We start from the raw sequence: 115343 nt of genomic DNA on the forward strand, positions 1-115343 counted from the left end.
AGGGCGGAATGCACATGCCTGTCTATGGCCGCCTTTTCCGCCAGTTCCTTCATACATCCATCTATCAGTTCCTTGGCTTCCTGTTTTCTTTCCAGCCGGATGGCCTGAACAATTTGTTTTTCCAGCTCAAAAGGGTAATAAGGAGCGAACTGCTCATCCTGAGGGAAGTCGGCCTGCAAATCAATGACCTGATCCCGGTTAGCAAACTTCCTGCGGGATTTGCCGCATTTCACATTCTGAAATAAAGAAGGAATTTCCGTGATACGCTCCGTTTTGCTGCTCAATGTCGAGGTCAGGCATAGTCCGGTTACATCCCCAAATTGGCGTGCCAGCTCCGTTATATACGCCTTCAGATCAGAGCTGTTTGTTTTCATTACAAGAACGGTGACAGAAAGCCGGCCGATATCAAGTATGGAGAGCTGAAAAACGCGTTTATCCGCCAATTCCTCAGCCAGATTGGTCAGGGTAAACACGGCAAGCTGTTCATCACCTTCACGGAAGACGCTTTTTTCACAGCGGAGCCCTGTCACCTGTAGATCCAGCACATGAAACACGTTTTCGCCGATGTTCCAGCCGGCCTCCTCCATCCGAGATCTGAGACTGTCCTCGTTGTCATAGTAAAAATCCCCCTGCAAGAGGTGCTGCAAAAAACTCTTTTTCATATGGGGCGTCTGCCGCAGGAGCTGCTCTTGGAGCTTCCGGCTTTCAAGGGATAGATCCTGCCACCTCTTTTCAATCCACTTGAATTCATCCTGCCCGGACGCCTGCCATGTTTTCTTCTCTCCTCCGGTAAACAAGCCAAGCAAATGCTGAATGGGACGATAGATTTTTTTTGATGCATACCATGTCATGCATACCGCCAAACCGATGCAAATGACCAGCATCACGATGATCACTTTTGATAAAAACACCATCGGCGCTGTAATAGCTGAAAGAGGCGCCGCTGACACAAAGGTCCATTGCTGATGCATCCGGTTCATTTCTCCAAAGGAGACAGAATACACCTTGCCTTCCCATTCCATCTGAAAATGGCCGTTCTCAGCAGGCTGTTTTTTTATCTCTTGAAGTAAAGTCTTTTTAAAATCTTTTTCTCCCTCATGAAACAGCACCTCTCGATTTTGATCTAAAAGCAGCGCACTTCCATCAGGATAGGGGGACAAGCTTTGCAGGATTGATTCCATTTCTTTCGGATCAACCGCCAGCATGATCGCGCCGAACGGTTTCTCCGCCGCGCCCGGAATGAGCTGGATCAGCATCGCTTGGTTTCCCGACCGTTTCCAATAAATGCTGTGGTCTGAGGAAAGCAGCGAGCGATACTTGCGAAGCGCCTCCTGTTCTGTCAAAGCGCTGTATTCAGGGCTCAGCACAAGAGGCCGGGGGCTGTTCAGAAAGATGGAGGCCTGCTCGATCAGCGGCTGCTGGTCCCGCAAAAGAAACAGCTTTTTCGTTAATTGATAGGAGAACGTAAAGTCTTTCTCCAAATCCCTCTCGGCCAATCCGTTCATCAGTGAAGAATCGTAGGCCATCTGGGTGAGTGCCAGTTCAAGCACTCCCAGCTTCTCATCCATTCGGCTGACCTCACGCGCCACCTGTGTTTCATGCGACCTTTGCAGCTCTTTCTCCACCTTGTCGATCGAAAGAAAGTAGATTGCGCCGCCAGTCAGCAATCCGGGAATACAGGCAATCAGCAAAATGAAGACAAAGTTTCTTTTGAAATACGTTCCCTTCCAGCGAGAAACCCGTTCCTTCTGTTGAGGCTGTTTTTTCATCCCTTTCCCCCCGCCACTGTCTTTACTGATACACGCGTTTTTTCGTTTTCAAAACATCAGCAAGAAACGTCAGCGCAAGTCCCTGCCCCCATCCTTGTATTCGTTTGTAAGGCACCTGTTTGTATCCTTCGGCATTTTTCATGACGGCTGTCCCGGCCGATACCTTGCTGACCCGTCCGTCCTCTTCCACCGCATCCAAAATGGCGGCAAGCGATTTCTGCACATATTTTGTATACAGCTTTCCGCTCGACATCAGAGCAGAAGCAATACCGGCTGATGCCGAAACCTCCAGATAAGAATCCGGATCATCCAAAATCGTATGCCACAGCCCTGATTCATCCTGAAGCCGGACAAGCGCGCTCAGCTGGTCTCTGAGCGATCCGTCGATGATCATAAAGGAAGGATGTGTCACCTCAATAAGGGGGAGCGCCTTTGCCATCGTGAGTGCCGCCCAGCCGTTCGCCCTGCCCCAATAAATCCCCGACAGATGATTTTGCGCTTTGTTGTCCCAGGCGTGGTAGTACAAATTCGTGACAGGGTCCTGAAGCACGTCCTCATGTCCGTGAAACTGGCGCAGGCCGTCTTCAAAATAATCCTCACGCTCCATGATCCGCCCGATTCTCAGCATAAACAGCCCAGCCATCATCAGCGTATCCGCCCATGCCTGCTCAGGAAACACGTATTCTGCCGCATTCACCGTATGCTGAAGGATACCCTCGCCAAAGCGCGGCGCCTTATGCAGCACATATTCCGCCATCTCGGCCGCTGTTTCCAAATACACGTCATCACCTGTCACCTTGTGGAGGAACAAAAGCGTATGCCCAATGGAAACTCCGTTGATCGAAAGCGGCGGCAGCCCATCCTCCAGCTGTTCATCCACCCACGTTTTTAACAGATTGATATATTCCTCGTTTTCCGTCGCTTCATAGGCCTCCGCCACACCGTAAAACGCGACGCCGCCCGGCCAATCCCACGCAAAATCCATCTGAAATGTCCGTTTCACGATCCGGTCAATAACCGACGTCACCTTTTCTTCATCAAAGATAAGCTGTGCCATCTGCAACACTCCTTTTTATTTTAATCCGGTCGTACTGATGCCCTGAACGATATATTTCTGAAACAAAAAGAATACAAGAATCACAGGCAATAACGAGACGGCTGACATGGCAAACATCGCGCCCCAGTTCGAAGCCGACTCTGTATCGAGAAAAAGCTTCAGCGCAAGTGAAACAGGGTAAAGCTCCGGCTTATTCAAATACAAAAGCGGCTGAATCAGCTCCTCCCACTTCCAATAGAAGGAGAAAATCGCAGACGTCGCAAGCGCGGGGGCAATCAGCGGGAGAATGATCCGCCAAAAGCAGGCAAAGCGCCCGCATCCGTCGATTCGCGCGGCTTCATCCAGCTCCTCGGGAATCGTCCGGATAAACTGGATCATCAGAAAGATAAAAAACGCATGCCCGAAAAATTGCGGAACGACAATTGGTTTAAAGGAATTCAGCCAGTCTAATTTCGCAAACATAATATACTGCGGAATCATCAACACTTCATGAGGCAGCATTAACGTCCCCATCATGCACGCAAACCAAAATTTTTTTCCCTTAAACGGAATACGCGCAAATCCGTACGCAATGACAGCCGATGACAGGACGGCACCGATTGTTGACAGTCCGACAATGATCGCCGAGTTTTTAATAAACGTCAGAAACGGCTGTCCCGCGATACCCTTCCACCCTTCAGCATAGTTACTGAGAATAAAAGGGTCTGGAATGAGAGAATGTGAGGTTGTAAAAATACTGGCGCTTTCTTTAAACGAGCTGACAAACAGCCAAATGACCGGGTACAGCAGCAACACCGCCAGCGTTGCCGTAAAAACATGGAACAGTATGCGTTTGGGACTGACGCGCCCGGCTTTTTTTCTTTCAAAAACCGGGGCTTTTCTGACAGGCTCGTTGACCGGCTCCATCCGTCATTCCTCCTTTGACTCGTAATGAACCCAATATGACGATGTTTTAAACAATATGAGCGTAATCAGCCCGACAATGACAAGCATGACCCACGCCATCGCCGATGCGTAGCCCATTTGAAAATAGTTAAACGCACGCTGGAACAAATAGAGCGAATAGAGAAGTGTCCCGTCAAGCGGCCCGCCCTCGCCCTTCGAAATGATATAGGCAGGTGTAAATGTCATAAAAGCAGAAATCGTCTGCATCACAAGATTAAAGAAAATAATCGGTGTAAGGATCGGAAGCGTGATCTTGAAGAAACGCTGCACCCGATTTGCCCCATCCACACTTGCCGCTTCCAAATACGAAGACGGAATGTTTTTCAGCCCGGCCAGAAAAATCAGCATTGACGACCCGAACTGCCAGACGGACAGCAGAATCAATGTCCACAGCGCACTTGTCGGATTCTGGTACCAAAGAATTTTTTGATCAATCCCGAAAAAAAACAGCAGCGCATTGATGACCCCGTCATTGCCAAAAATATTGCGCCACATAATCGCCACGGCGACGCTCCCGCCGATGATCGAAGGCAGATAAAAGAGCGTTCTGTAAATAGCCGTTCCTTTTGCTGCATTGTTTAAAATGACAGCGATAAAAAGCGCGAAGCCGAGGCGGAGCGGAACCCCGGCAAGCACATACGTAAACGTCACCTTCAGAGACTGCCAATACTTTTCGTCACCCGTAAACATTTCCTTAAAGTTGTCGAGCCCGATCCATTTCGGCGCCGTAAACAAGTCATAGCTCGTGAAGGACAGAAACAGGGACGCCCCCATCGGAATCACCGTAAAGCATAGGAACCCGATGATAAACGGAGAAATAAAAGCATATCCCGCCAGATTGTCTTTTCTTATACTCCGGCTTTTTTTCATTGCGTCAGCCCCATTTCCCGTCAATTATTCCTCTCTAATATCTCATTGGCCTTTTTCCGGAACGTTTTGGCGGCTTTTTCCGGCGATACCTTCTGATACAGAATCTGATCTGACGTATCCTTCAGCAGTTTGATGACCTCCGCGCTTCCCACAGGCTCTGGCGGATCGGCTTTGCTGATGTTTTTTGACGCGGTTTCTACATACTCCACGATGTTGGTTTCTTCCTCATTCAGCTTCGGTTTAATCGCATCCGCCACCTTGTCGGAGACTGGAACGCCTCGCTCGCCTTTAATCAGCTGGTTCGCTTCCTCATTATTCACGAAGAAATTAATAAATTTCGCTGCCTCTTTTTTATGCTCAGAGCTTTTCGGAATGGAAAACAGCATACTCGGCTTCAATGTCAGCGCCTTTTCCTTCATTTGCTCCGGCGGCAGATAGAGAGACAGCGGCGAGTCTGTCAGCCGGGCAAAGCCCAAATATTGATTGGAGTAGTTCCATGTAATCGCTGACTTGCCTTTGACGATAAAATCGTCTTCCATCCCTTTAATCTGTGCGCTTTCATCAGGTGTTGGGGACGTTTTCGCTTTCACCAGCCTCAGCTGCCGTTCAAAGTAATCGCCAAACAGCTGATCATCTTGATACGCGAGGCCAGTGCCGTCTTCTTTATAAAAGCGCTCACCCTTTGTGCGCAAATAATAAGGGAAGAAAATATCAGGCGGATGCATTCCGTTGGAACCGTAGACACCGGCTTTTTCCTGAAGATTATACGCCAGCTTCTCGTAATCCTCCCACGTCCAGTTTTCCTGATTGATAGACACACCGGCTTTTTTCAGCAAATCTTCATTGGCAATCACAGACAGCACGTTGACACCTAGCGTAAATCCATATAGCTTATTGTCGATTTTTCCGCCCGACAGCATATTCTCGTCGATTGAACTGACGTCAATCGTTCCATCCTTTGTATACGGCGTTAAATCCTCCAGCTGGTTCTTCTTTCCGTATTGGGCTAAGTAAGCGGTATCCATTTGAATGACATCCGGAAGCTGGCCGGCGGCAGACATGGGCGCGAGCTTTTTCCAGTAGTCATCCCAGTTCGCAAATTCCGCTTCAATATGGACGTGAGGATTCTTTTTCTCGTAAAGTTCAATTACCTTTGTTGTATAATCATGCCTTGGCTGCCCGCCCCACCACGCGATTCTGAGTGTAACGTCTTCATTTTTTCCCGAGGCCTCTTCACCTGCTGAACATCCGCTGAACAAAAAGACGCAGACAAGGGATAACAGCACGTAACAAATCTTATTCAAACCAATCCCCCCTTTTTAATGTAAGTGCTTACATTTTATTTTAAAGCGTTCGGATAGGGCGAAACACTCAAAAAACAGTGGCGAAAGTCAAAAAAACAGAGATGGCTATCCTGCGGAAGCGCCTCCCTGTTTTCTTCTGAATTCTGACGGTGTCAGACCGGTATATTTTTTAAAAACAAGACTGAAATACTTCGGATTATCGCCAAACCCGATTTCTTCAGCAATTTCTGATACACTCGCGTCCCGCCTCATTTTCATCTGCTTCATCGCATGTTCAAGACGCACTCGTGTAACATATTGGGAAAATTTCTCGCCTGTTTCCTAATAATTTCCCGAGATAATCAGGATTCATAAACAACATATCCTTCGCCGCCCATTTTAAGGACAGATTCGGATTTCCGAGCTCGTCGGCAATAAGCCTGATCATTTTCGAAATCACTGCGCTCCCATGCAGGTCACCAGACGCTTCAGCTGTGTCACGAAACAGCTGCCCCGCGTGCCGGAGTTCTCCCGCCTGACTGATGGCCATCTTGCGGGCAAAAACCTCCGCCACCTTTTCAGCGGCGTTCTCCTCTACGGCGAGTACGGTCCATTCTCCGCTGCTGCAAACTGCTGTCAGTGCCGACCCGAGTGCCTCTCTGGCTGCAGCATCAATAGATTGTTCCCCTTTTAAGATCAAGAGGCGGATCTTTTTTCCGGCAAGTGAAGGCGGCGGAGACAGCTGGGCCACACCGGCGATCAAGCCTTCCAAGTATTGATCGGCTGCAAAGGAACGGATATGGTCGAGCTCGTGTTTCAGATGGGCTGTTTTCTTTTTGTGCACATCTTGCCGCTTCAGCTCAGCAATGATTTCCTCCAGCGAGCTGATAATCTGCTGTTCATTGCAGGGTTTCAGCAAATAATGCTTCACCCCATATTTCATGGCTTCCTTTGCGTACTCAAACTCTCCAAACCCGGACAGGACGATAAATTGCACCGACGGGCTGACGGCTGACACCTTTTTGATCAGCTCAAGCCCGTCCATGCCGGGCATTTTGATGTCTGTGATGACGATATTCGGCTGCTTATGTATAATCTTTTCATATGCTTCATGTCCGTTCTGCGCTTTTCCGATCAATGAGGCGCCAAGCGACTCCCACTCAATGATTCCCGCCATTCCATCAAGAATAATCCTCTCATCATCAGCCAGCAGTATTTTATACATCACACCACCTCATTTCGGCACGGTATTGTGATCACAATCCTCGTTCCCTTTTCATGCTCACTCTGAATCCGCAAGCCGTATGGCTCTCCGAATGTCAGGCTGATGCGCTCGCGAATATTCCACAGGCCGATTCCTCTTCCGTCCGTTGATTCAAGAATCCGTCCATCCATGCCAGGGCCGTTATCTTCGACCGTAATACAAACACAGCCCTTCGTCTTTTTCGCCTGAATCCGGATGGCGCATGGCCTTGTAAAGGGTTCAAGCGCGTATTGAATCGCATTTTCCGCAAGCGGCTGGAGCGTCAGTTTCGGAATGAGGCAATGCTTCACCTCATCGTCAATATCCAACGTGAAATTCAGGCGCTCTTCAAATCGAAATCGCTGAATAGTCATATAGTGACGTACAATGTCCGCCTCCTCCTGAATGGTCACGATATCCTTTTTCATATGTATGCTGTTTCGCAGAAGAAAACCGAGCGATTCCACCATTTTTGAGATTTGCTTTTGCTGATTCGCCTTGGCCAGCCAATTGATGGACTCGAGCGTGTTATATAAAAAATGCGGGTTAATCTGGGCTTGCAGTGCTTTCAATTCGGTTTCTTTAATAATGAGCTGTTTTTCCACATTTTCTTCCATCAGCTCATTAATCCGTTTCATCATGACAGTAAAATGGCGGTTCAGCATGCCGGCCTCATCCTGTGTATGTTCCGGCAGAGAAAGCGACACACCTGCTTCAATGCCGCTGTGCTGCACCGATTTCATCGCGGTCACAAGCTGTTCAATCGGCTCCGTGATGCTGTTGGCGATTTTCCTTCCGAAAAGCAAAACCACACAGAAAAAGAGAAGAAAGCATGTGCCGATCACTGTTTTCATAAAGGAAATTTTCGCGAACATCTGATCAAAGGGGATGACGTTATAGTAGCTCCAATTTTGATAGGATGATTGAAGGTAAGAAATAAAGTAACGTTTGCCATTCTTTTTTATCAAGTCATAACCGGGGTGCTTCAGCGTCTCTTTTGCTGCCTCAGGAACATGCGCTGATGCATGTGCCGTATACACCAAATTACCGCCTTGGTCAGCAATCATAATGTCTCCGACTGAATCGCCCCAATCCTTCGGCACATCACGAATCATCTGTTTTACATTGACCTGGATCAGCACCATGCCCAAGCCGTTCAAACTCAGCTGGTGACAGGACCTGATCTGCCGTGCTGAAATCAGGACAGGATCTGACCCGCCGAGCGTCATCCAAAGATTTCTTCCATTTTTCGCTTTCGCTCGCTTACATACCTCTTCCTGCTCCTGCTGCAAAAGATCTGAAGAACTGTTTCCGGCTGAATACTCTGAGCCGCGGGCATCAATCACATGAATGGAATCGATGTACTTTTCATCGCTGGCATATCCCGCAAGCTGATCCCACAGCTCCTGCTTCATTTGATATTGATCATACGTATCATCCCGATTTTGCATACTCAGGATGCGCTGAATCTGTTCGTCTGTAATGATTTCATATGACACATCCTCTATCTTCTTCAGCTCGTCTTCGATCCTTTCAGAAGACATCCGAAGCACCTCCGAGGACTTGCGGTAAATCTGCTCATCATACACATGAAAGGCATACTGGACCCCGCTGTATACAAACAGAAAGGATACGGCCATAATCAACGATAGAAACACAAACAGCTTATCCTTAATCTTCATCCGCCTGTACCAGCCAGCAACTCTTTTCTTCATGCCGCCTTTTCTTTCTCCTGCCGCTGATCCATTGACCGAAACGCTTTAAAGGACAGCTTCGTTAAGATCAGGCTGAGTAAACTCCCGCTGAAAAACAATAGAAACGTGACATGAAACAGAACGAGACAAAGCACACCGACAGCGCCCGCCGCCATCAAAAGCGTCACCGCCGGACGGCTGAAGGCAATGAAAAAGCTGATGCTCAGCACCTCTCTTATTTTTACGTCAAAATGAGAAAATACCGGGAACACATACAGCACAACAAACGCGAAAATCAAACTAATGCTCAGGAATACATTGACGAGCACAGGCTGGTCCATCTGAGCCGCTATCCGCATATCCGCAAACAGAAACAGGGCAGCCGTCACAACGATAAGCCCGAGGATCTGTGATGCCCGCCATTCCTTTTTAAACGTCCGAAAAAAGACAGAAAACACCGGGGCATCTGTATTCCCCTTCGCCCATTCTCTCGCCACTGTAAACATCGCGGCAGTAGCGGGCATCAGCCCAAACACAACCAGGCCTGCAAGAGAAAACAAAATCCAAAGCACATTCAAATAGGCCAATCTCATCACCCACGTACAAAAACGATTCAGCCCATTTGCCACACTGTGTATCATCAACATCACCTTCCCGCTTCAGGAAACGCTTTCATTTTAAAGTAATATGTATTTCTCCTTTCGAAAGAAAATCCCTGCCGTTCTGTAAAAATTTCGACATGATGAGAGACGGCAGCAGCCTTATCTTTTCCTGTAACGCCGGATGGCCTTATCGATCAAATATCCGGCAATGGCTCCGTAAATGACATTGAATCCAAGCATTCCGAGCGCAGCCCCTTCCCAGCCGCGTACATACACGAGGCTCTACCAGATCAGAAACACACCAAGGACGATCAGCCCGGCTAACAACCATTCCGGCCGACTTTTGTCAGGAAATCTCATCCGCATCAAAACGGATACGCCAGCAAACAGACAAGCCGTCACAATCCCTGTCACAAATAATATTGGCCACACATCGCCTGCCCTCCCTTTTAGAAAAGACAAAAAAGCCCCCTGCAAAGGACGCTTATTCTGCCGTAATCTCTTTCTCAAACAAATGATATCCGGACGCATCAGCACCCATGAATTCATATCCCATACGCCGATAAAAGGAATGCAGGGCGTCGCTATCAGCGACACAGTCAAGCCGGATCCGCGTTTTTTCCGGAAAGTGTATGCCCGTCTCCGCCCACTGAAGGACGCGGGCTCCAAGCCCCTGTCCCGCAAACCGGCGGCTTACTGCGAGGCGATGTAAATAAATGGACTCCTCATGCCCATCGTCTCCCCAAAGCGTCCGGTCCCACTCGCTCGGTTCAGGCAGCAGCATCACGACAGCCGCAAGCTCTTCATCTTTTTTAAACACAAACACATGTCCCTTTTCAATTGACCCCGTGATATCATGTATATCTTGCCCTTTCAGAAGTCCGCTCCATTGGTTAGAACCCCGATCTCGGAGCCATTCAGCTGTTCGGACGAGCAACCCGGTAATCGATTCTGCATCCTCATAGACGGCCGGACACGCGTAAAATCCATCTGCAATCGTTTCGTTCTCAATCTTAAAAGCTGACATAAAGGCCTCCCAATCAAAAAGTAAGCTTGCACACACACCTTGATTATAATGCAGACCAAACTGCAAAAACAGACCATTTTCTCTGTATGTAAAAGGGTGTATGAAAGAGAGGCCAATCTGCCTATTAGAAAATCTTCTTTTTATCCCGTTCTTCTTTTAAAATTTCAACCGCTTCTCTGAAGCGCATAGAGTGTACGATTTCACGCTCTCGCAAAAAACGCAGGGAATCGTTTAAATCAGGATCATCCGAAATATCAATCAGCCATTGATACGTCGCCCGCGCCTTTTCTTCTGCGGCAATATCTTCGTATAAATCGGCAATCGGATCGCCCTTCGCTTGGATATAGCTCGCGGTAAACGGCGCGCCCGCCGCATTATGATAAAAAAGCGCGCTGTCGTGATTGACGTAATGATCGCCAAGCCCAGCTTCACGCAGCTGCTCCGGTGTGGCGTCTTTCGTTAACTTATAGACCATGGTCGCAATCATTTCCAAATGGGCAAACTCCTCCGTGCCGATATCTGTTAAAAGGCCGATGACCTTATCAGGAATCGTATAACGCTGGTTCAAATACCGGAGAGCCGCGGCCAGCTCGCCGTCCGCTCCGCCATACTGCTCAATCAAATACTTCGCCAGCGTCGGGTTGCACGTACTGACCTTGACAGGGTATTGCAGCTTCTTTTCATACACCCACATTCAGGCATTCCTCCTTATACTTGCCACGGCCATGGCCCTTTTCCCCAATCCCAATCCTTGCCCGCGGGGCTGTTGCCGAACTGCAGAAGCGGTCCGTAAGAGGATTCGAACTGTCTTTTTAAGTGCCTTGAATAGCCGGAATATTGATTGAATTGATTCAGCGCATCCTCATCATGAGGATGTGTATTTAAATAAAGACTCAGCTCAACAAGCACAAAATCAGCAGCCTGTATTTGCTCTAGCTGACGATAATATTCGGCGTCAACCTTTTTTGCCATGTGCGTCTCCCCCTCGATAAGGGTTTTCATAAAAATCATAGAGATCCTTCCAAAGGGTGCCTTTCCTCAAAGCCTCCATCGGCGAAAACTGCTCCATGTGCTCAGGCTGAAAGGTCATATAAAGGTTAGGGGGCGTTCTGTAATATTTCTTCCCTATGGGCGGACAGGGATCAAAACGGCTGTGAAAGGGCGTATATGATTTGACAGGCGAAAACGGCTGCATATCCTTCATTCCGGCTCCTCCTTTCTCAAAAACAATGACCTTAATAGGTATGAAGCAGGAGGCATGATTATGACTGAAACACGACTTAGCTTTTTCAATAAGAAGACCTTCGGAAGCGCCGAAGGTCTTTCTAGACTATTCAGTCCAAAAAGTACATACATGGGCAAAGAATCCTTTACCACATGTTAATCAAGCACTGATAAACTCACGTCAACATGGTTCTGAAGCCGATCCATATCAGCCGTCACTTTCGCAACAAATGTCAGAGACAGCCTGCTTTGATTCAGGTAACGGGCAAGCGCAGTTATATCAGTATCTTCGCCATTCAATTCTCCTTGATCCTTCGCCCTTAAAAGCGCCTGATAAAAAGCGTCCTCAAGCTGCTTGGATTGTCTGTCAAAATACCGGGCAAGCTCAGGGTCATGCGGAATCTGTTCAATCGCGCTGTTAATGATATAGCACGCCTTCGCCCGTTCAGGATCCCTCAAAGCATTGACACCTTCTTGAAAAATATTACGAATGGCTTCCTTTACAGATCCTGGCGATTCAAGCCTTTCCATAACGGCAGTGTTTTTCCCTTCAAGATACGTTTTCACAGCGGACAAAAACAAATCACGCTTCGTGCCATACGTATCATACAAACTTTGGCGCGCAATGCCTAAATGAGAGAGCAGATCCTGAAGAGACGTTCCTTCGTAGCCATACTCTCCAAAAACCTCTATCGCCCTGTGAAGAACAAGCGCCGTATCAAATTCTTTATTCCTCCCCAAAAGACGATCACCTCCTGAAACAAATGTTACCAGTTTCCAGACTGAACAGTCAAGAAAAAAGCTAAAAAAACACTCTTGATCTGCAAGAGTGTCCTCTTTTTATCATCATCTTCTTTATTTATAACCGTCTTTTCCCCAGTGGCCCATATGGTGGTGATGGTGGCCATAATGACCATCATGGTGATGGTGATGATTATCCTTTCCAACATGGTGATGATGGTGATGAAGATTATCTTTTCCATCATGATGATGGTGATGAAGATTATCTTTTCCATCATGATGATGGTGATGAAGATTATCTTTTCCATCATGATGATGGTGATAATAGTGGTGATGTCCATCATTTTCATGGTGCATGCTCGGATAGCTTCCAGCTCCCGGAGAGCCTCCATAGCCGCCGCTTGGGTAACCGCCGTACCCACCATATCCCGGATAGCCGCCGACTCCTCCATGTATGCCGTGATCTGGGTAGCCTTGCATGCCATAGCCCGGGTAGCCTCCATACATGTCATAGCCCGGATAGCCTGTGCTTTGCATGCCATAGCCCGGGTGGCCTCCATACATGTCATAGCCCGGATAGCCTGTGCTTTGCATGCCATAGCCCGGGTGGCCTCCATACATGTCATAGCCCGGATAGCCTGTGCTTTGCATGCCATAGCCCGGGTGGCCAATACCAAAGCCCTGATAATGACCAAAACCAGGTCCGCCATACATATGTCTTGTATCAGTCATATTCACTCTCTCCTTCACATAGGTTACAGTCCAGAGTATGAGAATATCTTATAGATCGTATAGGCGGCCGCCTACATACAGCTAAAACAATTTCCAGGACAAAAAAAGCAGGCCATAACAGCCTGCTCACTCCTTACTCACCTAAATCAACGTTATGATATACCTGCTGAACATCTTCCAAATCTTCTAATGCATCAATCAATTTTTCAAACTGTTCCTTTGCATCATCCGGAAGCGTTACTTCACTTTGCGCAAGCATTGTCAGCTCCGCTACTGTAAATTCCTCAACGCCCGCGTTTTTAAACGCCTCTTGCACCGCATGGAATTGATCAGGCTCAGCATATACGATCACGCTGTCATCCTCTTCTAAAATGTCACGTACATCAACATCCGCTTCCATCAGGATTTCAAGCGCTTCGTCAGCCGTTTTGCCTTCCACACCGATTACAGCCGTCGCGTCAAACATGTAAGCAACAGATCCGCTCACACCCATGTTTCCGCCGTTTTTCCCGAACGCCGCACGCACTTCCGGCGCCGTACGGTTTACATTATTCGTCAGCGCATCAACGATAATCATTGATCCGTTCGGCCCGAAGCCCTCATAACGAAGCTCATCGTAATTCTCTTCCGCTCCGCCCTTCGCCTTCTCGATCGCACGTTCAATGATGTTTTTCGGCACGCTGTAAGTCTTCGCACGCTCAAGCACAACCTTCAGCGCCTGGTTGGATTCCGGATCAGGCTCGCCCTGTTTCGCCGCCACATAAATCTCACGGCCAAACTTCGCATAAATCCGACTCGTATTTGCGTCCTTAGACGCCTTCTTCTCTTTAATATTGTTCCACTTACGGCCCATGATGTTCCACTCTCTTTCATATATATCAATCTAAATACTGTTATTCACTTTATCCATTATACCTCAAATGGTTTGGTTGTTTCGAGTGTCTTGCGTTAGAAATAGAAGGAATGCCGCGATGTGGAAAATGGAACGTCTTCCGTAAAGCAAGAAAAAGCCTTAGCTAAGGGCTTTCTTCTGATCACTGAGTTTGTAAGGGGAATGATCGATATACGTCGTATTTCGATCTGTTGATTCCTTAAATCCGCCGGAGTTTGTCAGGGTTGGAAACGACATGCTTCCGAAAACTAGAGTAACAGCCAGGCACATCATCACTTTTTTCTTAATAGGCATATAAACACTCTCCTTTTAGAATATCTTCTTGGGCTTTCAGCACTTTCCGATAAAACGCAGCGGCTTGTTCAAAGTGACAGCTGCTTTCAAAAACAGCGGCAGCACTCCGGGCACATGCTTCAATGTAAGCGTGCAGGTTCTTTTTTTCGAAATAGCTTAAAAGATCATGAATTTTTCGTTCATCAACAGTCTCCTTGTACACGGCCTGCAAGAACAGAAACAATTCTTTATAAAATTTGTGAGAACGTGCTGTGATATGGTCTAATCCTTCCTCTATGAACTGAAACGCCTTCTGTGTTTGGCCCGCTTTACATAATGTCCAGCTTAATCCAAACAAGACTTTCGGAAGCAGATCAGGCACTTTCTCTCTGCTTACTTTCGCCGCTTTTTGGAAATGTTCTACAGCCATCTGATCGTCTCCTGATCTGTCATAGCTGTTCGCGATGTTCAATAGAGAAATGGCGATAAACCTGTCATTTTGAATGTCCATGGCCAATTCCAGCGCCTTTTCTAAATGCGGGAGCGCTTTATCATAATGTTTGAAATCATCATAGTTGCCGGCGATCACAAACAAGCTTTGTATCGTTCTAATGCTGTATAAGGGATGGTTTTGATAAATGTCTAAGGCTTGAAGAATATGATGCATCGACACATGGGTTTGCTTCATGTGATAATACGCTTCGGCCACTTTAAAATGGAATTCCGCTTTCTCAATTTCATCTGACACAAACGGCAGTTCTTTCTCCGCCTCGCGATAATACCCGATCGCTTCCACATATTCTTTTTGGTCAAATTCATACATGCCGCGGAAAAACAAAGAGTAGTATTTCAAAAGGCCTGTGAGTTTTTTCTGAGGGGTCTCAATCGTTTCAAGAAGCTCTGTCACTGTAGGACGATTTCCGTAAGGCTGTCCCGGCTCCAAATAATCAAGCATCAGCTGGTGCCGAAAACACATCAGAGAATAATAGATCAGCAAATCCTGATCCTCTTCCATCTTCTGAATGTCCTGCTCCACCTCCGCTTTCAGAACCTCAGCATCCGGAACACTGAACTGGCGAATCATCTTGTACCATTCATTAATCTTAACACCTACACGCGAAGACGGTATGGCTTGACTCAACGGCTTCCCTCCTTCTCTATGAGATATGTCATATTCTATCAATCCCAAATTTTGAAAACAACACAGAAGGAAGAAATTGTTTTTTCATCCTGTCAATTTGTTTTCTTCGTAAAAAAGAACCCTTTACGCAAGGGTCCCATGTCTCACTTAATGTCAACCATAACAAAATCCTGCACCTTCACCTGTTCCTCAGGCAAATCAAACTGATAAAGCATCTTCTTAGAATGGATATCAAACACACCCACATAGCCGCCGATGCCCTTTTTATGCTCTTCCTGGGCGACTATATACAATAGATTCCCCTTAAACTTCGCCTCCATATAAGGGAATTTCAAACTATATGTATGAAAAGAAAATTCCTTCCCATACTCCAGCAAATTCGCCTCACCCTCTTTGTCCTCGTACGTCACGTAAAAACTGCCGCTTTCTTTGTCATAATACACAGTATCTGCATATTCAAGATCTTCAGGATACGGAATATATGTCGTTTTCCTTGTCCCTTTTTCAATCACAGTCAGTTCATGCTCCGAGCTCGCGACGATAAATTCTTCCGAGTCTGCGAATTGATCCTGTATGAGGCTAAACTCAGGGTCTTAATCATTTCCTCTGTTTTTCTATCAATCACGTAAATAGACATACTTTGAATGATATAAATATAGTTCTCATCACTGGCCCCCATCGTGACAAGCGAAGGTAAGGTAAGGCTATATTCCTTTTTCATTTTTTTATCATTTATGTGAATCTCATTCCCCGTCGTATCAACATTATAGGCCTTAACAGACACATCCTTCCCCTCATACCAAAACGCAATTGGATCTGAAAGCGGATGCTCTTTGATCGCATCCTTCTCCAGCGTGTAGTAAAAAGGCTCGTGTTCCGCCAATAATACAAGTTCTGTTGATGCATAAGATTTCGTTTGAATATAAGGCACATCCGCCACCTTAAACGTACGCCTGTTAAACCGTTCGCCTGTAGAGGTTGAAACCAGCACGCTTTCTTTTATGAAAGGATTGGAGTAGATAAAAAAGATGCGGTCTTCTTCGGGGTGGATGGCGGAAGATTGGACATGAATACTGTCTTTATTGCGTAACTGAACATACAGAACAAACAGGATGACACATACCATTAAAACTAATAAACCAAATGTAATCCATTTTTTCTTCATCATCATGCTCCTTAAAAACAATATAGAATACAAACTTCCAAAAAATGTGTAGCAATCAATATCATTTCGACCATGTTTCCGCCAATCCCTCCACGAATAAAGACACATGCCAAATGACTCATTTTTCCACCAAAACACGTTCTCACACCCACCATCATCCCACCCCGTGGTAAAATTTTGATATTGAGCGAACAAAAGAAGGGAAATGGTCATGAAAGTATTTGAAGCGAAAACACTACTTTCAGAAGCGGCAGACCGTGCAAAAGAGTACAAAGAACTAAGAACGCAAATGGTCAACTTGAGAAAAGCGTTAAAAAGCGTCGCTGATCTCAGTGACAGTGAATTCTCAGGTAAAGGCGCTAGCAATATCAAAGCCTTCTACCACGACCACGTCGGCGTCACCGACCAATGGATCGACTACATCGACATGAAAATCGCATTTTTCAACAGTATCGCCGGAGCCGCCGAAGACAAAGGCCTCTCAGACGCATACATCGAAGAATCCTTCCTGGAGCACGAACTGGCAAATGCCAATAAAAAATCAAAATCCATCATGTCCGAACAGAAAAAAGCGATGAAAGACATCCTGAACGATATCGACGACATCCTCCCGCTCGACCTGTTTTCAACAGAAACCTTCAAAGACGAGCTGGCCGATGCCAACGACAAACGCAAAAAAACACTGGATAAATTGGACGCCTTGGACGAAGACCTGAAAACAGAATACGCCCTGTCAGAACCAAACGAACAATTCATCAAATCCGACTTCCAAAAGCTCCAAGAAGCAACGGGCAAAGGCAAAAACGCCACACCCATCCACTACAACGCCAAGGCGTACCGTGAGAGTGACATACATAAGAAAAAAGGCGACATTGAAAAGCGGACTGAGGCTTACTTGAAGATTAAGACAGAGGAAGCGAAGAAACGCGAGATTGAAAAACTGAAAGAAAGACTGAAAAACTACGATTATGCGGATGCCGATGAATTTTACTCAATGGCAAAAACGATCGGCTATGAAAATCTAACAGCAGAACAACAGAGATACTTCACCCAAATCGAAAACACGCGTGAACTTGAAGCAGGCTTCAAAGGGGTTGCCGTCGGCCTTTATGATTCCGGGAAAGACGCGGTCGTAGGCCTGTGGGATATGGTCACAGATCCGGGCGGAACCGTTGAAGCCATTACAGGAGCGATGGCTCACCCGATCAAAACGTATGAAGCCATTTCAGCGGCAATCGAAGAATCATACCAAAAAGACATGGTGAATGGCGACACCTACTCAAGAGCAAGATGGGTGTCATATGCGGTTGGCACTGTTGTCACATCAATTGTCGGCACAAAAGGTGTAGGAGCCGTCTCTAAAACAGGCACAGCTGCCAAAGTGACGGCCAAAGTCAAAACAGCAGCAAACAAATCAGCAACAGCCCAAAAAGCCATAATGGTCTCAAAACAAACCGTTGATCACATCAAACAAAAAGTAAACACAGGCATTGAAGTATCAAAAAAACACGTCAAAACCAGGTTAAATCAAATCGGAGATCTCACTCTAGCTGATATTCTCCCGTATCATCCGCGTCACGACTTAGTGCCGGCGGGCGTTCCTTACAACGCGGTCAACGGGGTCACACTTAAAGAGGGACTGCAAAAATTCGCCAAGGTCATTCTTCCGAAACCATACGGAACGTCATCAAGCGGAAGACGAACTCCAGCGCCACATGTACCGCCGGTAACCGTCAAATACGGCGAGCATTTCGCAAGATGGAGCAGAAAGAAAGTACTGAAGCCGAATGTTATCTACAAAACAAAAGAAGGCTACACATACACGACTGACAACTATGGTAGAATTACAAGTGTCAAAGCAGACTTGCAGCTGGGAGAAGCAAAACGAAACCAATATGCACAGACGAATGCTGGAAAGCCCCAAGACCGAAAGCCCGACGATGACGGCGGCCATTTAATCGCCACCCAATTCAAAGGCTCAGGCCAGTTCGACAATATCGTGCCGATGAATTCTCAGATTAATAGGAGTGGCGGGAAATGGTACAACATGGAGCAAGTGTGGTCTAAAGCTTTAAGTCAAAAACCACCGAAACAGGTGACAGTTAAAATTAACAACATTTATGAGGGTGATTCTTTAAGACCTTCTAAATTTATTGTTGTATATAAAGTTGGGGATAAAGAACCTGTTAGAACAATCATTAAGAATAAAGCTGGGGGTTAATCTAATGGAAACTCAAAAAATGGGTGAACTATATCAAAAGATTGCTGAACATCTAAATGAAATGATTCCATCTCAATGGGAAAAGATCGTTTTATATGCTGAAATACTTGATGACTCAGCGGATATATACTTTTATTTTACAACACCAAATAATAACAGTGATTATTTATTTTCTCATTATATACCTGAACACTTTGATGTGAGCGAAGAGATTTACGATCAACTACTAATTGAACTTCAAGAGCTATTTGAAGAACTAAAAGAGGAATTTAAACTAGGCAACCAAGATATTTGGACTAATCTCACTTTAAAATTAGAAAACACCGGAAAGTTTTCAATTGATTATAATTATGATGATGTTTTATCCTCTGAACTTGATGACCTTCAAAGACGAGATGTTTGGAAATATCAAAATTTAGGGATATTGCCTAAAGATGAGGACGATAAAGAATTTGTAATAAACTACTTCGGTCTATAAATCAAAAAAATGGCTCAGCCCTTCTCTGCTGGGCTATTTTTTATAAAAACTAATCCAAAAATGAAAATTTAAGTTTAGAAGTTTCTTTCTATGTATATTTAATTACGAATACAATTAATAAACTCTATAATGAAACCTTTCCCAAGACTATTATTATGCAAACAACCTATAACACTACCAAAATTTGTAGAAGCAATGAAGATATAATTTGGAATATAAGCATGCATGAAATATGACCCTCAGTTGAAATTACTTTGAATTTTCTGAATATTAGAAGAATACGCTTCATGTAAACTGCACCAGTAAACTTATGATATCTAAATTAGCTCCTGTTTATTAATGCAACTCCACACAATAGAAAATGTTGATCCCTAAAGAGCAACTCTCGTGTTAGATGGTCTTAGTACACAATCTTAATTTATGTCTCAATAGAAACTAGACACAAAACTGAATCAAAATTATAAAAGAAATGTATACAACGAACCCTAAGATTAACAGCGGATCGCATAATTATAATGGGACAGATGGATGATTGTGGTGTCTTTTTTCAAAAAGATGGTTCATGCCCGCAAACAAATTCAGAGAGGGGATTGTTTGTATGAAATTTAAACTGACTTTGTGCGCTGTAATTGCTTTGATCGGTGTAAGCTTTATCAGTTCTTCCTTAGGAAATGAAGTAAATGTGGCATCCAGAAACATGACAAGCAAAGCTGCAAACGATTCAACGAACTCCCTAACAGACAAAGCCATCTTTGATAAGGACATGACGATTGCAGAAAACGGAATGCTTGGTTAAGAACGAGACGCAGCTTAGGCTGCGTCTCGTTTTCTGAAGAAATAGGTGACAAGGTGATAGAACGTTTTATGTTCAAGCTCTTATATACAGCCAAACAAACTCATAACCGACTTATCTGTATTATCAGCCGACATGGACAAACTTCTCAAGAAGAGTAAACACACTGATCCTAACAATGCTCAAGATGTTGATAAACTTCTGCTCGAGATCCACAAAATAATGACCTCACTTGAATGACATATATCAGAAATTAGTGATTTAAATATAAAATTACTTAAAAAAGGAAACACCTCACACAGGGGTTAGCTGCCTTCTCTAAGTTCCAGCACAGCCACACACTCCACATGCGTAGAGAGCTAGTGTAGATAAACCATAGCAAATTTTCTTGAGCAGTGGAATTCACCTTTAGTAAAGATTTACAACGAGTTTTAGATAAAGTAGTTCATTAAAATTTCCAAATACCTCTTATCATTTGAGTTTTTAACTCTTTCTTTTAGTACCTCAATCACATGATGTTTCATATGTTTATTTCCAGCGATTTTACCAAGTAATTTATCATTATAATTTTTTAGCCACGATGGTATAAACTTTTTGTAATCAAAATTCTCTGGGTCTACAAAAAAGTCATACTGATCATCCATTCCAATAAATTCTTCCATTTTTGAATTATTTATTTCCTCAAGAAAATACCATATACCAAAGGTACTCATATAGTCGTTAGAAGAAAAAGTTTGTATTCCCTTTTCCTTTTCAACAATATAATTTACTTTTCGTGTCTCCAGATATTCAATAATTAATTCTTCATGCTCCGGAGTGAACTCATCAATTAAGCCTATTCTAATTCCATTCATTAAATCATTTATATTTTCAACGCTTTTAAAACTTAATAGATGACTTTTTGCATTAGTGGAAAGTAAGGGTAATAATTTAAACAAAAAATCAATTTGTTTTTGCTTATCTTGTGTTAAACATAAAGTAATTTCTGATAGTCTTTTTGAAATGAAATTCTTCTCAAAATGCTTAATTAAAGCACCATAGTCCCTGGAATATAAACCATTTGATGATACCTCTGAATAATTTTGATCAATATGTTTTTCTGCCTGTAACACTAGAAAATCATCAATAATTGAAATTATTGACTTGGGTAATTCATTACATTTAGTTAATCTCTCTAACCATACATAGCGTTTTCCTATATCCAAATCTCTCTCAGGAAAATAAAACAACAATGCTTTCACTATTTTCCCAAGTCCCTCTTCCGATAGTTTTACATATTTAGCAAAATAGAGTGCTGCCTTTGCTTCTGAAATAAACTGAGTATAAAAAACGACGTTCATTCCATTAGCAGAAAATTGCTTAGTAATTTCTTCTGCTATACCAACTAAGTATTCTTCTATTTTTTCCTGTTCACCAAACCTAATTTTATCAATTGAGCAACTTCTCTCAAGGTTCTTTATGTCATCAATTTTAAAGTGTCTCGATATATTAACAAAATCGTAATATTCCATAAAAAAACCTGATTTTTTTCCAAAAAAAGAGAATCCTAATTCATCTATATCCCTCGTTCGCTCATATTCAGCCTTTTCAATTAGTAGGCTCATTGAGTTTCGTATATATTGATGAAATTCATGAAAAGAAACAGACCATAAGCAATTTTCATATAAAAACCGTAAATTATCATAAAGCCGAAGAAGAACAACAATATCAGATGACATTCCAAAAGAATAAGATCCTTCACTCATTTCAGAACGCACTTTATTAGTCAACTCAAAAAGTTTTACAGTATCGTCATATAGAAACTGATTATCACTTAAAAACTCAAGTATCTTATATTTCTTTTGAAACTCAAATGGCATACCATTAAACAAATCATCAATGTTGAAATTTGTCATCTCTCTTTCAATCCTAGCAAGAAATTCATCAGTAAATGGTTTATAATGCCTCCCAAATGTTAATAAACCAAGACCATTAAACTGCGTTACAGCTTGTGTTATTGATTGATAGATCCTATATCTATTTATTTGTGATAGATAATATACACACCCATTTGACTCATCTATAGAATTTAAGATGATATTTGAATAAAGGTCATAGGATTCCTCCCACCTACCTAAACACGCAAGAAAAAATGCTTTTTTATAATCATCCTCAATACTTACCGATTGTTCTTCAATAAATTTCTTCATTACATCATATTTGCCGTGATACGCCAAACTATTAATCTCTATTGAAGTATTCAGAGTACCTGCATCTTTCGCCATACAGATAACTCCATTCTTCTCAAAGAAATTAAAAAGAGCATTAAACCTTTCATATTGTTTTTTGGAAAGTTTACTTCTCTCATCGCAGCTCTCTTTTAATTCAAAAAAACGCTCCATGTAACCAAATCCCTTATTCTTATGCCGAACAACAGTACCATTGACTTCAAAGTGATAATCGTATTCAAAAACATGTTTGAGATCAATTTTACGAATATACTGAAGGGCAAATAATGGGCTTATTTTTCCGTATATATAATCAATTACTTCGTCATCTTTAGTGATAAATTTATTTTCTTGTGATTCAATAAGAAGATCCATTACTGCTGAATAACGTTCTAAATAATCATATTCATTACTATCTATCAAGCTAGCCGCATCAATTATTCGTAATCCTTTATTTTCGTAATAGATTAAAGTCTCATTTTCAATGGGCGAAGGATCTGTTCTAATAAAAAACGGTTTATGAAAACTGTCCTTTTGTAACTTTCTTACCCAATTTAACAACATATTAATATTATAATCTCCTAAACCATAACCTATGAAAACAATGGTATGCGTTGCAATTATTGTCTTCATGAGATTACTGATAAGAGGATAATTCTGATCATAATTCAGATAGTCATCTTCCTTTAAAACTACATTTTCCCCTTTAAAGCCCTTTCTAAAATCCCCATGAACCTTTAGTAAATACCTTGATGAAGTAGCATTAGCAACGTCTTCTTCAGCACTTATTACACTAAAATATTTCCCTCTCTTCCAACATGCAGTATCAATCAAATTATCATAATTAGTTGTAATTACATGTGCTGGGTTCATAGCTAATATCTTGTCATGTATCGGGTTCGTAGGCTTATCTACCTGAAAAAAATCTTTTAGTATACCATCAAATGCCATTTCACCTTTGACATTATAAAATATTTGAGGAATTCGAAGATATTCATCAGAAGAATAGTTTCCTTTCTTTGGACTCCCATAGAGCTCTTCATGATACTTATCTACCAACCTCCACCATTGAGGATAATCTGAAAGTGTTGAAACTCCCGCGCCAACAAAAAAGACAAGTTTTCCATTCCTTGAGGATTCTGTGATTTCTTTTATACATTCAACTACATTATTGTCCAACATGAGAAACACCTCTTTTAATTTTTCTCCGTACCTTTTACTTTCCAAATCCACCTTCACCATCAACACTTCCAGTTATCGTAATACCTTTTATAGTTGGAAGGATTAATTTGGTTACTTATGCAAAATCACTCTATATCACCAATTATTAGTTAATAACTTTCTTTTAGTTTAGATAGGTAGTAATAGGTAATACAAATTCTCTCTCAGTTTTTTTATTGCATTTCCTTCTATGGGATAAAAGAATCTCTTTCTTTCTATAATACTATAGCTTCACACAAAAAAGGGTTGTGCCTATGGACAAAGACACATTCTTTACAATGAAACTATCTATTCGAGTCAAAGAGGTAAGCTATCTTTTAAAAAAGTCTGATTTGAAGAAAGTAGCCCAAATCGTCGGTATCCTATACAGTACTTTCACGAGAGAAATGAGAGTTGATGATTATTTTTATCATCAGTCGGACAAGGAGTATTACCCATTCGTAGTCAGAAGACGAAAGTATTAAAGAAGATCAGACGAACTATCCTTTCTAACGGAACACTTTGATACTTTAAAAAGTTTGATCCAATTGTACCAATCTAATAGATTATTGATGCTAGATGCTAGATGAGAGGATTACAGTAAGGAAGCTAGGTATAAAAATAAGAGCTTCAAAATGAACAAGAGCTAAATGATGAATAAAGAAATTCTGCGAGGAATATTACCCTCAATTTAAAATCCAAGATTTGATTGTCATTCTTTATTGGATTTCCAAAGTAAATACAGTCGGTAACGAGAAAAGAGCCCAAGGCCCTTTTTCTAATGAGTACAGTTTTAGAGTACATATTTTACAATAGAATGTAAAAAACAATACCAGGTACCGGTTCAGTCAATGCAAAACACGTAATTTGCATTGACAACGCTCAGACATTTCCTTTTATCGACTTATATAACAAACCCTTAATTACAATAGAGAGAGGGCGGTATAGCAACTTTTTCTGAGATTGCAGGAAAGAGAAATTCCAGTTCACTATGGCATGGGTCTATAGTTAAAAAAATACTAGAAAATCAACATTACATCGGTAATCTAGTTCAACAAAAGGAAATTTCAATTAGTGTAACAACTGAAAAGCGTAAAAAGATTGATCCAACAAATTACGTTGTCATCGAAAACACTCATAAGTCTATTATCTCTAAAGATAATTTTCATGTTGTTCAACAGTTAATCTCTGAAAAAAACCGTAAACGACCATATGCTAAAAAACACCTATTAACAAATATTTCTTTTTGTCCTGATTGTGGTAAGAGTATGCACTATAAAGCCAATCGTAAGGGATATATTTGTGGGTCATACAAAATGTTCAGATCATCATTTTAAGAGAAAACGGACTGATTTAAGCAATTTCAAATGATATAAAGCAAATGTTTTCAGCACTCTTTACAAAATCTATTCAAAAAGACATTGAGAAAAAGGTTGCAAACTTCATTCAGTGGGATACAAACAACTCACTAACATTCTCAAGGAGATAGAAAACATAAAGAAAGACAAAACGGCTGCACTTCGCATGAAAATACGGGGTGAAAATCCAAGATGAAGAATACAGATTGATCATTAAGATAATAGTAACCAACTCGCTAAACTAAATAAGGAAAAGTTAAAATTAGAAAAGGGATTACTTCAACAGAAACAAACGATTGATTTTACAAAACTAATCCAACAATTGAACGGTTTCTTCAAAACCCTGTTCATGACGAAGAAATTCTTCATAAACTAATAGAAAGAATTGAAATAAAAGAAGATGGGGGTCCGAGAATCCATTACCGATTCTCGGACCCTTATATATCTTCTATTTTTTCACGATCAACACACAACACTCCACATGATTCGTATGCGGAAACATATCCACAGGCTGCACTTCGCGCGTCGCATACCCGCCATCCTCAAGCACCCGCAAATCCCTCGCAAGCGTGCCAGGATTACAGGAAACGTACACCACCCGCTTCGGTTTCATCTCTACAATTGTCCGCAGGAGGGCTTCGTCGCAACCTTTTCTTGGCGGGTCTACGACTAGCGTATCGGCCGTGATGCCTTCTTCATACCACTTTGGAATCACGGTTTCCGCTTCACCGACCGCGAACTCAGCGTTTGTGATGCCGTTTAATTCTGCATTTCGTTTCGCATCTTCAATCGCTTCCGGCACAATCTCTACACCGTACACTTTTTTCGCCTGCTTCGCCAGGAAGAGAGAAATCGTGCCGATGCCGCAGTAGGCGTCAATGACGGTTTCTTCCCCTTGAAGCTCAGCGTACTCAAGCGCTTTGTCGTAGAGCACCTTTGTCTGCTCCGGGTTGACCTGATAGAACGATCTGGCGGAAATGGCGAATTTGACGTCTCCGATGAGGTCGTAGATGTATTCTTCGCCCCAGATGACGTTTGTTTCGTTCCCGAAGATGACGTTTGTTTTGTTCGGGTTGATGTTTTGCACGATGGATTTGACGTGCGGGAATTGCGCTGTGATGTCTTCGATGATCTTCGCTTTATGCGGAAAATCGTTCGTTCTTGTGATGAAGACGATCATCATTTCGCCCGTAACAACGCCGTATCTGACCATGATGTGGCGGAGCCAGCCTTTGTGGCGTTCTTCATTGTAGGCTTTGACACCGTATTTGGCGCAAATGTCTTTGACGGCTTGGACGGCTTCATCGTTTTTGGATTGCTGGATCAGGCAGGCGCTCATTTCGATGATGTCATGGCTTCTTTGCTGATAAAATCCGGCGACGAGTCCGCCTTCGCGTTCTCCTACCGGCACCTGTGCTTTGTTTCTGTAGTTCCAAGGGTCTTCCATGCCGAGTGTCGGGTGCACGGTGACGTTTGAAAGGTCCAGCTTGCCGATGCGTTCTAAGACGTCTTTGACTTGTTTCTGTTTAAACAGGAGCTGTCCTTCGTAGGTCATGTGCTGAAGCTGACAGCCTCCGCATTGCTTGTAAATCGGGCATGGGGCGTCCGTTCTATGCGGGCTTTCTTCCTTCAGCTCAATCAGACGGCCGAAGGCGAACCCTTTTTTGACGCGTGTCACTTTGATTTGGGCTTTTTCCTCCGGCAGGGCGTTCGGCACGAAGATCGGAAAGCCTTGGACCTTTGCGACACCCGCTCCTTCGTGGGTCAAATCCTCAAATGTCACGTCATAGTATTCGTTTTTTTCTACTGGGGGTTTCATTTTCATCTATAATCACCTCTAGTTTTAAGCGAAAGAAAAACTTGGCCTATTCAAGCCAAGTTTCAGCGTGTAGGCAAACCTTCGCATTCGTTGTCAGTCCTGTGCTTCGGTGCTCACGTAAAAAGACCAGCGGCTAAAAACTAGAGCGTCCTGCTCAAACGCCGCTGTCACCGCATCCTGCGGAAGTACGCTCCAATGCTCGTCCTTCCTAGACTTCAAAGGTTTTCAATCACGCTGAAAAGATGACAAAATCCTAAAACGAAAACTGTTTTAGGATTTTGTCAACATTCTGAGCTTGGCTTACAAAGCCAAGTTTTAGTCATCCAGCTGTTCCGCTTTCTCCTTCGGCATGACGACGTGAATGTGTCGATACAGATTCACGAATTCGCCCGGCAGCATGCCGCCGTACTCGCCGTCCAGGTTCAGCTGCATCTTTTCTGATACATTGACTTTCACGCGGTTCGCTTTTGTATAAATAATGTGCTGGTCGTTGATATGTTCGCCGCGAAGCGCCATCGTAGCGACCCTGATAAATTCAGCAAGGTTTGCTTTCTTTAATATCATCAAATCAAACATGCCGTCATTCAGGCTGGAATCCGGCGCGAGCTTTTCAAACCCGCCGACGGAGTTTGTCAGCGTGACCAAAAACAGCATGATTTCACCTTGAAACAGCTTGCCGTCATATTCAATCTCGACTTCTGTCGGACGAAGTGAAGGCAGCATTTCCATTCCTTTTAAATAATAAGCAAGCTGGCCGAGCATTGTTTTGAGTTTGCTTGGCACGTCGTACGTCAGCTCCGTCAGACGGCCTCCTCCGGCGATATTGATAAAATACTGGCCGTTGACCTGTCCGATATCGATCGGGCGGGCAACGCCGTTAATGACCGTATCTGCCGCTTTTAAAATATCCTCGCGTGGGATTCCGAGCGCTCTGGCGAAGTCGTTTGTTGTGCCGACTGGAATCACACCGAGTGTCGGACGGTTGTCTAAAGGCGCAAGCCCGTTGACGACCTCATTAATCGTTCCGTCTCCGCCTGCCGCAATGATCAGGTCAAACTCACGCAATGCCGCTTCCTTGGCAGCGTGTGTAGCGTCTCCTGCGCATGTCGTCGCATGGGTGGAGGTTTCATAGCCGGCTTGTTCAAATTTTTGCAGGACCTGGGCAAGATGCTTTTTAAAGATCTCCCGTCCTGAAGTCGGATTGTATATTATGCGTGCACGTTTCATTATCTCATCATCCTACTTAAGAGTATCCGATCCATTTTTACACTAACAACCTTTAATTATACTATGAGTTAAAAAAATCGCAACAAAATGTACATAATCTTACAGGTGAAAACGCACAAAAGCCTCAGCAGAGCTGAGGCTTTTAGTTTTTTACTCTTCTTCCGTTCCCGGTTTTTTCTTGCGGAACTTCGCCAATACTTCATATACGATTGGCACGATCAAGAGCGTCAGAAGCGTTGAACTGATCAAGCCGCCGATAACCGTGACGCCGAGTCCTTTTGAAATGACCTGGCTTCCGCCTTCGAAGCCGAGGGCTAATGGAATCAAGGCGCCGATTGTCGCAATGGCTGTCATCAGGATCGGACGGAGTCGTGTAGAGCCGGCTTCCAGGAGCGCTTCTCTCGTCGACAGGCCTTCCGCTTCCTTATGAATCACGCGGTCAATTAAGACAATCGCATTCGTGACAACGATACCGATCAGCATGAGCATACCGATCATTGCGTTCAGACTGATCGTTTCACCTGATACGTAAAGTCCGACCAGGGCACCGATGACTGTGAACGGCAATGAGAACAGAATAGCAAATGGCGCTAGTGCTCCGCCGAAGGTAATCACGAGCACAAGGTAAACGATCGCTATTGCTGCCAGCATCGCTAAACCGAGCTTCGTGAAGGAATCAGCGATATCCGCTGATACGCCGCCTGTGTCAATCGATACGTTATCAGGATGGTCTAGCTTATCGATTTTCTTCTGGATAGCAGCTGATACGGCTGTGACGTTGTCAGACGTAACCTCACCTGTGACATCCGCATAGACTTTTCCATCACGTTTTGACACGGTATCTGATGTTGATCCTTCCTTCACTTTTGCCACATCGCCGATTTTGACTTCCTGGCCAGTCGCGGAAGTGATCTTTTTATTCTCTAAATCTTTCACACTCTTATACTCGTCTTTTTCTGTCTTAATGTTCACATCAAGCTCTTTGCCGTCTTTTTTCACAGTTGTGAGCGGTTCTTGTGATGTTTGTGACATTAAGGCCTGAGAAATTTGAGACGCAGTTAAACCGAGTTTGCTTAGTTTTTCTTGGTCAGCGACAAATGTGTACTCATCATATGTGCTGGAAAGGCCTGAGTTTACGTTTTTCAGATCCTTTTCATCCTTCATGATTTTTTCAATATCTTTGACCGTGTCTTTAATATCGTTTTCAGAATCGCCATACACATAGTATGTTAATTCGTTGTTATTGCCTGAAGAGCTGAAGTCCTGTGACTTCCATTCTCCGCGGTCAGATTGCTTTTGGATTTCCTTCAGAACGTTATCTTTTTCTTTATCAAAGTCAGGTGTGTCGCTTTCATATTTGATATAGAATAACGCGCCGTTAGAATCTCCTCCCGCAAGCGGGCTGCCAGAGCCTAATGAATACTGAACCGTATCGACATGCTTGCGGTCAAGCAGGATTTTTTCCGCTTTTTCAGCTTCATTTTCGGCTTCTTTTTTCGTTTCACCCGGTTCTGGGCTGTATGTGAGCTGCATCGTTTTTTCTTCCTCGGACGGCAGGTAGCTGGCACCGATTAACGGTACGAGGAACAAGCTTCCAAGGAGCATCAGAACAGCGATGATAGACGTGATCCATTTGTGGCTCAGCGCCCAGTTCAATACTTTTTTATAGATGTTTGCAAGTCTGCCTGGTTTGTGTTCTTTCGCTTTAATCGGCGCACCGGTTAATGATTTTTTGAACAGGCTGTGTGCGAGCATCGGCACAAGCGTGATTGAAATCACCAGTGATGCGGCAAGCGCAAAAACAATCGTTAAGGCAAATGGAATAAACAATTCACCGATTTGTCCGCCTACAAGTGCGAGCGGCAGGAATACCGCGATTGTCACGATCGTCGATGACATGATCGGTTTAAACATTTCCTTCGTCGCTTCACGAACCAATGCTTTTCCGCGGAGCGGCTCATCTTTGAGTCTCATGCGGCGGTAAATGTTCTCGATGACAACGATGGAGTCATCGACTACACGTCCGATGGCAACGGTCATTGCGCCGAGCGTCATAATATTCAATGTGATATCAAGCTGCTGCAGCACAAGGAGTGCGATCAGCAATGATAATGGAATTGAAACAACAGAAATTAATGTTGATTTGATATCTCTTAAGAATAAGAGAATAATCACAATCGCAAAAATAGCACCGAAGATGGCTTTGCTTAACATCGTGTCAACTGACTGTGTGATCGGCTCCGCCATGTCGAGAGTTGCGCTGTAATTGAAGCCTTTATGGTCTTCTTTGAACTTCTTCAGCTCAGCTTTGACATTGTCGGCAACCTCTACCGTATTCGCATCGTTTGCTTTGACGATATTGATGCCGATGCTGTCTTTGCCATTTGTGCGTGAAACAGATTCAGCTTTTTTCACATCTTTAATTGTGGCAATGTCAGAAAGCTTGACCGTCGGCACTGCTGTGCTTGCGCTTTGCTGCGCCTGTGCTGCCGCTTGTGCGCTTTGGGCTGCTTGAGCACTCTGCGCACCCGCTTGAGATGCTGCGCTGCTGCCTGCACTTGAAGCAGATGCCGTCGGGATTCTCATATTCTTCAAATCTTTAATTGTTTCAATATCGCCGCTGACGACGACAGATTTTTCTTCATTTCCGAATGTGTACAATCCAAGCGGAGTTGTCACATCTGAACCTTGAATCACTTGCTTGACTGTATCTTCATCAAGGCCGTATTCCTTCAGTTTGTCTTCTTTGAAAGAGAATTCAACCTCTTCCACCTGCTGGCCTGATACTTGGACGGACGCAACGCCTTCTATGCCTTCAAGTTTAGAAACGAGGCTGTCCTCCACTTGTTTCGTCAGCTCTTGTAGATTATCTTTATCACTGGACACGCTCAGCGTCAGAATCGGGAATGAATTCAAGCTGTAGCGTGAAATCTCCGGATCCTTCGCGTCATCAGGCAGGTTGACGTTTTCTAACGCTTCAGCTGCTTCTGTTTTCGCTTTGTCCATATCTTTCTCATAATCATATTCAATCATGACCGACGATGCGTTTTCATAGGACGTCGACGTCACAACACTGACACCGTCCAAGTTCTGCACGGCTTGTTCAACCGGTTTGGTCACTTCATCAGCCACTTGGCTTGGTGTCGCACCCGGATATGTCGTGCTGATCGTCAAGTAAGGCATGTTCACGTCAGGAATAGACTCTTGCTTCATATTCATACCCGCATACAAGCCGGCTGCCGTTACAATAATCGTCATCAGCCATACGGCGAATTTGTTTTTCAGAACGAAATTAATAACGTGATTCATCATATCCTCCATTACATTTTTTATTGACTGACTGGTCATTCTATATAATACTAAACGTTATAACGCAACAACGTCAACTCATATACCAGAAAATTTTACTAAATTTTTCAAGGATTAAGGGGAAGCACGTCATGAATGAAAAAAAAGAGAGAATCATAAAAACCAGCATTCGTTTATTTGCGAAAAAAGGATTCGCAGCTACGACGATCCAAGAAATCGCCAGTGAATGCGGCATTTCGAAGGGCGCTTTTTATTTGCACTTCAAATCGAAAGAAGCGCTGCTGTTATCTGCCTGTGAATATTATATCGGTATGTCTATGAACAAAATGAAAAATATAGAAGAAGATCTTGCCGGAAAGCCGCCTAAAGAAGTTTTGAAAAAACAAATTGGCGCTCAATTTGAGGATTTTCGCGATCATAAAGATTTTATCGTTCTTTTGCTTACCGAAAATATCATTCCGGAAAATCAAGAAATCAAGCAATACTTTTACAAAGTAACCATGGAGACGGATAAGCTGTACCGGAACGCCTTGCTGGTATCCTATGGCGAAGGAATCGAGCGGTATGTCGCAGATCTGTCCATCATGGCAAGAGGCATTGTGCATTCCTATATGAACGTGATGGTATTTAACGATGAGCTTAATATCGATGCAGAAGAAATCTCAGCCTTTATTATTGAGAGACTGGATGATCTTGTACAGGGGCTGAGCCGTTCTGCACTCAATCCGATTGTATCAAAAGACATTTTCAACCCGATGCCTGCGGAAAAAGACCAGCTGCTTGAGGACATTCAGAAAGTGAAAGAAAACAGCACGCTGCCCGAGGATATCACCGTGTCACTTGATGTTATCGAGGAAGAATTGACTCAGGATAAACCGCGCAAGCCGATTATTAAAGGCATGCTGTCCAATTTGACCGGAACCAACGACAAAGAAGTTGAAAGGCTTCGGGCCCTCATCTCTGTCTTTATCTCAATTTGACCATAAAAAAAGCAGCCTCTAAGGGCTGCTTTTTTATTAGCGTTTTTTAATTTCTTCAAGCAGAATTTTGTTGACCATCGGCGGGTTGGCTTGTCCTTTGGACGCTTTCATAATCTGTCCGACTAGGAAGCCGATCGCGCGGTCTTTTCCGTTTTTAAAGTCTTCGATTGATTGAGGATTGTTGTCAAGCGCCTCAGTGACAAGCTTCAGAAGCACGCCTTCGTCAGAAATCTGAACAAGGCCTTTCTCTTTCACAATCTTCTCAGCGTCGCCGCCTTTTTCAATCAATTCTTTAAACACTTTCTTCGCGATCTTAGAAGAAATGGTTCCTTTTTCAATCAATTTGATCATGCCGGCAAGGCCTTCAGGTGTCAGGGCAACATCGGCAAGCTCTTTTTGCTCAGCGTTTAGGTAAGCTGACACTTCACCCATCAGCCAGTTAGACGCTTGTTTGGCTTCAGCGCCTTTTTGAACGGTTTCTTCGAAGAAATCAGCCATTTCTTTTGTCAGCGTCAGAACCATCGCGTCATATGCAGGCAAGCCAAGCTCTTCGATATAACGCTTGCGGCGCTCATCCGGAAGCTCAGGAATGCTTGCTTTTACGCGTTCCTTCCATTCATCATCAATGTAGAGCTCGACTAGATCCGGCTCTGGGAAGTAACGGTAGTCGTCAGATCCCTCTTTGACACGCATAAGAATGGTTTTCTTCGTTGCTTCATCATAACGGCGAGTTTCTTGCTGGATGACGCCGCCGGAAAGAAGAACCTGCTCCTGGCGTTTTTCTTCATGCTCAAGGCCTTTTTGAACAAACGCAAAGGAGTTCAAGTTTTTCAATTCTGTTTTTGTGCCAAATTCCTCTTGGCCGATCGGACGAAGAGAGATATTGGCGTCACAGCGAAGTGAGCCTTCTTCCATTTTACAGTCAGAAACGCCTGTATACTGGATGATGGATTTCAGCTTTTCAAGATACGCGTACGCTTCTTCCGGCGTGCGGATGTCCGGCTCTGATACGATCTCAACAAGCGGCGTTCCTTGACGGTTGAAGTCAACAAGAGAATAGCCGTCGCCCGTATGCGTCAGTTTTCCGGCATCCTCTTCAAGATGAAGGCGCGTGATGCCGATGCGTTTTGTTTTGCCGCCGACTTCAATTTCGATCCAGCCGTTTTCGCCGATTGGCTTATCAAATTGAGAAATCTGATACGCTTTCGGGTTGTCAGGATAGAAATAGTTTTTGCGGTCAAACTTCGTATCCGTTGCGATCTCACAGTTGAGCGCCATAGCGGCTTTCATTGCGAATTCAACGGCTTCTTTGTTCAGAACAGGCAGGACGCCCGGATATCCGAGGTCAATAACGCTTGTCTGCGTATTCGCCTCCGCGCCGAATGGCGTTGGAGAGCTTGAGAAAATTTTTGATTTTGTTTTTAACTCAACGTGGACTTCAAGTCCGATTACCGTTTCAAAGTTCAATTCTTTTCACCCCTTACAGTTCAGGTTTTGCTTTATGATGGTCTGTCGCTTGTTCAAATGCATGAGCAACGCGGTATACAGTGCTTTCGTCAAAGTGATTTCCGATGATTTGCAGGCCGAGCGGAAGTCCGTCTGCTAATCCGCATGGCACGCTGATTCCCGGTACGCCGGCAAGGTTGACCGGAATCGTTAAGATATCGTTTGCGTACATTGTGAGCGGATCCTTCGTGTTTTCACCGATTTTAAACGCAGGTGTCGGTGTAGTCGGTCCAACAATAACATCATATTTTTCAAATACGTCTTCAAAATCCTTCTTAATCAACGTACGCACTTTTTGCGCTTTTTTGTAGTACGCATCGTAGTAGCCTGAGCTTAAAGCAAACGTTCCAAGCATGATGCGGCGTTTGACTTCATTTCCAAAACCTTCAGCGCGTGTTTGCTTGTAAAGGTCGATCAGGTTATCCGCGTTGTCTGTGCGGTAGCCGTAGCGGATGCCGTCAAAGCGTGCAAGGTTCGCTGACGCTTCAGAAGATGACAGCAGGTAATATGTCGCAAGCGCGTATTTACTGTGCGGAAGAGACACTTCTTCCCATGTAGCGCCGAGACCTTCAAGGACTTTCAGCGCTGCCAAGACAGATTCTCTCGCTTCTTTGCCGACACCTTCACCAAGGTATTCTTTCGGAACGGCGATTTTCAGTCCTTTGATGTCGCCAGTTAATGAAGAAAGAAAATCAGGCACGTCCACATTTGCACTCGTGGAGTCCATTTTATCTACGCCAGAAATCGCTTGAAGTAAAAACGCGTTATCCTCAACCGTACGTGTAATCGGTCCGATTTGGTCTAATGAAGACGCAAATGCGACCAGTCCGTAACGAGATACACGGCCGTATGTAGGTTTTAATCCGACAACGCCGCAGAAAGAAGCCGGCTGACGGATGGAGCCGCCTGTGTCAGATCCAAGAGAAAACGGAACTTCTCCCGCAGCAACCGCAGCCGCAGATCCGCCGCTTGAACCGCCGGGAACTGTATCCAGGTTCCAAGGGTTTTTCGTCAGCTTGTAAGCAGAGTTTTCGGTAGATGACCCCATGGCGAATTCGTCCATGTTCAGTTTTCCGATTGTGACCGCTTCAGCGTCTTGAAGGCGCTGAACGACAGTAGCGTCATAAATCGGATCAAAGTTTTCGAGAATTTTGCTGGAGCATGTTGTGCGCAGCCCTTTTGTTACGATATTATCTTTTACGCCGATCGGCATACCGAAAAGAAGACCGTGCTCAGAACGGCCGTCAACCGCCTCATCAAGCTCCGTCGCGTATGCGCGCGCTCTTTCTTCATCTAATGCCAAAAAGGCTTGTACCTTATCATCAACCGCTTGGATGCGTTTATAAGATTCGTCAACCAGATCAGAAATCTTAATCTCTTTTTTATGTATGAGCTGTTTTAATTCTGTGATTTTATGATCAAATAATGACATTCTTGTGTCCCTCCTTTAGTCCAGAATTGATGGCACACGAATATAGCCGTCTTTATGGTCAGGCGCATTTTTCATGACATCCTCAACCGGAAGACCTTTACCCGCTTCATCTTCTCTCATGACATTTTTCATTTTCAGCACGTGAGTTGTAGGCTCCACATTGTCTGTGTTAACCTCATTAAGCTCCTCGGCAAATGAAATGATACTGTCGAGCTGTTCAGTGAACATTTTTGCTTCTTCTTCAGTAATCGCAAGTCTTGCAAGGTGCGCAACGTGCTTTACTTCTTCTATTGAAATTCGTGACATATGATCCACCTCCACATATTTCTCCGTTAAGTCATATAATACTGATCATATCAAAAACAAGCCCTTTAAAGCAACAAAACGCCTTAAGACAGGCCTGTGTTTTCGAAACAATACCCTATATATTTTATACTAAAATGAGGCGAAGGAGAAACGAAATATTTTTCTGAATATTTTTACTTTAATTATTTTTTGAAAGCGTTTTATTCTTTATTCCCTTCTAGGTTTGCAACGGTTTTCCCCGCTCATGATCAAGGTTTCATCGCTTGAATGGCCGGGAATACTTTGTTAGGTTAAGTTACCAAGTGCACCCGCAAAGGAATTTCTTTTGTTTTGCACTTACGCCAGGCTGCTTAACTGGCACCATCAATTTGAGAGGTGATGCAACATTATTAGAAATGAAGAGAGGGTAAAACGTGAGTATTGAAATTATTATATCTTTAGGAATTTACTTTATTGCCATGCTGTTAATCGGCTGGTATGCATTCAAGAAAACCACTGACATCAATGATTACATGCTTGGAGGAAGAGGCCTCGGACCATTCGTTACTGCTTTGTCTGCCGGTGCGGCCGATATGAGCGGATGGATGCTGATGGGTGTTCCCGGCGCGATGTTTGCGACAGGGCTGTCCACCTTATGGCTTGCTTTAGGTCTTACAATCGGGGCGTACTCAAATTACTTGCTGCTGGCTCCAAGGCTGCGTGCTTATACAGAAGCGGCGGATGATGCGATTACAATTCCTGATTTCTTTGATAAACGATTCCAGCATTCTTCATCACTGCTGAAAATCGTATCTGCATTGATCATCATGATCTTTTTCACATTATATACCTCTTCCGGTATGGTATCTGGCGGACGGCTGTTTGAATCTGCTTTTGGTGCGGATTACAAATTAGGCCTGTTTCTGACCACCGCAGTTGTCGTGTTATACACACTGTTTGGCGGTTTCCTTGCTGTCAGTCTGACTGACTTCGTGCAGGGTGCGATCATGTTTGCAGCACTAGTGCTTGTGCCGATCGTTGCTTTTACCCATGTGGGCGGCGTTGCTCCGACTTTCCATGAAATCGACGCTGTTAATCCACATTTATTGGATATTTTTAAAGGCGCGAGCGTCATTAGCATTATTTCCTATTTAGCCTGGGGGTTGGGCTACTACGGCCAGCCTCATATCATCGTCCGATTTATGGCCATTAAAGACATTAAAGATTTAAAACCTGCACGCCGAATCGGTATGAGCTGGATGATCATTACAGTTCTAGGTTCCGTGCTGACGGGTTTAATCGGTGTTGCATACGCCCATAAATTCGGAGTTGCTGTAAAAGATCCGGAGATGATTTTCATTATCTTCTCTAAAATTTTGTTCCACCCATTAATTACAGGGTTCTTATTGTCAGCTATTTTGGCTGCCATCATGAGTTCGATTTCCTCACAGCTCTTAGTCACAGCAAGTGCTGTAACAGAGGATTTATACCGGTCATTTTTCAGACGAAAAGCTTCTGATAAAGAATTGGTCATGATCGGGCGATTGTCCGTCTTAGTCATTGCCGTTATCGCGGTACTCTTGTCATTGAATCCGAACAGCACCATTCTTGATTTGGTCGGATACGCTTGGGCCGGCTTCGGTTCAGCTTTCGGACCTGCGATTCTGCTCAGTCTGTATTGGAAACGAATGAACGAATGGGGCGCGCTTGCTGCCATGATTGTCGGGGCTGCGACCGTGTTGATCTGGATTACAACCGGCCTGGCAAAATCAACCGGTGTGTACGAAATCATCCCTGGGTTTATTCTCAGTATGATTGCCGGCATCATTGTCAGCATGATCACAAAACGTCCTGCAAAAGCCTCTTACCGATTATTCGGTGTCATGGAAAAGCTGTTAAAACGCAAAAAGTAAGCAATAAGCCATCAAGCGCAGCTTGGTGGCTTTTGTGCTCTTGTTTTGCTATAAATACTGTGAGAAAATCATATTTATTTAAAAACACCATAGAGAAGGGGGAAGTTGCTGTTGAGCTGGTATATTGATCCTGATATTTTATTGAAATTGGGCATTGCCACATTGATTGGCATGGTCATCGGGCTTGAACGCGAATTAAAAAATAAGCCGCTCGGATTAAAAACCTGTATTGTCATTGCAGTCAGCTCATGCATGCTGACGATCGTCAGTATTAATGCGGCATATCATTTCCCTAAATACTACCGCATCATGATGGATCCGCTTCGTCTGCCGGCACAAATCATCTCCGGCGTCGGGTTTATCGGAGCCGGTGTCATCCTGCGAAAAAGCAATGATGTCATTTCCGGCCTGACGACATCGGCCATGATCTGGGGGGCAGCGGGGCTCGGGCTTGCTACGGGAGCCGGTTTTTATAAAGAAGCGTTTGCCAGTCTTCTGTTCATCCTGATCAGCGTGGAATTTCTCCCATGGGTGGTCAGAAAAATCGGCCCCGACCGCCTGCAGGAAAAAGACATCCGCATCAGAATGTCGCTTTCTGATAAAGACAAAATGACAGAGATTTTAAAAGAAATGAAAAGAAGAGATATCAAAGCACACTCCGTTCGGATCGACGACCTGGGCGAAAAGGATTTTCCAATTATGGAAGTGAAGGTCCGCGTCCATAAAAACAGATACACGACCGATGTCTACTATGACATTAAAGCCATTGAAGGCGTAGTCGGCGTGAAGTGTGATACATTATAAAAGCCAATGGGACTGGAATCCCATTGGCTTTTTCTATCTACACCAGTGCTGAAAAATCAAATGCTGTAATCGGCGTGCCATTCTCTATATCTCTTCTGAAACCGGCCAGCATTTCTTTTTCCTCTTCTCCTATTGTGTTAAGGTCAAACATCTGATGCAGCAATCCGTAAATCAGCATATGGCGAAGGCGGAGGAAATCAGGTATTATCATCAGCCATGCAGGGTCAAGCTCATTTTCCTCCCAGTACCCTTTCATAAAATGCGTCATAAATTCTTCTGTAAACGCAGCTTTATCATCATATGGCACAACAGGATACCACAGGACATTGTAGAGAAGAATGCTAATATCGTTAACAAACCAGTTGTAGCCGATATCATCAAAATCAAATGCCGTGATTTTGCCATGATCCCAGTTAAAATTGCCATGGTGCAGATCCGCATGCACCAAGCCATAGCTGTCCTGGCTTTTCGGGAGCCTCCGCAGTTCATTCATCAAAGAATCGGCTTGCTGAAACACCTTTATCTGATCTTCAGGCACATATTTTCTCAGCTTTAATTGCTCCTCTTCATCCCATTCCTGTCTTTTGAAAGCGGGATTGCTCAATTTGTAGCTTTTTGTCAGGCTGTGCATGCTGCCTGTGTATCTGCCAAGCTCATAAAATAGCGTTTCATTCCAGTCCGATTCATCCACTTTTTGCCCTGGCGCTTTCTCATACACTCTCAATAAAAATGACCCGCCGTTTCCGTCCGGCACTGCTTCTACGTCTTTTCCGTTCAGCGACGGGAGCGGTTTGGCTACTGAAATTCCCCCTATTGCAAGGTGACGGAGCCATTCCATCTCTCCCATCATATAATCAGAAGATCTCCGAATCGTATGGGTAATCTTTAAAATATAAGGTTGATTGTCTTTCATACATTCATATACATAGTTTTCCGCATCAGCCAGAAAACGCACCTGATCTTTTGAGAAACCGTATCTCGCTGCAGCTTCTGCCAAAACCTGCTCTTCCTCAAATATTTTTTTGATATCTTTATGCATGTCTAACATCCTTTCATTGCTATAGATTTGATAATGATTGTTTTCACACGATTTCCAGCATCAACATACCTCCCCTTGATTTGTGTTTCGGCAGAAGCGAAAATAATTTCCCTTTTCCTGTTAATTGTAACATAAAAACCCTTGTGCCAATATGGGACTGACCCCCGTTTTTGAGACAGGGATCAAAACACCTTTTAAACAGCCAATTGCCGATAATTTATCGGTGATTGGTTGTTTAGTTTCGTTTGAATACGAATATTGTTATAATAATGAATGTATTCTATGACAGTGCGTTCTACGATGGCGGTCGTGGTTCGATCAATGCTGTTAAGATAGAACGTTTCAGACTTTAGTGAGGAATGAAACGATTCGATGGAGGCATTATCAGCGGGTGTCCCTTTGCGGGACATGCTCATGGTAATGCCTTTTGTTTTAACAGCTTTCTGATACTCGTAAGATGTATACACAGATCCTTGGTCACTATGTAACACGCAGTTCTCAGGCAGTGTTGGCAGTTGATCAAGTGTGTGTAAGACAAAGTCTGTGTCCTGCTTATCTCCAATCGTAAAAGCAATCACTTCTCCATTATATACATCCAATATACTGGAAAGGTACAATTGTTTCTGTCCATAAGGCAAATACGTGATGTCTGTTACTAGTTTTTCAAGAGGATGATCAGACTGAAAGTTCCTATCTAATATATTGTCGACCACGGCATATGGCTGCCCATTCTTCTTGCGCTTTTTCACCTTAACCCGGCACTGCCACTGATTTTTCTGCATAATACGCTGAACCGTTTTATGGTTAATACACATTCTCTTTTTTAATATAGCTGTGATTTTTCGATATCCATATCGATACTGGTGCTCTCGGCACAACGTGCCGATTTGTTTTTCTAAATGGCGCTTGGGATGATCTTTCTTCAGATTCTTCTTCCAACGATAATAAGACGAGCGAGAGATACCTAAATGAATACAGATATCCTGCACGGTCATTGTGCTGTGCAATTCTTCTACAAGTTCGACTGACGTTTGGCTATCAACTTCCTTTCCAATTCGTTGTACTTTTTTAACACTTCATTCTGTTGTCTCAGATATCGATTCTCTGCCTGCAGTTTCTCTAATTCGGAAGAATACTCCGGACCTTTTCCATAAGTGTATTGCTTACCAACAGGCTGTTCAAATCGATGTGTATCACCAGCCTTATACCATCTGACCCATGTCTTAATCTGCGTATTATTTTTGATATTCAACTCCTGCATGATCTCTTTCATAGGTACGCCTGCCAATCTCATTTCTACAGCCTTCTGTTTCACTTCAACCGGATAACTCACTCTTGTCCCCATAGAAAAAACACCTCCAAGTCTAATTTCGGATAACAATCATCCGTATTCAAACTTGAAGGTGTTTTTATTTGTCTCATCTTATGGGGTCAGTCCCAATATGGCACAAGGGTTTTCTATCAGTCATAAATGTGAACAGTCGGCTCTTTATCTCCGGCATTGCGGATAATAACCGCTTCCTGTCCGTCTGAGGACGTGATATTGACTTCGACATCAACTGAGCCTTTAGAGTAGTAGTCCATCACTTCACCCGTTAAGAACTGGGTAAACGCGACAACTTCACTTTTTCCATAGAATTGCATTGGTATGTCAATCTTCATTTTCTTCATTTCATCATTTTCATACAGCGCTGTACCGACAACGCCTGTATAGTTCGGGAAATATTCTTCAATTGAGTTTTTGAACCGCTTAAAGACCTCGGTGTCATCCGGGTATTTTTCTGCTGTGGTTGTATCTGCCGGATAGAATACATATTTTTCATTGATGTCATCCCAATTTGAGATATCAGTAGAGCCTGCTTTGACCTCTGTTTTGGCGATGAAGTTCCCCGGCACAATCGATGTTTTTGACGCCTGCTTGTAGAGCGCGACGGTAATCGGCACATTCTTCAAGTTATCTTTTTTGCGGAGGCGGTTAATAACCTCCTGTGCAATTTTTTCTCCCTGCTGGCGGAGCGTGCTGTCCTTAATCTCCACTTCTTTTTGCGGGTCGCCAGTTTTTTCACGATAGTAATACACGGAGTTTAACGCCAGTCCGATCATGACGCCGCCAAGCTGGATAGAATTCTTATCTTTTCTGACTAAATAATCATGCTCAAGCATGGATGCTAAATAAATCGGGCTGCTTTCGTTCTTTTCTTCTGTTGAACCAGAGCTCGGGAGCGCCGGGTTCAAGCCTTCATTTTTGAAGTTTTTATCTTCTTTTTCGGCTTTTTTCAAATCAGAGCCCGTTTTTTTCCGTGCCAGCCAGCTTAATACTGTATCCTCATCTAAATATTGTCCTTCTTGGAACAGATAATCGTCAGTCGAGAAAGAATCTTGGGCAAGACGCATCAGCCCTGTTTCAAACTCGTCAATGTCCAGCCTAGTATTCAGCTGTTCCGTTGTTAAGCCGCGCGCTTTGCCTGCCTTAAACGGCAGCACCATTTTGTAATAGGAGTCAGAGATATTATATTTCGGGACAATCGCTTTTTCTGACGATTTCGCCGTCTTTTGCGTAATCTCTTCCTCCTTCTCCCCCCCAAAACCTGACGAGCAGGCAGACAGCATTAATACTGCCGCCGTTGCCGCCAATGCCAACGTCTTTTTCAATAGAAAACACTCCTCTTATTTCTTTAGCTCTCCCATTAACTGTTCTTCATTCCACACTTCAATGTTCAGCTCTTGTGCTTTTGTCAGCTTGCTTCCCGCCGCTTCTCCGGCGATGACTAAGTCTGTGTTTTTGCTGACGCTTCCAGTCAGCTTTCCGCCCAGCGCTTCGATTTGCGCTTTGGCTTCGTTTCTTGACAGCTCTTCCAGCTTTCCTGTCAGAACAATTGTTTTACCGGCAAAGTAAGAGTCGCTGTCCTCTGCTTTTACTTTTTTCGGGCCTTTGTAGAGCGTGTTTACGCCCAGCTCCTGAAGTTCATTCAAGAGTTCAAGCATTTCTTCTTTATGAAAATAGGTGATCACAGCATCAGCCATTTTTTCACCGATTTCATCTACCGCGAGAAGTTCCTCTTTAGAGGCTTTTTTCAGGTTCTCCAAGCTTTCAAAATGCATGGCAAGCGTCTTTGCGGCCTTTGATCCGATAAAACGGATGCCAAGCCCAAACAGCAGGCGCTCTAACGAATTTTCTTTTGATTTTTGGATGGAGCTGATCAGGTTTTCAGTGGACTTTTCGCCCATGCGCTCGAGCTGGATGACTCGTTCCTTCGTCAGCTTATATAAATCTGCCACATTGCGGACAAGGTTTTCCTCAAACAGCTGTGTGATCACTCGTTCGCCGAGCCCATCAATGTTCATGGCATTGCGGGAAACGAAATGGATAAGCCCTTCCCGGATTTGCGCCGGACATTCAGGGTTAATGCAGCGAAGCGCCACTTCTCCTTCGATCCGGACGAGTTCACTGCCGCATTCAGGACATTCCGTCGGCATGCTGAATTCCTTTTCTTCTCCTGTGCGCTGTTCAACGAGGACATTCACAACTTCCGGGATGATATCGCCCGCTTTTTTGACGACAACCTTATCCAAAATCCGAATGTCCTTCTCTTTAATTAAATCTTCGTTATGAAGGGATGCTCTTGAGACCGTTGTGCCGGCAACTTTTACCGGCTCAAGAATCGCGGTCGGCGTGATCACACCCGTTCTGCCGACATTTAATTCGATATCGAGAAGCTTCGTCACGACCTCTTCAGCAGGAAACTTATACGCGATGGCCCAGCGCGGGCTTTTCGCCGTAAAACCGAGCTCCTCCTGTTGATCGAGAGAATCGACTTTAATAACAATGCCGTCTATTTCATACGGCAGGTCAGCGCGCTTCGCCTGAAGCTCATCGATCAGCGTAATGACTTCTTCTATGTCGCCGCATTTTTTTCGTTCCTGATTCGTTTTAAATCCGAGTTCGTCGAGAAAATCAAGCCCTTGGCTTTGCGTCTCCACACCCATCTCGTCAAGCTCCGCTATACTGTAGACGAAGATATCGAGGTTTCGTTTCGCTGCAATTTTCGGATCGAGCTGCCTAAGTGATCCCGCCGCGGCATTTCGCGGATTGGCGAACGGTTCTTCCTCATTTTTAATCCGTTCCTCATTGAGTGCTTCAAACGAACGCTTCGGCATATACGCCTCGCCGCGCACTTCGATCGACAGCTCACGGTTCATTTTGAGGGGGATATTGCGAATCGTCTTCAGATTCTCCGTAATATCCTCTCCCGTCGTTCCGTCACCTCGGGTGGCCCCTCTGACAAAATAGCCGTCTTCATAACGGAGAGAAACAGCAAGACCGTCTATTTTCAGCTCCACATTATACGCCACATCGTCACCGACGGCTTGGCGCACACGGCGGTCGAAATCACGAAGATCATCAGCATTAAAGGCGTTGCCCAGACTGAGCATCGGTGTGCCGTGGGTGACTTTTTGAAACGCTTCAAGCACGGCTCCGCCGACGCGCTGCGTAGGAGAGTCAGGCGTTCTGAGATCTGGATGCTCCTCCTCGATCGCGATCAGCTCCTGCATCAATCTGTCATATTCCGCATCAGGGACGCTCGGTTCATCTAGGGTGTAATATTCATAGCTATACTTGTTGATGGTGCGGCGCAGTTCTTCTGCCCGCTGCTTCGCTGTTTCTTTGTCCATCTGCTTCTTCCTTTCCTCTTCGATTACTGCTTTTCAATAGGAGCAAATGCTGCTAACAGGCGTTTCACGCCAACAGGGCTCGGGAAGGCAATATCGAGCTCCGTCCCTTCTCCTTCGCCTTTCACGCTGACGACAGTTCCTGTTCCCCATTTTTTATGGCCCGCCTTATCTCCGACTGCCCAGTTTAAGGTGTCGCCGCCTGTTTTGCTGGCGTAGGATACGGGGCGTGAAACAGGGCCGCGTCTCGGCTGCATTTTTCTCGCAGACGTCGCTCTCGTTTCTTTTTTCTCATTTAGGTTTTCCAATAAATCATCCGGTATTTCAGCAATGAAGCGAGATTCCGGGTTCATATTTGTCCGGCCAAACAAGGTGCGCATTTTAGCATTGGTCAGATAAAGCTCCTGTTCAGCCCTTGTAATCCCAACGTACGCAAGGCGGCGTTCTTCTTCCATTTCCGCTTCCTCCATGAGTGAACGGCTGTGCGGGAAGACGCCTTCTTCAAGCCCCATCAAGAAAACAACCGGGAACTCCAGTCCTTTCGCGGCGTGCAGTGTCATCAGGGTGATCGCATCCTTGCCGCCTGACTCTTCCTCCTGCTGATCGAGCTGATCAATATCTGCGATCAATGCCAAGTCTGTCAGGAACGCAACGAGTGTCTTGTCTTCACTTTTCTGTTCAAAGTTTTTCGTAACAGACAGGAACTCGTCGATATTTTCTAAACGGCTTTGGGCTTCGATCGATTTCTCAGCCTTCAGCATTTCTCTGTATTCCGTCTTATCAAGAATTTCTTCTGTCAGCTCTGTAATGGATAAGTAATCCTGCATATTGGTCAGGTTTTCAATCATCTGTCTAAAGCTGTCAAGCGCGTTTGCCGCTTTGGCACTGACGCCGATAAAATCAACCTGCTGAATCGCTTGGAAAAAGGACAAGCCGTTTATGGCCGCATACGAAGCGATTTTTTCAAGTGATGTCGCGCCGACTCCGCGCTTCGGCACATTGACAATGCGCGTGAAACTGATATCGTCATCCGGATTGGATACGAGGCGCAGGTACGCAAGAATGTCTTTAATTTCTTTTCTGTCATAGAACTTTGTGCCGCCGACAATGTTATAGTTCAAGCCCGCTTTGAGAAGCGTTTCCTCAATCACACGGGACTGCGCGTTTGTCCGGTATAATATGGCGATATCAGACAGCTTCCGCTTGCCTGAGCTGTGAAGCTGATGAATTTTACCGGCCACAAACTGTCCTTCTCCGAATTCATTATCACCGCGATAATAGGAAATTTTTATGCCTTCATCGTTTTCCGTCCACAAATTTTTCGGTTTGCGGTTAGAGTTGTTTTTGATGACCTCGTTAGCCGCACGCAAAATCCGTTTCGTTGAACGATAGTTTTGTTCTAGCAAAATCACGCTTGCATTCGGATAATCTTTTTCAAATGAAAGGATGTTGGTGATATCCGCGCCGCGCCATCTGTAGATTGACTGATCAGAATCCCCGACAACGCAAAGGTTCTGGAAACGCTCGGCAAGCTGCTTAACGAGCATGTATTGCGCCCTGTTCGTATCCTGATACTCATCAACATGGATGTACTGGAATTTGCGCTGATAAAATTCAAGCACTTCAGGCACTCGGTCAAACAGTTTAATCGTCGTCATAATCAAATCGTCAAAATCGAGCGACTGGTTTTTCAATAGCTTCTTCTGATAATCAGCATATACATCGCTGACCACCTGATCGTAGTAGCCGCCAGCAACTTTAGAGAATTCCTCCGGTTCGGTCAATTCGTTTTTCGCACTGCTGATCGTACCGAGGATGCTTCTCGGGTCAAACTTCTTCGGATCAAGATTGCGCTCCTTCAAAATCCCCTTGATCACTGAAAGCTGGTCACCCGTATCAAGGATGGAGAAATTTCGGTTGATCCCAATCCGGTCGATATCTCTGCGCAAGATCCGCACGCACATGCTGTGGAATGTGGAAATCCAGATATCGTCCGCGCCGGGTCCAAGGATGCTTTCCACACGTTCTTTCATTTCGCGTGCCGCTTTATTTGTAAATGTGATCGCCAGAATGTTCCACGGCGCCACATGCTTCTCTGCCATTAAATAAGCAATTCTGTGTGTCAGGACACGCGTCTTTCCGCTTCCCGCTCCCGCCATCAGCAAAAGAGGCCCGTCCGTTGTTTTGACTGCTTCCTGCTGAACGGGGTTTAAACCGCTTAGTAATTGATTGCTAATATAATTCAAAATTTGTTCACCCGCCTATACAAAACATATGTTCTATCATAAACCAAATCCGTACAATTTACTACTCGCCTTTCACAGCCGCTACTGTTTTCAAAGCCCTGTCAAAATCTTCATACACAGCATTGCCTACAACGATCACGTCCGCATGCTCTGCGTACTGCTTGGCCGTTTCCGCATCCTTGATGCCGCCCCCATAAAACAAGGTTGACGTTTCCAATACAGCCTTCGTTTTCTTGACAGCTTCTATGTCTCCAAGCATGCCGCTGTATTCTAAATAAAAAATCGGCAGTTGCAGCAGCTCCGACACACGCGCATAGGCGACAATATCATCCATATTCAGATCGGCGTCCGCTTCAGTCAGTGCCGCGGCTTTGCAATCTGGATTTGCGATGCAGTAGCCCTCCGCCACGATTTCTTCCATAGACATCAGTTCTCCGTATTCCTTCATGGCTTTCTGGTGCATTCCGACAATCCAATCCGCGTTTTTGCTGTTTAATACACTCGGAATAAAATATAAGTCAAAGCCGGGAACGATCGCTTCAATCGCTGATACCTCAAGGACACACGGCACCAAAAACCGTCTTACCTTAGACATCATCCGCAGGACATTATCCTCTGTCACACCATCACTGCCTCCGATAATGACCGCATCCGTTCCTGATTCGCAAAGAATCTCCAGCTGTTCGTCAGGCAAATCTTTATTTGGATCGAGTTTAAAGACATGCTTCCACTCTGTTACATCGTACACGTCATACGTTCCTCCATTCGTTTGTTACCATTTAAACATTATAACAAATTCACATAGCGCGGAAAAACGGAAAAAGCCGTTAATCTCGTTATTCACTGAAAAAGGTGTTTTGATTCTATTTTCATAAAAAAAGAGAGCATATGGCAGTACCTGCATGGTGAGTCCTGTATCGGCAGGAGCACACATTTTTCACCAGATTCCTTCTGCTATTGTTTGGAAAGTGTTCAACTGTGGAAATGGTTACATAAAAAGGGAGGCTGAGAGATGGAAACCATCATAATAGCACTCATCGCATTTATCACTGGGATTATCGCTATCCCGATCGTCTTGTTTGCCTGGATCTACATAAAGGATGAAAAACAGCAGGAGCACTCAATTCTTCGCAACTATCCCGTCATCGGAAGGTTTCGGTATATCCTTGAAAAAATCGGGCCGGAGCTCAGACAGTATTTATACAGCAATGACAATGAGGAGCAGCCTTTTTCACGAAAGGAATATGAGCAAACCGTCATCTCCGGCAAATACAAAAGCAGAATGATGGGCTTTGGATCTGTAAGAGATTTTGATAAACCTGGCTATTATATCCGTAACGCTATGTTTCCAAAACAAAGGGAAGAAATGCACGTAAATCAAACGCCAAAAATTGAAACCCAAATCTATAAAATGGATGCTGACAATCTATTCAAACGCAAGGAGCATGCCGAACATATCAAGGCAGACCCGTATTTTCTCCATCCTGATGATGTACAGGTGATTGGCGAGCATACATGCGAGAAGCCATTTTATGTGAAGGGCTTAGTCGGCCAGTCCGCCATGAGCTACGGTTCTCTTGGAGAACGGGCTGTTACGGCGCTCTCAAAAGGGCTCCATCAGGCAGGCGGCACCTGGATGAATACAGGTGAAGGAGGATTGTCTGAGTATCACTTAAAGGGCGGCGCCGATATCATTTGCCAAATCGGACCGGGCCTATTCGGCGTGCGCAAAAGAAACGGGGAATTTTCGTGGGAGGAATTTAAAAGAAAAAGCAGGATTGACCAAATTAAAGCGTTTGAGCTAAAGCTGGCACAAGGAGCGAAAACCCGCGGCGGCCATGTGGACGGCGCCAAAGTATCAGAGGAAGTGGCAGATATTCGGAATGTCGAACCTGGAAAGTCGATTGACAGCCCGAACCGCTTTTATGAATTCTCAAAACCTCCTGAAATGCTCGACTTTATTGAAAAACTTAGAGATGTCGGACAAAAGCCAGTCGGCATCAAACTGGTCGCAGGGCATCCTGAAGAATTGCATGAGCTTTTCTCTCATATGCAGAAAAGCGGAAAGCATCCGGATTTTATCACGATCGACGGAAGTGAAGGCGGTACCGGAGCTTCCTTTTACGAGCTCGCGGATACAGTCGGCCTTCCGATTATGACAGCGCTGCCTATTGTTGACACGCTTCTTAAACAGTACGGCTTGCGCAGCCAGCTGAAAATCTTTGCTTCCGGAAAGCTCCTGACCCCTGATAAAATCGCGGTTGCCTTAGCCCTCGGCGCTGACTTTGTCAACATCGCACGCGGCATGATGTTTTCCGTTGGCTGCATCCGCGCTCTCGTCTGCCACACCAACACCTGTCCGGCAGGTGTGGCGACGACAGATCCGAAATTGCAAAAAGCGTTGAGCGTTGAGGAAAAACAGCATCGTGTCTGCAACTACGTCATTTCCCTGCGCGAGGGGCTGTTTAATCTTGCAGCCGCAGCAGGGATCAATTCGCCGATTCACTTTTCCAAGGAGCATGTTGTCTATCGGAAAGAGGATGGCAGTATCATCGATATCGACAACCTGATCCATCAATTTGTTTCATAAAGAAACCGCCCTTGCCGAACGGCAGGGCGGTTTTTTATTTGGAAGAAGACTCTGTTTCATTCTCCTTCACACGGTCAAGCGCCATTTCATAAGCGTCATTCCCGTAATTTAAGCAGCGTTTCACACGGGAAATCGTAGCCGTGGAAGCGCCTGTTTCTGTTTCAATCTTATGATACGTGTTTCCTTCGCGAAGCATGCGCGCCACTTCAAGGCGCTGAGCCAGCGATTGAATTTCGTTAATTGTGCATAGATCATCGAAGAATCGGTAACATTCCTCCAGGTCTTTCAGCGATAAGATCGAGTTAAATAACTGGTCCAGCTCTTTGCCGCGTAATTTATCGATTTGCATCGTTACACACCTTCTCCTTTACTAATGGAAGCCGCATCAAGATCAGGTACGATATTGATCCAAGTCTTTCCTGGCACAAACGGAAGCCACTTGCCGTCTTTTATCGGCACAATTCTGCCATTCACTTGTTTCCAGTCTGTTTCAATGACGTTTCCGTCCTGAAACAACAGACCTTTTCCTCCTGATTCCAAGTCGATGTCCCGCCTTCCATCTTGATCAATAATATGATGGCTGGCTTCAACAATGAAAATATTTTGTATTGCAACCGGCTTTCCGGTTTCCCGGTCTGTCGTTATGACACCATCAGAGCTTCTTGTATAAGATTCAGCTTTTTTATCATAGTTGTATTCGACAAGATTTGTAACGTTTTTTGTTCCATAATCTACCCGAACATTGTAAGATTCATTTGCAGATTTTGCATCTGATGTTTGAAACAGCAGCGGATTTGTTTCCTGCTTCAGCTTATAACCCTTTTGTTCCGCCGCCTTTTTTATGTAATCATAAGACGTATAGGAATTGTGGGGCGGTTTGCTGAAATCAGCTCTCCAAAATAAGCTTCCGTCAAAATCCAATCCGTTCATATAATCGGCAGCTCCGGATTCCAGCTGCTCTTTGGCGCCGGGACTCCAGCCGTGATGGACAAATATGCTGTCAAAGCCATTGCTGAGAGTGACGAAATATTCCCGCGCGCTCCGCACAGGTCCGACAGTTTCAGGCATCTGGCTTTGGAAAATGGCCAGAAATCTTGTGATTTGCCCTTCGGCTAGCGCTTCTATGACAATGTCGGCTTTAGACAGACCCGACTGCGGCCTCGCCTTCGGGTGATTGTTCACCACAACAGCAACAGGGCGGCGTTCAGTCACTTTCTGTTCAGTCTTTAGCCCCGTTAAAGGAGCTTTCAGCTTCTTTGCATTATCCGGGACAGCATCCTTCTGCTGGCAGGATACAAGCAGAAAAAACACGAAACACAGCGCGCAAACTGTCATCCATTTTTTCATATGTCGGCTCCCTGCTCTTTTATATTTTAACGCATTATCGATGGAAAGAGTACAGTTTTTTTCATGACGTCGAAGATTCCTCTTGGCGTAATGCGTATATACGGAAGGTGCGTACTTTGCAAAAAGAGCAGCGTATAGATAGGATCGCAAAACTCATAGCCTCTTTCAGTCAAAAGATCTCTCAGCTTTTGTTCCTTCTCAAGCACGTCTTCATACGCTTCCGAAGAGGCGCAGCCGCACAGCGCAAGCGGGATTTCATGCAGAATGTTTCTGTTCTCCGCTAAAACAATTCCTCCTCCGATTTCTTTCATGCGGGCGAAAGCGAGCAGCATATCCGCTTTATTTTTTCCAATCGCGACAATGTCGCCCGTCGTCGTAAAGGAGCTTACAAATCCCTGCACGCTTGAGGCAAACCCTTTTATCATCGTATTGACGCGCCATTTCCCGTGTCTGTCGAGCATCGTCAAATAACTTTCATCATGGTCAAACGAGAGCTGTTCCATCGAATTGTCAATCTCAATCATATAGGGCTCCATAATAACCGCATTCCGCATTTTCACGCCCATCGGCATAGAAAACTGCAAGTCATCCATCGTCATATCATATGAAAGTTCAAGCGAGACAAGACCGCCTTTGTGCCAGTCCGTCTTTGTAAACGCCTTCAAATCACAGCCGTCTTCACGCAGAATGGTCCCTTTTGACAGAACAGTCACGGGATTCGGATTTAACGGAGCTTCCAGTATGTTGAGCGATGCCAGTCTGCCCGGTCCGACAACTCCTAAATAATCATCCATTTGGTAATACTTTGCGATATTAAATGATGCCATATTGTAGGCGTCGATTGCAGGTACGCCTTCTTCTAACGCAATGCGAATCAGCTCGTTTGTCATGCCGCCTTTATAGAAATTCGGGGTTGCGCCATCTGTCGTGTAAAAGAAGTGGTCATAATAGCGGAAGCCCTTCTCATGCAGCTCTTGCAAGATTTTTCTTACATCGGGGCGAATGGAAGAGTTCCGAAGGGAAACATAATAGCCCAGTTCCAGCCTTCTCATCACTTCATCACCTGTCATCGCTTCATGATCACAATCCGCACCGAACAGCTTCATTTTTGTAAGCGTTTTATCAGATGCGCCGGGAAAATGCCCTTCAATGCGTTTTCGCTGTTTCTTTGTAGCTTGCATGCAGTGGAGCATTAAATCATCACCATCTACCAGGCGAGGCCATCCGGTCATTTCTCCGCCTTGAATCACATCCGGATGTTCAATCCACTGTTTTCTGACGTCAAATGGAAGGACGTGGTCCTCGTTCAGAACCTCGGTCTGGAGGTCATAGCGTGACCACCAAAAATACTGGACAGGCTGCTTTTTGAGTTCATTCAAAATCGTAAGCGCTTTCTTTTTTCCGCTTTGCAAAAGCAAAAATAAGTTATCATTCACAAATGTCGTTGTTCCGTATTGAGACACATATTCCGCCAGTGTTTGGGGATTATATATTTGAAAAGGATGTGCGTGCGGTTCAATATAACCTGGCACAATGTATTTTCCTTCACAATCAATCGTATGAATTTCTTCGGCTCTATTCGGAAGTTCATGACCCACATAAACAATGCGGTCCTGATAAATCCAAATGTTTTTTTTCAGCCATTGTTTTACATATGGATTTAAGACGAGAGCATTCCGTAAAAGGAGCGTTGGAAGCAGCTTTGAGTCTACAACATCAACCTGTGCCCTGATGTCTTTGTTTTTCCAGTTAAAGGTGCGTTCGGACATTCACATACTCTCCTTTACATGTATTAGACTCATGGTATCACATCCTTCCTCATCACGCACGATAAAAACGTTACAAATTTTTGAAGGTTCGATTAAAAAACTTTTTTATGTAAAAGGAGCGAATTTCCTTGAAGCCAAACATCAGTCTCATCAATGCCGTGTTCAGAATCGCCTGCGGATTGACGATTATGTCAGCCGCCAGCGCAAAGTTTACGAAAAAACCTTAGTGCAGAATGCATCTCTTTTACATCTTTATGGGGGCCATGAAAGCGGGTTCGGGAATCTTGCGCTTCTGTCCTGTGACCTACATGTTTCAACACAGCGATTCTGGAAATAACGAGCATCAAAACGGATAAATGGGAAAGCTTGATCACAAAACGTGATCAAGCTTTTTTTTATGCCCTCCCTTTGTTTTTATATAGATATATCCTGCAGCTGCCAGCGCTGCCGGATAAAGCAGTGCCCAGCCGCTGAATGAATAAATCACCGCGCACGCCGTAAATGCCCCGAGCGCCATCCACCAGCCTATATCTCTCCTGCCCAGCAGTTTCAGTGCTGCCGCCATTGTACATATGTAAGATGCGATAAAAGCCGCGCTCGGCCCTTTCAACAGAGTCGTCAAATCGATTTGAAACACGCCATGCGCCGCAAGCACTAAGCCAAACACTGCAGCCATCGCTGTCAAAACGCGAATAGGCGTACGTTTTGTCACACTGAGTTTTCCAAAAAATACGGGGATGTGCCCCTCTCTCGCCAATGCGTACACCATTCTGGAAAAACCAGCAATATTGGCGTGAATGGTGGCGAATGTAATAAACAGCGCTAAGCATACCGTGACGTATACACCGCTTTCCCCTGCTCCTTTTGAGATGAGCATGGCAAGCGATGCAATTTCTCCATTCTCTCCGTATGAATGAGTTCCCACCGTCACAAATGACAGCAAGATATACAGCCCTGCCACACAAGCCGCTGCCAAAAACAAGCTGATTGGGACATCTTTTTCAGGGCGATGAAACTCCTCAGCCAATGGGGTAATCATTTCCCAGCCTACAAAAGAGAAAAAAATCATAACAGAAACAGATCCCGCGGCAGACCAGCCATGCGGAAGAAACGGCTTGAATTCTGCTATCGTGACGTGTGGCAATGACACAGCAATAGAAGTGACAAGCAGAAATACGATGACACAAATAACGATTGTACTGATGTTTGCTGATAGTTGAATGCCTCTCATATGAAGCAAAATTGAGACAATCAGCATGCAGCCCGCAATCAATGTAATCTGCCAATCGGCCGCCTCTGTGATGTAACTGACGTAATGCGCGCCAGTCAAAGCGATGATGGGAACGCCGATCGGAACGGATCCTAACATGATCCAGCCCAAAATAGCCCCGGCTTTTTTCTGAAAGGCCAGCTGCACATAAACAGTGATTCCTCCCGCGCTGGGCGCTATTTTCACAAGCCGTGCCAGCGTGCCGACGAGAAGAAAAGATAAAAAAGACATGAATACCCAGACAAATAAAGAAGCCGGACCGGCCGTGTCCGCGGTAACAGACGGCAAAATTAATATCCCGCATCCTAAAACCGCCCCAATCGTTAACGCCGTCCCTTGTATCCAAGTAATAGAGCGCTGTAATTCTGGCAACATGATGCCTCCTCTCTGATTGATGGCTTTATTATAGAAAAAATAAGACGGCATCCATATGCTACAATGAAGGTAAATCAACAGCATTGCCTTACGATCAAAGGAATTTTCATTCATTCGCCTAAATATGTAAAGGAGCCAGACAAATGGACGATACAGACCTTCAGATTCTCTCGCATTTGCAGCGAAACGGCAGATTAACGATGGTTGAGCTGGGAAAGCTTGTCGGACTCAGTTCGCCAAGCGCTGCGGAGCGTGTCAGGAAGCTTGAAGACAAAGGAGTGATTACCGGCTACAGCGCGAATATCTGTTACGAAAAACTAAACAAGCATGTCACCGCTTTTATTCTCATGGAGCCAAAAAGCTGTAAGCACTACGCCGCCTTTGCAACATCGCACCCTGATGTAGCAGAAAATCACCGTATCACGGGTATGTACAGCTATGTGACAAAGGTCGTGACTGAATCGGTACATACGCTTGAGGATTTTATTGACGCCTCTATGGCCCATGGAAAACCGACCACACTCGTTGTGCTTTCTTCTTCCAGCTGCCATCCCGCTTTTCTATAACAAAAAAACCCGCAGCTAATCTGCGGGTTTTCCTCACTTATTTTTGGGCAGCCTTTAAAGCGCGTGCCCCAATATCTTTTCTGAAAAAGAGTCCCGGTTTGAATATTTCATCAACCGCTTTGTACACTCGGTCTCTAGCCGCTTCAAACGATTCATCAAAAGCTGTCACATTGGCGACGCGCCCCCCGTTTGTAACAAACTCTCCGCCTTCTGCTTTCGTTCCGGCATGGAAGACCACGACCTGCTCAGTTTCCGCAGCAAGGCTGCCGATCGGCGTGCCTTTTGCGTAGCTTTCCGGATACCCTTCTGATGCAAGCACAACACTCACTGCCGCGGTATCCTTCCATCTTAAGTCAACTTCCTTATCATCTAAAAGATCAAGAAGCACCTGCACCAGATCAGATTCCATGCGCGGAAGCACGACCTGTGTTTCCGGATCGCCGAAACGGGCATTAAATTCAATGACCTTCGAGCCGTTTTCAGTAAGCATCAATCCAGCGTACAAAACGCCAGTGAAGGAACGGCCTTCTTGTACCATTGCTTTTGCGGCCGGCTTCACGATCGTTTCTACAGCATGGCGGACCGTTTCATCCGAAATTTGCGGAACTGGAGAGTAAGCGCCCATTCCGCCCGTATTCGGGCCTTTGTCTCCGTCAAACGCACGCTTGTGATCCTGGGCAATCACCATTGGATACACTTTTTCCCCTTTGACAAAGGCCATCAGAGAAAATTCTTCACCAGAAAGATATTCTTCAATGACAACGGACGCGCTCGCATCACCGAACTTTTCATCTTCAAGAAAGTCATGCAAACATGCAATTGCTTCTTCCTCTGTCATAGCCACAGTAACGCCTTTTCCAGCTGCAAGTCCATCTGCTTTGATCACAATCGGAGCACCTTTTTCCAGCACATATGCCTTCGCCTCATCAAAGGATGTAAACGTGTCGTATTCTGCAGTCGGAATGTCGTATTTCTTCATTAAATCCTTAGCGAACTGTTTGCTTCCTTCGATGATCGCCGCGGCTTTTGACGGGCCGAACACGCGCAGACCCGCTTTTTCAAATTCATCCACCAGACCTTCAATTAAAGGAACCTCAGGGCCGACAATGGTTAGGCCGACCTGGTTTTCTTTTGCAAACGAGACAAGCCCTGCGTGGTCGCTTTCCTCAATGTTTACAAGCTGTGCGGAAGCTTCCATGCCGTCATTTCCAGGAGCTGCAAATACATTCTCGACGAGACTACTTTGCGCTGCCTTCCACGCCAGCGTATGTTCTCTTCCGCCTTTGCCGATAATTAATACATTCACGTCGTTTTCATCCCCTTAATGTTTGAAGTGTCTGATGCCGGTGAATACCATGGCAATGCCGTATTCATCCGCTTTTTTGATGGAATCCTCGTCACGCACAGATCCCCCCGGCTGAATGATAGCCGTAACGCCCGCTTTTGCTGCTTCTTCAACAGTATCCGGCATTGGGAAAAATGCGTCAGATCCGAGCGCACTGCCTTTCGCTTTTTCCCCTGCTTGCTCGATTGCGATTTTTGCCGATCCGACGCGGTTCATTTGGCCTGCTCCCACGCCGACTGTCATGTTGTCCTTCGCGAGAACAATCGCATTTGATTTCACATGCTTCACGACTTTCCAAGCAAGCTTCAAGTCTTCCCACTCTTGCTCGTTCGGCTCTCTTTTTGTCGGAATGCTAATCTCAGCATCATCAAAGCCGTGCATATCTAAATCTTGAATCAATAGCCCGCCTTGAACGGATGTCAGCTGTTTTTCCTTTTGAACAGCAGCAGATACGTCAAGCGTCAGCAGGCGGAGATTTTTCTTCGCAGTCAGGACGTCGAGCGCTTCTTGGCTGAATGAAGGCGCAATGATGATTTCTAAGAAAATGTTATGAAGCGCTTCGGCAGTTGTCTTGTCCACTTCACGGTTCAACGCGATAATGCCGCCGAAGATAGATGTTTTATCCGCTTCAAACGCTCTGTCAAACGCTTCGGCGATCGTTTTTCCTGTTCCCACGCCGCACGGGTTCATATGCTTCACGGCAACCGCAGCCGGCTCAGTGAATTCACGAACGATTTGAACTGCCGCATCCGCGTCTTTCATGTTGTTGTAAGAAAGCTCTTTTCCGTGAAGCTGTTCTGCTTGCGCAATGGAGCCTTTGACAGGAAGAGCTGTTTGATAGAAAGTTGCTTCCTGATGCGGGTTTTCTCCATAGCGAAGCGATTGTTTTTTCTCAAATGTAACAGTGAATTGCTCTGGTTCTTTTTCACCGACAACATTTGTCAGATAGTCAGCGATCAGTGCATCATATGCCGCAGTATGACGGAATACTTTTGCCGCGAGCTCGCGTTTTTTCTGAAGAGATACGCTGCCTTCTTCTTTGATTTGACTCAGCACTGGGCTGTAATCGGCCGGATCGACGATAACCGTTACATCCTGATGGTTCTTTGATGCCGCACGCAGCATGCCCGGTCCGCCGATGTCGATATTTTCGATTGCTTCTTCATACGTGACGTCTTCTTTAGAAATCGTTTCTTTAAATGGATAGAGGTTGACGACAACGAGGTCAATCGGCTGAATCCCGTGTTTATTGATCTGCGCCATATGCTCTTCATTGCCGCGAACCGCCAGAAGACCGCCGTGAATATTCGGGTGAAGGGTTTTTAACCGGCCGTCCATAATTTCAGGGAAGCCTGTCACTTCCGAAATTCCGATCACATCCACACCGTTTTCTTGAAGAAGCTTTTTCGTTCCGCCTGTGGAGATGACTTCAACGCCAAGCTCTGTCAGTTCTTTTACGAAAGGAACGAGATTTGTTTTATCTGAAACACTGATTAACGCACGTTTAATGGTCATGCCTTTTCACCTCTGTTATTTAATCCTAATAGCTGTTTAATCACACTCGGATACCATTTATGCTCAAGCTTGTGAATCCGCTGTTCGATTGTTTCCAATGTATCATGTTCATCAATTTCGATTGCCTTTTGAGCGATGATCGGACCTGTATCCATTCCTTCATCGACATAATGCACAGTGATTCCTGCTACCTTCACACCCGCCCGGAACGCCTGTCCGACTGCGTCGATTCCAGGAAACGCCGGAAGAAGCGACGGGTGAATGTTAATGATTTTTCCTCCATATGCTTGAAGGAGCGTATCACCGATCAGCCTCATATAGCCGGCAAGAACAATCAATTCAACCTCGTGAAGACGAAGCTGTTCAATGATGGCTTGTTCAAATGCGGCCTTGTTTTCATAAGACTTGGGCTCAAATGAGAAGGATGGAATGTGGAATGCTTCCGCCCGTTCGATGACTTTCGCCTGCGGTTTGTCGCAAACGAGGAGCGCTGCTGACGCATCCCAGTTCTCCTCCTTCAAACGCGTGACGATGGCTTCGAAGTTTGAACCGTTTCCTGATGCAAATACCGCAAACTTTTTCATGAAAGTGCCGCACCGCCGAATGTGACGCCTTCACCTTTTTTCACACGCCCGATTAAATAGGCTTTTTCTCCATGGCTTTCAAGCGTTCCGATCACATCTGTCAAATGCTCTTCTTTGACAGCCAAAACAAAACCGATACCCATATTAAAGACGTTGAACATGTCTTCTTCCTTTAGCTTGCCATACTCTTGCAAGAAAGAAAAAATTGGCGGGATCGGCCATGAGCCATGATCAATTTCCGCACTTAAGCCTTCCGGAAGCATACGCGGAATATTTTCAATAAATCCTCCGCCTGTCACGTGCGCCATGCCGTCGATTTTTCCGCTTTTGACCGCGGCAAGCACAGGCTTCACGTAAATCCTTGTCGGTTCAAGCAACTCCTCGCCAAGCGGGCGTTCAAACGGCTCATATGTTGTATCGAGGTCAAGCTCCGCATCATCCAGAAGCACTTTTCTGACAAGGGAAAATCCGTTGCTGTGAAGACCGCTGGAGCTGAGGCCGATCAAAAGATGACCCTCTTTGATGTTTTCTCCAGTGACGATTTCGTCCTTTTCTGCCACTCCGACTGAGAAACCGGCAATATCGTATTCATCAGCTGTATAGAGTCCCGGCATTTCAGCCGTTTCACCGCCGACTAAGGCTGAACCTGACTGCTCACAGCCTTCCGCAACACCTTGTACAATCTGTTCAATTTTCACTGGGTCCGCTTTGCCGACCGCTAAATAATCGAGGAAAAACAGCGGCTCTGCACCTTGTGCCAGCACGTCATTGACACACATTGCAACAGCGTCCACGCCAATCGTGTCATGCTTATCCATGGAAAAAGCGAGCTTTAATTTTGTTCCGACACCGTCCGTTCCCGAAATGAGAACTGGTTTTTGATAAGAAAGCTCAGACAGGTCAAACATGCCGCCAAAACCGCCAAGGCTGCCCATAACGCCAAGCCGTTTCGTGCGCTCCACGTGTTTTTTCATTCGTTTTACGGCTTCATATCCGGCTTCGATGTCAACTCCTGCGTTTTTATATGCTTCAGACATCCTATTCACTCCTTTAAGGCGCTTTTCAAAATATCTCCCCGAAAGAGGGCAGAAAGAGAAAGGCAGCCTAACTGCGCTGCCTTTATGTCATTTTTCAAGTTTTATTTGGTTAATACTGCTTCTTTTACGTGAGGAAGCACTGTATCCTGGTAAATTTCAGTCGGATATTTTCCTGTAAAGCAAGCGAGACACTGTCCGCAATTCGAGTCATCGTATTTTCTGCCGATGCCTTTCAGCAGCCCTTCCACACTCAAAAATGAGAGGGTATCGGCTCCGATTTCCTGACGGATTTCTTCAACAGAATGCGAAGACGCGATCAGTTCTTCATGTGTGGAAGTGTCAATGCCGTAAAAGCACGGATGAGCGATCGGCGGTGAACTGATTTTCACATGCACCTCTGTCGCACCCGCTTCTCTTAGCATCGTGACAATCCGGCGGCTAGTTGTTCCGCGCACGATAGAGTCATCCACCATCACGACGCGTTTGCCTTCTACAACCCCGCGCACCGCAGACAGCTTCATTCTGACGCCTTGCTCACGCAGAGCCTGGGACGGCTGAATAAACGTTCTGCCGACATAGCGGTTTTTGATTAAACCGAGCTCATACGGAATGCCTGTTGCCTCTGCATAGCCGATCGCCGCAGAAATACTGGAATCCGGAACCCCGGTTACGACGTCAGCTTCAACTGCGGATTCCTGAGCCAGCATTTTCCCAAGGTTTTTACGGGCACTGTGTACGTTAATACCGTCAATATTGCTGTCTGGTCTGGAGAAATAAATGTACTCCATGCTGCAAATGGAACGGTTGATATTCATGGAAAAACGCTCTGATTTCATTCCTTCATCATTAATGATCAGCATTTCTCCCGGCTCTACCTCACGAAGGTACGTTGCGCCGACGACGTCAAATGCGCATGTTTCTGATGCGACCACATAAGCGTCGCCCATCATGCCGATGGATAGCGGTCTCAGCCCGTTTGGATCAAGTGCGACAATCATTTCTGTTTCGGTCATGATCAGGAACGCGTAGGCGCCTTTCAGCATAGAAAGCGAGTTTTTAATTTGGTCCTTCAGCGTGAAGTGTCCGCTTCTTTTGATCAGGTGAGCCAAAACCTCTGTATCCGAAGAGGTTTGAAAGATGCTCCCTTGATTTTCGAGCTGCTGCTTCAGCTGAGTGGCGTTGACAAGATTTCCGTTATGAGCAAGCGCCAGGCTGCCATTGTTTTGGGAACGGAAGAGGAGCGGCTGAACATTTTCGTATCCGCCGCCTCCAGCCGTTGCGTACCGAACGTGCCCGATAGCGCCTTTTCCCTTTACTTTGCTGAGTTCGCCGTTTTGAAATACTTCAGTGATCAGACCTTGGCCTTTGTGAGCCGTCAGCTTTTCACCATCAGTCGCTACGATGCCCGCACCCTCCTGTCCTCGGTGCTGAAGGCTGTGGAGACCGTAATACGTGATTTGCGGGGCTTCTTCATGTCCCCAAATCCCAAAAACGCCGCATTCTTCATTTAAGCCTTTGATTTCAGCAAGCATGGGATAGCTCCTTTCCATACGCGTTCAAGCTCTTTCGTTTGCGCATGAATCATTTGTTGTCCGTCTTGGTTTTGAATCGCCAGAATTCCGTCAGCTGTTACCTCACCAATATGAACCGCATCTTTGACAGTTGCTTCAAACGCAGCTTGATGTTCTTTTTTCACTGAAACGACGAAGCGGGATTGAGATTCAGAGAATAATAACGCCGCTTCCCCTTCTACAGTCACATTAGCGCCAAGGTTTTCCGTCGTCATGACACTTTCCGCAATCGCTACGCCTAAGCCGCCTTCAGACACATCATGCGCAGATTGAACGAAGCCTTTTTTAATCGCGTCAAGCAGTGCTTTTTGACGAGACAGCTCTACATCAAGATCGATTTGCGGCGCTTTGCCGTAAATGCGGCCTTCTGTCATTTTTTGCAGCTCGCTTCCCGCAAACTCTGGTTTTGTTTCGCCGATCACGTATACGAGATCTCCTGCTTGTTTGAAATGCTGTGTTGTAATGTGCGCTGTATCTTCAATTAGGCCGACCATGCCGATAACTGGTGTCGGATAGATCGCCGTGCCGTTTGATTCGTTATAAAGCGATACGTTACCGCCGATAACCGGAGTGCTGAGAACATTGCACGCTTCGCTTATGCCGTCTGCCGCTTTTTCGATCTGCCAGAAGATTTCCGGCTTCTCCGGGTTTCCGAAGTTAAGGTTATCTGTGACCGCAAGCGGTTCTGCGCCTGAGCAAATGATGTTGCGCGCTGCTTCAGCGACAGCAATTTTCCCTCCGACTTCAGGATCAAGATAGAGATAACGCGCGTTACAGTCTGTCGTCATCGCCAGCGCCTTTTTCGTTCCGCGGATTCTGAGAACACCAGCATCAGACCCAGGAGCGACAACTGTATTCGTGCGCACCATGTAGTCATACTGATCATACACCCACTCTTTACTCGCAATCGTCGGCTGCTGAAGAAGGGCCTTCAGCGTTTCATTCGCATCTTCAATTTGCGGAGCCTGAACGTCCGTTTCCAAAAACTCGCGATAGTAAGCAGGCTCTTGAGAAGGCTTATGGTAAACCGGTGCTTCTTCTGCCAAGGCATCAACAGGCAGCTCGCACACAACCTCTCCTTTGTGTGTCAGGCGAAGCATTTTATCATCTGTCACATGTCCGACAGAAACCGCTTCAAGATCGTACTTGTCAAAAATATCGATGATTTCCTGCTCACGTCCGCGCTCAATAACCAAAAGCATCCGTTCTTGTGATTCAGAAAGCATCATTTCATACGCGGTCATGCCTGTTTCGCGCTGAGGAATCAGGTCAAGGTTCATTTCAATGCCAGAACCGGCTTTACTTGCCATTTCTGCACTTGAGCTTGTTAAACCGGCAGCTCCCATATCCTGAATGCCGACTAAGGCGTCGCATTGGATGACTTCCAGACATGCTTCAAGCAAAAGCTTCTCCATAAACGGATCGCCGACTTGGACAGCAGAACGCTTTTCTTCAGACGAGTCTGACATTTCTTCAGAAGCAAACGTAGCGCCGTGGATGCCGTCACGCCCAGTTTTCGCTCCTACGTACATTACTGTGTTGCCGACACCTTTTGCCTGGCCTTTTTTGATGTCTTCATGATTGATTAAACCGACGCACATTGCGTTGACGAGCGGATTTCCTTCATAGCTGCTGTCAAACTGCACTTCTCCGCCGACTGTGGGGATGCCGATACAGTTGCCGTATCCGGCGATACCCGCTACTACTTCTTCAAACAAGTACTTCACGCGTGGTGAAGTCAGTTCACCAAATCGAAGAGAGTTCAATACAGCGATTGGGCGTGCACCCATTGAGAATACATCACGGATAATTCCGCCTACGCCAGTCGCAGCGCCTTGGTAAGGCTCGAGAGCTGATGGGTGGTTATGTGATTCAATTTTGAACACAACCGCTTGGTTATCACCGATATCAACGATTCCGGCGCCTTCCCCCGGCCCCTGCAGCACACGCTCGCCGCTTGTCGGGAATTTACGCAGAATCGGCTTTGAGTTTTTATAGCTGCAATGCTCAGACCACATGACAGAAAAAATTCCGATTTCTGTGTAGTTCGGCAATCTTCCAAGAATGGATTCTATCAATGCAAACTCATCATCACTGACACCCATTTGCTGATACAGTTTCTCTTCTTTTATTTGTTCTTTACTTGGTTCAAGCAGTAGTGACATGAGTTTCCCTCCAATTTTTCACGATAGACTGGAACAATTTAAGACCGTCGGCGCTTCCAAGCAGTTCATCGACCGCGCGCTCAGGGTGAGGCATCATGCCTAATACATTGCCTTTCTCATTCACGACACCGGCAATGTCGCTGACACTTCCATTAATATTAGAGCCGTATGTGAAAGCAATTTGATTGTTTTCCTTTAATGTAGCAAGCGTCTCGTCATCACAGTAGAAATTCCCTTCACCATGGGCAACCGGGATTGTAATCGATTCTCCCTTTTCGTAGGAAGCTGTGAATAAGGTTTCGTCGTTCTGAACAATCAATTCAACCGGACGGCAAATGAACTTCAGATCTTTGTTGCGTCTCATTGCGCCTGGCAGCAGCCCAAGCTCCTGTAAAATCTGGAATCCGTTACAGACGCCAAGAACAGGTTTTCCTTCAGCCGCTGCTTGTTTGACAGCTGGCATAATATTCGCAAATCGGGCGATGGCACCGCATCTTAAGTAATCGCCGTAAGAAAATCCTCCCGGAATTAACACGCCGTCGAAGCCGTCAAGACTTGTTTCCTCATGCCAGACGTATTCCACTTCATGGCCGAGCTCATCCTTTACAGCATGATACATATCGATATCACAGTTGGAGCCGGGTAACACAATCACCGCAAATTTCACTGTGCGACTACCTCCTCAACCTCGTATCTGTAATCTTCAATCACTGTGTTCGCAAGAAGTTTTTCGCACATTTCTTTCACTAGCACGTCAAGATCACGGTCAGATTTTTCAATGGTAAGCTCCATGTATTTCCCGATGCGCACATCTTGAACTTCGTTATAAGTCATACTGTGCAAGGCATGCTGGACAGCGCTCCCTTGTGGATCTAGTACACTTTCTTTTAAGCTGACATAAACTTTTACTTTATACATGATGAATGCCTCCCAGTCTTTTGAAAATCTCTTCGTATGCGTCGGTTAAGCTTCCCAGATTGCGTCTGAATAAATCTTTGTCCAGCTTTTCGTTCGTTTCTTTATCCCACAAGCGGCATGTGTCAGGTGAAATTTCATCCGCCAAAAGCACTTGCCCGTCTGCATCTAGACCGAATTCAAGCTTGAAATCTATTAATCTGACATGACAATCGTCGAAAATGCTTTGAAGCTCTTCGTTTACTGTTTTTGTAATGGACTTAATGGTTTCTACCTGCTCAGGAGTCGCTGCTTTCAAAAGCCAAATATGATCTTCTGTGATGAGCGGATCACCCAGCGCGTCATCCTTGTAGTAAAACTCGATAATCGGCTGCTCAAGCTCCGTGCCTTCTGGAATGCCGAGACGTTTGGACATGCTTCCTGCCACAACATTTCTGACCACGACTTCAAGCGGCACAATCGTTACCTTTTTAATGAGCTGTTCCGTTTCCGAAATGCGCTCGATAAAATGATTGTTAATGCCCTTTCCATGAAGGTGTTTGAAAATTAAGCTTGAAATCTCGTTATTTAAGCGCCCTTTCCCGCTGATTTCTGCTTTTTTCTCGCCGTTAAAGGCAGTGGCGGAGTCTTTATACACGACATACAGCGTGTTTTCGTCATCGGTTTTGTAGATCTTTTTTGCTTTTCCTTCGTATAAAAGTTCATTCTTCACAATATTCACGGAAGGCCTCCTAACCCGAATGTTGGGAATTTTCAAACTGCGGCGGCTTAGAAGAAGCCGCTAAAAGCTTCTTCTATGCTAAACCTAAACGTTCAAAGATCAGATCAACATTTTTCAGATGGTAATTGTAATCAAAGCAGTCAGCAATTTTTTCTGGAGAAAGACGTGACGTGATTTTCTCTTCCGCTTCAACAAGTTCGCGGAACGGCACTTGTTTTTCCCACGCTTCCATTGCTTTCGGCTGAACAGTATCATAGGCTTCTTCACGTGTAAGGCCTGTGTCAATCAAAGCAAGCAGCACACGCTGAGAATAGATAAGGCCGAGAGTGCGGTCCATGTTGCGCTTCATGTTTTCCGGGAAGACCGTTAAGTTCTTCACGATGTTGGAGAAGCGGTTCAGCATGTAGTTCAGCGCAATTGTCGCATCCGGAAGAATAATCCGTTCTGCTGAAGAATGAGAAATATCGCGCTCATGCCATAATGGAACATTTTCGTAAGCTGTCATCATGTAGCCGCGGATCACGCGCGCCATGCCTGTCATGTTTTCAGAGCCAATCGGATTTCGTTTATGCGGCATTGCAGATGAACCCTTTTGCCCTTTCGCGAAAAATTCCTCAACTTCACGTGTTTCACTCTTTTGCAGTCCGCGGATTTCCACAGCGAATTTCTCGATGCTTGTCGCGATCAAAGCAAGTGTTGCCATATAGTCAGCATGGCGGTCACGCTGAAGGGTTTGAGTGGAAATCGGTGCTGCTTTCAATCCGAGCTTCTCACAGACATATTGTTCAACAAATGGATCAATGTTCGCATATGTGCCGACAGCGCCGGAAATCTTTCCAACCTCGATGCCTGCTTTCGCTTGTTTGAAGCGCTCAAGATTACGTTTCATTTCTTCATGCCAAAGCGCAAGTTTTAAGCCGAAAGTTGTAGGCTCAGCGTGTACGCCGTGCGTGCGCCCCATCATGACTGTGTATTTATGTTCTTTCGCTTTTTCTTTAATAATGTCAACAAATCTCTCAAGATCCTTGAGCAAAATATCGTTTGCCTGTTTTAATAAGTAGGAAAGAGCCGTATCAACAACGTCAGTTGACGTTAATCCGTAGTGCACCCATTTTCTTTCTTCGCCCAGTGATTCGGAAACGGCGCGCGTAAAAGCGACAACGTCATGGCGCGTGTCCTTTTCGATTTCTAAAATGCGGTTGATGTCAAATGATGCGTTCTCACGCATAACTTTTACATCTTCTTTCGGAATGACGCCAAGCTCCGCCCACGCTTCACAGGCAAGAATCTCTACCTCCAGCCATGCTTGAAATCTGTTTTCATCCGTCCAAATCGCGGACATTTCAGGTCTTGAATAACGTTCGATCATTCTGCTTGTCCTCCGTCTCTATTCATCCATTTATTTGTGATCTCCTGAATCCATTCGTCTTCAGGCTGCTTCATAAATGTAATATGCCCCATTTTGCGGCCTTTTTTGATTTCATGTTTTCCGTATATATATAGCTTTGCCTCTTTTAAAAGCTCCGGGTCTTCCTCAACAAGCTTCACTTCATCGCCGAGAAGATTCACCATCATGCCCGGCTTCAGCAAATCTGTCTTCCCAAGCGGAAGCCCGCATACCGCTCTGATATGCTGCTCAAACTGGCTCGTCTCGCAAAGGTCCAGCGTATAATGCCCAGAATTGTGCGGTCTTGGCGCCAGTTCATTGACCAAAAGCTCTCCGTCCTCTGTCAGGAACATCTCAACTGCAAGCGGTCCAACAAGGTTAAGCTCATCTGCAAGCTTAACCGCGAGATCAGCAGCCTTCTGCTGAATCCCTTTCTCTACCCGTGCGGGCACGATGCTTTGGAAAAGAATATTGTTGTGGTGAATGTTTTCAGCTGTCGGAAACGTTGAAATTTCACCGTTTACCGATCTGACGACGATCACCGACAGTTCCATTTTAAAAGAAACCCAGCTTTCAAGAATGCAAGTTCCGTGTTCTAACAGAGCGGCTGCCTGCTCCATTTGCGCCTCTTCTTTTATCACAAATTGGCCTTTGCCGTCGTACCCGCCGCGGCATGTCTTCAGAACTGCGGGTAACCCGAGCTCTTGTACCGCCTGTTTCAATTCATTCTTTGTTTTGACGATGCTGTACGGTGCGACTTCACAGCCCGCGGATTGAATTGCTTTTTTCTCTGTTTCACGGTTTTGGGTAATGAGCAGCAGCTCACTTCCTTGCGGGAGATACGCATGATCTTTCAGCCAATGCAGCGCATCATAGTCGATGTTTTCAAACTCATATGTGATGATATCGCTGATTTCAGCCAATTTTCGAATCGCTTCACGGTCATTATAATGAGCGGTAATTTCGACATCCGCAACCTGCCCGCACGGCGAATCTTTCACCGGATCAACGACCGCGACTTTATACCCCATTTGTTTGGCGGACACAGCCATCATTTTCCCAAGCTGGCCGCCGCCGATAATGCCGATTACAGCTCCCGGATAGATGATTTGTTTAGACAAGCTGATCACTGCTTTCTAACACTGTCTGTTTTGTATTTTCTCTTCTCTCATCCAGCTTACGGGCAAGGTCTTCGTCAAATGCTGACAAAATTTGCGCCGCTAACAGGCCTGCGTTCACAGCACCCGCTTTGCCGATGGATGTTGTCGCAACAGGCACGCCTCCAGGCATTTGGACGATGGAAAGAAGTGAATCCATTCCGTTCAGCGCCTTGGACTGAACCGGAACTCCAATGACTGGCAGTGTTGTTTTCGCAGCCGTCATCCCTGGCAGATGCGCCGCTCCTCCGGCACCGGCAATAATCACCTTGATGCCTCTTTCTCTAGCAGTTTCAGCATATTCAAACATGAAATCAGGCGTCCGGTGAGCGGAAACGACCTTTTTTTCGTACGGAACATTGAGTTCGTCAAGTATGTCGCATGCGTGTTTCATTGTCTCCCAATCGGAAGTGCTTCCCATGATGATTCCTACTAGCGGCTGCATTCTGTTCCCCACCTTCTAATGCTTTTGTTTTCAGAAAATAAAAAATACCCGCTCTGCATTGCACTTATGAGGAAGCAATACAAACCGGGCATGGTACATGTATCGTCAGTCGTTCGCTTCTGCGATATATCCATGTCAGTTTTATCGATCACTTTCCTGCATAGTCCGGCAATTTACGGTTGCCGGGTAGAAACTTATGGGCCATATTCCCAAGATTATATGAGGTCGTGTTTTGATTTCATGTTTATCTTAACAACGGACATGGATAATGTCAACGATATTATCGAACGATACAAAAATTCATTCTACTAATGTTCGTGTTTTAGATCAATTTCCCTTCAAATACGATTTTTTTCCCGCACGGAACGATCTGAATTGACCCATTTTCCTTTTTTTCCATAAAAATAGGCTCTTCCATTCGCCTTACAGGCAGATATCCTTCTTCTTTCATTTGCTGAAGCACCGCATCAATCGTTTGCTGCTCTGTCACTTCAAACTTTTTCTTCTTCGGCTTTGCCATTATTCTTTAATTCTCCTCTTCTTCACCGCTTTGACCCAGAAGCCGCCGTGGATTGTTTTTGGTTCGTACGCAATAATAAAGGCTTTTGAATCAAGTGTTTTAATCGTATCATATAGCTGGAGTTCATATCTTCTCGGCGTCAGGATCTGAAGGGCTGTGCGGTCGCCTTCAAGCCCGCCTGCCACCCAATTTGTCACGCCGTAGCCTTTTTCACGGAGCTGCTTCGGAAGATCAAGATCGAGCTCCTTCGTAATCACATTGACCATAATATAGCCAAGCGCCAATTTTTCTTCTATTTTCATGCCGACAATTACGCCAAGACCGTAACCGAGCGCGTACGCGATCACATTTTGAATCTGGTCTAAGTTATCGAGCACCAGACTCAGCCCCGTCACATAAACCAGTATTTCAATCGTACTGATGCCGGCCGCTAAATAACGCTGTCCTTTCAGCGTTAAAATCATTCTTATCGTAAAAAATGACACATAGACAATATTAATAATGAGAATTATGAGAACCATGGCTATCCCATTTGATAAGATGGTTTGCATCATTTTATTCATCCCCCTACTCTTCAGCTTGCACAAAGCATTCATATTCTACTAGAGAAATGAGCCGTTTACAATCAGCTTCGCCCGTAAGCTTAAGCAAAATATTTCGACATGCTTTTATGCGTTGAACAGTAGTAGTTTACCCTCTTTCTCGCCTTTTCAAAATCAAAACAAAAAAGCCCGCTTTTCAGCAGACTCACCTTTTTATATCTATTGTCAGATCTCTTTTTTCATTTTCTGAAGGGACTTGTATTCTTTCTCAAGCTCACTCAGCGTGTAGTCAGCAAGCTGTTCCCCTCTTCCTTGATAAAATTCCGAGAGCAGTAATTTGGTTTTTAAAAATTGCTTCTTTTGATTAATTGCTCGGCGAAGCACTTCAGCCATGTCCATCATCCTCCTTAAACATAAAGGTTTTTGCGCTGGACGTTTTCAGCATTTTCCCCATCATACACGGGTTAATCCTACAAATCAACTATGTTTTTTAGATATATTTGTAAAAAGTGTGACATAAAAAAACCGGCTAGGATTAGCCGGTTTTTTCATTAAAGCGGAATCAGCGACGCCGTAAAATATTCAGAAATAAACGGCCAAGTCACTGCCGTAAACAGCAGCGCTATCGCAACCACTGCAAATACACAATAGATATAATCAATTGGTGCATCTTGTGCCGCCTGGTACACACGCTGTACATACAGCGCGATGATAAAAAAGATGGAAAACAAGATCAGCACCGTAAACAGTACTGTCAGCATTGGGATATTCACGATCGCAAAGATCAGCCAAAGGATTGAAACAGCAATTACCGGTACAAGCAATGAACCCAATACGGCAGCCGCTTCTCTGAACGTCACCTTCTGCTTCATCATATAGCGGGAGACAGCCCATATAGCAAAGACCATTACCGCGAAAAATATCAGCAAATACACAAGAACAACTAAAAACCCGTCATAGAAAGCATGATGGCGTTCTCCGAAACCGAGCGGCCGATTCCAGCTTGCCTTTAACTGAAACCAATTCCCAATTGAAAAAATGATACTGAATATAAGCATTGAAATCAGACCGTACTTATAATGAGAAAAACCATCCGTTACGACAGTTTTCGCCGGTGATTTTAAAATCGAGAACGCAAAACCGCAATATCTGTTGATGGCTGCCCAAACAGACGCAAGCTTGTCTTTAACAGTTGATTCACCGCGTTCCTGGCGCGGTTTCTGTTTTTGTTTTTGCTTCTGCTTGCTTTGCCGGCTCGCCTTTCTGGACATTCTCGATAGCGGTTCTTCATCTGCATCTATTCTTTCACTCTGGTTAATTTCTTCTTCAAACGTTTCTTTTCTTTCTTCCGTCATGTCAGCAACTCCTATCAAAAAAATACGGCGGAATACCATTCAGCAAGAAAATAAAACACTTATATAAGGTACCGAAGCCTCCCTGAACAGTCAAGTCATTTCCATTTAAGTAAAGCATGGCGGCACATCTACATGACGGTATATCGTATGAAATGGTTTTATCTTTTGCAACAAAAAAACCAGCTGCCGGTGCAGCTGGTTTTTCAATTCTTATTTTAAGAAGATAAAGTACAGGATAAATACGAGAAACAGCCCGTACATGATTGGATGAACCTCTTTTGCTTTTCCTTTGCACACCATTGTAATCGGATAGAAAATAAATCCGATGGCAATACCAGTCGCTATGCTGTACGTTAACGGCATCATGATCATGGTAAGGAAAGCAGGAACGGCCACTTCGAACTTATCCCAAGCGATTTTGCCAAGCGGCGCCACCATCAATGCACCAACAATAATAAGCGCCGGCGCTGTTACATTTGACGTAACGACTGATAGGAGCGGAGAGAAAAACGTAGCCAGTAAAAAGAGAATCCCTGTTACAATTGCGGCAAATCCTGAACGGGCACCCGCAGCGACACCTGAGCTTGATTCCACGTAAGAAGTTGTTGTAGACGTACCAAGCACGGCACCGATCACAATAGAAGATGAATCAGCTAAAAGCGCACGGCCCGCACGCGGCAATTTGTTTTCCTTCATTAAACCAGCTTGTGTTGCCACAGCAACAAGTGTACCAGCTGTATCAAAAAATCCGACAAACAAGAATGTTAAAATAACGATCAGCATTTGTACGGAGAAAATATCCGGGAGGTGAATCCACGCTTGTCCGAAAGTCGGCGCAAGGCTCGGCACACTGCCGACAATTTGAGTCGGAACCGGAACCAAACCGAAAATCATGCCGGCAACCGCTGTTAACAGCATCCCGATAAACACGCCTGCGTTCACGCGAAGCACCATTAAAATAACCGTGACAATCACACCGAAAATCGTTAACAGCACAGGACCGCTGTGAATGTTTCCGATCGTGACGAGCGTAGAAGGATTTGCAGTAATGATTCCTGAGCCTTGCAAACCAACGAATGTAATAAACAGGCCGATCCCCGCACCGACTGCCAATTTCAGCTCAGGCGGAATGGCGTTGATGATTTTTTCACGAAAACCTGTTAAAGAAAGAGCAACGAAAATAAGGCCTGAAATAAAAACACCAGACAAAGCTGCCTGCCATGAAATACCCATACCAAGGACAACAGAAAACGCAAAAAACGCGTTCAGCCCCATACCCGGCGCGATGGCAATCGGATATCTCGCTATTAATCCCATTAAGATACAGCCTGCTGCAGACGCCAGCGCTGTCGCCGTAAAGACCGCACCCTGGTCAATTCTCAGTGCCTCCGGAAAATCTTTCACGCTGTCCAAAGCAAGCGTAATCGGATTGACGAACAATATATATGCCATAGATAAAAAAGTCGTTAATCCGCCAATGATTTCATTGCGATAGCTGGTGCCCAGCTCATCAAACTGAAAATACTTTTTCAAGCTATTTGACTCCCTTCACTCTTTGCTATTTATTCTGTCCTGAAATCGCCAAATAAAAAACGCCCCAATAATTTTGGGACGCTTGACTACAGACGGATTTCAGTTCGAATAAATAAACGTGTTTTATTTATATCAAACGAAAGAAATGTTTACGTAGTCAAGCCATTTACGGTAGCTTGGTAGAGACTTGCGAGCCATATTCCCGCGATTATACGAATTCATCTTATTTGATTTCTGTGTCTATTGTACCAACTTCATTTTGAATTGACAATATAAACAACGAACATTACTTATTAAAAAAATTGGTTTATTCGTCTATTGACTAAATTGGTAACAATGATAAAAACCGTATGTATGGCAACATACGGCTTTTCAACTTATGATTATTTTTTTTCGGTAGGCTGACTCACCTGATGCACTGGTACAGTAAACGAGAATGGCTTTAGTTGAATCAGGTCATTTAAAACGCCGTTATATAGCCGTTAATAATCAAACTATAAATACTTAAATTGCTTGTAAAAAGTATCAACTTGAGGGATATTACTTACTGAGTTGAAGTCGTATTTAATAAATTAGAAAAAGAAGCAGAACCAACATCTTTTTAACCATTAAATAATTCAGCTTAAACTAAGACTTTTCATCCATGTGCATGCCTATTTTAAACTCTTCTTTTATTAAGACTTCACATAATAACTTAAATATCTTTTCAATCTCAGCTATAAAAATGTAGCATGCTTTATCATCTAAAATAATTCCTTTTTTATTCTCAGATAAACTTACACCCTTATCAAATAAGTTACTTATTACATTTAAAATTTTTCCATCTGTTACTCCTCCCCAAGTAACATATCCTCTTTTATGAGCTATACAATTTCTTACTTTTCGATAATTAGAAAATTCTTTTTTAAAATTATTAGGAATCTTAAATTTCAAGACGTCTTCTATGCCTCTGAAATATTTGTCAATTATTGGTATATTGCCATTTTCTTTTATCTTAACATCTTTTTTCAAACGATAATTACAAGTTTCGAAAAACCTGAAAAGAACATCTTCCAAAAGACTATATAAGCTTAGAAATACAGAATTCTTCAATAAATGAGGGTATCTCATATCAATACGGTGTGCATACTCATAGTTATCAGATAGTAAAAAATTAAATGCGTCTAAATCTTTTTCAAGCATGTCATTCTTAATTTTCTCTACACTTAGTTCCATATCATCTAAATAGCTTTTAAAATCTTGTAATTCTAAACCAATCAACAAATAATATAATTCTTCAGGTTGATAAACATCATAAGCTTTTGTCAGTATCAAGCCATTTTCCTTAATATTAATTCCAAATCGAGTATAAACCCTCTCCATAAGTTTTTCTGGTCTCCATTCCAAAGAAAATAACGTTACTTCCATATATCACCTTATCATGAAGCCAGAATCGAGGACAACATCCTCATACTAAAATGTTTGCCTAATTGGTATTTAACTTATACCGTTTCCAAATAGGCTATACTCATGAATCCGTCATTTTGATGAATCCTGTAGTCCTTATTAAATACAATAAAAAAACTCCCTTATACTTAGTTATTGAAACTAAATAAAAGAGAGTTTAAATAGTTATAATTTAACGATTAATGTGATTTATTATTCCCACTCAATCGTCGCAGGCGGCTTACTTGTAATATCGTACACCACGCGGTTAATGTGCTTCACTTCGTTTACGATACGTGTCGAAATGACTTCAAGCACATCCCACGGGATACGCGCCCAGTCAGATGTCATGCCGTCGATTGATGTAACGGCGCGGATTCCGATTGTGTAATCATATGTTCTTGCGTCACCCATAACACCAACGCTGCGGATGTCAGGAAGAACAGTGAAGTATTGCCAGATATCACGCTCTAAGCCGTGATTTGCAATTTCTTCACGCAAGATTGCATCTGATTCACGAACGATTTCTAGTTTTTCTTCTGTTACTTCGCCAAGAACGCGGATTCCGAGTCCCGGTCCTGGGAACGGCTGACGCCATACGATTTCATCCGGAATGCCGAGCTCTGTGCCAAGCGCGCGCACTTCGTCTTTGAAGAGCGTATTTAATGGCTCGATCAGCTCAAACTGCATGTCTTCAGGAAGTCCGCCGACATTGTGGTGAGATTTGATCGTTTGTGCCGTTGCTGTACCGCTCTCGATGATATCTGTGTAAAGCGTACCTTGTGCAAGGTAGTCGATGCCTTTGAGCTTGTCCGCTTCATCATCGAATACGTAAATGAATTCATTACCGATGATTTTGCGTTTTTGCTCAGGATCAGAAACGCCTTTTAGTTTGTTTAAGAATCGATCTTTTGCGTCTACTTTAATCACATTCATGTTAAAGCCTTCGCTGAATGTTTTCATAACACCCTCAGCTTCGCCTTTCCGGAGAAGACCATGGTCTACAAAGATACAAGTCAGCTGGTCGCCGATCGCTTTATGAATCAAAACAGCAACAACAGAGGAATCAACGCCGCCGCTTAGCGCGCAAAGAACCTGTTTGTCTCCGACCGTTTCACGGATTTTTTGCATTTCGATTTCGATAAAGTTCTCCATTGACCATTCGCCTTCGCATTCGCAAACACCGAATACAAAGTTTTTCAGAAGATCATTGCCGTATTCAGAGTGGCGCACTTCCGGGTGGAACTGAACGCCATACCATTTTTTGTCCGCTTTGCTCATTGCTGAGTTCGGGCAGTGATGGCTTGTCGCGTCAACAGTGAAGCCTTCAGGAACTTCTACAACCAAATCGCCGTGGCTCATCCAAACCACTTGTTCATTCGGAAGATCTCTGAACAAATCAGGTGTGCCTTCGATGCGGATGTTTGCTTTTCCGTATTCACGCTGGCTTGCCGCTTCAACTTTACCGCCAAGGTAATGAGTCATCAGCTGCATGCCGTAGCAAATTCCCAAAACAGGAATATCAAGCTCGAAGATTTTCTCGTCACAGCGGAAAGAGTTTTCATCATACACACTGTTTGGACCGCCGGATAAAATAATTCCTTTTGGATTCATTTTTTTAATTTCTTCAGCCGTCAATGTATGTGGATGCAGCTCGCTGTAAACACCGAATTCACGGATACGGCGTGTAATCAGCTGGTTATACTGACTGCCGAAATCAAGGACAAGAATCATTTCATTCACTAACTTTGTCATGGTTGTCACCTAATCTCCTCTAAGTTTTTTGACACAGAAAAAAACGAGGACAGATATGAAGCTCGCTCCGCCCTCTTTGGCAAGGCCGTTTGCCGGAGTCAGGCCAACTCGCTCCCAGACTCCGATAATATTCACTAATTCTAACAACACGTTGATAAGCGGTCAAGACCATCTTCTTTTAATTAAATTTTCCCATAACTCTCTCGAATCATTCCATAGCGCCGAAGAATCTTCATTTCTGTAAAGCGCCCTTTCATAGCTTAATGTCAGCTTTGACATGTCTTCTATGTCGTATTTTTCATCAATTCGTTTTGCATAATCACGCAGCGTTTCACTGCCTCGTTTCGGCAGCCCTTTTCTCTTCAGTTGTTTCAGAAGCGCGTCATATGCCTCAAAAAACGCGTGCTGATCGTTGCGCCGCTTCAATTTCCTCACGGTGAAAACAGGAATCCATAACGAGCGGAAAACATACAGCAATACAGCTGCCACCAAGAGGACTGCAAGAACCGCAAGCGCTGCATACAAGCCCGCACCGGCATTAGTATGCGAAGCGGACGGCTTTTTAGAAACAGCTGGCTCCCGCTTTTCCTTTTGTTTTTCCTCTTTTTGCGGCTGTTTTTTCTCTTCTTTCTGTTTCTCTTTTGCTTTCTTCGGCGAGCTGCTTTTATCGCTGCCGGAGTCCTTTGTGTCAGAAGAAGTAAATTCAGCCGGATTTGTAAACCCTTTAGTCGGCTCAAATGTAACCCAGCCCTGTTCCGGGAAATACACCTCTACCCAGGAATGGGCATTGTTATTTGTCACTTCGTAGATGCTGCCATTTTTGTTTCCTGCTTCTTTGTATTCGCCGGACGTATAACCCTTTACCCAGCGGGCCGGAATGCCGGCCGAGCGCAAGAGCACCACCATGGCGGAAGAAAAGTTATCACAATAACCCATTTTCGTTTCAAAGAGAAATTGATCGACATAATCTTCATCATTCTTAGGAATGGTCACGTTTTCTGTTTCATATGTGAACGCATTTGACCCTAAATAGTCCTCAACCGCTTTCACCTTATCAAACATATTGTCGTGATCCTGAGTCAGTTTGATCGCAAGGGTTCTCACCCGCTCTGGCAGTGAATCTGGAAGCTGCATGTAGCGATCGCTGAATGTGTACTCCTCACTGTTTTTTCTCACTTTTACCTTTCTCAGTTCATCCAGCTTATAGACCGGGGAATTGTACGTTACTGTATAATTCCCCATATTTCTGATTTCACCGGCTTGTTCACTGATCGGAGAAATTTGCTCCGTGTTGCCGTTCATTTCAAGTGAGACAGCCTGCTTTGGCTGAATGGTTTCCGCACCAATCGGATACATCAGATGGTTATACCCGTAGTGCTTATCGACTTTTACACGGACGGTACGGCTCTCTGTCGCAACCTTATGGTCAAACCACAAATTTTCAACTTTTCCATTGCTAAGCTGATACGACATGCCTGTGTCTGTTTCAATCCAGCCTTTTCCGGTATACGTGTCCTTCGTTTCCACACGGAAATACGTACGCTCTTTTCCCTGCCATGTAAAAACAGGTGTAGCATCCTGCTGGAACGGGCCGCCGAGTGATTCATCATGATTCCCGTATCCGATTTTGCTTTCCCCTGCAGACACGCGGTCTTGATGAGTGATTTTTTTAAGAAAAGGCACCGGATCAGGCCAGGCCGGCTCTGATTTTGGAGCGGCGAGTCCGAATACCGTTGCAGCCAAAACCAATACAGATAAAGGAAGAAACCATTTCAGGACAGATGTTTTTGGCAGTGTGATTCTTTCCATCAGCTTAATGCGTTCCAAGTATAAAAGGCCCAGCATAAAGAAGCCGATCAGCACGATACGGATGACGGCAAAAGTGGCATCATATGGCGTAAAGGTATCAAGAATCGTAATATACGCTACTGTCATCAAAAAGAAAAACAAAATTCTTCTCTGGTAAATCACCCAATAATGCAGGAGATAGACCAGCAGCCACAGCAGCACAAAAAACAGCAGGGTCCGAAATGAAGGAATCATGTCATTCCATTGCCCAGATTGAATCAGCGTGATATTCAGATAGACATCCTGCAAAAAAGAGCTGACCCAGCTCAAGTCGAATATAGATCCTTGATAAAACAGGATGTGTATCGAGATCAATGTAAATATGACACAAAAAGGAACGGTGACAAACCACCTCATCCTGAAAAAAGTCAGCAGAAACGTCAAACCGATAAAGACACTAAAAAAGCCTGTATGTTTCGTTTCAGTAAAACTGTCAAGCGGCCTGAGCCACTCCCACAGCAATAAAAAAGCCAGAAAATAAAATAACAGCAAGCTCAAACGGCTTCCCTTGTGATCATCGTGCGGCATGTGAACCAGTCACCTCTCTTTCTAAACAACACGCGAAACTCGCCCGCCCCTCATGACCCGAACTCTGATTTGGCGTTTCATCATGCGTTCAATCATGGCATTTTCAGCTTGAGAGAGCTCAGCATCTTTCTCTTTTGCCAGTATCACCGTAACCCGGCCGCCTCCTATTTCTGCGAGGTGCAGCATATCTTCCGTTAACTGTCCCGTGACAACAACTTGATCAGCTTGGCGAACAGATGGCTTTCCCAGCTCTTCCCGTGCATATCGGCTTATCGGGTCTGCCGCATCACAATGAGCGATGGCTAAATGCCGAAGCATGTGCTTAAAATGCTGATCCCCTTCCTGAATAGGGAAAATGTTTTTTTCCTTCCCGATGGAAGCCAGGCCAGCGCCCGCGCCGTTTTTTAAAACAGAATAAAGAATCGAAGCTGTCACTGAAACGACCTCTTCGAATGCGTCAGAGGAAAAACGGTCCATCAGCAGAAACAGATTTTTGCTGCGAGAAGGCTCAAATTCCTTCGTCATCAGCTGGCTCCGCCGTGCAGAAGTCTTCCAATCTAACGCAGCAAACCGGTCTCCCGGCTGATAATTCCGCACACTTGCTGCGACTGAGGAATGGTGCTGATGAATAGGAGAAGAACCGCTTACACCGTCTTCCTGATGCCTCTCATTCACCTGATAGGAAAAACGCTGATAGAATGGATAAACAAACAGGGTATCATCCAGCTCAAAAAATGTAGTTTTTTCAATCAAGCCAAGAACATCCCCGGTTCGCACCCTGACAGAATGAAAGTGATGCTCTCCGCGCGGTACCCGAGCTAATTCATACGACATCGTCATGCTCCGTTTAAACCAAGGAAAAACGAGCCGTTTGGCCGCGGCTCCGTCTCGATTTAATGACTCGATACCTTCTGGCAGGCAATCTTCAATCACCATATACATCAGGGGAAATGGCAGCTTTCTTCTCAGCGTAACCGTTACGCCCAGCCTGTCCCCCGCATGCAATTGTGTTTTATCCATTTGCCTTGAAGCCTGAAAAGAACGGAGCGGATATAAGGCCAACAGCCCGGCATACAAGACAAAAGGGAGAAACGTGTAAAACAAAAACCAGCTGACAAAGCCGCCCTGAAACATCGCATAAGAAAAAACAGCAGCCGTCAATAAAGTTAATATAATCAGCTTCCAACCATATACGAGCCATTGCCATTTCTTATTCATCAGCGGACCGACGACCTTTGAACCGGCACCTTCACAGCTGACATGATCTCCCTTACGATCGCTTCTGCCTGAATCCCTTCAAATTTTGCCTCAGGATGAAGCATCATCCGGTGCGGCAGCGTGAAAGGAGCTAAATATTGAATATCATCCGGTATGACATAGTCGCGATGATGCAGCAGCGCGTATGCCTGTGCCGCTTTCATGAGGGCGATTGAGCCGCGCGGACTGACGCCTAATTGAACAGAAGGATGCTGTCTCGTTTTCTGCACAATTTCAACGATATATTCCTTAATGCTGTCATCAGCACGGACATTTTGCACTTCCCTCTGTAAAAAGATGAAGTCTTCTTTTGCAATAACCGGCTCAAGCGTCTCAATCGGATGGCTTTTTTCCTGAAGAGATAAGACGTCAAGCTCTTCATTAAAGGACGGATAACCCATCCGAAGTTTGAATAAAAAACGGTCAAGCTGAGCTTCCGGCAAAGGATAGGTCCCTTCATATTCGACCGGGTTTTGCGTTGCCATCACAAAAAAAGGAGCGGCAAGCTGCATCGTATGGCCATCTACCGTGACGCTTCCCTCTTCCATCGCTTCGAGCAAAGCCGACTGTGTCTTCGGAGAGGTACGGTTGATTTCATCGGCCAGCACGATATTTCCCATAATTGGGCCGGGACGATATTCAAATTCCATCGTTTTCGCATTATAGATAGATACCCCTGTTACATCAGATGGCAGCAAATCAGGAGTGAATTGGATTCTTTTGAAATCAGCGCCGATTGACTTTGCCAGCGCGCGGACCATCATCGTTTTTCCGACTCCGGGTACATCCTCAAGCAGTACATGCCCTTTGGCAAGAAGGGCTGCTAAGCTGAGTATGGCGATGTCTCGTTTTCCAACCATTACTCTATTAATATGTTCAACTGCTTTCCCCAGCAAAGGATGCAGGTCTTCTTGATATGCCATTCTTTTCCTCCTAATCATCTACAAAATTCATCATAATGTAACCTAACTTTACCACAAAAAGCAATCTGTATAAAAAAACGATTCTAGCAAATTGTTTCCAATAAAGCTGGCCAAAACACACAAAAAAGCTTCCTGTGGCAGGAAGCTCAATTATTTGTGTTCTAAAGGCTCCATATGAACATGCGAATAATCAATCGCATGCTCCTCCTTCATTCTCCGCTCAATTTCATTGGCTATATCGTGGCTTTCCGTAATATTTAAATCTGCCGATACCTCAACCACCACATCAACATGAACCGTACTGCCCAAGTATCTTGCTTTTATGTCTTTTAAACGGCTCACACCGGAGATTTTTTCGATTGTCTGTTTATAAGCGGAAATGTCCTTTGTGTCGAATCCATCTGTCAAAGAGTGAGATGATTCTTTAAAAATATCCCATGCGGTCTTGCAAATAAGCAGGCCGATCACAAACGCAGTGACCGTATCAATCCAAGCAAGATGGAATTGAGCAGCCACAATGCCGATAAACGTGCCGATACTGACCAATGCGTCTGATTTATTATCAGCAGCCGCAGCAAGGAGCGCCTGGCTCTTCACCTTTTTGGCCAGCCTTTTATTGTACCGATAAACGATCAGCATCAGGACTGCCCCGCCCGCTGCCGTCCAAGCCGCAATCATATCCGGCGTCTCTTGTTTAGCAGAAAAAATAGATTCTCCGGCGCTGAACAGCACTTGCAGTCCGACAACCATCATAATAAACGATGCGATAAGCGATGCAATCGTTTCCGCTCGGAAGTGGCCGTATGGATGATCTTCGTCAGGAGGCTTTTGAGAGATGCGCAGGCCAATCAGCACAGCAGCAGAAGCAATAATGTCAGTTGTGTTATTTAACCCGTCTGCCGTAAGTGCTTCCGAGTGAAAAAGATAACCGATGATCAGTTTAATTGCGGAAAGAACAAGATACGCGGCAATGCTGACCAGCGCCCCGGATTCACCCTTTTTCAATTCATCATATCTCTCCATTCAAAACCTCCTCCCGCTCACGTTTTCCTATTATTATCTTACAAAGCTGATCCGCAGTGGGTCTACAGAAACATGATTCACCCGCCACAGAAAAATAGTGACGAAGGAACACTTTTTCTCTCATCCAATTTATTTGCTCCGCCAAAAATCCCATCAAACCCAAGGACACCAGTGCTTCTCGCATTCTATCGAATTGTAAATATTACGCAAAATCACACAGCGAATAAAAAACGAAACATTTTTTCCACACATTCGCTGAAAGCGCAAACAAAACACTACAAATTTGAAATAAGCTGGTATATTTTCTTACACGAATTTTCGACAAACTGTATATTTATGATAGAGTTTCAATTATCATAATATTCAGTAATGATTGCATTTTAAAAGGAGGTAACTTATGAACCAGTCTCAATCAGGATTAAAAAAGGAATTAAAGACCCGCCATATGACAATGATTTCGATTGCCGGTGTAATCGGAGCCGGCCTGTTTGTAGGCAGCGGTTCAGTGATTCACTCGACCGGTCCGGGTGCCGTTGTTTCTTACGCGTTAGCCGGATTATTGGTGATTTTTATTATGAGAATGCTCGGTGAGATGTCTGCCGTAAACCCGACGAGCGGATCGTTTTCTCAATACGCTCACGACGCCATCGGACCGTGGGCGGGATTTACAATCGGCTGGCTGTACTGGTTTTTCTGGGTGATCGTCATAGCGATCGAAGCCATTGCCGGTGCTGGCATTATTCAATACTGGTTCCATGATATTCCGCTGTGGCTGACAAGTTTGATCTTGACCATTGTGCTCACCCTGACAAACGTCTACTCCGTTAAGTCTTTCGGTGAGTTTGAATATTGGTTCTCCCTCATTAAAGTTGTGACTATCATTGCTTTTCTAATCGTTGGTTTCGCCTTTATTTTTGGCTTTGCACCGGGCAGTGAGCCAGTCGGTTTTTCGAATCTTACAGGCAAAGGCGGATTTTTCCCGGAGGGCATCAGCTCCGTATTGCTCGGCATTGTCGTTGTCATCTTCTCTTTTATGGGAACTGAAATCGTTGCCATTGCAGCAGGGGAAACATCCAACCCGATCGAATCTGTGACAAAAGCCACCAGATCCGTTGTATGGCGCATCATCGTCTTTTACGTGGGCTCAATCGCCATTGTCGTGGCGCTGTTGCCATGGAATTCAGCAAATATTTTAGAAAGCCCTTTCGTCGCTGTACTTGAGCATATAGGAGTGCCGGCAGCCGCACAGATTATGAACTTTATCGTCCTCACAGCCGTACTCTCTTGCCTGAATTCAGGTTTATACACCACATCCAGAATGCTGTATTCACTTGCAGAAAGAAACGAAGCGCCGCGCCGTTTTATGAAATTGAGCAAAAAAGGCGTTCCCGTACAAGCCATTGTGGCCGGGACATTTTTCTCTTATATCGCGGTCGTAATGAACTATTTTTCACCGGATACCGTCTTTTTATTCTTAGTCAACTCATCAGGCGCAATCGCTTTACTCGTCTATCTTGTCATCGCAGTTTCCCAGCTGAAAATGCGGAAAAAACTCGAAAAAACAAACCCGGAAGCATTGAAGATCAAAATGTGGCTCTTCCCTTTCCTAACCTACTTGACCATCCTCGCCATTTGCGGAATTTTAGTGTCCATGGCGTTTATTGATTCCATGAGAGACGAGCTGCTGCTGACAGGCGTCATCACGGGAATCGTTCTGATTTCTTACCTTGTGTTCAGAAAACGCAAGGTGAGCGAGAAAGCGGCTGCCAACCCAGTTACACAGCAGCAGCCCGATATCCTGCCTTAATGCTGATCAAATCCTAAACGGCCTGCCGTTTAGGATTTTATTTTCTTCTTCGGGCGGTTTGCAGCACGAAGATTTTTTGTAACCATCACGTCCTTATTGTCATTAACTATAGTACCAATTTGGAAAATTTAGAAAAGGACAGATGAAAATGACACTTGAAAAATTTGTGGATGCTCTCCCAATCCCAGATACACTAAAGCCAGTACAGCAATCAAAAGAAAAAACATACTACGAAGTCACCATGGAAGAATGCACTCATCAGCTCCATCGCGATCTCCCTCCAACCCGCCTGTGGGGATACAACGGCTTATTTCCGGGGCCGACCATTGAGGTTAAAAGAAATGAAAACGTATATGTAAAATGGATGAATAACCTTCCTTCCACACATTTCCTTCCGATTGATCACACCATTCATCACAGTGACAGCCAGCATGAAGAGCCCGAGGTAAAGACTGTTGTTCATTTACACGGCGGCGTCACGCCAGATGACAGTGACGGGTATCCGGAGGCTTGGTTTTCCAAAGACTTTGAACAAACAGGACCTTATTTCAAAAGAGAGGTTTATCATTATCCAAACCAGCAGCGCGGGGCTATATTGTGGTATCACGATCACGCCATGGCGCTCACCAGGCTAAATGTCTATGCCGGACTTGTCGGTGCTTATATCATTCATGACCCAAAGGAAAAACGCTTAAAACTGCCTTCAGACGAATACGATGTGCCGCTTCTTATCACAGACCGCACGATCAATGAGGACGGTTCTTTGTTTTATCCAAGCGCACCGGAAAACCCTTCTCCGTCACTGCCTAATCCTTCAATCGTTCCGGCTTTTTGCGGAGAAACCATACTCGTCAACGGGAAGGTATGGCCATACTTGGAAGTCGAGCCAAGGAAATACCGATTCCGTGTCATCAACGCCTCCAATACAAGAACCTATAACCTGTCACTCGATAATGGCGGAGAGTTTATTCAGATTGGTTCAGATGGAGGGCTCCTGCCGCGATCTGTTAAACTGAATTCTTTCAGCCTTGCGCCTGCTGAACGTTATGATATCATCATTGACTTCACAGCATATGAAGGAGAATCGATCATTTTGGCAAACAGCGCGGGCTGCGGCGGTGACGTCAATCCTGAAACAGATGCGAATATCATGCAATTCAGAGTCACAAAACCATTGGCACAAAAAGACGAAAGCAGAAAGCCGAAGTACCTCGCCTCATACCCTTCGGTACAGCATGAAAGAATACAAAACATCAGAACGTTAAAACTGGCAGGCACCCAGGACGAATACGGCAGACCCGTCCTTCTGCTTAATAACAAACGCTGGCACGATCCCGTCACAGAAGCACCAAAAGTCGGCACAACTGAAATATGGTCCATTATCAACCCGACACGCGGAACACATCCGATCCACCTGCATCTAGTCTCCTTCCGTGTATTAGACCGGCGGCCGTTTGATATCGCCCGTTATCAAGAAAGCGGGGAATTGTCCTATACCGGTCCGGCTGTCCCGCCGCCGCCAAGTGAAAAGGGCTGGAAAGACACCATTCAAGCGCATGCAGGTGAAGTCCTGAGAATCGCGGCGACATTCGGTCCGTACAGCGGACGATACGTATGGCATTGCCATATTCTAGAGCATGAAGACTATGACATGATGAGACCGATGGATATAACAGATCCCCATAAATAACCAGACAAACTTGCCTCTAGCAGGCAAGTTTTTTCTTTATGAAACCTTTGGCCCTATTTATCGTATTACGTAAAAACAGCAAAAAGGAGCTGCTTTTTATGCTGACACACGACCTACATGAAAAAATAAAGCAATACATTTCCATTTATGCTGAATTAAAATCAAAATTAAAATGGAAAGTTTCACACAATCAGATATTAATGCTCATTTCTTCTGCATATATTGTGAATAAAAGAGAGTTTGATTTTCAGCGTTTATGATTTGAGCAGCTATATCAAATCAAACATCGGCAGCTTCTCAACACTCAATTCACACCACCGCTTTACTGTTGCATCTATTCTGGACATTCATTTTCAGCATGAGGCAAAACAAACATTTCATACTTTTATCGATGTATACAATGAAATGGTGAAGCTAGGATATAAGCGGGATATGTTCACATACCTTTCCGCTCTGATCTTGCTCACCGGCAAATCTGAAACGACAAACCAAAAAGAACAGATGAACATGGGGCTAGCAGTTTATCAGCAGATGAAGAAAAATCATTATTTCCTCACTTCAACTCAGAATGTTCCGCTTGCCGTACTGCTTGGAGAAAACGGAAAAGGTTTGCAGGCGCTACAGAAGGCGGAAACATGCTATCAGCTGCTGGCAGCCAACGGCTTTAAAAAAGGACAGTACTTACATCAGGTCAGCCATATTCTGGCCTTGCAAAGTGAAAAAGAGCCCGAAATGCTTGTTTCCGCTTGCAAACAGATATATCAATCGATCACTGAATCTGTCAAAAAACCAAAGGATTATCATTATCCAGACCTTGCTCTCCTCACATTTCTGGAAGAGCCAGATATCAAAACGGTTTTGTGCATCACTGACGAATTAAACCAGGAAAAAGCTTTTAAATGGCAAAAGGAAATGAATTTTAAAATTGCTGTCAGCCTCTATCTCAGTGAGCATATGGAGAAAAATCTGCTGATGGAATCAGGACTATACACCGCTATCGAAACAGTCATTCAAGCGCAGCAGGCAGCCGCGACAGCTGCCATCATCAGCTCAACAGCAGCCAGCCATACTCATGATGGAAACTAAAGGAGGAGAAACATGCCATACATCACATTAGAAGATCAGACACGCCTTTACTATGAAACACACGGGAGCGGGACGCCGATCCTGTTTATACATGGGGTGCTGATGAGCGGACAATTTTTCCACAAACAATTTTCGGCGCTTTCTGCCAATTATCAATGTATTCGTCTTGATCTTAGAGGACACGGCGAATCTGACAAAGTGCTTCACGGCCACACCATTTCCCAATATGCCCGTGACATAAGGGAATTTCTAAATGCAATAGAGCTTGACCATGTCGTTCTTGCCGGCTGGTCAATGGGCGCTTTTGTCGTATGGGATTATCTCAATCAATTTGGGAATGATAACATTCAAGCCGCTGTGATCATCGATCAATCTGCTTCCGACTATCAATGGGAGGGCTGGGAACACGGTCCATTTGATTTTGACGGCTTAAAAACAGCGATGCACGCCATTCAAACTGACCCGCTGCCTTTCTACGAAAGCTTCATCCAAAATATGTTCTCAGAACCGCCTGCCGAGACCGAAACAGAATGGATGCTGGCAGAAATCCTCAAACAGCCGGCTGCCATTTCTAGCACGATTTTATTTAACCAAACGGCCGCTGATTACCGGGGCACCCTCCAAAACATCAATGTGCCGACATTGCTGTGCTTCGGGGAAGACAAGAAATTTTTCTCTACAGCAGCTGGGGAACACTTGCGCAGCAATATTCCAAACGCGACACTCGTTACCTTTCCTAAAAGCAGCCATTGCCCGTTTTTAGAAGAGCCAGATGCTTTTAACAGCACACTCCTCTCCTTTTTAGATGGGGTTATTGGAAAGTCATAAAGAAAAAGGAATTAGGAGATTAGGGAAAAGTATGAGACAATAAGAAGTGTGCAGTAAAATACATGAGGGAAGAAGTGACTTTATGTCTTACTATAACAAACGAAATCAAGAACCGCTGCCAAAAGAAGATGTGAGTACTTGGGAATGCACAAAAGAAGACTGTAATGGCTGGACCCGAAAAAACTTCGCCAGCAGTGATACGCCATTGTGCCCTTTATGCGGAAGTAAAATGGTCGACGGCATCCGTTCATTAGTGAATCTCCAAAACAACAGCCAAACGAAAACAAGCTAGTTCTTCCCTATAACAAATGCAGTCTCCTGCAAGCAAACAAACCCCGAACGGAGACAAAATTCTATATTTCAGAATAAAAGCCTCTCATTGCAAGAGGCCAAATACGAAGAAAGAAGCCCAAAACTGTAAACGTTTAGGGCTTTTTTGTCTGTTTCAATGGTATAATATGGATATAAGAGGAGTGATAACGTGATCTCAAACCAGCAGCAAAAAGACTTGAAAAAAAGAGCTGCGTTCAAAAAGCTGAATGTTGCAATGAACTCATATGTTGAACTTCTGTTTTTGTCGATGCCGCTAATCCATTTTTTTAAATGGCTCGGATCATTAGCCCTGCACCTCATCCATTAAAAAAGCCACTCAGCTCATGGGACTGACCCCATAAGATGAGACAAATAAAAACACCTTCAAGTTTGAATACGGATGATTGTTATCCGAAATTAGACTTGGAGGTGTTTTTTCTATGGGGACAAGAGTGAGTTATCCGGTTGAAGTGAAACAGAAGGCTGTAGAAATGAGATTGGCAGGCGTACCTATGAAAGAGATCATGCAGGAGTTGAATATCAAAAATAATACGCAGATTAAGACATGGGTCAGATGGTATAAGGCTGGTGATACACATCGATTTGAACAGCCTGTTGGTAAGCAATACACTTATGGAAAAGGTCCGGAGTATTCTTCCGAATTAGAGAAACTGCAGGCAGAGAATCGATATCTGAGACAACAGAATGAAGTGTTAAAAAAGTACAACGAATTGGAAAGGAAGTTGATAGCCAAACGTCAGTCGAACTTGTAGAAGAATTGCACAGCACAATGACCGTGCAGGATATCTGTATTCATTTAGGTATCTCTCGCTCGTCTTATTATCGTTGGAAGAAGAATCTGAAGAAAGATCATCCCAAGCGCCATTTAGAAAAACAAATCGGCACGTTGTGCCGAGAGCACCAGTATCGATATGGATATCGAAAAATCACAGCTATATTAAAAAAGAGAATGTGTATTAACCATAAAACGGTTCAGCGTATTATGCAGAAAAATCAGTGGCAGTGCCGGGTTAAGGTGAAAAAGCGCAAGAAGAATGGGCAGCCATATGCCGTGGTCGACAATATATTAGATAGGAACTTTCAGTCTGATCATCCTCTTGAAAAACTAGTAACAGACATCACGTATTTGCCTTATGGACAGAAACAATTGTACCTTTCCAGTATATTGGATGTATATAATGGAGAAGTGATTGCTTTTACGATTGGAGATAAGCAGGACACAGACTTTGTCTTACACACACTTGATCAACTGCCAACACTGCCTGAGAACTGCGTGTTACATAGTGACCAAGGATCTGTGTATACATCTTACGAGTATCAGAAAGCTGTTAAAACAAAAGGCATTACCATGAGCATGTCCCGCAAAGGGACACCCGCTGATAATGCCTCCATCGAATCGTTTCATTCCTCACTAAAGTCTGAAACGTTCTATCTTAACAGCATTGATCGAACCACGACCGCCATCGTAGAACGCACTGTCATAGAATACATTCATTATTATAACAATATTCGTATTCAAACGAAACTAAACAACCAATCACCGATAAATTATCGGCAATTGGCTGTTTAAAAGGTGTTTTGATCCCTGTCTCAAAAACGGGGGTCAGTCCCCATGCCGAGTGGTTTTTATTAGTTAATCACAGAAAAGCTGTTGATGATGCCGTTCGGATTTTCCCATACTTTTTTGAAGGTCTTATTTTCAAGGCTATAGGAATAAATCGTCCGCACCTTAGCTTCACGCCCTGTTTCGTCCTTCAGCTTTTTAGCCCCCTTGGCTTCGGCAAGAAAATAAATGTTCTTCCCATCCTTAGAAAACTGAGGCTGTGCGTCAATTAACAGCTTAAATGATTTTTGATTTGAGATGATGCTTTCATACTTTTTCGTATCCGCATTGAGCATCTGAATAGAAGCGGTTTGCTCCGTTCCTTTCTGCGTATATGATGTGAATAAAATACGTTTATCATCATCAGAAACAGCAATATCGCTGATAAATTGGTTCAGGCTTTTCAGCTCATTAAATTTATGTTGACGGCCTTCCGCAAAATGAATCGTTGTCGGTTCAGGGTCGATGCCCTTTTCGTTTGCTTCATCTGTTTTCTTGTAGTCTTCTTCTACAGAATAATGAAGCAATGCAAATGAATCGTTTTTTTGGTTATAAAAGAAGCTGCTGACGGTGTCATCCTGATCATTAGCGGCAGGATAAAGATTTTTATACTTTTTCGTCTTCAGATCAAAAGCGGCGATCCGAAAATTGCTTTCGTCCGATTTTCCTAAGCGGAAATAGATGGTTGAACGGTCCTTTGATAAAAACAAACTGTCCGCACTCTCCGCGCCTTTATAAAGCACCGTCTTTTTATTAGACTTTAGATCCAGTTTAAAAAGCCTCATTTCATTCTGTTCATTATTGCCCGTATAATAGAGCACCTGCTGTTTTTGATCCAAGGCAAATGCCGGATAGCTGGTCAGCTTCTCCTCATGGATCACCTTGTCATTTTCATAATACTTTGTCAGCAGATCCGTATCTGTAATTGAAACCAGCAGCTCATCACCGCTTTCGGTATTGACTGAAACATCAGCAGCCTTCTCATGGCCTTTATCCTTTGCAACATAAAACGCAACCCCCGCGGCAGCTGCCGCTATTATCACTGCTAATAATAATATGATTCTTTTTTTCATCTTTTATCTCCACCAATAGAAAAAGCAAGAATGTGACTTCTTGCTTTCCAGATTATATATGTACATTAATAGCTGTAATGCCCCGCTACTTTACCTTTGCTTAATGGGTATCCAAGCGCTTTAAACGCTTTAGGGCTAACATCCAGCACTGCATTAGGCATTCTGCCAACATCATTTTTATAAACCGTAATCACCTTTTTAGGCTTCGCTTTTGCATAAGCTCTGATTTTTGTCCCGTTTCTAGGAACATCAAATCCGATTTTGGTCGCACAATCCCAATGTCCAAGTTTCTTACCTGAAGAGCCTTTTTTCCCGACTCCGTTATACCAAGTAATATTTCCGTTCACATGTTTCGCACTGGCATCTGATGAAAAACTAAAAGCTCCCAAAGTACTTCCTACTAAGATAAAAGCGGCTAAAATGACTTTCTTCAACATTTCGTCCCCCTGTTTGTTAACATCTAGGAAGATTATACACGATCAACCAGCTATTTTTTATTTCAATATCCTTACAGTAATGTTACAAAGTCAAAAAGTTACCTCTGCTAAATTAAACCATGGAAGATTATCCTATTATAATAGCGGTATTAGCGTTATAATTATTGATAGAGTAGTTGTCGCATTCAATATGAACGAACCATTACCGTATTGTTCAAACCAAATTCATAGCTATGTAAACGATTGATACTCTCATATAAAGAAAAAAGAGTGTGCGAGACCCTTTTTTCTTTAAAGTTTCTTTTTTCAAAAAAACGTAGATTATATTATATAAAAATTTCATTTCTTTTTTGGTTTTAAAAATGGCGATTTTGTGAACAGTTCATATTGACCGGTGCGGAATTACTCACATCAAAAGTTATAGGAGTGGTAATCCATGAAGGCAGCAAGATGGCATAACCAAAAGGATATCCGTATTGAACATATCGAAGAGCCAAAAACGGAGCCGGGAAAAGTAAAGATCAAAGTCAAATGGTGCGGCATCTGCGGAAGTGATTTACACGAATATCTGGGCGGCCCGATCTTTATTCCGGTTGACAAACCGCACCCATTAACAAATGAAACGGCACCTGTCACAATGGGGCATGAATTCTCCGGTGAAGTTGTCGAAGTCGGAGAAGGCGTTGAAAATTATAAAGTTGGAGACCGCGTTGTAGTCGAGCCGATTTTTGCTACACACGGCCACCAAGGCGCCTACAACCTTGATGAACAAATGGGATTCCTCGGCTTAGCCGGCGGAGGCGGCGGTTTCTCTGAATACGTCTCTGTGGATGAAGAGCTTTTGTTCAAACTTCCTGATGAATTATCATATGAACAAGGCGCGCTCGTTGAACCTTCTGCAGTTGCTCTATACGCTGTCCGCTCAAGCAAACTCAAAGCAGGCGACAAAGCAGCTGTATTCGGCTGCGGCCCGATCGGACTTCTTGTCATTGAAGCGCTGAAGGCTGCCGGTGCAACTGATATTTACGCTGTTGAGCTTTCTCCTGAACGCCAGCAAAAAGCTGAGGAGCTTGGCGCGATCATCGTAGATCCGTCTAAAACAGACGATGTAGTCGCTGAGATTGCAGAACGTACAGGAGGCGGTGTTGACGTAGCATTCGAAGTCACTGGTGTCCCAGTGGTGTTACGACAAGCCATCCAGTCCACTACAATTGCCGGTGAAACCGTCATCGTCAGCATTTGGGAAAAAGGTGCTGAAATCCATCCGAACGATATCGTAATCAAAGAACGTACAGTAAAAGGAATTATCGGATACCGCGACATCTTCCCGGCTGTATTGTCATTAATGAAAGAAGGCTATTTCTCAGCTGACAAACTCGTAACGAAAAAAATCGTACTAGATGATTTGATCGAGGAAGGCTTCGGGGCTCTTATTAAAGAGAAAAGCCAAGTCAAAATCCTTGTCAGACCTAACTAATTTGAAACCAAAAAGAATCCGCACTCGGGTGCGGATTCTTTTTTTAATTATCCAATCACTTCAGCCCCAGAATCCTTCTTTGCCCCGCCGTGATCATAAGCGCGGAAGTTTTCCTCCAGCTGCTCAAGCGAAAGCCCTTTCGTTTCCGGCAAAAACCTCTTCACAAACAAGACAGAGCAAATTCCTAATCCAACGAAGATAAAGAACGTTGTGGACAGGCCGATAGCTGCCAGCAATATCGGAAACGTGAAACTGACTGCAAAATTCACCATCCACAGACAGAATACCGTGACACCCATTCCCAGTCCGCGAAGGCGAAGCGGGAAAATTTCAGATAGCATCAGCCAAGTCACTGGTGAAATGGCGCCCTGCTGAAAAGCAAGAAATGTGACCGTTAATGACAGGACTACATACGGAAGTGCCGGTGATCCTTCAAGTACAAGTGAGAATATCCCGATTAGCAATAATGCTGTTGTCGTACCGATCAAGCCTGTCATCAGCATCGGCCGGCGCCCCACTCTTCCCAGCAGCCAGATTCCGACGAATGTTGCCAATACCGAAATCACGCCATTCGCAATATTTCCGATTAAAGCGGCTTCCGTTTGGAAACCGGAATTTCTTAGAATTTCAGTCCCATAATACATTATCGAATTCACACCTGTAATTTGCTGTACAATCGCAATCCCTAATCCAATAAACACAATACGGCGCACCCATGGGACCGAAAGATCTTTAAACGTCGCTTTTTCAAGCTGATCTTCTTTTTTGAAAGCGAATTCAATTTCTTGCAGCTCAGCTGCTGCCCGCTTTTCATCCCTGATTTTTTTCAATACACGCAAAGCATCTTCTTTTCTTCCTTTAGAAACAAGCCAGCGGGGACTCTCGGGCATTCTGATCATGCCGAAAAACAGGAACAAGGCTGGAAGTGACGCAATGACCAGCATAAACCTCCACACATGGGAGTTCTCTCCCATTGTTGTGCCAAGGATCGCATTAAAAACAAAGGCCAAAAGCTGTCCTGATACAATCATCAATTCGTTCTGCGTCACCATCCGTCCCCTGCTTTCCACAGGAGACATCTCTGCTAAATAGGCAGGCACCGTTACGGATGCACCCCCGACCGCAATACCAAGCACAAAACGGGAAATAATCATGACCGTAACATTTGGAGCAAACGTACACCCAATCGTTGAAATAAAAAATATAACAGCGAGGAACAAAATATTTTTGCGGCGGCCGTTAAAATCAGACATCCTGCCGCCAAACACAGCACCCAGTGCCGCTCCAAAAAGAAGTGAACTGGTGACAAGGCCCTCTGTGAAGGCATTGAGATTAAGCTGATCCGGCTCTCCCATATACGGCAAAGCTCCATTGAGCACACCGGTATCATAGCCAAAAAGAAGCCCGCCGAAAGTGGAGACTAAAATAATTGTACGTAAAAATGACATTTGATTGCCTTGTTTATTCATACTGTTTCCCCCAGTCTTTTTCAAAATGCGTATGTCAAAAACTTATTCCAGGGCTGCTGCCTTCCTCACATTTCGTAAGCAGGCTTCAGAAAATAGTTCTTCATGTTTTTATCCAATAGCCTTAAAACCTTCCCTTCTTCTTAGCATGTCAGTCCCAATGGAAGCGATTTCATTTCTCGCTAAAAGAGCAATGGTCATTTCTTTGTGCATAACCTTGTAAATTTGGCATTTAATAGTCACTTGATAGTTCAATTGTAGTGATATGATAGTGACATTTTTGTTATATCTGATATTATCATAATTATAAAAACGCTTTCAGTCAATATAAATTTCTGAAATTTTTTTACTCTATAAAAGGAAAATCACCAATTCAAGGGGAAAATGGACGTTTTTCTTCATGAAAGTGTGTGAATCAAGTCAAAAATCCTGTGATTTTCTATTCATATCGATAAATGAGTAAGTTTTGGGTAACTTCACCTATTTTTCTCTGTAAAATCAAACATTCGTTCAATTGTTTCAGACTCAAGATAAAAGGAAATAGAAAAGAAAAATAAAAGAAGGCTGGCTTAAGGGAGGCAACCAAAATGAATGAGGTTTATATCATTGCAGGCCTTTTATTATTGACAGCGGGGATGATTGATTTTTTATGGACCACGTTATGGTTAGAGAGCGGTGCAGGCCCGATCACAAGATGCCTGTCTGCCTGGCTGTGGAAGGGCTGCCGCAAAATCAGCGGTGACCACGCAAAGGTTCTAAGTATGGCTGGTCCTCTGCTGTTATGCCTGACGTTAGTGATATGGATCAGTCTATTTTGGGGCGGGTGGGTTTTGATTTACTCGAGTGACCCTCACTCACTTATGGAAACTCAATCAAAAGAACTGGCTTCCTGGTCAGACCGAATTTATTTTTCCGGCTATGTCATGTTTACATTAGGAAATGGCGACCTCGCTCCGAACGGAGGCCTATGGAAGCTTGTCACGATTATTGAAACAGCTCAAGGACTGCTTACCATCACGTTTTCTGTCACGTATTTGATTTCCGTCTTGAGTGCGGTTAATCAAAAACGCTCCTTTGCCCAAAGTGTATTAAGTCTAGGGCATGACGGAACAGAAATCGTCCATAATGCATGGAATGGCAAAGATTTTCACGACATTGATTTTCTTCTTGTCGCTGCCTCATCAGAACTGGGAAAGCTGACCGCTCAGCATAACGCCTTCCCCATCCTTCATTTTTACCACAGCACGCAGCATCAGGAATCATCCATTATAGCTGTTGCTGTATTGGATGAAGCTCTAACCATTTTCAAATACGGAATTCCTGAACAATATCAGCCGAATCAGCTTCATATCAAAGAAGCGCGCTCAAGTATCAAAAACTATCTAGATACCGTTCATACTGCCTATATCCATCCTGCAGAACAAGCGCCGCCGGAACCAGACATCTCAAAGCTTCAACAATCAGGCATACCGGCTTTATCAAAGCAAACATTTCAAATTGCCGTCAATTCAATAAAGGAACGTCGTCAATTGCTGCTGGGAATTATCCAAGCGGGGGCTCGAAAGTGGCCTGTTCAGGAGCAAGCAATAGGTAACGCTTATTCTCCTAAATAAAAAAGTCCGGAGTGTCTGATCACTCCGGACTTTTCACTGTATGATTCTTATACAAGCTTCTGGCCGCAATTCGGACAAAAATTGGCTTCGCCCGTTTTTGTTCCGCAGTTTGGACAGAAATTCGGTTTGCTTCCGCTGCCAGTTGACTGTGGGCCTGATGACTGTGCCTGCTGATTTTGATTCATTTGGTTCATCATCTGATTGGCCATATTCATTCCCATCATCATTCCAGCCATATCCGAAGCCGCTCCGCCTCCGCTCATCTTTCCGGATGCCATTCCATCCGTCATTGATATTTGCTGGTATCTGTTCACATCCCCAACCATACCGTAGGAAGCGTTCTTTGTAATCATTTCTTGAACCTCTTGAGGATAATTAAAGCTCATGATTTGAAAACCAGTGACTGTCATCCCGTCGCTTATTAAGCGCATATCTAAGTCCTCTTGAATTCCCTTGGCAATATCAAAAGCGTTTGCTTGAAGATTAAACATATCTTTCCCTTCTCTTGTGATCCACTTCATGAGAAGCTGATCCAGAATAGAAATGATACGGGTTTTAATATCCTCTACAAAATATTGATCTTTCACGCCAGCGATTTTATCAATCAGGCTGATATAGTCCTGCACCTTGAAATTAAATGTGCCGTTTGCGCGAATGGGCATCCCGCCTGGCATTCCCGCTGCCGGAATATTTATCGCCTGTTTTGTTCCCCATCTTACGGTAAATTCCTTCGTATTGACAAACAGCACCTCAGCTCGCATGCCGCTGTTAAAGCCAAACTTAAAGCCCTTTAACGTTGAAAGGAATGGAATAATTTCTGATTCAATATCATAATCGCCATCATCTTGAAAGACTCCTTCAACCCGCCCATTGTTCAAAAAGACAGCATCCTGTCCGGGACGAATGATTAAACGGCTCCCTTTTTTGATTTCACGATTGTTCCATTTATAAAAAATCATATCATCTCTAAATTCTTCCCACTCTACTACATTCGCTAATTGATTTCTGAAAAACGACATTACGCCTCTCCCTTTCTCTATTTCTTACATTTAAAAACTGCCCCGGCTTCCACTGTATGACGTGCCGCCTTTCGTAACACCGCCATCGCTGCCGCTGTCTTTATCTGATGGTTTTCTTTCTCTTGTTACAGTCGTTCTAATATAAGTGTCGTATTGATCAATCACATCAGACGTACGCTGATCCATATATGTATTTCCATTAACCGTTACTTTGCCGCCTGCATGATAAAGCATGATTGAAACCGCAATTCCCCCGACTGCGATGGCAGCAATCAGCTGAAACCACCATGTAAAGAATATGTTGTCAGGGTTTACTCCCGGTTTTATGCCCATATCTTTATAGGAAAGCTGAATATATGTCTCAAAAGCTTCAAAATAATTTTCATTGGATAAATCAGATGAAATCGTATTTCTGATGCTATTGAGCCTGCTGTTGTCCAAATACTGTTCGGCTTTTTTGAAGCCTGCGATAAACACTTCTCTGTTTGTCATATCAATGGTCAAAATGGCTGTACTGCCTTTTCCGTAACGATCATAAAAATCGCCGGTATAGTCGGCAATATCTTCACCGTTTGTGCTTTTGGTCGTAATAATGATGAAATTAGTGTCTCTCTTTGCACCCAACTCTGCCGAGAGAGATTCAAGTTTTCCGATCTCCGCTTTTGACAATAGATGAGCGCGATCGTACACATGCTGCTGCGATTCAGAGGCTCTTGCCGCTTCGATCCCCAGTAAAGGCACCATAATGAAGACAGCCAGCACAACAAAGATCGCTTTCCCTAAAAATCCCCGCATCAAAATCCGCCTCCCATCATCAATGAGACGAGCTTCAACGCAAGAAATGTCCCGCCTGCTATTCCGCTAAACCATGCCGCCACTTTTCCTCGACTGATCGGCGGCTTTCCAACAACCTTTCCTGTTTGCCCGTTCATCGCAAAGATATGCTCCGCTCTTTCATAATCGTAACTGACCATCCAAACAGGAAGCAAAACGTAAAAGCTGTTCACGTTTTTCGTGTGAATATGTTTTTCCCTCACATTGACTGACGTATATCCGGAAAAAGTAGAATGGATGTATGAATCTATATAACTGCTGATTTTCTCTTTTGCCCTCGGAAAAAGCTCCTCATCGGTATAATTGTACTTTTCCGCAATATAACCGGCCAAATATGCCGTTTGAAAGTCCTTCAGCTCTTCGTATGAATAAGGCTCCAATTTGTCCATTAATTCGTCTTTCATTTTTTCAGAGGCATCGACAGGGATTTTCAAATAATCGAGATTGATATCACGAAACGCTTCAAAGTGCTCTGTTTCCGTGCAAATATAATCCCCTTCTTCATACCGGTGGACCCTGGTACAGTTTGCTCTCACCTGTACTTCACTATTTAAATCAAACATCCAAAACGGAATATACATGCCGGTGATGCTTTTAATGCGATCGGCAGACATGAAACCTCTTGGTGTCAGAAGGCCTTTTTTGCACCACTTTCGAAATGCCTGCTCCGCTTCTTGCTTGCTGATTGTAAATCGAATGACCTTCGCCGGCGCCAAATGTCCTGATAAACGATCGGCAAGTATTGCAGCACCCCCGCAGAAGCTGCACGTCGTTGCTGTCGTTTCAGCTTCCGTGATCAAAACGGCACCGCAGTTTTCACATTGATATTCTTTTGCTTCATCATCAGAAAACCGTGCCGCAATGTTTTCTTTCGGAAGGCTTTCAATATTGTCCTGTCTTCCGCAGCTGCCGCAGGATAACGAGCCGGTTTCACTGTCAAATGCCATATCACTGCCGCAGTTCGGACACTTATAAGATATTATCATTACCGTTCCCTCTCACATCTTATGATAAAATGACGCCGCAGCCGAGAGCTGCGGCCTCCTATGTATTACTTATCGAGCATCATTTTCGCTTTTAACGCCGCAAGTTCATCATCAATCTGGCTTGAACCGCCAGTGTCATACTTTGCAGTCAGATCAGCCATATCATCCTGCGGAGCGCTGTTCAGTTCAGCCATTGCATTGGCCTGATCAAGTGCCTTATTTACTTTGTCCTCCATTCGGCCGAATGCAGACATTGATTGGCTTGTACTTGAAACAGAAGCGTCCAGTTTGTTCATTCTTTCTTGCGTTTTCGCTACTGCCCACTTCGCCTTGATCATATTTTTACGTGCTTCCAGCTCTCCAATGTCAGATACCAATTTGTCATGCATCTTTCTCATCTGTGCGGCATTGGTTGCAGCAATTTGATTCGCCGCCTGCAGCTCATGAAAGCTTTGACTCCAAAGGTGTTTTTCTTTCAAGAAATTTTCTCGCATCGCTCTCATTCCCGGCTTGCAGCGCCTTCATTGCATAGCTTTCCATCTTTTCCATATCCGCCTGGCATTCGTGATATTCTCTTTTTGCTCTCTGCTCCTCGGCCATAACAGCTGCTGTTTCTGCCTTAACCTTAGCCAAATCGCTATTCATATTTCTTAAATATTGATCTGCCATTTTCTCCGGATTTTCAGCCTTGTCCAATAAAGCATTGATATTCGCAGACATAATATCTTTAAATCTTCCAATTATACTCATTATATCGTTCCTCCTAAAGCTAATTCGGTAACCCTTGTTACATATACTATTTATTATCGTTAAAAGTTTCACTTTTTTAATAAAAAATGACATTTCAAACAAAAAATATACAACTTTTTACCTGAACAAAAATGTAAGCAATAAAAAAAGATGCCCCCAAAAGTCCAAAGACTTTCAAGAAACATCTTCAATGATTTACAAAGAAACTTCGATCTCATCCAAGCTCGGCAGTGCATCAATCGCTCCCATTTTAGTGCACACAAGAGCTCCGACCTTATTGGCAAACGCCACAATCTCACGCAGTTTCACAAAATCTGCTTCTACAGATTGAATCTGATCCGTGTTTGCCAATTGATATAAAGCCGCACCGACAAAAGCATCTCCCGCCCCTGTTGAATCGATTGATGTCACCGGAATGCTTGGAATGATTTCACGGTCTTTTCCATTGGAAAGAAGCGTTCCGCTTTTCCCAAGTGTCACAGCGACAATGTTGGCTCCGATCTCATGAAGGATCGCAACACCCTTTTCATGATCCTTCACACCGCTGATAATCTCAAGTTCCTCGTCACTGACTTTCACAAAATCACTTACAGCGATCGCTTTTTTCGCAACACTTACAAACTCTGAGACTCTTCCCCTCCATAAATCTTCACGGTAGTTAGGGTCAAACGAAATAAACTGTCCATTGTCTTTCGCAATCGACATCAGCCGTAAATAGGCTGAGCAAAATGGATCTGATAACAGTGCCGTCGCAGAGCCGAAATGAAGGATTTTCGCTCCGTTTAGTTTTTCCTGGTCAATATCCTCCAGCGTAAACAAAGCGTCCGCGCCTCTATTAAAAACAAAGTCACGCTCTCCATTTTGTTTTAATGAAACAAAAGCAAGCGTTGTAGGCGCTTTCTCATCCATCACCAGCATAGAGGTATCGACATGTACAGCGTCCAATGTTCGCTTCAAAAAATACCCAAACGGATCCTTTCCTACTTTTCCGCTGAAAGCGGCGTCTCCTCCCAGCTTGGCAATCGCTGCCGACACATTCGCCGGTGCCCCGCCGGCACTTTTCAGGAAATGGCGCCCTTCCATTAAATCAACGTCAACATCGGTACAAAAGAAATCAATCAACAATTCCCCAATACAAACTACAGAATGACTACGCATATTATCACACTCATTTATAAAGTCTAGATTACAGTCTCAGTATATTACTTTTTGCCATAAATACAACATTGAATATTAAAAATTTTACATCTATTTATCTCGCAGACCTTTGCTCCAGCTCAGAGATGATGTGTTTATATCTTTTTTCCGTTAAAGGATAGAAGGCGATAAGAATAATAGAAAGCAAAATGAAAAATCCCGGAATCAAAGCATTCATATTTTTAATCGCATTCAATGACGCAACTGTCTGGTCTGTATTCGCCACATACCCGGCGATTCCTAAGTAAATGGCCGAAAATGACCCGGCTAACGCAACACCCAGCTTATTAATAAAGCTCATGCTCGAAATCACAACACCATCCGCGCGAACTCCGGTTTTCCATTCCGCATAATCGACGCAATCAGCCACCATTCCCCAAGCAAGCGTATTTAAAGGCGTTGTGAAAAATCCCGAAACGAAAAGCCAAATGAAAATGAGTGTAATGGAAGAATACGGCGTAAAATGCAGGCCGGCATAAGAAATAAGCGATAGAGCTGCCGTGATGATCATGACTTGTTTTCTGCCCCACTTCTCAGAAAAGAAAGGAATAAACAAATTGCTGATCAGCGCTGCTCCGAAAAATAAAACGGTGCCCATAAATACGAACTCTTTATGGTTGACGTTATACGTAAAATAATACACCATCGTGCTGAGCTTAATATTAAACCCGATCGCAAAAGCCAAAAAGGATGAAATTAACATAAGCAAGGGTTTGTTTTGGAATAAAACGGATAATGTCTTTTTGATCCCTTGTTTTTTTCTCTTTTTAGGCTGAATTCGCTCCCGTACAGTAAAGAAACTAAATAGATTCAAAACGATGCTGACAGCCGCATAGATGAGCGCCGTCATTTGAAACCCAAACGCCTGATTCTCTCCTCCGATAGCAGTTGCAAGCGGTGTCGCACAGGAAATGGATAAAAGAATGCCGATATACACCAAAATCATCCGGGTTGTGGTCAGAACCGTCCGTTCCTCCACCGAATTCGTCATCCGCCCCGTTAAGCTGTTCACCGGGATCGTTTGCATACTAAAGGACATCCCAAGCAGAATATAAGTGACATACGCATATACCATATTTCCGGTCTCACCGAAATGAGGCGTCGTAAAACATAAGAATGTGAATAGCGCAAAAGGAAATGCCACCCACAGCAAATATGGCCTTGCTTTTCCCCACCTTGTATTTGTTTTATCTAAAATCAATCCCATGATCGGGTCAAAAATAGCATCCAGCACACGCACAACAAGAAACAAAGTTGCGATCACCGCAGGCTGAATGCCGCCGACGTCTGTATAATAAAATAATAAGTATGCGTTTACAAACTGAAAGATAATATTATACGACATATCGCCGAATCCATAACCGATTCGTTCAAACCAGGACAGTCCGGTACTGGATTTTGACTGATGCTTCACTTTCATTGCCGTTACTTTTTCTGTTTCAATCATCATTCCCCACCCCAAGAATCCGTTTTCATTTCCAGTAAATAAGAGGGAGAATACGAAGATCCTCCCTGTTCACTCAGCGATTTGGATACACCATCACTTTTAAACATTCATTCTTAAATTGAAGCGCCCGTTCCATCGCCTCTTGTGTCTGCTCCAGCGAATATTGGTCCGTTACTAGATGCTTCGTGTCCACAATGCCGGAAGCGAGAAATTCGATTCCCTTTGGATACGTATTGGCATAACGGAAGATCCCGTAAATATCAATCTCATTATCCGCAATAAACGGCACGTTGAGCGGAATCTCGTTCTGTGAAGGCAAACCGACAATCGCCAATTTTCCGCCCCGGCGCACAGAAGCCAGTGCGGATTGCAATGCCGCTGGATTCCCTGCTGTTTCCCAAGCAACATCAACGCCTCTATCATTCGTGATCGTTTTAATCTCTTCAAGTGCATCCTGTTCACGTATATTAATAATGTGAGTCGCTCCCATTTTTTTCGCAGCTTCTAACCGCAGCGGCTCTAAGTCGGTGACAATGATTGTGCCTGCCCCAAATGCTTTAGCTGCGGCAACAGCCATTAACCCAACAGGGCCCATCCCCATAATCGCAATCGTTGATCCGGGCTGTAGCTTCGTTCTGGCCGCCGCATGGATGCCGACAGAAAACGGCTCGATCAAAGCAGCATCTTCATAAGAAAGTGAGTCTGGGATTAAAAAAACAAAGTCCTGACGCATTTTAATATATTGGACAAACGCGCCGTCTACCGGCGGTGTAGCCAAAAACTGTACATCCGGGCAAAGATTATAGCGCCCTTCTTTGCACGCTTCACAGCGTCCGCACGTAACACCAGGTTCAACAGCGACGCGGTCACCGACTTTGAATTGATCGACAGCTGATCCGACAGCGGCAATTTCTCCCGCACATTCATGCCCAAGGATAAATGGTTTTTCCACAACATAGTTGCCTATTCGGCCATTTGTATAGTAATGCAGATCAGATCCGCAAATTCCGACAGCCATCACCTTAATCAACACTTCATCATGATTGATGTCAGGCACAGGCAATGTTTCAATTTTGATCTCTCTTGTGTTGTGCATAACAGCCGCTTTCATGTTTTGAGGTACTGTGTGAGTCATTTGGCAAGTTCCTTTCTTTAGAAAATAAAATGTAAGTGCATACATTTTTGTTTTCTCTGTTACTGCCCCCATTTTATCTGCTTTTCAACACGTTCAACAGCCTTTCCTGCTGTATAAAAGGACAGCGGCACTGTCCTTTTATTTTTTCATATACAAAAAACGCTGGATTGATAAAATAGTACTAATAGGAGGTGCAGGCTTATGGCTGAACTTGAAAACCGAAAACAATTTGCACAACTGCTGGCACCTGGCGTCAAAACGCTAAAACTTCATCCTGATTATAAAGTCAGAAGGAAAAAGAACGAAAAAACAGGACAGTCTTATATAGATAAAATCGCGCTCCAGCTGGGAGTCTCCCCAAACACGATCAAAAGCTGGATCGGACAGATGGGGGCAAACTACATTCCCGGAAGAATTGAGGACGGAAAACTGTTCGGAATGATCTGGATCATTCTCGAAAAGACCGACTTCGATATCGAGTGGTTGACCAACCTGCTGGAAACCACCACCATCCCAGTCATCAAACCCGCATTGCCTGTATGGGCAGCGTCTTGTTTGAAAAAAGCGAAAATACTGCGAAAAGACGGATTATTTGGGGCTCCGAGTGAAGACGAAATTGAAAATGTAGTAAAACGGCTGTTTCATGACAGACCCGGCCATGAAACGAATGCGCTTACAGAACAGCCTATCACGCATAATTTACCCTCACGCTGGTCCGGACGCTTTATCGGACGCAGCTTTGATATGGAAGCGATACGGCAATGGATGCTTTCTCCTTCACCAGTCTGTTTAATCACCGGCTGGGCTGGTATGGGTAAAACCACAGTCGCTCTTGAAGCCGCTTATTCCTGTGTCGACGATACTTCAGATTGGCTGGCGTTCAACAGTATCATTTGGGTCAGCGCTGATTGGAAAGGATTGAGCTTTAGCGATTTTTTAAATACGATCGCCTATCAGCTCGGACGCACAGAACAAATCGATAAATCAATCAATGAAAAACGATTCGTCGTCCGCAATGCGTTAGCCAATTACACAAGAGAAAAACCGATCCTGCTGATTGTTGACAGCATTGATACCGCAGAACGTGACATTCATGAATTTATCACCAGCCTTCCGCAAGGCGTGAAAGTTCTCCTCACAGCGCGGGAAAACGTAAAGCAAACCTATCGGGAAAGCTTCGGAGAAATGACAGCTATTCAGCTGAGCGGCCTTGAGCAAACAGATGCCTTGGATTTTTTTCAGCAAGAAGTGCACCGATGCTTACAAACATGCAACATTCAAAATAAACGGGAAAAGCTGGAGCAGCTGTTACATCTATCATCTGACCTGAAAAACGAATTCATTTCAGCGACTGCCGGAAACCCGAAAGCCATGGCACTCAGCATTGCCTATATGTCAGACGATGACATCCCCGCTCAGCAGCTGATTCATGAGCTTGGAAAAGCAGGCTATTCACTGCTGGAATTGTTTGAATTCCTCTTTGGCCGCACTTGGGATAGATGCAATGAAGATACGCGAAAGCTATGGCAGACGCTTTGCTTTTTCAGCAAGCCGCCTGATGAAAAAAGCCTGGCGGCAGCAGCCGGATTAGACGCCCGCCGTTTTCATTACGCTATGGAGCAAATGCGGTCATATGCGCTGATTCAGCCGGAACGAAGCCAAGGCAGGACACAATACTTAGCGCACCAAACCGTTGTCGCTTACGGAGAACAGCACTTGTCCGAACAGCACGAATATGAAAAAGAAGCCCGCAATCGCTGGGCGCACTATTATATTGATTATGCCGAAACCCATTTAAAGCGGGAACAGCCCAACTCTATCTATTGGAGCTACCTGCTGGGACGGAACTTAGATCAAATGAAACAAGAATGGCCAAACATCTTAAAGGTCATCCAATGGGCAAGTGAAACCGATCAAAAAGAAATCCTAATCGAACTCATCACCCGCATCAGCCATTTTCTAAGCAGAATCAACCTGCCCCTGCGAATCGAATACGGGCGCAAAGCCGCCGACGCCGCCCATCACTTAGGCCAACACACACGAGAAGCGTACTTCCGAATCGACACCTCAGGCTGGGCATTGATGGAAGTCAATGATTTAGACGGAGCGCTTCAGCAAATAGAAGCCGGCCTGAAGATTCTGGAACAATCCGACGCTCACGATGCCCATGATCTAAAGGTTTGGGGACACGCACTCAAAGCAAGGCTGTTTTTAAAAGCCGGGCAACAGGAAAAAGCAAAGACCATTTTAAACGCAATCGAAAATCAACCGATTTCCCCTACCATTCAACACAGAGTTCTATTGGTTCGCGGTGACTTAAGCTTTGCGAGAGGTCATCATGAAGAAGCCATTCAATTATACGAAGCGGCAAATGAAATCAGCTCCACGTACGGCGGCGAAAAAACGATAGAAGCCTATTTCAATCTGGGTGTCGCTTACGTGAAATGTGGTCAATTTGAGAAAGCGGAAGAAGCCTTTGAGCAAATGCTCTATGACAAACATAACGCCAATCAGGTTGAATTGATCTATTATGATTATGGGATGGCGCAGTTGTTATATCGTAAAGGAGAGAAAACGAAGGCGAGTGAAGCTAATCAGAGGGCGATTCGTTTGATTGATTCGTGGGAGCCTGCGATTGGGATTCGTGGGGAGGTGGAACAACTGGATATGGTGATTAAAGGAAACCGTGAAATTACATTATAGTTAATAAAGTGTTAGTATTATCTTAGAATAAGCAAACTCACACCGTTTTTATAAAAATAAAAAGGCCTTCTTAGTTAAGTAAACTGAGAAGGCCTTCTCTCGATAATATGCATGAGTATTTCAAATGAATTCACGGTCAAACCCTTAATATACCAATGATTTTCGCCATTTGATTCACCATACCGCCCATATCAGGCATTCCGCCACCAACGTTTCTTCTTGCTTTTCAGCAACAACAGCTTCAGTGGTTAAGAACGTTTATACGTTTATATATAAACATTTTTACTTATATTAAATAGCCATTAACCACTTCGTTTAAACTTTAACTAACATATTACCTATAAGTTCTAAGTGATGCTTAATTGAGTACCGTTTCAACATTCCTAGGCCAGGGTAATTTCCATTTTTAGCACAGTCTAATAATTCATTTAATCCTTGTGTATTGATTAAAACTGATTCAGTTTTATCATGCCATTCTACAAATTTGCTAAGGGCTTCACCAAATTTACCAGCTTGGTCCGCACGATTTTCATTGGAATCCGATACAAAATGCCTTATCCACAGATTATTTGATTCATCGGGGTAAATCACATGAATAGCAATAGCTTTTGCACCAAATCCACTTTCTGCATATTCTTTTCCTACAATAGAATAATCTGAAAACCCCAAGAATTCTTCATCTTCAAAATCTAAATGGTCTGAAGAAAACCATTCAACTTCATAATTTAAGTATTCTGCGTTAGGTGTGCGTTTTATAAAAGCATCTCTAAAGATCACACCATTTTTATTTCGAAATCGCCTTTTAAGTGGCTTTTGGTCTGGAATAAAATTATAACGTGCTTCAAATTCTCCAAATATTTTTTCATAAATATCTAAATTTATTTGATTATTGTGGAAAATGGCTGTATCTGCTAAAGTCCTAGAACACCTTTCGACAAGCTGAGGTAATTCTTCTAGAGCCGCCTCTGAGTTCAAATGATAACCAATAGTTACAGATGGATGGCTCATAATCTTTAAAATTTCATCCATCTGTTGTTCGTTATCATTTAGTTCCTCAATAAATGTTCCTACACTTGGGTTCATTATCAGAATCATGTTATGACCTTCACTAAGTAAGCCTTTCAAGGTATTTACTAACTGTTTAGAATACTTCACAGGTTCAATAACCGGAAAGATACTATCAGACAAAATCTCCGCATCCTTTAAATTCTTTAATGCAAGTAATTCGTTCTGTTTGCCCCTTAGAAATGGAAAATACATTTAAGTTCCCCCTTGTAAGTTTTTTAATAGCCTTTTAAATTTCTCTTGATTTAAATGAGATTGATAAACTAGCCACCTTAATTCCATAGGTACTTCTTTTAAATATTCTACATTATTCCTATTTATCCTTCTCAATACCATATTAAAAACTAAATTCTGGGCTTTTTTTATATCTAAATGTCTAAACATGTTCAAATAAACTGAATATTTAAAGATAGGTTTTACCTCTGGAACTTCTTTGAACTGTTTTTTTATTAAATCTTCATATTCTTGTTTTCTTAGGATTCTGAAAAGAATATCATGTTCTAATTTGCTATAGTCAGCTTTTGCATGTTTTCGAACACTGATAGTATTTCTCTTTGTTAATACCATAATTCCTACTTTTGTATCTTTAACTAAGCGATATACTTGATAATAGTAATTTTCAGAAGTGAGTACGTAAACTAAAGAAAAAACTTTATAGTAATCTTCAATTTGATAAATTAATTTATCTAATGTATCTAAATCTGTTTTAATTTCTACAACAAACGATGAGCGCTTATTAATTAAAGCAAAATCTGCCTTTGAATTATCAATCTCTATTTCACTTAGTGCAACTGTGGTGTTCAAACTATAAGTACCTAAAACATATTTATTAAACAGAGTGTTTTTGTAAAAGAACTCGTTTCTATAAGTAGCAGCTAAATCTTTATATAAATTACTAGAGTTTTTTATTTGTTTTGATATTTCCTTATCTATATCTCTTTGAATTAGCTTTGTTATAGTCTTTCTATTAAACCATTCATTAAACTTGGCACTCTCCATCTAAAACCACTCTTTCTTATCGACTTTTTCAAATACTCTATTGAATGCGATGTTGTATCATTTTTCATAAACTAAACCTTCCACTTTTCCGCCACCCTTTAAATGTTCCCCCAAAGCTTCAAATTTAAAGTCTAGCCATAAGTATCACAAGGCTCGCTTAATTCCCCTTAAGTTTAATTTCTTCGAAAACAAAAAAACACAAATAACTCCGCTTAATGAGGAAAATTTGTGTTTGGTTTGTTCTTAATGTTGTTATTTGATTTATTAATGTTATTTATTTCAATAGGTATATTCAACCAAATTAATAAACAAATGAATTATACCATAAACAATAAAGAAAGTCACCATACTCTGTAACTGTTGCGGCAAATTTAAAAGTGCTATAAGAGTTCTCAGGCTTCAATCTATTGACTCCATCTTTGAGAAGCAGGGCGAAGCCTATCGAGAAAATAAGGTTTATGCGGAGCAACAGAGTTAACTTTGCAAGTATTTAATTCTTTATTAGGTAAAGTTACACAAAAATATGAAACTGATTTAATAACGACATATTCTTCAATCATTCTTTGTACCTTCTCAAATGTGTTAGTCTCTTTCAAACATGAAATCATAATTTTATTAACTGACTTGAATTTTGTTCATAATTTCTCCATTATTAACTTAGTAGATATTTTCTACACATTCGCGGTCTTTTCACGTCTATACCCTTCTGTAGAAATAAACATCTGTCGAATAATTGTTAATTACTCAGGCGTTGATTTTCCCATCAACTTTTTGCATTTAACCCTTCTTGGTTGGATTGTTCTTAATAACCTCACATTAAAAATGCTCAATCCTCACCAGTTGGGTGTTTAAAGTTCCCGCCAGTCATCCTTTAGTAATATACTCATCATTTAAAACTTGTTTCTAATCCTTAAGGGCACATAATAATTTTCTTATTTTATTGAATAGCCATCATCCAAAAACCTTGAAACATAAATATTTATAACACAAAAAGCCACTCCTTTTACAGGAAGTGGCTTTTGCTATTGATATAAATTATTTACTTGACTACTTCACAAAATGAGCAAAAATGGGTGAGAAATAGGCTTAACTATTTCTCAAATGTATGGCTTAAAAGCCTTACATCATTCCGCCCATACCGCCCATGCCGCCCATATCAGGCATTCCGCCGCCAGCGTTTTCTTCTGGCTTGTCAGCGACAACGGCTTCAGTTGTTAAGAACATTGCAGCTACAGACGCAGCGTTTTGAAGAGCTGAGCGTGTAACTTTCGTTGGGTCAACGATACCTTTTTCGATCATGTTTACCCATTCGCCAGTTGCAGCGTTGAAGCCTACGCCGATTTCTTCGTTTTTGAGGCGTTCAACGATGACAGATCCTTCAAGACCAGCATTGTGTGCGATTTGACGGATTGGCTCTTCAAGCGCGCGAAGCACGATGTTGATACCTGTTTGAGCATCGCCTTCAGCTTCAACTGCAGCGACTTTATTATATACGTTTACAAGCGCTGTACCACCACCGGATACGATGCCTTCTTCAACAGCTGCGCGAGTTGAGTTCAGGGCGTCTTCGATGCGAAGTTTACGCTCTTTCAGTTCAGTTTCAGTCGCAGCGCCGACTTTGATGACAGCTACGCCGCCAGCAAGTTTAGCAAGACGCTCTTGTAATTTTTCTCTGTCGAATTCAGAAGTTGTTTCTTCCACTTGAGCGCGGATTTGAGTCACGCGGGCAGAAATTTTGTCTGTTTCGCCAGCGCCTTCAACGATTGTTGTGTTTTCTTTAGTAACGACAACTTTAGAAGCGCGTCCCAATTGAGCGATTTGAGTAGATTTCAGGTCAAGGCCAAGATCTTCTGTGATGACTTCTCCGCCAGTAAGGACAGCGATGTCTTCAAGCATTGCTTTACGGCGGTCACCGAAGCCAGGAGCTTTAACAGCAACTGCGTTGAATGTGCCGCGAAGTTTGTTCACAACAAGTGTTGCAAGTGCTTCGCCTTCAACATCCTCAGCGATCAGAAGCAATGGTTTGCCTTGCTGAACAACCTGCTCAAGCACAGGAAGGATTTCTTGAATGTTTGTGATTTTTTTGTCTGTGATTAAGATGTAAGGATTGTCAAGAACCGCTTCCATCTTATCAGAGTCAGTTACCATGTAAGGAGACGCATATCCGCGGTCGAATTGCATACCTTCAACAACTTCAAGCTCAGTTGTGAAGCCTTTAGACTCTTCGATTGTGATAACGCCGTCGTTTCCTACGCGCTCCATTGCTTCAGCGATAAGGCTTCCGACTTCCTCATCAGCAGCAGAGATCGCAGCAACCTGAGCGATAGACTCTTTGCCTTCGATTGGCTTAGAAATTTCTTTTAAGTTTTCGATCGCAACCGCTACAGCTTGTTCCATCCCTTTACGCACGCCTACAGGGTTAGCGCCCGCTGTTACGTTTTTAAGGCCTTCACGGATCATTGCTTGCGCAAGAACTGTCGCAGTTGTTGTACCGTCACCGGCAACGTCGTTTGTTTTGCTGGCTACTTCAGCTACAAGCTTCGCACCCATGTTTTCAAACGCATCTTCAAGCTCGATTTCTTTAGCGATTGTTACACCGTCATTTGTGATTAACGGAGAACCGAATTTTTTCTCTAGAACCACGTTGCGTCCTTTTGGTCCTAAAGTTACTTTAACAGCATCAGCAAGTGCATCGACACCGCGAAGCATTGCGCGGCGAGCTTCTTCACTAAACTTAATTTCTTTTGCCATGTTTACAAGACCTCCTCAAATGTTTTAAGTATTGTTTATTTAAGAATTAGCCGATAACAGCTAAAATGTCGCTTTCACGTAAGATTAAGTATTCAGTACCTTCGTATTTCACTTCAGTACCTGCGTATTTTGAGAAGATAATGCGGTCGCCCTCTTTTACTTCTAAAGCAACGCGCTCTCCGCTTTCTAACACGCGACCTGAACCAGCTGCCACGATTTTGCCTTCTTGCGGTTTTTCTTTTGCAGAATCCGGCAACACAATTCCGCTGGCAGTTTTTTCTTCAGATTCTACGAGTTCAATGACAACGCGATCACCTAATGGCTTTAACAATGTAATAACCTCCTCAATAGTATGAATATGCAATTTTAGCACTCAGCACTAAAGAGTGCTAACACAATTCTTATAATAAAGAATCTCCCTTCCAATTTCAAGTGATAAGATAAAAATTTTTTCACGCTTACATCATTCTTTTCCGCTCGCTTTTCCGTTAGCTTTTTCACCCCCGTACCGATTATGTTACAATAGCTGTAGATGAACGAAACCCACTTAACAAAGGAGTACATACCATTTGAGAAAACAGTATTGGTTTATTATTTTGACATATATCATCATGCAGTTTTCCGCATTAATCGCGATTCCCTTGTTATTTAAATTCGGTTATGCCGGAGGACAGCCTACAGATGAAAATATGTTGCATGCACAAGGATTATGGTCCGTTATCAGCTTTATCGCCTGTCTCGTTGTTGTTCTGCTCATTCTGAGAACCGTTCCGAAAGAAACGCTGCGAAACGGACAGAAGGACTCAATCGGACTTTCTATCCTTTGGGCGATAGCCGGTTTTTTCATTGCCCTTTTCTCTCAAGGAATAGCAGGCTCTATTGAATATTATGTTTTTGGCATCGGAAGAGAATCAGAAAATACACAAGCGATTCTGGATGTCATTCAGGCAGTCCCGCTCATGATTATCGTTTCTTCCATCGTCGGGCCTATATTAGAAGAAATCATCTTCAGAAAAATCATTTTCGGCGCGCTGTACGAAAAAACGAATTTCTTTTTCGCAGGACTGATCAGCTCGGTTATCTTCGGTATTGTTCACGCTGATTTGAAGCATCTCCTTCTATATACAGCAATGGGCTTTACCTTTGCCTTTTTATATGCGAGAACAAAACGGATATGGGTGCCGATTTTCGCCCATTTAATGATGAATACATTCGTCGTCATCATGCAGCTTGAGCCTGTTCGTAATTACCTTGAACAGCAGAGCACACAAATGCAATTGATTATTGGAGGATTATTTTTATGAGAAACCCGGTAGTTTGGGGAATGATCTACTTTGCCGTAGGGTGCATCTTTACTTATCTTGCCGCAAGCTCACCAGGCAGCATGTGGTCATTTTACTCCATCCTGCTGATGGTGTTCGCCGCTTACAACATCAGCATTTCCTTTAAGATGTTCGCCTTTTCATTTAAAATCAAAAAGAACCAAAAATAAAGAAAATCCATTTCTGAATGAGAAATGGATTCAAATTAAATCCTAAAACGGCTTTCGTTTTAGGATTTTGTCATTTTCAGCGTGATTGAAAACCCTTGAAGTCTAGGAAAGGCGAGCATTGGAGCGGAGCGAATGTTTTCATTCATGAGCACCAACGCACAGACTTGACAACGAATGCGGGGGTTTGTCAACACGCTGAATCCATTTCTCGCATGAGAAATGGATTTTTTATTATTGCACAGAAGACACGTCCTGATCGGCTGCACTGCTTTTCTGCGCTTTCCGATAGGCGGCCTTCGATATCAGAATACTGATTTCATATAAAATCAAAAGCGGGACTGTGACCATCATATGGGACAGAAGCTCAGGCGGTGTAATCAGGGCTGCGATCACCAGCAGCGTAAAATACGCATACTTTCTGATTTTCGCCAAGAACATCGGTGTCACAATTCCGAGCCTGGTCAAAAACATAAGGATGACCGGCATTTGGAACAGCAGTCCAAACGGAATCGTCAGCTGCAGAAGAAAATGAAAATATTCATTAATTCCGATCACCTGATTGACATTCAAGTCCTGAGAGATCCGCTTCATAAAATCAACAACAAAAGGAAATAAAATATAATATGAAAAAGATAAGCCCGCTAAAAACAGCAAAATAGAGATCGGAATGTAGCTGAGCGTTACTTTGCGCTCTTTCTCATAGAGACCCGGGCTCACAAAAGCCCAAAGCTGATAAAGAATAACTGGCGAGGTCAGGACTATGCCGATGATAAACGCAAACTGCATAAACACATAAAGCGGGTCTGTCAGGTTAAACGCGTTAAGCGTAAGCTGCTTCGCTTCATCTGTTTCTTGCAGATACACAATAATCGGCTTTGCTAAAAAAAATCCAGCAATAAAGAAAACGACAAACGCCAGCGCTACAATCAGCAACCGTTTTCGAAGCTCAGCAATATGCTCCAGCAGCGACATTTGATTCACTTTCATTCGTGTCATCCTAACTTACTGATCTTCTTTCTTTTTTTCCTCTTCATCACTCGTTAATCCTTTAGTAGCGTTTTTGAATTCACGAAGTGTGTCTCCCGCTGCTTTCCCCAATTCAGGCAGCTTTTTGGGACCGAAGATAATCAGAGCAACGATTGCGATAACAGCAAGGCTTCCAGGACCGATCGGCATATTTGGGCTCCTCCTTTCCCTTTATTCGATTTCCTCTAAAACTGAATAATGCTTCAAAAAATAAACCAGTGACTGAAGCTCAACTGCTAAATCTATATGATGAATTCGAATGTGTTCCGGCACATTCAAACGGGCCGGCGTAAAATTAAGGATTCCCTTGATTCCTAATGCGACCAATCTGTCTGTAATGGATTGAGCGGCAACTGCTGGCACTGTAAGAATGGCAACTGATTCATCTTTTACGTGTTGTTCAAGGTCATCAAGGTTATAGACGGGCACGCCGCCTACCTCAGTTCCTATTTTACTCTCATTTATATCAAAAGCCATAGAAATTTTTGTGTTATTGTTTTTTGTGAAATTATAGTGAAGAAATGCCGTTCCCAAGTTCCCGACACCAATCAAGATGACGTCTGTCATCTCATCCTGATCAAGCGTTTTTCGGAAAAAAGACAGCAAATAATCCACATTATATCCGTATCCTTTTTTGCCAAGAGCTCCAAAATAGGAAAAATCCCTCCGAATCGTGGCAGAATCAACCTTTACGGCATCACTAAGTTCAGCGGATGATACACGCTGTTTTCCTGACGCATGAAGATTCTTTAAAAAGCGATAGTAAAGCGGCAGCCGTTTCGCCGTCGCCTGCGGAATTTTTGATTGATCCTTATTCATTTTTGGTCCTCCAAATTATACTCGGATAGTTCTCTTTTAAAGTCACCGTTTTTCCCGCCTGTCTTCTCCAGCAAGAAAGTAGGGCCGATGACCATCCCCTTATCAAGGGCCTTGCACATATCGTAAACGGTAAGAGCGCACACCGATGCAGAAGTGAGCGCTTCCATTTCCACACCTGTACTCCCTTTCGTTTTGACCTGTGCTTTTATATGAAGTATAACTTCTGCTTCTTTTATTTTCCAGTCAAACGATATATCTACCCCGCTCAATGAAAGCGGATGGCACATCGGAATGATATTCGACGTTTGCTTTGCGGCCATAATGCCTGCCACCTGTGCGACAGCCAGTACATCTCCTTTGCCGATATCATGACTCTGTATTTTCTCGTACACCTCATTCTTCATGTGTACGCTTGAAACAGCCGCCGCAGTACGGACAGTCGAAGATTTTTCGCTAATATCCACCATCTGGGCTCTGCCCTGTTCATTAAAATGAGAAAATCCATTCATATTAAAACGCTCCTTAAACAGATCATACACTATTTTCTTCTCTATGTCTTATATGGCCAATGTATTGTTTGCTGACTTCTGGTTCATAAGCTACACTTAACTTATTATAGCAGAGGTGAAATAATATGATGATCTTACAAATTAATCAGCTGTCCAAATCGTTTGGTGCTGATACTATTTTAAACAATATAAAGCTGGAAGTCAGAAATCGTGATCGCATCGCCATTGTAGGAAGAAATGGCGCCGGAAAATCCACGCTCCTTAAAATTATCGCAGGCCAGCTTTCGTATGAGAAGGGCGAAATTATTAAACCGAAAGATATTACAATGGGATATCTCGCCCAGCATACTGGCTTGGATTCTAAGCTTACCATAAAAGAAGAGCTGCTGACTGTTTTTGACCACTTAAAAGCAATGGAAAAGGAAATGCGGGCTATGGAAGAAAAAATGGCGGCAGCTGCCCCGGGTGAATTAGAAAGCATCATGAAAACCTACGACCGCCTTCAGCAGGAATTCAAAGATAAAGGCGGCTATCAATATGAAGCGGATGTTAGATCTGTGCTGCATGGTCTCGGCTTCAGCCATTTTGACGATTCTACACAGGTTCAAAGCCTCAGCGGAGGCCAGAAAACAAGACTGGCTTTAGGTAAGCTTCTGTTAACACAGCCTGATTTGCTCATTCTCGATGAGCCGACAAACCATCTGGATATTGATACGCTTACCTGGCTTGAGCATTTTTTGCAAGGCTATTCAGGCGCCATCCTCATCGTATCGCATGACCGCTACTTTTTGGACAAAGTAGTAAACCAGGTATACGAGGTATCAAGAGCAGAAAGCAAAAAGTATCACGGCAACTACAGCGCTTATCTCGATCAAAAAGCCGCGCAGTATGAAAAAGATCTGAAAATGTATGAAAAGCAGCAGGACGAAATTGCAAAGCTGCAGGACTTCGTAGACCGAAATCTGGCGAGAGCCTCTACCACCAAAAGGGCGCAAAGCCGCAGAAAGCAGCTGGAGCGAATGGAAGTCATGTCAAAACCGCTTGGCGATGAAAAATCCGCAAACTTTCATTTTGATATTACAAAACAGAGCGGAAATGAAGTCCTTCGTGTTCATGATCTCACAATCAGCTATGAAAACCAGCCGCCGCTTTTAACAGAAGTGTCATTCATGCTCACAAGAGGAGAAAGCGCAGCGCTTGTCGGCCCTAACGGAATTGGTAAATCGACATTGCTGAAAACATTAATAGACACCCTAAAACCAGATCAAGGAACGATCTCATACGGCTCAAATGTCAGTGTCGGCTATTATGATCAGGAACAGGCAGAGCTGACTTCCTCTAAACGTGTCCTTGATGAGCTGTGGGACGAGTACCCCGGGCTCCCAGAAAAAGAAATCAGAACGTGTCTCGGAAATTTCTTATTCTCCGGAGATGATGTGCTGAAACCAGTTCATTCACTGAGCGGAGGCGAAAAAGCAAGATTGGCTCTAGCTAAGCTGATGCTTCAAAAAGCCAACTTTCTCATCCTTGATGAACCGACTAACCATCTGGATTTAGACAGCAAAGAAGTTCTCGAAAACGCGCTGATTGATTATCCAGGCACACTGTTATTTGTCTCACATGACAGATATTTTATTAACAGAATCGCCACAAGAGTATTGGAGCTTTCTTCAAGCCATATAGAGGAGTATCTGGGAGATTACGATTATTATACAGAGAAAAAAACAGAGCAGCTTGAATTGGAGAAAATAAATCAGCAAGAAGAAACTGAAAAAACGCCAGCTACTGTGAAGTCTGACTCCAAACGTTCCTACGAGGAAGAAAAAGAATGGAAAAAGAAAGAGCGCCAACGACTCCGTCGGATTGAAGAAATTGAAACCACCGTTCAAACCATTGAGGAGAACATCAGCCGCAATGATGAATTGCTATGTGACCCTGAAGTCTATCAGGATCATGAAAAAGTACAAGCTATCCATGCAGACAATGAGAAGCTCAATCAGGAGCTGGAATCTCTTTTGTCCGAATGGGAAGAACTATCCACAGAAGAAGATTAAAAGTCAAGCACCTCTTTTTAGAGGTGCTTTTTATCCACAGAACATCTCCTAATAAGTAAACAAAGTAAACTTTATACACAATATCCACAAAATATTCTGAATTTATCCACTTTATTAACAGCGACTTCAGCCCTTTATCCATCTATATCTCTATAATTACTCACAGACATGTGGATAAATTGTGAATTATCTGTTAATAACAAACATATAAAAAGTCTCACGCTATTATCTCGTGAGACTTTGATAAGAAGTCAATTCAAGGCCGGGCTGGCCATTCATATCATATGCACCGCGAATTCCTTTTTCAAAAGCAATTGTACCAGCAGCAGCAATCATCGCAGCATTATCCGTGCATAAAGCTAATGGAGGAATGACAAGCGTAATCCCTTCATGCTGGGCAAATTCCTTTTCTAATGCAGCTCTGAGGCCTCTGTTTGCAGCTACTCCTCCGGCTAAAAGGACCTGTTTGACATCATATTCCTTTGCCGCGCGCGCCGTTTTGGTTACCAAGACATCGATCACACTATTTTGGAAACTGGCAGACAAATCTTCCGGAGCAATCTCTTGCCCTTTTTGGGATGCATTATGAAGCGTATTGATCACCGCAGACTTCAATCCGCTAAAGCTGAAGTTGTAAGAGCCTTCTTCAAGCCATGCGCGAGGAAGCGGAATATTGTCATTCCCTTTTTCAGCTAGCTTGTCAATTTGCGGTCCACCCGGATATGGCAATCCCATCGTCCGCGCCACTTTGTCGTAGGCTTCTCCTGCCGCATCATCAAGGGTTTCCCCAATGACTTCAAATGATCCATGTTCCTTCATATAAACCAGTTCTGTATGGCCTCCTGAAACGACCAATGCCAGTGCCGGGAACACGATGTCTTCTACAAGACGGTTCGCGTATATATGACCGGCTATATGATGAACGCCTACTAACGGAATGTTATGTGCAAAGCTCAATGCTTTAGCGGCATTCACTCCAATAAGAAGCGCCCCCACCAGTCCCGGACCTTCTGTTACTGCAATCGCATCAATATCACTATACGTCATGCCAGCTTTGCGAAACGCCTCTTCTATAACCAAAGTGATTTGTTCAACATGATGTCTTGAAGCAATTTCCGGAACAACGCCTCCGAAGCGCTTATGGCTTTCAATTTGAGAGGCTACTACGTTTGAAATGATCTCTTTCCCGTTTTTCACAATAGCTGCAGCAGTCTCATCACAGCTTGTTTCAATTCCTAATACGTACATGTCTTTTTGCTCACTCATTTATCGTCACCCACATAATTAACGCATCTTCCCCGTTATCAGTATAATAGTTCTTTCTTATTCCGCCGGGCTGCATCCCGAATTTCTTATATAAGCCTTGAGCAGGATGATTCGAAACCCTCACTTCAAGCGAAAGCCGCCTTGCGTCTTTTTCTTTGCACAGTTCAACAGCTGAGCGAAAAAGCGTTTCTCCTAAAGACTGGCCGCGATACTCTGGTTTTATCGCTATATTTGTAATTTGGGCATCGTCCATCACAATCCAAA

General features: G+C 44.0%; 98 protein-coding genes, 9 pseudogenes and 2 riboswitches (2 of these 109 only partly in view). Of the genes and pseudogenes, 25 read left to right on the forward strand and 82 right to left on the reverse strand.

Annotation, left to right across the window (positions count from 1 at the left end; all coding sequences use genetic code 11):
• From yesS to PUN35_RS11040, 20 genes and pseudogenes are all read right to left on the reverse strand, one after another.
• On the reverse strand, positions 1-1769 hold the 5' portion of the coding sequence (yesS, locus tag PUN35_RS10950; protein WP_014479108.1) for a transcriptional regulator YesS. The gene continues 517 nt to the left of window position 1, outside the view; the window shows 1769 of its 2286 coding nt (coding positions 1-1769); it begins with the start codon at positions 1767-1769; its stop codon lies off the left edge, out of view.
• Between the two features lie 22 nt (positions 1770-1791).
• Complete coding sequence (gene yesR / locus PUN35_RS10955; RefSeq protein ID WP_014479107.1) at positions 1792-2826, reverse strand: rhamnogalacturonyl hydrolase YesR; 1035 nt, start codon at positions 2824-2826, stop codon at positions 1792-1794.
• 15 nt (positions 2827-2841) lie between these two features.
• Positions 2842-3732 carry a carbohydrate ABC transporter permease gene (locus PUN35_RS10960; RefSeq protein WP_014479106.1) on the reverse strand — a complete coding sequence of 297 codons (891 nt, stop codon included), beginning with the start codon at positions 3730-3732 and terminating at the stop codon, positions 2842-2844.
• Between the two features lie 3 nt (positions 3733-3735).
• Positions 3736-4665 carry a carbohydrate ABC transporter permease gene (locus PUN35_RS10965; protein WP_014479105.1) on the reverse strand — a complete coding sequence of 310 codons (930 nt, stop codon included), beginning with the start codon at positions 4663-4665 and terminating at the stop codon, positions 3736-3738.
• Positions 4662-5945, reverse strand: a complete 1284-nt coding sequence (locus PUN35_RS10970) for an ABC transporter substrate-binding protein (protein WP_014479104.1) — start codon at positions 5943-5945, stop codon at positions 4662-4664. The genes PUN35_RS10965 and PUN35_RS10970 overlap by 4 nt, the downstream gene beginning before the upstream one ends.
• Before the next feature lie 105 nt (positions 5946-6050).
• Positions 6051-7149, reverse strand: a pseudogene (gene yesN, locus PUN35_RS10975) (two-component system response regulator YesN).
• Positions 7149-8882: a two-component system sensor histidine kinase YesM gene (gene yesM, locus PUN35_RS10980; RefSeq protein ID WP_014479101.1), complete on the reverse strand. Its 1734-nt coding sequence runs from the start codon at positions 8880-8882 to the stop codon at positions 7149-7151. Before yesM ends, yesN begins: the two are co-directional and overlap by 1 nt.
• Entirely contained in the window at positions 8879-9508 is a 630-nt protein-coding gene (locus PUN35_RS10985; RefSeq protein WP_031600250.1) for a YesL family protein, read from the reverse strand. Before PUN35_RS10985 ends, yesM begins: the two co-directional genes overlap by 4 nt.
• A gap of 114 nt (positions 9509-9622) precedes the next feature.
• Positions 9623-9925 (reverse strand): annotated as a pseudogene (locus PUN35_RS10990) (YesK-like family protein).
• Positions 9926-9947: 22 nt separating this feature from the next.
• Positions 9948-10490 carry a GNAT family N-acetyltransferase gene (locus tag PUN35_RS10995; protein ID WP_014479097.1) on the reverse strand — a complete coding sequence of 181 codons (543 nt, stop codon included), beginning with the start codon at positions 10488-10490 and terminating at the stop codon, positions 9948-9950.
• Positions 10491-10614: 124 nt separating this feature from the next.
• Positions 10615-11184, reverse strand: coding sequence for a spore coat protein CotJC (cotJC, locus tag PUN35_RS11000; RefSeq protein ID WP_014479096.1), 570 nt, complete (start codon positions 11182-11184; stop codon positions 10615-10617).
• Between the two features lie 14 nt (positions 11185-11198).
• Complete coding sequence (gene cotJB, locus PUN35_RS11005; protein WP_014479095.1) at positions 11199-11462, reverse strand: spore coat protein CotJB; 264 nt, start codon at positions 11460-11462, stop codon at positions 11199-11201.
• Complete coding sequence (cotJA, locus tag PUN35_RS11010) at positions 11446-11694, reverse strand: spore coat-associated protein CotJA (RefSeq protein WP_014479094.1); 249 nt, start codon at positions 11692-11694, stop codon at positions 11446-11448. Before cotJA ends, cotJB begins: the two co-directional genes overlap by 17 nt.
• 176 nt (positions 11695-11870) lie before the next feature.
• On the reverse strand, positions 11871-12455 hold the full coding sequence (locus PUN35_RS11015; RefSeq protein ID WP_014479093.1) for a TetR/AcrR family transcriptional regulator: 585 nt from the start codon (positions 12453-12455) through the stop codon (positions 11871-11873).
• Between the two features lie 114 nt (positions 12456-12569).
• Positions 12570-13049 carry a spore coat protein gene (locus PUN35_RS11020; protein WP_041516597.1) on the reverse strand — a complete coding sequence of 160 codons (480 nt, stop codon included), beginning with the start codon at positions 13047-13049 and terminating at the stop codon, positions 12570-12572.
• A gap of 12 nt (positions 13050-13061) precedes the next feature.
• A pseudogene (gene yeeK / locus PUN35_RS22490) lies at positions 13062-13187 on the reverse strand (spore coat protein YeeK); the annotation flags it as partial.
• A gap of 133 nt (positions 13188-13320) precedes the next feature.
• On the reverse strand, positions 13321-14040 hold the full coding sequence (locus PUN35_RS11025) for a YebC/PmpR family DNA-binding transcriptional regulator (RefSeq protein ID WP_003233863.1): 720 nt from the start codon (positions 14038-14040) through the stop codon (positions 13321-13323).
• Positions 14041-14199: 159 nt separating this feature from the next.
• Positions 14200-14373 carry a phosphatase RapH inhibitor PhrH gene (gene phrH / locus PUN35_RS11030; protein ID WP_003242557.1) on the reverse strand — a complete coding sequence of 58 codons (174 nt, stop codon included), beginning with the start codon at positions 14371-14373 and terminating at the stop codon, positions 14200-14202.
• Entirely contained in the window at positions 14363-15493 is a 1131-nt protein-coding gene (gene rapH / locus PUN35_RS11035) for a response regulator aspartate phosphatase RapH (protein WP_014479091.1), read from the reverse strand. The genes phrH and rapH overlap by 11 nt, the downstream gene beginning before the upstream one ends.
• A 143-nt stretch (positions 15494-15636) precedes the next feature.
• A pseudogene (locus PUN35_RS11040) lies at positions 15637-16658 on the reverse strand (hypothetical protein).
• A gap of 211 nt (positions 16659-16869) precedes the next feature.
• Between PUN35_RS11040 and yeeF the strand changes: the two are divergent.
• The 3 genes from yeeF (at position 16870) to PUN35_RS11055 (ending at position 20153) form a co-directional block, all read left to right on the forward strand.
• A complete protein-coding gene (gene yeeF / locus PUN35_RS11045) occupies positions 16870-18879 on the forward strand; it encodes an LXG family T7SS effector deoxyribonuclease toxin YeeF (protein WP_031600245.1) in 2010 nt (669 codons plus the stop codon).
• Between the two features lie 4 nt (positions 18880-18883).
• A complete protein-coding gene (locus tag PUN35_RS11050; RefSeq protein ID WP_014479086.1) occupies positions 18884-19357 on the forward strand; it encodes a TIGR01741 family protein in 474 nt (157 codons plus the stop codon).
• 598 nt (positions 19358-19955) lie between these two features.
• Positions 19956-20153 (forward strand): hypothetical protein, encoded by a 198-nt coding sequence (locus PUN35_RS11055; RefSeq protein WP_014479085.1) that lies wholly within the window; start codon positions 19956-19958, stop codon positions 20151-20153.
• A gap of 428 nt (positions 20154-20581) precedes the next feature.
• On the opposite strand, the gene PUN35_RS11060 is transcribed toward PUN35_RS11055, so the two are convergent.
• Complete coding sequence (locus tag PUN35_RS11060; protein ID WP_029317421.1) at positions 20582-23599, reverse strand: defense-associated sirtuin 2; 3018 nt, start codon at positions 23597-23599, stop codon at positions 20582-20584.
• A 233-nt stretch (positions 23600-23832) separates the two neighbouring features.
• Between PUN35_RS11060 and PUN35_RS11065 the strand changes: the two genes are divergently transcribed.
• On the forward strand, positions 23833-24042 hold the full coding sequence (locus tag PUN35_RS11065) for a hypothetical protein (RefSeq protein WP_014479083.1): 210 nt from the start codon (positions 23833-23835) through the stop codon (positions 24040-24042).
• Positions 24043-24519: 477 nt separating this feature from the next.
• Positions 24520-24894, forward strand: a complete 375-nt coding sequence (locus PUN35_RS11070; RefSeq protein ID WP_224588808.1) for a recombinase family protein — start codon at positions 24520-24522, stop codon at positions 24892-24894.
• A gap of 469 nt (positions 24895-25363) precedes the next feature.
• On the opposite strand, the gene rlmD is transcribed toward PUN35_RS11070, so the two are convergent.
• The 3 genes from rlmD to srfP form a co-directional block, all read right to left on the reverse strand.
• On the reverse strand, positions 25364-26740 hold the full coding sequence (gene rlmD / locus PUN35_RS11075; protein ID WP_031600241.1) for a 23S rRNA (uracil(1939)-C(5))-methyltransferase RlmD: 1377 nt from the start codon (positions 26738-26740) through the stop codon (positions 25364-25366).
• 309 nt (positions 26741-27049) lie between these two features.
• On the reverse strand, positions 27050-27961 hold the full coding sequence (locus PUN35_RS11080; RefSeq protein ID WP_003233894.1) for a diacylglycerol kinase: 912 nt from the start codon (positions 27959-27961) through the stop codon (positions 27050-27052).
• A gap of 150 nt (positions 27962-28111) precedes the next feature.
• Entirely contained in the window at positions 28112-31270 is a 3159-nt protein-coding gene (gene srfP / locus PUN35_RS11085) for a surfactin resistance protein SrfP (protein ID WP_014479080.1), read from the reverse strand.
• 131 nt (positions 31271-31401) lie between these two features.
• Between srfP and PUN35_RS11090 the strand changes: the two are divergent.
• Positions 31402-32272 (forward strand): annotated as a pseudogene (locus tag PUN35_RS11090) (TetR/AcrR family transcriptional regulator).
• 14 nt (positions 32273-32286) lie between these two features.
• Here PUN35_RS11090 and gatB read toward each other — a convergent pair.
• From gatB to gatC, 3 genes are read right to left on the reverse strand one after another with little or no spacing between them, the layout of a single operon-like run.
• Entirely contained in the window at positions 32287-33717 is a 1431-nt protein-coding gene (gatB, locus tag PUN35_RS11095) for an Asp-tRNA(Asn)/Glu-tRNA(Gln) amidotransferase subunit GatB (RefSeq protein ID WP_003219444.1), read from the reverse strand.
• Positions 33718-33730: 13 nt separating this feature from the next.
• Positions 33731-35188 (reverse strand): Asp-tRNA(Asn)/Glu-tRNA(Gln) amidotransferase subunit GatA, encoded by a 1458-nt coding sequence (gene gatA / locus PUN35_RS11100; protein WP_014479078.1) that lies wholly within the window; start codon positions 35186-35188, stop codon positions 33731-33733.
• Between the two features lie 15 nt (positions 35189-35203).
• Positions 35204-35494, reverse strand: a complete 291-nt coding sequence (gene gatC / locus PUN35_RS11105; RefSeq protein WP_003219442.1) for an Asp-tRNA(Asn)/Glu-tRNA(Gln) amidotransferase subunit GatC — start codon at positions 35492-35494, stop codon at positions 35204-35206.
• 413 nt (positions 35495-35907) lie between these two features.
• On the opposite strand from gatC, the gene opuE reads away from it, so the two are divergent.
• Together opuE and PUN35_RS11115 are read left to right on the forward strand one after the other, a co-directional pair.
• Positions 35908-37386: a proline transporter OpuE gene (opuE, locus tag PUN35_RS11110; RefSeq protein WP_003242814.1), complete on the forward strand. Its 1479-nt coding sequence runs from the start codon at positions 35908-35910 to the stop codon at positions 37384-37386.
• 105 nt (positions 37387-37491) lie between these two features.
• Complete coding sequence (locus tag PUN35_RS11115; protein ID WP_010886431.1) at positions 37492-38190, forward strand: MgtC/SapB family protein; 699 nt, start codon at positions 37492-37494, stop codon at positions 38188-38190.
• A 37-nt stretch (positions 38191-38227) separates the two neighbouring features.
• Here the strand turns inward: PUN35_RS11115 and PUN35_RS11120 are convergent, their stop codons facing one another.
• From PUN35_RS11120 to PUN35_RS11145, 6 genes are all read right to left on the reverse strand, one after another.
• Positions 38228-39238 (reverse strand): phosphotransferase enzyme family protein, encoded by a 1011-nt coding sequence (locus PUN35_RS11120; RefSeq protein WP_072592588.1) that lies wholly within the window; start codon positions 39236-39238, stop codon positions 38228-38230.
• A gap of 185 nt (positions 39239-39423) precedes the next feature.
• A protein-coding gene (locus tag PUN35_RS11125; protein ID WP_087614160.1) for an IS3 family transposase occupies positions 39424-40574 on the reverse strand; the annotation gives its coding sequence in 2 pieces (ribosomal slippage) (positions 39424-40301 and positions 40301-40574; 1152 coding nt in all).
• 116 nt (positions 40575-40690) lie between these two features.
• On the reverse strand, positions 40691-41881 hold the full coding sequence (locus PUN35_RS11130) for a CamS family sex pheromone protein (RefSeq protein WP_014479076.1): 1191 nt from the start codon (positions 41879-41881) through the stop codon (positions 40691-40693).
• 15 nt (positions 41882-41896) lie between these two features.
• Positions 41897-43903, reverse strand: coding sequence for an NAD-dependent DNA ligase LigA (gene ligA / locus PUN35_RS11135; protein ID WP_014479075.1), 2007 nt, complete (start codon positions 43901-43903; stop codon positions 41897-41899).
• 23 nt (positions 43904-43926) lie between these two features.
• Positions 43927-46146 (reverse strand): DNA helicase PcrA, encoded by a 2220-nt coding sequence (gene pcrA / locus PUN35_RS11140; protein ID WP_014479074.1) that lies wholly within the window; start codon positions 46144-46146, stop codon positions 43927-43929.
• A 61-nt stretch (positions 46147-46207) separates the two neighbouring features.
• The gene (locus PUN35_RS11145; RefSeq protein ID WP_014479073.1) at positions 46208-46894 is read right to left on the reverse strand and encodes a heptaprenylglyceryl phosphate synthase; all 687 of its coding nucleotides are present in this window, start codon (positions 46892-46894) and stop codon (positions 46208-46210) included.
• 264 nt (positions 46895-47158) lie between these two features.
• On the opposite strand from PUN35_RS11145, the gene PUN35_RS11150 reads away from it, so the two are divergent.
• Positions 47159-48736 carry an FMN-binding glutamate synthase family protein gene (locus PUN35_RS11150; RefSeq protein ID WP_031600238.1) on the forward strand — a complete coding sequence of 526 codons (1578 nt, stop codon included), beginning with the start codon at positions 47159-47161 and terminating at the stop codon, positions 48734-48736.
• Positions 48737-48770: 34 nt separating this feature from the next.
• Here the strand turns inward: PUN35_RS11150 and PUN35_RS11155 are convergent, their stop codons facing one another.
• Genes PUN35_RS11155 through PUN35_RS11165 form a run of 3 tightly spaced genes read right to left on the reverse strand, consistent with a single transcriptional unit; the run spans position 48771 to position 51852 of the window.
• Complete coding sequence (locus tag PUN35_RS11155) at positions 48771-49085, reverse strand: YerC/YecD family TrpR-related protein (RefSeq protein ID WP_014479070.1); 315 nt, start codon at positions 49083-49085, stop codon at positions 48771-48773.
• 2 nt (positions 49086-49087) lie between these two features.
• Positions 49088-50083, reverse strand: coding sequence for a DUF3048 domain-containing protein (locus PUN35_RS11160; protein ID WP_014479069.1), 996 nt, complete (start codon positions 50081-50083; stop codon positions 49088-49090).
• A gap of 26 nt (positions 50084-50109) precedes the next feature.
• Positions 50110-51852, reverse strand: coding sequence for an adenine deaminase (locus PUN35_RS11165; protein ID WP_014479068.1), 1743 nt, complete (start codon positions 51850-51852; stop codon positions 50110-50112).
• A gap of 128 nt (positions 51853-51980) precedes the next feature.
• On the opposite strand from PUN35_RS11165, the pseudogene PUN35_RS11170 reads away from it, so the two are divergent.
• Positions 51981-52208, forward strand: a pseudogene (locus PUN35_RS11170) (DUF2892 domain-containing protein).
• A 14-nt stretch (positions 52209-52222) separates the two neighbouring features.
• On the opposite strand, the gene PUN35_RS11175 reads toward PUN35_RS11170, so the two are convergent.
• Positions 52223-53497: an APC family permease gene (locus PUN35_RS11175; RefSeq protein WP_014479066.1), complete on the reverse strand. Its 1275-nt coding sequence runs from the start codon at positions 53495-53497 to the stop codon at positions 52223-52225.
• A 143-nt stretch (positions 53498-53640) separates the two neighbouring features.
• Here PUN35_RS11175 and PUN35_RS11180 point away from each other — a divergent pair, with 143 nt between their 5' ends.
• Positions 53641-54063, forward strand: a complete 423-nt coding sequence (locus PUN35_RS11180; RefSeq protein ID WP_014479065.1) for an Lrp/AsnC family transcriptional regulator — start codon at positions 53641-53643, stop codon at positions 54061-54063.
• Positions 54064-54100: 37 nt separating this feature from the next.
• On the opposite strand, the gene purD is transcribed toward PUN35_RS11180, so the two are convergent.
• From purD to mneS, 23 genes are all read right to left on the reverse strand, one after another.
• Positions 54101-55369 carry a phosphoribosylamine--glycine ligase gene (gene purD / locus PUN35_RS11185; protein ID WP_014479064.1) on the reverse strand — a complete coding sequence of 423 codons (1269 nt, stop codon included), beginning with the start codon at positions 55367-55369 and terminating at the stop codon, positions 54101-54103.
• A gap of 15 nt (positions 55370-55384) precedes the next feature.
• Positions 55385-56923: a bifunctional phosphoribosylaminoimidazolecarboxamide formyltransferase/IMP cyclohydrolase gene (purH, locus tag PUN35_RS11190; RefSeq protein ID WP_014479063.1), complete on the reverse strand. Its 1539-nt coding sequence runs from the start codon at positions 56921-56923 to the stop codon at positions 55385-55387.
• On the reverse strand, positions 56920-57507 hold the full coding sequence (purN, locus tag PUN35_RS11195; RefSeq protein WP_014479062.1) for a phosphoribosylglycinamide formyltransferase: 588 nt from the start codon (positions 57505-57507) through the stop codon (positions 56920-56922). The genes purH and purN overlap by 4 nt, the downstream gene beginning before the upstream one ends.
• Positions 57504-58544 carry a phosphoribosylformylglycinamidine cyclo-ligase gene (gene purM / locus PUN35_RS11200; RefSeq protein ID WP_014479061.1) on the reverse strand — a complete coding sequence of 347 codons (1041 nt, stop codon included), beginning with the start codon at positions 58542-58544 and terminating at the stop codon, positions 57504-57506. The genes purN and purM overlap by 4 nt, the downstream gene beginning before the upstream one ends.
• A gap of 101 nt (positions 58545-58645) precedes the next feature.
• Positions 58646-60076, reverse strand: coding sequence for an amidophosphoribosyltransferase (gene purF, locus PUN35_RS11205; RefSeq protein ID WP_003233947.1), 1431 nt, complete (start codon positions 60074-60076; stop codon positions 58646-58648).
• Positions 60052-62280, reverse strand: coding sequence for a phosphoribosylformylglycinamidine synthase subunit PurL (purL, locus tag PUN35_RS11210; protein ID WP_003233949.1), 2229 nt, complete (start codon positions 62278-62280; stop codon positions 60052-60054). Before purL ends, purF begins: the two co-directional genes overlap by 25 nt.
• Positions 62264-62947, reverse strand: a complete 684-nt coding sequence (gene purQ, locus PUN35_RS11215) for a phosphoribosylformylglycinamidine synthase subunit PurQ (RefSeq protein WP_003243954.1) — start codon at positions 62945-62947, stop codon at positions 62264-62266. The genes purL and purQ overlap by 17 nt, the downstream gene beginning before the upstream one ends.
• Complete coding sequence (gene purS, locus PUN35_RS11220) at positions 62944-63198, reverse strand: phosphoribosylformylglycinamidine synthase subunit PurS (protein WP_003219409.1); 255 nt, start codon at positions 63196-63198, stop codon at positions 62944-62946. Before purS ends, purQ begins: the two co-directional genes overlap by 4 nt.
• Positions 63191-63916, reverse strand: coding sequence for a phosphoribosylaminoimidazolesuccinocarboxamide synthase (gene purC, locus PUN35_RS11225; protein WP_014479060.1), 726 nt, complete (start codon positions 63914-63916; stop codon positions 63191-63193). Before purC ends, purS begins: the two co-directional genes overlap by 8 nt.
• Positions 63917-63989: 73 nt before the next feature.
• A complete protein-coding gene (gene purB, locus PUN35_RS11230; protein ID WP_003233955.1) occupies positions 63990-65285 on the reverse strand; it encodes an adenylosuccinate lyase in 1296 nt (431 codons plus the stop codon).
• Positions 65282-66424 carry a 5-(carboxyamino)imidazole ribonucleotide synthase gene (gene purK, locus PUN35_RS11235; protein WP_014479059.1) on the reverse strand — a complete coding sequence of 381 codons (1143 nt, stop codon included), beginning with the start codon at positions 66422-66424 and terminating at the stop codon, positions 65282-65284. The genes purB and purK overlap by 4 nt, the downstream gene beginning before the upstream one ends.
• A complete protein-coding gene (purE, locus tag PUN35_RS11240; protein ID WP_003244134.1) occupies positions 66417-66905 on the reverse strand; it encodes a 5-(carboxyamino)imidazole ribonucleotide mutase in 489 nt (162 codons plus the stop codon). Before purE ends, purK begins: the two co-directional genes overlap by 8 nt.
• A 141-nt stretch (positions 66906-67046) precedes the next feature.
• Positions 67047-67148, reverse strand: a riboswitch (purine riboswitch).
• A 79-nt stretch (positions 67149-67227) separates the two neighbouring features.
• The gene (locus PUN35_RS11245) at positions 67228-67425 is read right to left on the reverse strand and encodes an NETI motif-containing protein (protein WP_003219403.1); all 198 of its coding nucleotides are present in this window, start codon (positions 67423-67425) and stop codon (positions 67228-67230) included.
• Positions 67425-67979: a DUF2179 domain-containing protein gene (locus PUN35_RS11250; RefSeq protein WP_009966729.1), complete on the reverse strand. Its 555-nt coding sequence runs from the start codon at positions 67977-67979 to the stop codon at positions 67425-67427. Before PUN35_RS11250 ends, PUN35_RS11245 begins: the two co-directional genes overlap by 1 nt.
• 213 nt (positions 67980-68192) lie before the next feature.
• Positions 68193-68360: a Fur-regulated basic protein FbpA gene (locus tag PUN35_RS11255; RefSeq protein WP_014479058.1), complete on the reverse strand. Its 168-nt coding sequence runs from the start codon at positions 68358-68360 to the stop codon at positions 68193-68195.
• A 158-nt stretch (positions 68361-68518) separates the two neighbouring features.
• Positions 68519-69322 carry a hypothetical protein gene (locus PUN35_RS11260; protein ID WP_014479057.1) on the reverse strand — a complete coding sequence of 268 codons (804 nt, stop codon included), beginning with the start codon at positions 69320-69322 and terminating at the stop codon, positions 68519-68521.
• A gap of 210 nt (positions 69323-69532) precedes the next feature.
• Positions 69533-70855: a hypoxanthine/guanine permease PbuG gene (gene pbuG / locus PUN35_RS11265; RefSeq protein WP_014479056.1), complete on the reverse strand. Its 1323-nt coding sequence runs from the start codon at positions 70853-70855 to the stop codon at positions 69533-69535.
• Between the two features lie 134 nt (positions 70856-70989).
• Positions 70990-71091: riboswitch (purine riboswitch) on the reverse strand.
• 391 nt (positions 71092-71482) lie between these two features.
• The gene (locus tag PUN35_RS11270; protein WP_014479055.1) at positions 71483-72262 is read right to left on the reverse strand and encodes a hypothetical protein; all 780 of its coding nucleotides are present in this window, start codon (positions 72260-72262) and stop codon (positions 71483-71485) included.
• Positions 72263-72493: 231 nt separating this feature from the next.
• Positions 72494-74035 carry a glutamine-hydrolyzing GMP synthase gene (gene guaA / locus PUN35_RS11275; protein ID WP_003244399.1) on the reverse strand — a complete coding sequence of 514 codons (1542 nt, stop codon included), beginning with the start codon at positions 74033-74035 and terminating at the stop codon, positions 72494-72496.
• Between the two features lie 162 nt (positions 74036-74197).
• Positions 74198-76411: a transglutaminase TgpA family protein gene (locus tag PUN35_RS11280; RefSeq protein ID WP_014479053.1), complete on the reverse strand. Its 2214-nt coding sequence runs from the start codon at positions 76409-76411 to the stop codon at positions 74198-74200.
• Positions 76412-76432: 21 nt separating this feature from the next.
• Entirely contained in the window at positions 76433-77629 is a 1197-nt protein-coding gene (locus tag PUN35_RS11285; protein WP_014479052.1) for a DUF58 domain-containing protein, read from the reverse strand.
• Positions 77629-78591: an AAA family ATPase gene (locus PUN35_RS11290; protein WP_014479051.1), complete on the reverse strand. Its 963-nt coding sequence runs from the start codon at positions 78589-78591 to the stop codon at positions 77629-77631. The genes PUN35_RS11285 and PUN35_RS11290 overlap by 1 nt, the downstream gene beginning before the upstream one ends.
• 150 nt (positions 78592-78741) lie before the next feature.
• The gene (gene mneS / locus PUN35_RS11295; RefSeq protein ID WP_014479050.1) at positions 78742-79614 is read right to left on the reverse strand and encodes a manganese transporter MneS; all 873 of its coding nucleotides are present in this window, start codon (positions 79612-79614) and stop codon (positions 78742-78744) included.
• A gap of 72 nt (positions 79615-79686) precedes the next feature.
• Between mneS and PUN35_RS11300 the strand changes: the two genes are divergently transcribed.
• From PUN35_RS11300 to PUN35_RS11335, 8 genes and pseudogenes are all read left to right on the forward strand, one after another.
• On the forward strand, positions 79687-79974 hold the full coding sequence (locus PUN35_RS11300) for a hypothetical protein (RefSeq protein WP_009966725.1): 288 nt from the start codon (positions 79687-79689) through the stop codon (positions 79972-79974).
• 37 nt (positions 79975-80011) lie between these two features.
• The gene (gene gabP / locus PUN35_RS11305; RefSeq protein ID WP_014479049.1) at positions 80012-81421 is read left to right on the forward strand and encodes a GABA permease; all 1410 of its coding nucleotides are present in this window, start codon (positions 80012-80014) and stop codon (positions 81419-81421) included.
• A 148-nt stretch (positions 81422-81569) separates the two neighbouring features.
• On the forward strand, positions 81570-83111 hold the full coding sequence (gene cotA, locus PUN35_RS11310; RefSeq protein WP_014479048.1) for an outer spore coat copper-dependent laccase CotA: 1542 nt from the start codon (positions 81570-81572) through the stop codon (positions 83109-83111).
• 98 nt (positions 83112-83209) lie between these two features.
• A pseudogene (locus tag PUN35_RS11315) lies at positions 83210-84197 on the forward strand (DUF4003 domain-containing protein).
• Positions 84198-84209: 12 nt separating this feature from the next.
• Positions 84210-85025, forward strand: a complete 816-nt coding sequence (locus PUN35_RS11320; protein ID WP_014479045.1) for an alpha/beta fold hydrolase — start codon at positions 84210-84212, stop codon at positions 85023-85025.
• Between the two features lie 82 nt (positions 85026-85107).
• A complete protein-coding gene (locus PUN35_RS11325; RefSeq protein WP_003234008.1) occupies positions 85108-85317 on the forward strand; it encodes a cold-shock protein in 210 nt (69 codons plus the stop codon).
• Between the two features lie 189 nt (positions 85318-85506).
• Positions 85507-85665, forward strand: a complete 159-nt coding sequence (locus PUN35_RS11330; RefSeq protein WP_014479044.1) for a hypothetical protein — start codon at positions 85507-85509, stop codon at positions 85663-85665.
• 112 nt (positions 85666-85777) lie between these two features.
• Positions 85778-86928, forward strand: a protein-coding gene (locus PUN35_RS11335; protein ID WP_087614160.1) for an IS3 family transposase whose coding sequence is annotated in 2 segments (ribosomal slippage) — positions 85778-86051 and positions 86051-86928 — 1152 coding nt in all. Because the reading frame shifts where the segments join, the coding sequence is not laid out codon by codon here.
• A 59-nt stretch (positions 86929-86987) separates the two neighbouring features.
• Here PUN35_RS11335 and PUN35_RS11340 read toward each other — a convergent pair.
• Complete coding sequence (locus tag PUN35_RS11340) at positions 86988-88034, reverse strand: PD40 domain-containing protein (protein WP_014479042.1); 1047 nt, start codon at positions 88032-88034, stop codon at positions 86988-86990.
• A gap of 65 nt (positions 88035-88099) precedes the next feature.
• Positions 88100-88471: a cell wall metabolism protein WalM gene (gene walM / locus PUN35_RS11345; protein WP_003234013.1), complete on the reverse strand. Its 372-nt coding sequence runs from the start codon at positions 88469-88471 to the stop codon at positions 88100-88102.
• Positions 88472-88907: 436 nt separating this feature from the next.
• On the opposite strand from walM, the gene bdhA reads away from it, so the two are divergent.
• Positions 88908-89948, forward strand: coding sequence for a (R,R)-butanediol dehydrogenase (gene bdhA, locus PUN35_RS11350; protein ID WP_003234015.1), 1041 nt, complete (start codon positions 88908-88910; stop codon positions 89946-89948).
• Between the two features lie 47 nt (positions 89949-89995).
• On the opposite strand, the gene iolT is transcribed toward bdhA, so the two are convergent.
• Positions 89996-91417 carry a myo-inositol transporter IolT gene (gene iolT, locus PUN35_RS11355; protein ID WP_014479040.1) on the reverse strand — a complete coding sequence of 474 codons (1422 nt, stop codon included), beginning with the start codon at positions 91415-91417 and terminating at the stop codon, positions 89996-89998.
• Positions 91418-92001: 584 nt separating this feature from the next.
• Here iolT and PUN35_RS11360 point away from each other — a divergent pair.
• Complete coding sequence (locus tag PUN35_RS11360) at positions 92002-93027, forward strand: potassium channel family protein (protein ID WP_014479039.1); 1026 nt, start codon at positions 92002-92004, stop codon at positions 93025-93027.
• A gap of 47 nt (positions 93028-93074) precedes the next feature.
• Here PUN35_RS11360 and PUN35_RS11365 read toward each other — a convergent pair whose 3' ends face one another.
• From PUN35_RS11365 to gutB, 7 genes and pseudogenes are all read right to left on the reverse strand, one after another.
• Complete coding sequence (locus PUN35_RS11365; protein ID WP_014479038.1) at positions 93075-94046, reverse strand: SPFH domain-containing protein; 972 nt, start codon at positions 94044-94046, stop codon at positions 93075-93077.
• 30 nt (positions 94047-94076) lie between these two features.
• Positions 94077-94841, reverse strand: coding sequence for a TPM domain-containing protein (locus PUN35_RS11370; RefSeq protein ID WP_014479037.1), 765 nt, complete (start codon positions 94839-94841; stop codon positions 94077-94079).
• Complete coding sequence (locus PUN35_RS11375; protein ID WP_014479036.1) at positions 94841-95866, reverse strand: TFIIB-type zinc ribbon-containing protein; 1026 nt, start codon at positions 95864-95866, stop codon at positions 94841-94843. Before PUN35_RS11375 ends, PUN35_RS11370 begins: the two co-directional genes overlap by 1 nt.
• Before the next feature lie 65 nt (positions 95867-95931).
• Positions 95932-96616: pseudogene (locus PUN35_RS11380) on the reverse strand (PspA/IM30 family protein).
• A gap of 195 nt (positions 96617-96811) precedes the next feature.
• Positions 96812-97774, reverse strand: coding sequence for a carbohydrate kinase family protein (locus tag PUN35_RS11385; protein WP_033881542.1), 963 nt, complete (start codon positions 97772-97774; stop codon positions 96812-96814).
• 94 nt (positions 97775-97868) lie between these two features.
• Complete coding sequence (locus tag PUN35_RS11390; protein WP_014479032.1) at positions 97869-99260, reverse strand: MFS transporter; 1392 nt, start codon at positions 99258-99260, stop codon at positions 97869-97871.
• 73 nt (positions 99261-99333) lie between these two features.
• Positions 99334-100395 (reverse strand): sorbitol dehydrogenase, encoded by a 1062-nt coding sequence (gene gutB / locus PUN35_RS11395; protein ID WP_033881543.1) that lies wholly within the window; start codon positions 100393-100395, stop codon positions 99334-99336.
• A 201-nt stretch (positions 100396-100596) separates the two neighbouring features.
• On the opposite strand from gutB, the gene gutR reads away from it, so the two are divergent.
• The gene (gutR, locus tag PUN35_RS11400; protein ID WP_014479030.1) at positions 100597-103098 is read left to right on the forward strand and encodes a glucitol operon transcriptional regulator GutR; all 2502 of its coding nucleotides are present in this window, start codon (positions 100597-100599) and stop codon (positions 103096-103098) included.
• Positions 103099-103234: 136 nt separating this feature from the next.
• Here the strand turns inward: gutR and PUN35_RS22495 are convergent.
• From PUN35_RS22495 to groES, 6 genes and pseudogenes are all read right to left on the reverse strand, one after another.
• Positions 103235-103353: pseudogene (locus PUN35_RS22495) on the reverse strand (hypothetical protein); the annotation flags it as partial.
• 60 nt (positions 103354-103413) lie between these two features.
• Positions 103414-104358, reverse strand: a complete 945-nt coding sequence (locus PUN35_RS11405; RefSeq protein WP_014479029.1) for a sce7725 family protein — start codon at positions 104356-104358, stop codon at positions 103414-103416.
• Positions 104359-105162 carry a sce7726 family protein gene (locus tag PUN35_RS11410; RefSeq protein ID WP_014479028.1) on the reverse strand — a complete coding sequence of 268 codons (804 nt, stop codon included), beginning with the start codon at positions 105160-105162 and terminating at the stop codon, positions 104359-104361.
• A gap of 404 nt (positions 105163-105566) precedes the next feature.
• Positions 105567-105722, reverse strand: coding sequence for a hypothetical protein (locus tag PUN35_RS11415; protein WP_155119280.1), 156 nt, complete (start codon positions 105720-105722; stop codon positions 105567-105569).
• A 559-nt stretch (positions 105723-106281) separates the two neighbouring features.
• Complete coding sequence (gene groL, locus PUN35_RS11420) at positions 106282-107913, reverse strand: chaperonin GroEL (protein WP_003234067.1); 1632 nt, start codon at positions 107911-107913, stop codon at positions 106282-106284.
• 46 nt (positions 107914-107959) lie between these two features.
• The gene (gene groES, locus PUN35_RS11425; protein WP_003155970.1) at positions 107960-108244 is read right to left on the reverse strand and encodes a co-chaperone GroES; all 285 of its coding nucleotides are present in this window, start codon (positions 108242-108244) and stop codon (positions 107960-107962) included.
• A 238-nt stretch (positions 108245-108482) separates the two neighbouring features.
• On the opposite strand from groES, the gene PUN35_RS11430 reads away from it, so the two are divergent.
• Both PUN35_RS11430 and PUN35_RS11435 read left to right on the forward strand, forming a co-directional pair.
• Complete coding sequence (locus tag PUN35_RS11430) at positions 108483-109217, forward strand: CPBP family intramembrane glutamic endopeptidase (RefSeq protein ID WP_003234069.1); 735 nt, start codon at positions 108483-108485, stop codon at positions 109215-109217.
• Positions 109214-109405 carry a YdiK family protein gene (locus PUN35_RS11435; protein WP_003225680.1) on the forward strand — a complete coding sequence of 64 codons (192 nt, stop codon included), beginning with the start codon at positions 109214-109216 and terminating at the stop codon, positions 109403-109405. The genes PUN35_RS11430 and PUN35_RS11435 overlap by 4 nt, the downstream gene beginning before the upstream one ends.
• A 231-nt stretch (positions 109406-109636) precedes the next feature.
• Here the strand turns inward: PUN35_RS11435 and tatC are convergent, their stop codons facing one another.
• From tatC to moaC, 4 genes are read right to left on the reverse strand one after another with little or no spacing between them, the layout of a single operon-like run.
• Positions 109637-110401 carry a twin-arginine translocase subunit TatC gene (tatC, locus tag PUN35_RS11440; RefSeq protein WP_072592586.1) on the reverse strand — a complete coding sequence of 255 codons (765 nt, stop codon included), beginning with the start codon at positions 110399-110401 and terminating at the stop codon, positions 109637-109639.
• A 6-nt stretch (positions 110402-110407) separates the two neighbouring features.
• On the reverse strand, positions 110408-110581 hold the full coding sequence (tatAY, locus tag PUN35_RS11445) for a sec-independent protein translocase protein TatAY (protein ID WP_003234072.1): 174 nt from the start codon (positions 110579-110581) through the stop codon (positions 110408-110410).
• A gap of 21 nt (positions 110582-110602) precedes the next feature.
• Positions 110603-111250 (reverse strand): redox-sensing transcriptional repressor Rex, encoded by a 648-nt coding sequence (locus tag PUN35_RS11450; RefSeq protein ID WP_003234073.1) that lies wholly within the window; start codon positions 111248-111250, stop codon positions 110603-110605.
• On the reverse strand, positions 111247-111759 hold the full coding sequence (moaC, locus tag PUN35_RS11455; RefSeq protein ID WP_003243499.1) for a cyclic pyranopterin monophosphate synthase MoaC: 513 nt from the start codon (positions 111757-111759) through the stop codon (positions 111247-111249). The genes PUN35_RS11450 and moaC overlap by 4 nt, the downstream gene beginning before the upstream one ends.
• 125 nt (positions 111760-111884) lie before the next feature.
• Here moaC and PUN35_RS11460 point away from each other — a divergent pair, with 125 nt between their 5' ends.
• Entirely contained in the window at positions 111885-113813 is a 1929-nt protein-coding gene (locus tag PUN35_RS11460) for an ABC-F family ATP-binding cassette domain-containing protein (RefSeq protein WP_014479025.1), read from the forward strand.
• A gap of 225 nt (positions 113814-114038) precedes the next feature.
• On the opposite strand, the gene tsaD is transcribed toward PUN35_RS11460, so the two are convergent.
• Complete coding sequence (gene tsaD / locus PUN35_RS11465; RefSeq protein WP_003234076.1) at positions 114039-115079, reverse strand: tRNA (adenosine(37)-N6)-threonylcarbamoyltransferase complex transferase subunit TsaD; 1041 nt, start codon at positions 115077-115079, stop codon at positions 114039-114041.
• Positions 115072-115343: the 3' portion of a ribosomal protein S18-alanine N-acetyltransferase gene (gene rimI / locus PUN35_RS11470; protein WP_014479024.1), read on the reverse strand. It continues 184 nt past the right edge of the window; 272 of the gene's 456 nt are visible here — the last part of the coding sequence; its start codon lies beyond the right edge, outside the window; it ends in the stop codon at positions 115072-115074. Before rimI ends, tsaD begins: the two co-directional genes overlap by 8 nt.

Origin of the sequence: Bacillus sp. N3378-2at, assembly GCF_033412715.1 — a bacterium.
Taxonomy (GTDB): Bacteria; Bacillota; Bacilli; order Bacillales; family Bacillaceae; genus Bacillus; species Bacillus subtilis.

What these genes read in the sequence shown, in the direction of transcription:
- PUN35_RS11280 (WP_014479053.1), bottom strand. Translation starts at nt 76,411, where the DNA reads ATGCCGCACGATGATCACAAGGGAAGCCGTTTGAGCTTGCTGTTATTT.
- purS (WP_003219409.1), bottom strand. Translation starts at nt 63,198, where the DNA reads ATGTATAAAGTAAAAGTTTATGTCAGCTTAAAAGAAAGTGTACTAGAT.
- PUN35_RS11285 (WP_014479052.1), bottom strand. Translation starts at nt 77,629, where the DNA reads ATGAATAAGAAATGGCAATGGCTCGTATATGGTTGGAAGCTGATTATA.
- PUN35_RS11390 (WP_014479032.1), bottom strand. Translation starts at nt 99,260, where the DNA reads ATGATTGAAACAGAAAAAGTAACGGCAATGAAAGTGAAGCATCAGTCA.
- bdhA (WP_003234015.1), top strand. Translation starts at nt 88,908, where the DNA reads ATGAAGGCAGCAAGATGGCATAACCAAAAGGATATCCGTATTGAACAT.
- phrH (WP_003242557.1), bottom strand. Translation starts at nt 14,373, where the DNA reads ATGCCTATTAAGAAAAAAGTGATGATGTGCCTGGCTGTTACTCTAGTT.
- PUN35_RS11150 (WP_031600238.1), top strand. Translation starts at nt 47,159, where the DNA reads ATGGAAACCATCATAATAGCACTCATCGCATTTATCACTGGGATTATC.
- guaA (WP_003244399.1), bottom strand. Translation starts at nt 74,035, where the DNA reads ATGACAAAGTTAGTGAATGAAATGATTCTTGTCCTTGATTTCGGCAGT.
- PUN35_RS11450 (WP_003234073.1), bottom strand. Translation starts at nt 111,250, where the DNA reads ATGAATAAGGATCAATCAAAAATTCCGCAGGCGACGGCGAAACGGCTG.
- tatAY (WP_003234072.1), bottom strand. Translation starts at nt 110,581, where the DNA reads ATGCCGATCGGTCCTGGAAGCCTTGCTGTTATCGCAATCGTTGCTCTG.
- yesM (WP_014479101.1), bottom strand. Translation starts at nt 8,882, where the DNA reads ATGAAGAAAAGAGTTGCTGGCTGGTACAGGCGGATGAAGATTAAGGAT.
- PUN35_RS11065 (WP_014479083.1), top strand. Translation starts at nt 23,833, where the DNA reads ATGGACAAAGACACATTCTTTACAATGAAACTATCTATTCGAGTCAAA.
- PUN35_RS11025 (WP_003233863.1), bottom strand. Translation starts at nt 14,040, where the DNA reads ATGGGCCGTAAGTGGAACAATATTAAAGAGAAGAAGGCGTCTAAGGAC.
- PUN35_RS11385 (WP_033881542.1), bottom strand. Translation starts at nt 97,774, where the DNA reads ATGCGTAGTCATTCTGTAGTTTGTATTGGGGAATTGTTGATTGATTTC.
- PUN35_RS11160 (WP_014479069.1), bottom strand. Translation starts at nt 50,083, where the DNA reads ATGAAAAAATGGATGACAGTTTGCGCGCTGTGTTTCGTGTTTTTTCTG.
- PUN35_RS11175 (WP_014479066.1), bottom strand. Translation starts at nt 53,497, where the DNA reads ATGTTGCCAGAATTACAGCGCTCTATTACTTGGATACAAGGGACGGCG.
- PUN35_RS11060 (WP_029317421.1), bottom strand. Translation starts at nt 23,599, where the DNA reads ATGGTGAAGGTGGATTTGGAAAGTAAAAGGTACGGAGAAAAATTAAAA.
- srfP (WP_014479080.1), bottom strand. Translation starts at nt 31,270, where the DNA reads ATGAATCACGTTATTAATTTCGTTCTGAAAAACAAATTCGCCGTATGG.
- PUN35_RS11325 (WP_003234008.1), top strand. Translation starts at nt 85,108, where the DNA reads ATGTCTTACTATAACAAACGAAATCAAGAACCGCTGCCAAAAGAAGAT.
- PUN35_RS11155 (WP_014479070.1), bottom strand. Translation starts at nt 49,085, where the DNA reads ATGCAAATCGATAAATTACGCGGCAAAGAGCTGGACCAGTTATTTAAC.
- purL (WP_003233949.1), bottom strand. Translation starts at nt 62,280, where the DNA reads ATGTCACTACTGCTTGAACCAAGTAAAGAACAAATAAAAGAAGAGAAA.
- gabP (WP_014479049.1), top strand. Translation starts at nt 80,012, where the DNA reads ATGAACCAGTCTCAATCAGGATTAAAAAAGGAATTAAAGACCCGCCAT.
- purH (WP_014479063.1), bottom strand. Translation starts at nt 56,923, where the DNA reads ATGACCATTAAACGTGCGTTAATCAGTGTTTCAGATAAAACAAATCTC.
- purN (WP_014479062.1), bottom strand. Translation starts at nt 57,507, where the DNA reads ATGAAAAAGTTTGCGGTATTTGCATCAGGAAACGGTTCAAACTTCGAA.
- PUN35_RS11370 (WP_014479037.1), bottom strand. Translation starts at nt 94,841, where the DNA reads ATGCGGGGATTTTTAGGGAAAGCGATCTTTGTTGTGCTGGCTGTCTTC.
- tatC (WP_072592586.1), bottom strand. Translation starts at nt 110,401, where the DNA reads ATGACACGAATGAAAGTGAATCAAATGTCGCTGCTGGAGCATATTGCT.
- groL (WP_003234067.1), bottom strand. Translation starts at nt 107,913, where the DNA reads ATGGCAAAAGAAATTAAGTTTAGTGAAGAAGCTCGCCGCGCAATGCTT.
- PUN35_RS11245 (WP_003219403.1), bottom strand. Translation starts at nt 67,425, where the DNA reads ATGGCAAAGCCGAAGAAGAAAAAGTTTGAAGTGACAGAGCAGCAAACG.
- gatC (WP_003219442.1), bottom strand. Translation starts at nt 35,494, where the DNA reads ATGTCACGAATTTCAATAGAAGAAGTAAAGCACGTTGCGCACCTTGCA.
- PUN35_RS11270 (WP_014479055.1), bottom strand. Translation starts at nt 72,262, where the DNA reads ATGGAAGTAACGTTATTTTCTTTGGAATGGAGACCAGAAAAACTTATG.
- PUN35_RS11410 (WP_014479028.1), bottom strand. Translation starts at nt 105,162, where the DNA reads ATGGAGAGTGCCAAGTTTAATGAATGGTTTAATAGAAAGACTATAACA.
- PUN35_RS11180 (WP_014479065.1), top strand. Translation starts at nt 53,641, where the DNA reads ATGGACGATACAGACCTTCAGATTCTCTCGCATTTGCAGCGAAACGGC.
- ligA (WP_014479075.1), bottom strand. Translation starts at nt 43,903, where the DNA reads ATGGACAAAGAAACAGCGAAGCAGCGGGCAGAAGAACTGCGCCGCACC.
- PUN35_RS11405 (WP_014479029.1), bottom strand. Translation starts at nt 104,358, where the DNA reads ATGTATTTTCCATTTCTAAGGGGCAAACAGAACGAATTACTTGCATTA.
- purM (WP_014479061.1), bottom strand. Translation starts at nt 58,544, where the DNA reads ATGTCTGAAGCATATAAAAACGCAGGAGTTGACATCGAAGCCGGATAT.
- purE (WP_003244134.1), bottom strand. Translation starts at nt 66,905, where the DNA reads ATGCAGCCGCTAGTAGGAATCATCATGGGAAGCACTTCCGATTGGGAG.
- PUN35_RS11300 (WP_009966725.1), top strand. Translation starts at nt 79,687, where the DNA reads ATGATTCACCCGCCACAGAAAAATAGTGACGAAGGAACACTTTTTCTC.
- gutR (WP_014479030.1), top strand. Translation starts at nt 100,597, where the DNA reads ATGGCTGAACTTGAAAACCGAAAACAATTTGCACAACTGCTGGCACCT.
- PUN35_RS10960 (WP_014479106.1), bottom strand. Translation starts at nt 3,732, where the DNA reads ATGGAGCCGGTCAACGAGCCTGTCAGAAAAGCCCCGGTTTTTGAAAGA.
- PUN35_RS11460 (WP_014479025.1), top strand. Translation starts at nt 111,885, where the DNA reads ATGATGATCTTACAAATTAATCAGCTGTCCAAATCGTTTGGTGCTGAT.
- PUN35_RS11360 (WP_014479039.1), top strand. Translation starts at nt 92,002, where the DNA reads ATGAATGAGGTTTATATCATTGCAGGCCTTTTATTATTGACAGCGGGG.
- PUN35_RS11120 (WP_072592588.1), bottom strand. Translation starts at nt 39,238, where the DNA reads ATGTTAGACATGCATAAAGATATCAAAAAAATATTTGAGGAAGAGCAG.
- PUN35_RS11250 (WP_009966729.1), bottom strand. Translation starts at nt 67,979, where the DNA reads ATGATGCAAACCATCTTATCAAATGGGATAGCCATGGTTCTCATAATT.
- tsaD (WP_003234076.1), bottom strand. Translation starts at nt 115,079, where the DNA reads ATGAGTGAGCAAAAAGACATGTACGTATTAGGAATTGAAACAAGCTGT.
- PUN35_RS11080 (WP_003233894.1), bottom strand. Translation starts at nt 27,961, where the DNA reads ATGAAACGTGCACGCATAATATACAATCCGACTTCAGGACGGGAGATC.
- PUN35_RS11365 (WP_014479038.1), bottom strand. Translation starts at nt 94,046, where the DNA reads ATGTCGTTTTTCAGAAATCAATTAGCGAATGTAGTAGAGTGGGAAGAA.
- PUN35_RS11415 (WP_155119280.1), bottom strand. Translation starts at nt 105,722, where the DNA reads ATGATTGAAGAATATGTCGTTATTAAATCAGTTTCATATTTTTGTGTA.
- cotJC (WP_014479096.1), bottom strand. Translation starts at nt 11,184, where the DNA reads ATGTGGGTGTATGAAAAGAAGCTGCAATACCCTGTCAAGGTCAGTACG.
- PUN35_RS11165 (WP_014479068.1), bottom strand. Translation starts at nt 51,852, where the DNA reads ATGTCCGAACGCACCTTTAACTGGAAAAACAAAGACATCAGGGCACAG.
- PUN35_RS11435 (WP_003225680.1), top strand. Translation starts at nt 109,214, where the DNA reads ATGAGAAACCCGGTAGTTTGGGGAATGATCTACTTTGCCGTAGGGTGC.
- PUN35_RS10985 (WP_031600250.1), bottom strand. Translation starts at nt 9,508, where the DNA reads ATGTTGATGATACACAGTGTGGCAAATGGGCTGAATCGTTTTTGTACG.
- PUN35_RS11340 (WP_014479042.1), bottom strand. Translation starts at nt 88,034, where the DNA reads ATGAAAAAAAGAATCATATTATTATTAGCAGTGATAATAGCGGCAGCT.
- walM (WP_003234013.1), bottom strand. Translation starts at nt 88,471, where the DNA reads ATGTTGAAGAAAGTCATTTTAGCCGCTTTTATCTTAGTAGGAAGTACT.
- purB (WP_003233955.1), bottom strand. Translation starts at nt 65,285, where the DNA reads ATGATCGAACGTTATTCAAGACCTGAAATGTCCGCGATTTGGACGGAT.
- PUN35_RS10995 (WP_014479097.1), bottom strand. Translation starts at nt 10,490, where the DNA reads ATGTCAGCTTTTAAGATTGAGAACGAAACGATTGCAGATGGATTTTAC.
- yeeF (WP_031600245.1), top strand. Translation starts at nt 16,870, where the DNA reads ATGAAAGTATTTGAAGCGAAAACACTACTTTCAGAAGCGGCAGACCGT.
- gutB (WP_033881543.1), bottom strand. Translation starts at nt 100,395, where the DNA reads ATGACTCACACAGTACCTCAAAACATGAAAGCGGCTGTTATGCACAAC.
- moaC (WP_003243499.1), bottom strand. Translation starts at nt 111,759, where the DNA reads ATGAATGGATTTTCTCATTTTAATGAACAGGGCAGAGCCCAGATGGTG.
- rlmD (WP_031600241.1), bottom strand. Translation starts at nt 26,740, where the DNA reads ATGAAAATGAAACCCCCAGTAGAAAAAAACGAATACTATGACGTGACA.
- PUN35_RS11020 (WP_041516597.1), bottom strand. Translation starts at nt 13,049, where the DNA reads ATGCAAAGCACAGGCTATCCGGGCTATGACATGTATGGAGGCCACCCG.
- PUN35_RS11255 (WP_014479058.1), bottom strand. Translation starts at nt 68,360, where the DNA reads ATGGCTGAAGTGCTTCGCCGAGCAATTAATCAAAAGAAGCAATTTTTA.
- gatA (WP_014479078.1), bottom strand. Translation starts at nt 35,188, where the DNA reads ATGTCATTATTTGATCATAAAATCACAGAATTAAAACAGCTCATACAT.
- purF (WP_003233947.1), bottom strand. Translation starts at nt 60,076, where the DNA reads ATGCTTGCTGAAATCAAAGGCTTAAATGAAGAATGCGGCGTTTTTGGG.
- PUN35_RS11320 (WP_014479045.1), top strand. Translation starts at nt 84,210, where the DNA reads ATGCCATACATCACATTAGAAGATCAGACACGCCTTTACTATGAAACA.
- PUN35_RS11260 (WP_014479057.1), bottom strand. Translation starts at nt 69,322, where the DNA reads ATGACGGAAGAAAGAAAAGAAACGTTTGAAGAAGAAATTAACCAGAGT.
- PUN35_RS11290 (WP_014479051.1), bottom strand. Translation starts at nt 78,591, where the DNA reads ATGGCATATCAAGAAGACCTGCATCCTTTGCTGGGGAAAGCAGTTGAA.
- PUN35_RS11050 (WP_014479086.1), top strand. Translation starts at nt 18,884, where the DNA reads ATGGAAACTCAAAAAATGGGTGAACTATATCAAAAGATTGCTGAACAT.
- cotA (WP_014479048.1), top strand. Translation starts at nt 81,570, where the DNA reads ATGACACTTGAAAAATTTGTGGATGCTCTCCCAATCCCAGATACACTA.
- mneS (WP_014479050.1), bottom strand. Translation starts at nt 79,614, where the DNA reads ATGGAGAGATATGATGAATTGAAAAAGGGTGAATCCGGGGCGCTGGTC.
- cotJB (WP_014479095.1), bottom strand. Translation starts at nt 11,462, where the DNA reads ATGGCAAAAAAGGTTGACGCCGAATATTATCGTCAGCTAGAGCAAATA.
- iolT (WP_014479040.1), bottom strand. Translation starts at nt 91,417, where the DNA reads ATGAATAAACAAGGCAATCAAATGTCATTTTTACGTACAATTATTTTA.
- yesR (WP_014479107.1), bottom strand. Translation starts at nt 2,826, where the DNA reads ATGGCACAGCTTATCTTTGATGAAGAAAAGGTGACGTCGGTTATTGAC.
- PUN35_RS11375 (WP_014479036.1), bottom strand. Translation starts at nt 95,866, where the DNA reads ATGATAATATCTTATAAGTGTCCGAACTGCGGCAGTGATATGGCATTT.
- cotJA (WP_014479094.1), bottom strand. Translation starts at nt 11,694, where the DNA reads ATGAAGGATATGCAGCCGTTTTCGCCTGTCAAATCATATACGCCCTTT.
- PUN35_RS11055 (WP_014479085.1), top strand. Translation starts at nt 19,956, where the DNA reads ATGAAATTTAAACTGACTTTGTGCGCTGTAATTGCTTTGATCGGTGTA.